The organism is Halobacillus campisalis (assembly GCF_030345335.1).
In the GTDB taxonomy this organism is placed as follows: Bacteria; Bacillota; Bacilli; order Bacillales; family Halobacillaceae; genus Halobacillus_A; species Halobacillus_A campisalis.
The window spans coordinates 115,344-230,686 of sequence record NZ_JAPVRC010000002.1 but is presented as its reverse complement, the minus strand read 5'-3'; the positions used below and the strand labels follow the sequence as shown (position 1 = coordinate 230,686).

General features: G+C 40.7%; 92 protein-coding genes and 2 pseudogenes (2 of these 94 cut by a window edge). 26 read left to right on the top strand and 68 right to left on the bottom strand.

Features of this window, described 5'->3' with window-relative positions:
* The 7 genes from O2Q26_RS05375 to O2Q26_RS05345 all read right to left on the bottom strand — a co-directional run.
* On the bottom strand, positions 1–702 hold the 5' portion of the coding sequence (locus O2Q26_RS05375; protein ID WP_289214909.1) for an ABC transporter substrate-binding protein. The gene continues 597 nt to the left of window position 1, outside the view; 702 of the gene's 1,299 nt are visible here — the first part of the coding sequence; the start codon lies at positions 700–702; the stop codon falls past the left edge of the window.
* A gap of 109 nt (positions 703–811) precedes the next feature.
* On the bottom strand, positions 812–2,632 hold the full coding sequence (locus O2Q26_RS05370; protein ID WP_289214908.1) for a sensor histidine kinase: 1,821 nt from the start codon (positions 2,630–2,632) through the stop codon (positions 812–814).
* Between the two features lie 10 nt (positions 2,633–2,642).
* Positions 2,643–4,178 (bottom strand): response regulator transcription factor, encoded by a 1,536-nt coding sequence (locus tag O2Q26_RS05365; RefSeq protein WP_289214907.1) that lies wholly within the window; start codon positions 4,176–4,178, stop codon positions 2,643–2,645.
* A 295-nt stretch (positions 4,179–4,473) separates the two neighbouring features.
* On the bottom strand, positions 4,474–5,460 hold the full coding sequence (locus O2Q26_RS05360; RefSeq protein WP_289214906.1) for an aldo/keto reductase: 987 nt from the start codon (positions 5,458–5,460) through the stop codon (positions 4,474–4,476).
* 187 nt (positions 5,461–5,647) lie between these two features.
* On the bottom strand, positions 5,648–6,601 hold the full coding sequence (locus tag O2Q26_RS05355) for a PH domain-containing protein (RefSeq protein WP_289215316.1): 954 nt from the start codon (positions 6,599–6,601) through the stop codon (positions 5,648–5,650).
* Complete coding sequence (locus tag O2Q26_RS05350) at positions 6,601–7,095, bottom strand: PH domain-containing protein (protein ID WP_289214905.1); 495 nt, start codon at positions 7,093–7,095, stop codon at positions 6,601–6,603. Before O2Q26_RS05350 ends, O2Q26_RS05355 begins: the two co-directional genes overlap by 1 nt.
* A 1-nt stretch (position 7,096) precedes the next feature.
* Positions 7,097–7,585, bottom strand: coding sequence for a PH domain-containing protein (locus O2Q26_RS05345; RefSeq protein WP_289214904.1), 489 nt, complete (start codon positions 7,583–7,585; stop codon positions 7,097–7,099).
* Positions 7,586–7,766: 181 nt separating this feature from the next.
* Here O2Q26_RS05345 and O2Q26_RS05340 point away from each other — a divergent pair, with 181 nt between their 5' ends.
* From O2Q26_RS05340 to O2Q26_RS05325, 4 genes are read left to right on the top strand one after another with little or no spacing between them, the layout of a single operon-like run.
* The gene (locus tag O2Q26_RS05340) at positions 7,767–8,339 is read left to right on the top strand and encodes a hypothetical protein (protein WP_289214903.1); all 573 of its coding nucleotides are present in this window, start codon (positions 7,767–7,769) and stop codon (positions 8,337–8,339) included.
* 11 nt (positions 8,340–8,350) lie between these two features.
* Entirely contained in the window at positions 8,351–8,563 is a 213-nt protein-coding gene (locus O2Q26_RS05335) for a helix-turn-helix domain-containing protein (protein ID WP_253933837.1), read from the top strand.
* Positions 8,564–8,575: 12 nt separating this feature from the next.
* Complete coding sequence (locus O2Q26_RS05330; protein WP_289214902.1) at positions 8,576–9,259, top strand: ABC transporter permease; 684 nt, start codon at positions 8,576–8,578, stop codon at positions 9,257–9,259.
* Positions 9,259–10,161, top strand: a complete 903-nt coding sequence (locus O2Q26_RS05325; protein WP_289214901.1) for an ABC transporter ATP-binding protein — start codon at positions 9,259–9,261, stop codon at positions 10,159–10,161. The genes O2Q26_RS05330 and O2Q26_RS05325 overlap by 1 nt, the downstream gene beginning before the upstream one ends.
* Before the next feature lie 424 nt (positions 10,162–10,585).
* Here O2Q26_RS05325 and O2Q26_RS05315 read toward each other — a convergent pair whose 3' ends face one another.
* The 3 genes from O2Q26_RS05315 to O2Q26_RS05305 all read right to left on the bottom strand — a co-directional run bounded on the left by O2Q26_RS05315 (position 10,586) and on the right by O2Q26_RS05305 (position 11,647).
* On the bottom strand, positions 10,586–10,771 hold the full coding sequence (locus O2Q26_RS05315) for a hypothetical protein (protein WP_289214900.1): 186 nt from the start codon (positions 10,769–10,771) through the stop codon (positions 10,586–10,588).
* A gap of 86 nt (positions 10,772–10,857) precedes the next feature.
* Entirely contained in the window at positions 10,858–11,079 is a 222-nt protein-coding gene (locus tag O2Q26_RS05310; protein WP_289214899.1) for a hypothetical protein, read from the bottom strand.
* Between the two features lie 31 nt (positions 11,080–11,110).
* Positions 11,111–11,647, bottom strand: a complete 537-nt coding sequence (locus O2Q26_RS05305; RefSeq protein ID WP_289214898.1) for a DUF5412 family protein — start codon at positions 11,645–11,647, stop codon at positions 11,111–11,113.
* Between the two features lie 343 nt (positions 11,648–11,990).
* On the opposite strand from O2Q26_RS05305, the gene O2Q26_RS05300 reads away from it, so the two are divergent.
* The gene (locus O2Q26_RS05300; RefSeq protein ID WP_289214897.1) at positions 11,991–13,265 is read left to right on the top strand and encodes an L-lactate MFS transporter; all 1,275 of its coding nucleotides are present in this window, start codon (positions 11,991–11,993) and stop codon (positions 13,263–13,265) included.
* Between the two features lie 148 nt (positions 13,266–13,413).
* On the opposite strand, the gene O2Q26_RS05295 is transcribed toward O2Q26_RS05300, so the two are convergent.
* The 3 genes from O2Q26_RS05295 to O2Q26_RS05285 form a co-directional block, all read right to left on the bottom strand.
* Entirely contained in the window at positions 13,414–13,794 is a 381-nt protein-coding gene (locus tag O2Q26_RS05295; RefSeq protein WP_289214896.1) for a VOC family protein, read from the bottom strand.
* Between the two features lie 121 nt (positions 13,795–13,915).
* Positions 13,916–15,220: a DUF1643 domain-containing protein gene (locus O2Q26_RS05290; protein WP_289214895.1), complete on the bottom strand. Its 1,305-nt coding sequence runs from the start codon at positions 15,218–15,220 to the stop codon at positions 13,916–13,918.
* Positions 15,221–15,460: 240 nt separating this feature from the next.
* On the bottom strand, positions 15,461–17,113 hold the full coding sequence (locus O2Q26_RS05285; RefSeq protein ID WP_289214894.1) for a CoA-disulfide reductase: 1,653 nt from the start codon (positions 17,111–17,113) through the stop codon (positions 15,461–15,463).
* A gap of 652 nt (positions 17,114–17,765) precedes the next feature.
* Between O2Q26_RS05285 and O2Q26_RS05280 the strand changes: the two genes are divergently transcribed.
* Entirely contained in the window at positions 17,766–18,551 is a 786-nt protein-coding gene (locus O2Q26_RS05280; RefSeq protein WP_289214893.1) for an SDR family oxidoreductase, read from the top strand.
* A 233-nt stretch (positions 18,552–18,784) separates the two neighbouring features.
* Here O2Q26_RS05280 and O2Q26_RS05275 read toward each other — a convergent pair whose 3' ends face one another.
* From O2Q26_RS05275 to O2Q26_RS05215, 13 genes are all read right to left on the bottom strand, one after another.
* Positions 18,785–21,760, bottom strand: coding sequence for a carbohydrate binding domain-containing protein (locus O2Q26_RS05275; protein WP_289214892.1), 2,976 nt, complete (start codon positions 21,758–21,760; stop codon positions 18,785–18,787).
* A gap of 70 nt (positions 21,761–21,830) precedes the next feature.
* Positions 21,831–23,177: a GH1 family beta-glucosidase gene (locus O2Q26_RS05270; protein ID WP_289214891.1), complete on the bottom strand. Its 1,347-nt coding sequence runs from the start codon at positions 23,175–23,177 to the stop codon at positions 21,831–21,833.
* A 31-nt stretch (positions 23,178–23,208) separates the two neighbouring features.
* Positions 23,209–24,222 (bottom strand): LacI family DNA-binding transcriptional regulator, encoded by a 1,014-nt coding sequence (locus tag O2Q26_RS05265; RefSeq protein WP_289214890.1) that lies wholly within the window; start codon positions 24,220–24,222, stop codon positions 23,209–23,211.
* 67 nt (positions 24,223–24,289) lie between these two features.
* Positions 24,290–25,129: a carbohydrate ABC transporter permease gene (locus tag O2Q26_RS05260; protein WP_289214889.1), complete on the bottom strand. Its 840-nt coding sequence runs from the start codon at positions 25,127–25,129 to the stop codon at positions 24,290–24,292.
* Positions 25,130–25,132: 3 nt separating this feature from the next.
* A complete protein-coding gene (locus tag O2Q26_RS05255; RefSeq protein WP_289214888.1) occupies positions 25,133–26,080 on the bottom strand; it encodes a carbohydrate ABC transporter permease in 948 nt (315 codons plus the stop codon).
* A 59-nt stretch (positions 26,081–26,139) separates the two neighbouring features.
* Positions 26,140–27,414 (bottom strand): ABC transporter substrate-binding protein, encoded by a 1,275-nt coding sequence (locus O2Q26_RS05250; protein WP_289214887.1) that lies wholly within the window; start codon positions 27,412–27,414, stop codon positions 26,140–26,142.
* Positions 27,415–27,851: 437 nt separating this feature from the next.
* Positions 27,852–28,580 (bottom strand): TspO/MBR family protein, encoded by a 729-nt coding sequence (locus O2Q26_RS05245; protein WP_289214886.1) that lies wholly within the window; start codon positions 28,578–28,580, stop codon positions 27,852–27,854.
* A 202-nt stretch (positions 28,581–28,782) separates the two neighbouring features.
* Positions 28,783–30,207, bottom strand: a complete 1,425-nt coding sequence (locus O2Q26_RS05240) for an aldehyde dehydrogenase family protein (protein ID WP_289214885.1) — start codon at positions 30,205–30,207, stop codon at positions 28,783–28,785.
* 796 nt (positions 30,208–31,003) lie between these two features.
* Complete coding sequence (purT, locus tag O2Q26_RS05235) at positions 31,004–32,182, bottom strand: formate-dependent phosphoribosylglycinamide formyltransferase (RefSeq protein ID WP_289214884.1); 1,179 nt, start codon at positions 32,180–32,182, stop codon at positions 31,004–31,006.
* Positions 32,183–32,622: 440 nt separating this feature from the next.
* Positions 32,623–34,194, bottom strand: coding sequence for an L-lactate permease (locus tag O2Q26_RS05230; RefSeq protein ID WP_289214883.1), 1,572 nt, complete (start codon positions 34,192–34,194; stop codon positions 32,623–32,625).
* A 282-nt stretch (positions 34,195–34,476) separates the two neighbouring features.
* Positions 34,477–35,478, bottom strand: a complete 1,002-nt coding sequence (locus O2Q26_RS05225) for an NAD-dependent epimerase (protein ID WP_289214882.1) — start codon at positions 35,476–35,478, stop codon at positions 34,477–34,479.
* 121 nt (positions 35,479–35,599) lie between these two features.
* A complete protein-coding gene (locus tag O2Q26_RS05220) occupies positions 35,600–36,649 on the bottom strand; it encodes a sugar phosphate nucleotidyltransferase (protein WP_289214881.1) in 1,050 nt (349 codons plus the stop codon).
* Positions 36,650–36,673: 24 nt separating this feature from the next.
* Positions 36,674–37,966, bottom strand: a complete 1,293-nt coding sequence (locus O2Q26_RS05215; protein WP_289214880.1) for a UDP-glucose dehydrogenase family protein — start codon at positions 37,964–37,966, stop codon at positions 36,674–36,676.
* A 198-nt stretch (positions 37,967–38,164) separates the two neighbouring features.
* Here O2Q26_RS05215 and O2Q26_RS05210 point away from each other — a divergent pair, with 198 nt between their 5' ends.
* On the top strand, positions 38,165–39,265 hold the full coding sequence (locus O2Q26_RS05210; protein ID WP_289214879.1) for a CotS family spore coat protein: 1,101 nt from the start codon (positions 38,165–38,167) through the stop codon (positions 39,263–39,265).
* Positions 39,262–40,761, top strand: coding sequence for a glycosyltransferase family 4 protein (locus O2Q26_RS05205; protein ID WP_289214878.1), 1,500 nt, complete (start codon positions 39,262–39,264; stop codon positions 40,759–40,761). Before O2Q26_RS05210 ends, O2Q26_RS05205 begins: the two co-directional genes overlap by 4 nt.
* A 275-nt stretch (positions 40,762–41,036) precedes the next feature.
* Here O2Q26_RS05205 and O2Q26_RS05200 read toward each other — a convergent pair whose 3' ends face one another.
* A complete protein-coding gene (locus O2Q26_RS05200) occupies positions 41,037–41,960 on the bottom strand; it encodes a VanW family protein (protein ID WP_289214877.1) in 924 nt (307 codons plus the stop codon).
* A gap of 878 nt (positions 41,961–42,838) precedes the next feature.
* The gene (locus O2Q26_RS05195; protein ID WP_289214876.1) at positions 42,839–43,489 is read right to left on the bottom strand and encodes an SDR family oxidoreductase; all 651 of its coding nucleotides are present in this window, start codon (positions 43,487–43,489) and stop codon (positions 42,839–42,841) included.
* A gap of 162 nt (positions 43,490–43,651) precedes the next feature.
* Here O2Q26_RS05195 and O2Q26_RS05190 point away from each other — a divergent pair, with 162 nt between their 5' ends.
* A complete protein-coding gene (locus O2Q26_RS05190; protein ID WP_289214875.1) occupies positions 43,652–44,542 on the top strand; it encodes a fructose bisphosphate aldolase in 891 nt (296 codons plus the stop codon).
* Positions 44,543–45,482: 940 nt separating this feature from the next.
* On the opposite strand, the gene O2Q26_RS05185 is transcribed toward O2Q26_RS05190, so the two are convergent.
* The 7 genes from O2Q26_RS05185 to O2Q26_RS05155 form a co-directional block, all read right to left on the bottom strand.
* Complete coding sequence (locus O2Q26_RS05185) at positions 45,483–47,132, bottom strand: metal ABC transporter solute-binding protein, Zn/Mn family (RefSeq protein WP_289214874.1); 1,650 nt, start codon at positions 47,130–47,132, stop codon at positions 45,483–45,485.
* 223 nt (positions 47,133–47,355) lie between these two features.
* Positions 47,356–47,769 (bottom strand): hypothetical protein, encoded by a 414-nt coding sequence (locus O2Q26_RS05180; protein ID WP_289214873.1) that lies wholly within the window; start codon positions 47,767–47,769, stop codon positions 47,356–47,358.
* Positions 47,770–47,945: 176 nt separating this feature from the next.
* Positions 47,946–48,470, bottom strand: a complete 525-nt coding sequence (locus O2Q26_RS05175) for a YehS family protein (protein WP_289214872.1) — start codon at positions 48,468–48,470, stop codon at positions 47,946–47,948.
* A gap of 156 nt (positions 48,471–48,626) precedes the next feature.
* Positions 48,627–49,697 carry a beta-N-acetylhexosaminidase gene (gene nagZ, locus O2Q26_RS05170; protein WP_390216807.1) on the bottom strand — a complete coding sequence of 357 codons (1,071 nt, stop codon included), beginning with the start codon at positions 49,695–49,697 and terminating at the stop codon, positions 48,627–48,629.
* A gap of 390 nt (positions 49,698–50,087) precedes the next feature.
* The gene (locus O2Q26_RS05165; RefSeq protein WP_289214870.1) at positions 50,088–52,223 is read right to left on the bottom strand and encodes a type IA DNA topoisomerase; all 2,136 of its coding nucleotides are present in this window, start codon (positions 52,221–52,223) and stop codon (positions 50,088–50,090) included.
* A gap of 218 nt (positions 52,224–52,441) precedes the next feature.
* Complete coding sequence (locus O2Q26_RS05160) at positions 52,442–53,626, bottom strand: alanyl-tRNA editing protein (protein ID WP_289214869.1); 1,185 nt, start codon at positions 53,624–53,626, stop codon at positions 52,442–52,444.
* A 447-nt stretch (positions 53,627–54,073) separates the two neighbouring features.
* A complete protein-coding gene (locus O2Q26_RS05155; protein WP_289215314.1) occupies positions 54,074–54,706 on the bottom strand; it encodes a 2OG-Fe(II) oxygenase in 633 nt (210 codons plus the stop codon).
* A 727-nt stretch (positions 54,707–55,433) separates the two neighbouring features.
* On the opposite strand from O2Q26_RS05155, the gene O2Q26_RS05150 reads away from it, so the two are divergent.
* From O2Q26_RS05150 to O2Q26_RS05140, 3 genes are all read left to right on the top strand, one after another.
* The gene (locus O2Q26_RS05150) at positions 55,434–55,607 is read left to right on the top strand and encodes a helix-turn-helix domain-containing protein (protein WP_289214868.1); all 174 of its coding nucleotides are present in this window, start codon (positions 55,434–55,436) and stop codon (positions 55,605–55,607) included.
* A 61-nt stretch (positions 55,608–55,668) separates the two neighbouring features.
* Entirely contained in the window at positions 55,669–57,129 is a 1,461-nt protein-coding gene (locus tag O2Q26_RS05145; RefSeq protein WP_289214867.1) for a SulP family inorganic anion transporter, read from the top strand.
* 23 nt (positions 57,130–57,152) lie between these two features.
* On the top strand, positions 57,153–57,575 hold the full coding sequence (locus O2Q26_RS05140; protein ID WP_289214866.1) for a universal stress protein: 423 nt from the start codon (positions 57,153–57,155) through the stop codon (positions 57,573–57,575).
* 168 nt (positions 57,576–57,743) lie between these two features.
* On the opposite strand, the gene O2Q26_RS05135 is transcribed toward O2Q26_RS05140, so the two are convergent.
* Together O2Q26_RS05135 and O2Q26_RS05130 are read right to left on the bottom strand one after the other, a co-directional pair.
* Positions 57,744–59,078 carry an MFS transporter gene (locus O2Q26_RS05135; RefSeq protein WP_352232212.1) on the bottom strand — a complete coding sequence of 445 codons (1,335 nt, stop codon included), beginning with the start codon at positions 59,076–59,078 and terminating at the stop codon, positions 57,744–57,746.
* A 260-nt stretch (positions 59,079–59,338) separates the two neighbouring features.
* A complete protein-coding gene (locus O2Q26_RS05130) occupies positions 59,339–61,219 on the bottom strand; it encodes an LTA synthase family protein (protein WP_289214865.1) in 1,881 nt (626 codons plus the stop codon).
* A gap of 1,028 nt (positions 61,220–62,247) precedes the next feature.
* On the opposite strand from O2Q26_RS05130, the pseudogene lgt reads away from it, so the two are divergent.
* The 3 genes and pseudogenes from lgt to O2Q26_RS05115 all read left to right on the top strand — a co-directional run bounded on the left by lgt (position 62,248) and on the right by O2Q26_RS05115 (position 64,287).
* Positions 62,248–62,976 (top strand): annotated as a pseudogene (gene lgt / locus O2Q26_RS05125) (prolipoprotein diacylglyceryl transferase).
* Between the two features lie 135 nt (positions 62,977–63,111).
* The gene (locus O2Q26_RS05120; protein ID WP_289214864.1) at positions 63,112–63,768 is read left to right on the top strand and encodes a TVP38/TMEM64 family protein; all 657 of its coding nucleotides are present in this window, start codon (positions 63,112–63,114) and stop codon (positions 63,766–63,768) included.
* A gap of 84 nt (positions 63,769–63,852) precedes the next feature.
* Entirely contained in the window at positions 63,853–64,287 is a 435-nt protein-coding gene (locus O2Q26_RS05115; RefSeq protein WP_289214863.1) for a hypothetical protein, read from the top strand.
* Positions 64,288–64,450: 163 nt separating this feature from the next.
* Here O2Q26_RS05115 and O2Q26_RS05110 read toward each other — a convergent pair whose 3' ends face one another.
* The 3 genes from O2Q26_RS05110 to O2Q26_RS05100 are packed head-to-tail and all read right to left on the bottom strand — an operon-like array spanning position 64,451 to position 65,934.
* Positions 64,451–65,032 (bottom strand): CDP-alcohol phosphatidyltransferase family protein, encoded by a 582-nt coding sequence (locus tag O2Q26_RS05110; protein WP_289214862.1) that lies wholly within the window; start codon positions 65,030–65,032, stop codon positions 64,451–64,453.
* 6 nt (positions 65,033–65,038) lie between these two features.
* Positions 65,039–65,704, bottom strand: a complete 666-nt coding sequence (locus tag O2Q26_RS05105) for a TVP38/TMEM64 family protein (RefSeq protein WP_289214861.1) — start codon at positions 65,702–65,704, stop codon at positions 65,039–65,041.
* 14 nt (positions 65,705–65,718) lie between these two features.
* Complete coding sequence (locus O2Q26_RS05100; RefSeq protein ID WP_289214860.1) at positions 65,719–65,934, bottom strand: hypothetical protein; 216 nt, start codon at positions 65,932–65,934, stop codon at positions 65,719–65,721.
* A 120-nt stretch (positions 65,935–66,054) separates the two neighbouring features.
* Here O2Q26_RS05100 and O2Q26_RS05095 point away from each other — a divergent pair, with 120 nt between their 5' ends.
* Positions 66,055–66,735, top strand: a complete 681-nt coding sequence (locus tag O2Q26_RS05095; RefSeq protein WP_289214859.1) for a Crp/Fnr family transcriptional regulator — start codon at positions 66,055–66,057, stop codon at positions 66,733–66,735.
* Positions 66,736–66,919: 184 nt separating this feature from the next.
* Here the strand turns inward: O2Q26_RS05095 and O2Q26_RS05090 are convergent, their stop codons facing one another.
* The 3 genes from O2Q26_RS05090 to O2Q26_RS05080 form a co-directional block, all read right to left on the bottom strand.
* Positions 66,920–67,150, bottom strand: coding sequence for a glutaredoxin family protein (locus O2Q26_RS05090; RefSeq protein ID WP_289214858.1), 231 nt, complete (start codon positions 67,148–67,150; stop codon positions 66,920–66,922).
* A gap of 48 nt (positions 67,151–67,198) precedes the next feature.
* On the bottom strand, positions 67,199–68,620 hold the full coding sequence (locus tag O2Q26_RS05085; protein ID WP_289214857.1) for a dihydrolipoyl dehydrogenase family protein: 1,422 nt from the start codon (positions 68,618–68,620) through the stop codon (positions 67,199–67,201).
* A 156-nt stretch (positions 68,621–68,776) separates the two neighbouring features.
* Entirely contained in the window at positions 68,777–69,214 is a 438-nt protein-coding gene (locus O2Q26_RS05080; RefSeq protein ID WP_289214856.1) for an OsmC family protein, read from the bottom strand.
* Positions 69,215–69,715: 501 nt separating this feature from the next.
* On the opposite strand from O2Q26_RS05080, the gene O2Q26_RS05075 reads away from it, so the two are divergent.
* Positions 69,716–70,375 carry an ArsR/SmtB family transcription factor gene (locus tag O2Q26_RS05075; protein ID WP_289214855.1) on the top strand — a complete coding sequence of 220 codons (660 nt, stop codon included), beginning with the start codon at positions 69,716–69,718 and terminating at the stop codon, positions 70,373–70,375.
* Positions 70,376–70,534: 159 nt separating this feature from the next.
* Entirely contained in the window at positions 70,535–71,773 is a 1,239-nt protein-coding gene (locus tag O2Q26_RS05070) for an MFS transporter (protein ID WP_289214854.1), read from the top strand.
* A gap of 128 nt (positions 71,774–71,901) precedes the next feature.
* On the opposite strand, the gene O2Q26_RS05065 is transcribed toward O2Q26_RS05070, so the two are convergent.
* From O2Q26_RS05065 to O2Q26_RS05035, 7 genes and pseudogenes are all read right to left on the bottom strand, one after another.
* Positions 71,902–72,291 carry a YbaN family protein gene (locus O2Q26_RS05065; RefSeq protein ID WP_289214853.1) on the bottom strand — a complete coding sequence of 130 codons (390 nt, stop codon included), beginning with the start codon at positions 72,289–72,291 and terminating at the stop codon, positions 71,902–71,904.
* A gap of 207 nt (positions 72,292–72,498) precedes the next feature.
* Complete coding sequence (locus O2Q26_RS05060) at positions 72,499–73,467, bottom strand: ATP-dependent 6-phosphofructokinase (protein ID WP_352232211.1); 969 nt, start codon at positions 73,465–73,467, stop codon at positions 72,499–72,501.
* 602 nt (positions 73,468–74,069) lie between these two features.
* Positions 74,070–76,058, bottom strand: a complete 1,989-nt coding sequence (locus tag O2Q26_RS19125) for a glycoside hydrolase family 32 protein (RefSeq protein ID WP_390216838.1) — start codon at positions 76,056–76,058, stop codon at positions 74,070–74,072.
* Between the two features lie 39 nt (positions 76,059–76,097).
* Positions 76,098–77,075, bottom strand: a pseudogene (locus O2Q26_RS19035) (glycoside hydrolase family 32 protein); the annotation flags it as partial.
* A 104-nt stretch (positions 77,076–77,179) separates the two neighbouring features.
* Positions 77,180–78,163 (bottom strand): ABC transporter permease, encoded by a 984-nt coding sequence (locus O2Q26_RS05045; protein ID WP_390216806.1) that lies wholly within the window; start codon positions 78,161–78,163, stop codon positions 77,180–77,182.
* Between the two features lie 2 nt (positions 78,164–78,165).
* Positions 78,166–79,719, bottom strand: coding sequence for a sugar ABC transporter ATP-binding protein (locus tag O2Q26_RS05040; protein WP_289214852.1), 1,554 nt, complete (start codon positions 79,717–79,719; stop codon positions 78,166–78,168).
* 64 nt (positions 79,720–79,783) lie between these two features.
* Positions 79,784–80,755, bottom strand: a complete 972-nt coding sequence (locus O2Q26_RS05035) for a substrate-binding domain-containing protein (RefSeq protein ID WP_289214851.1) — start codon at positions 80,753–80,755, stop codon at positions 79,784–79,786.
* A gap of 464 nt (positions 80,756–81,219) precedes the next feature.
* Here O2Q26_RS05035 and O2Q26_RS05030 point away from each other — a divergent pair, with 464 nt between their 5' ends.
* The 6 genes from O2Q26_RS05030 (at position 81,220) to O2Q26_RS05005 (ending at position 90,006) form a co-directional block, all read left to right on the top strand.
* Positions 81,220–81,990 (top strand): DeoR/GlpR family DNA-binding transcription regulator, encoded by a 771-nt coding sequence (locus tag O2Q26_RS05030; protein WP_289214850.1) that lies wholly within the window; start codon positions 81,220–81,222, stop codon positions 81,988–81,990.
* A 438-nt stretch (positions 81,991–82,428) separates the two neighbouring features.
* Positions 82,429–84,186, top strand: coding sequence for a cache domain-containing sensor histidine kinase (locus O2Q26_RS05025; protein WP_289214849.1), 1,758 nt, complete (start codon positions 82,429–82,431; stop codon positions 84,184–84,186).
* A 46-nt stretch (positions 84,187–84,232) separates the two neighbouring features.
* On the top strand, positions 84,233–85,405 hold the full coding sequence (locus O2Q26_RS05020) for a response regulator transcription factor (protein ID WP_289214848.1): 1,173 nt from the start codon (positions 84,233–84,235) through the stop codon (positions 85,403–85,405).
* Between the two features lie 24 nt (positions 85,406–85,429).
* Entirely contained in the window at positions 85,430–86,704 is a 1,275-nt protein-coding gene (locus tag O2Q26_RS05015; protein ID WP_289214847.1) for an ABC transporter substrate-binding protein, read from the top strand.
* A gap of 188 nt (positions 86,705–86,892) precedes the next feature.
* The gene (locus O2Q26_RS05010) at positions 86,893–88,365 is read left to right on the top strand and encodes a glycoside hydrolase family 68 protein (RefSeq protein ID WP_289214846.1); all 1,473 of its coding nucleotides are present in this window, start codon (positions 86,893–86,895) and stop codon (positions 88,363–88,365) included.
* Between the two features lie 69 nt (positions 88,366–88,434).
* A complete protein-coding gene (locus tag O2Q26_RS05005) occupies positions 88,435–90,006 on the top strand; it encodes a glycoside hydrolase family 32 protein (RefSeq protein WP_289214845.1) in 1,572 nt (523 codons plus the stop codon).
* 351 nt (positions 90,007–90,357) lie between these two features.
* On the opposite strand, the gene O2Q26_RS05000 is transcribed toward O2Q26_RS05005, so the two are convergent.
* The 6 genes from O2Q26_RS05000 to betB form a co-directional block, all read right to left on the bottom strand.
* Positions 90,358–91,080: an ABC transporter ATP-binding protein gene (locus tag O2Q26_RS05000; protein ID WP_289214844.1), complete on the bottom strand. Its 723-nt coding sequence runs from the start codon at positions 91,078–91,080 to the stop codon at positions 90,358–90,360.
* A gap of 1 nt (position 91,081) precedes the next feature.
* Positions 91,082–92,692: an ABC transporter permease gene (locus tag O2Q26_RS04995; protein WP_289215309.1), complete on the bottom strand. Its 1,611-nt coding sequence runs from the start codon at positions 92,690–92,692 to the stop codon at positions 91,082–91,084.
* Positions 92,693–92,846: 154 nt separating this feature from the next.
* The gene (locus O2Q26_RS04990; RefSeq protein WP_289214843.1) at positions 92,847–93,953 is read right to left on the bottom strand and encodes a Fe(3+) ABC transporter substrate-binding protein; all 1,107 of its coding nucleotides are present in this window, start codon (positions 93,951–93,953) and stop codon (positions 92,847–92,849) included.
* 549 nt (positions 93,954–94,502) lie between these two features.
* Positions 94,503–95,606, bottom strand: coding sequence for a glutamate 5-kinase (gene proB, locus O2Q26_RS04985; protein WP_289214842.1), 1,104 nt, complete (start codon positions 95,604–95,606; stop codon positions 94,503–94,505).
* Between the two features lie 217 nt (positions 95,607–95,823).
* Entirely contained in the window at positions 95,824–97,506 is a 1,683-nt protein-coding gene (betA, locus tag O2Q26_RS04980) for a choline dehydrogenase (RefSeq protein ID WP_289214841.1), read from the bottom strand.
* 210 nt (positions 97,507–97,716) lie between these two features.
* A complete protein-coding gene (gene betB, locus O2Q26_RS04975) occupies positions 97,717–99,189 on the bottom strand; it encodes a betaine-aldehyde dehydrogenase (protein ID WP_289215308.1) in 1,473 nt (490 codons plus the stop codon).
* A gap of 268 nt (positions 99,190–99,457) precedes the next feature.
* Between betB and cudC the strand changes: the two genes are divergently transcribed.
* Positions 99,458–100,009: a choline uptake/conversion transcriptional regulator CudC gene (gene cudC, locus O2Q26_RS04970; protein WP_289214840.1), complete on the top strand. Its 552-nt coding sequence runs from the start codon at positions 99,458–99,460 to the stop codon at positions 100,007–100,009.
* A 189-nt stretch (positions 100,010–100,198) separates the two neighbouring features.
* Here cudC and O2Q26_RS04965 read toward each other — a convergent pair whose 3' ends face one another.
* The 5 genes from O2Q26_RS04965 to O2Q26_RS04945 all read right to left on the bottom strand — a co-directional run bounded on the left by O2Q26_RS04965 (position 100,199) and on the right by O2Q26_RS04945 (position 105,928).
* The gene (locus tag O2Q26_RS04965; protein ID WP_289214839.1) at positions 100,199–100,990 is read right to left on the bottom strand and encodes an SDR family oxidoreductase; all 792 of its coding nucleotides are present in this window, start codon (positions 100,988–100,990) and stop codon (positions 100,199–100,201) included.
* Between the two features lie 197 nt (positions 100,991–101,187).
* The gene (locus tag O2Q26_RS04960) at positions 101,188–102,225 is read right to left on the bottom strand and encodes a LacI family DNA-binding transcriptional regulator (protein ID WP_289214838.1); all 1,038 of its coding nucleotides are present in this window, start codon (positions 102,223–102,225) and stop codon (positions 101,188–101,190) included.
* A gap of 121 nt (positions 102,226–102,346) precedes the next feature.
* On the bottom strand, positions 102,347–103,186 hold the full coding sequence (locus O2Q26_RS04955) for a sugar ABC transporter permease (protein ID WP_289214837.1): 840 nt from the start codon (positions 103,184–103,186) through the stop codon (positions 102,347–102,349).
* A gap of 1 nt (position 103,187) precedes the next feature.
* Positions 103,188–104,477 (bottom strand): carbohydrate ABC transporter permease, encoded by a 1,290-nt coding sequence (locus tag O2Q26_RS04950; RefSeq protein WP_289214836.1) that lies wholly within the window; start codon positions 104,475–104,477, stop codon positions 103,188–103,190.
* A gap of 155 nt (positions 104,478–104,632) precedes the next feature.
* A complete protein-coding gene (locus tag O2Q26_RS04945) occupies positions 104,633–105,928 on the bottom strand; it encodes an extracellular solute-binding protein (RefSeq protein ID WP_289214835.1) in 1,296 nt (431 codons plus the stop codon).
* Positions 105,929–106,190: 262 nt separating this feature from the next.
* Here O2Q26_RS04945 and O2Q26_RS04940 point away from each other — a divergent pair, with 262 nt between their 5' ends.
* Positions 106,191–107,930, top strand: coding sequence for a glycoside hydrolase family 13 protein (locus O2Q26_RS04940; RefSeq protein WP_390216804.1), 1,740 nt, complete (start codon positions 106,191–106,193; stop codon positions 107,928–107,930).
* 294 nt (positions 107,931–108,224) lie between these two features.
* Here the strand turns inward: O2Q26_RS04940 and O2Q26_RS04935 are convergent, their stop codons facing one another.
* From O2Q26_RS04935 to O2Q26_RS04905, 7 genes are all read right to left on the bottom strand, one after another.
* Entirely contained in the window at positions 108,225–109,073 is an 849-nt protein-coding gene (locus O2Q26_RS04935; RefSeq protein WP_289215307.1) for a MurR/RpiR family transcriptional regulator, read from the bottom strand.
* A gap of 19 nt (positions 109,074–109,092) precedes the next feature.
* A complete protein-coding gene (locus O2Q26_RS04930) occupies positions 109,093–110,478 on the bottom strand; it encodes an aspartate aminotransferase family protein (RefSeq protein WP_289214834.1) in 1,386 nt (461 codons plus the stop codon).
* Between the two features lie 248 nt (positions 110,479–110,726).
* Positions 110,727–111,338 carry a YesL family protein gene (locus tag O2Q26_RS04925; protein ID WP_289214833.1) on the bottom strand — a complete coding sequence of 204 codons (612 nt, stop codon included), beginning with the start codon at positions 111,336–111,338 and terminating at the stop codon, positions 110,727–110,729.
* Positions 111,339–111,351: 13 nt separating this feature from the next.
* Positions 111,352–112,800: a glycoside hydrolase family 32 protein gene (locus tag O2Q26_RS04920; RefSeq protein WP_289214832.1), complete on the bottom strand. Its 1,449-nt coding sequence runs from the start codon at positions 112,798–112,800 to the stop codon at positions 111,352–111,354.
* A 24-nt stretch (positions 112,801–112,824) separates the two neighbouring features.
* Positions 112,825–113,676 (bottom strand): carbohydrate ABC transporter permease, encoded by an 852-nt coding sequence (locus tag O2Q26_RS04915; RefSeq protein ID WP_289214831.1) that lies wholly within the window; start codon positions 113,674–113,676, stop codon positions 112,825–112,827.
* A 5-nt stretch (positions 113,677–113,681) separates the two neighbouring features.
* Positions 113,682–114,674, bottom strand: a complete 993-nt coding sequence (locus O2Q26_RS04910) for a carbohydrate ABC transporter permease (RefSeq protein WP_390216803.1) — start codon at positions 114,672–114,674, stop codon at positions 113,682–113,684.
* Between the two features lie 68 nt (positions 114,675–114,742).
* Positions 114,743–115,343 carry the 3' portion of an ABC transporter substrate-binding protein gene (locus O2Q26_RS04905; protein ID WP_289214830.1) on the bottom strand. It continues 746 nt past the right edge of the window, so the window shows 601 of its 1,347 coding nt (coding positions 747–1,347); the start codon falls outside the window, past its right edge — the gene reads right to left on this strand; its stop codon occupies positions 114,743–114,745.

The window sequence follows — 115,343 nt, the reverse complement described above, 5'->3', positions numbered from 1 at the left end:
CGGTTCGTTGTCAGTAATGTTTACGTTTGTTCCTTCTTCATCTACATACCAGACACCGGCACTTTGAATCATTATACGAATAATTCCTAAGTCATTGGGATCCAGTGAAATCATATCCTTGCCTGTTTTCTCTTTGACATCTTGACCAATTTCGATATATTTTTCCCACGTAATATCAGTCAAATCTTCCATAGAATATCCGGCTTCTTCTAAGTAATCTGTACGAAAAAATAACCCCGTTACACCTGTGTCGAATGGTAATCCGTATTGCTGATCATCAAAGCTGGTTGGAGCCAGCTTATAGGACGCGAAATCATCAGGGTTAATATAATCATCGATAGGATAGAACGCATCCGGGTATGATTGGAGGAAACTCTGTGCTCGTTGATCTTCTATTAATACAATATTAGGCATACCTTTCATGCTTCCTGAGCTCAGACCTGTATTCAATTTCGACACGATATCATCCTGTGCATTTTCGATGATCTCCAGGTCAATATCGTCATCATAAGATTCTTTAGCAATATCCAGTGCTGCAATGTTGAAATTAGGATCCCATGCCCAAGCCGTAATTTTATCAGGCTCTTCTCCTCCGTCCCCTGAAGCCCCACTCTCTTCATCTGAGGAACATGCTGCTAAAACAAGAAACACCGCCAAAGCTAATGCTATCAACCAGCTCTTCTTGTAATGAAAATCCTTCATATTTTTTTCCCCCTCATAATTGTAAGCGTTATCATTACGCTTGTTAAAAGCATATCATCAAAAAAAAAAAGACCGTTAGAACGATCTTTAGACATTTATTTAACTATCTTTAGAAGTTTCCCCCATCGATAAAACGATCTTTAGTATTATTTTTAGATTTGTTACTATATTTAGACTTTTCATCCAACAATGGTAAAGTGATCTTCACTTTCGTTCCCTTCTTCAACTCACTTGAAATTTCTACACCATACTCTTCCCCGAATAATAACTGAATACGCTCATGTACGTTGCGGACACCAATTCCACTGAACAACTGCCTCTTTCCTTGATGACTTTTCATATTTTCAATTTGCATACCATCACCTGTATCAATGACTTCACAAACCAGCTGTTCGTTTCGCCGGGCAATGAGAATTTGAATAAATCCTTGTTTTTTTTCAGTGAATGCATGAAAAAAAGCATTCTCTATGAACGGCTGAATTACAAGTTTCGGCAAATGATAATGTAAGCAATCTGGCGAAATCAACGAATTCACTTTTATGCGATCCCCATATCTCATTTGATTGATCAACACATAATGATTGATATTCGTAATCTCTTGTTCGACAGTGATCGTCTCATCCACATTCCCGAGTGCATTCTGTAATAAAGGTATCAGCGCATCCATTGTTTCAAAAGCTTCTTCTTTTTTACCTTCCTTCACCAGAAATTTAATCGATGTCAACGTATTATAAAGAAAGTGCGGGTTGATTTGATGCTGAAGCGCTTCTAACTCGGACTTCCTCTGCTTCCGCTGGGACCTGAGCAAAACATCCACATGCTCTTGCAGTTCATTCAGCATATAGTTAAATGCATGAGCGATTTTCCTCGCTTCATATCCACCTCGCTCATCGATCGGCTTACTGAAATCATACTTGGAAATATTGGAGATTTGCCTAACGATCCGGGTAATCGAGTTAGTCATTCTTCTCGAAATAATGAAGACGACGACAACTGCAATCAGGACTATCCCTGTACTGATCAGAGCGACTTCTTTTGTATTGACCAAATTATGAATTACCGCTTCCTGATCTACGAGATTGACAATATACAGGTCGAGAGCAGGCAAAGCTGACGATAACAGCAATTGATTTTTATTAAAAATGTTAACCTCTTGATATTCTAAGCTGTTTTCTTCAGTTTCTTTCGCATACGCAAGCAATTCAGGCGAATCCTGCCCTATCAATTCCTGATTATTGCTGGAAATGATCTTTCCGCTGCCATTAACAATGTGCACACTATTTCCCTCACTCGTGTAATCTTCAAAGAACCCCCTCAAGTCCAATTCACGGATAGGAATATATAAATACCCATAAATATGGCTGCTAGATCGTTCCTTCAGTGCCTTAGTCGCCACAACCATTGGCGTATCATTCGTTATATCACCATCTGAAACAAACTGGTAAAGAATCTCATCCGGATTTGCTCTCGCTCGTTCCGTAATACGATGGGTGCTCAAGGTTTCAGCAGAGACAGGCCAGTTCAAGTATTTCATATTAAATAGCCGCTCATTCTCCCCTAAAATGATCATGTTCGCCTCATTGGGACTATCATTGTAAAGAGTATCCATTTGCTGTTGGATCGTATAAAAGGAGCTCGACGCTTCGAGTGAGCTAACATACTCTTCGGTCAACATCCGCTTAATTGTCGCGTTGTTCTGAACATTGATCGAAGTATATACAACCGAATAGCTGAACGATTCGAACTGCTGTTTGATTTGGTTAAGTACTTTCGTATTCGTGATACTGAAGGTTTCCATAAATAAATTATTTGACATTCGAATCGTACTGAAGGTAATCAGCACAGAAACAGAAATAATGCTGAGGACCATCACAAGGAACATTTTGACGAATAAGTTGTTGTTTTGGATAATTCTTAAAATTTTCCACATAAGTATGCCCTCAATTCATGGCTGGAGCTTTTTTACGATAAATGCCCGGAGATGCCCCTTCCATTCGCTTAAATACTTTGCAAAAGTAGCTGGGATCAGAGTAACCGACCATTTCGCTGACCATACTTACGGAAGCAGAACTAGATTCCAACAAATGTTTCGCTTTGACGATCCTTACTTGATTCAAATAATCACTGAATCCCACGTTAAGGTGGGTGCTGAAGTAACTGGATAAATAAGAAGGATTGAAATGAAAATAATCGGCTAAGGTCGTTAAAGTAATAGGCTCGGCATAATGCTCTTCAATGTATTGCATGAGACGCTTCAGATCTGGAGGGCAGTTTTGTTTTTTTTCTGCAAGCACGATTCGTTTCACATTACTGAGGAAATCTTGAAAGCTCTCGATTGCCTCATTGGCTTTCCCCGCTTCATTGATAGCAGCGAAGTATTCATATTTGTCATCTTCAAGTTTGTCCACATCATATTTTAAATCACCTAAAAGAACGATGATGTTGAACATGATATTTTGCAGCCAGGACTTGAATTCGAATATATCTTTAGTATAATTACCGGTTAAACCGCTCACATGCTCCTGTAAAGAAGAAAGAGCGACATCGAATTTCTTCTGTTTAAAAAGATCAAGAAACCTGCTTAAATCAAAAGACTTTTCGTTTTTCTCAAGGGCAGGTAAAGAATCATAGAGCAATAAGGGCTCGTCATTCAGATAGAAAAGATAGTCCTTCATCTTCAACAAGTGATTTTCGTAAACTTTTTTCATTTCATGAATCGAGGTAAAGGGATCACTCATCAACCAGGATGTACTCAAATCGCTATCTGGCACTGCCATATCCTTTAAACTCTGCCTAATAAAAGGAAGCCGCTCCGAATCGAAATTCAATAACAACAACATGATATCACTCTCATTAGATGGAATGAAAATTGCTTCAATAGAATCGCCCGGATCAAGCATGCGCTCACTTAACTCTTCAAAGGTGCGATTATGGTCTGATTTCTTAAGCCCGCACGCGGCAATAAGGCTATAATAGTTGTAAGGGAACCCATCAATTGAAGAGGACTCACTACTCGATAAGGAATATCCAGCTAGACTTTTTTGCAAAAGCTTTTCCATCGAAATAGAGCTTTGGCTGGTTTCAACAGCTTTTTGAGCATCGGGAACAATTTCCCTCAACGTTTTCGTCAATTCTTTGCCATTCAATTTCGGCTTTAGAATGTAGTCAGCCACACCGTATTGAAACGTCGATCGAACATAATCGAAATTCTCAAAACTGCTTAATACTATGATTTCAATCTTTGGATCTTGCTCTTTAACCGTGCGTACCAATTCAATACCATCCATACCCGGCATGACTACATCTGTTATGACAAGGTGCGGCTGCAATCTTTCAATTAAATTCAAGGCTTCATTTCCATTCGAAGCTTCCCCAACAATCTGAAAGCCCTCCTGCTCCCAATCTATATAATTGATTACTCCCTGCCTGATAAGCATTTCATCATCCACTACTAAAACCCTATACAGACCACCCATAACTATCTCTCCTTTAAGAAGTCGTCTAGTCTCGAAGAATGGGAGCTTATCCTCCCTCAAAAAACTTGGTATAGATTTTTCTCATGCCTTAGTGATTGTTCAGCAATGTAACAAGTATCAACAATTTTTTTAAATTTCTGATACTTGTATTTTAAAGTTTTTTAGGTCGGTCGTAAACTTATTTTCAATTATGCTCCCCGTAAACAAAGCACTTTCACATCGAATCAAAAAATAAAAACAGGTAACAGCATCAACCGCCGTTACCTGTTTTTATACTAGAAAATGTTGTCGCTCATCAATTTCCGCCTGGCAGCGGAGCATTTGGAGCTACTATCCCTTGTTCCCGCATTTCCTGCCAGAATGAAGCAGGAATATGAGTATCAAGAGCAGCCTGATCCTCTTCGATCCGTTCAGGGCGGCTGGCTCCAGGAATGACCGCAGCGATAGCAGGGTGTGAAAGTGTAAACTGCAGTGCTGCCGCCTTCACACTAATTCCGTGATGCTCAGCGATGCTCTTGATTCTCTTCACTTGTGAAATGATTTCCGGAGATGCTTCCTGGTATTCGAAGTGTTTCCCTCCAACGAGAGCACCAGAGTTGTATGGGCCGCCAGCAACAATTTCAACGTTTTGTTCTAAAGCTGCCGGCATGACTCGCTGTAACGCTTTTTCGTGGTCGAGCAGCGTATAGCGATTAGCCATCAAACATAAATCCGGCTTCGCTTCTTCCAGTTCAAGAGTCAGTTCTATCGGTTCCACACGATTTACTCCAAGGCCCCAGGATTTAATAACCCCCTCATCACGTAAACGCGTCAGCTCACGGAAGGCTCCGGTTCGTGCTGTTTCGAATTGAGCAAGCCATTCATCGCCATGGAAGTCTTGAGCAATATCATGAACGTAGACGAAATCCAGATGATCCGTATTTAATCGTTTCAGACTTTGCTCGATCGAGCGCAAAGTTCCGTCCGCGCTGTAATCATTGAGCACCTTGTTCTTACGCCCGTGTTCAAATAGTCCCTCCGCAGGTTCTTCTAATTCATCTTCAATCACACGGCCTACTTTACTGCTCAGCACATAATCGTCTCGGTTATACTTCGCCAGCGCTTTTCCAAGACGAATTTCAGCCAGACCAGCACCATAAAATGGAGCCGTATCAAAGTATCGGATGCCATGCTCCCACGCGGCATCCACAGTGGCCAATGCTTCTTCTTCTGGTATATCGCGGTACATATTACCTAAAGGAGCTGTACCAAACCCTAGTTTCCCTTGCATCATACTTTTCATTGATACTTCCTCCTAATCGAATATCTATTTTTAAACAGTAAGCGAAGGCTTACCTTACAATCCATTTTAAAAATAACTACTATTTCTTCATTACCCGACAATTTTAATTATGAATCTTATATAAAATAATGAAAAGCACGCACTTTTAAGTAACATATGTACTAAAAAGTGCGTGCTCTAAAATTACTCAACTGTTTTTGTATGCATGATGGCGCTCATACCAATGATAAATTCTTCTACTTTCTTCTATTGTCAAACCCTTGAGTACTTTTGGCTTCATTGAACGATTTTTAGATTGAATGGTACCTAGTCCAAGATATTTTTGGAGTAAATTCCGTGTCATTTGCATTTCTGTAATCTTTCCACTTTTCACCATAACAAAATAATTGTGCAAGATGCCTGTTCTAAGTTGTAGAAATTCAGTATCCAAATTATATCGCGTTCTTGAAAAACTTATCCATTTGGCTGATACAACTACAAAAAAGAACAGTATAGAATACACCCACCACGGCTGCACGATTCCATAAGGGACAGGCTCCCATAAAAATAAACCAACTGTAAGTACTCCCCCTAAACAAAACGGGTGTACTATACGGGATAACCCTCCCCTCTTAGGTAAACGTATTTGAGGCCAAGCTATTCTGTATTGGGGTATCAGCTCGGGTATCAGCGTACGGATTCTATTGAGAGGTAAGAAAGGAAATAATTGATATGATTCAACTTCAGAAGGCGACGTTCCAGTAACCATCAAATAGACTTTAGCTGTACGTGTTATTCTTTTTGATATGGTTTGGGTAACTTCAATTCCTTGTACTTTACCTTTGGGGATAGATAAAGAAGATTTATGACTTCCCCCCTTAGATATATAGATATAGAACTGATCAGATGTAATTTCGTAATTTCCATATTTACTATAAGTTTTAACAACACCAAAAACAGTGCCGCCTATCAGAACAACTAAAGCAAAGAGGATCAACTGTCCCCATGAGAATTCGTGGTTTAATAAGTAATCGAGTACTTGTCTATCCCAGTCATTCAATTTGGATATAATTGATAAAGCAAAAGGGATGAACAGTAAAAAACTAAAAGAAACAAAAGAAGCTTTGAGTATATCTTTAAAACCTGCTCTAAAATTTACCATCAACTCTGATTCTTCACCTGTTTTATAAATGCTCTCCTTTTTTTATTGGAATCAATAAACTCATTACCTTTTACTAAAGATTCAATACGATCAGCTTCCTCTAAGGTGAGAACACGGAAGATAATATCTTCTTCACTATCCAATTCTGTTGCCAGTTCAATAGATGTCACACCAAAACATTTATGTAATAAAGATGTATGACGATTGACGTGCTTAATGCTTCTGGAATAAAGGATTTCATGTTTCTTTGCAAATATTCCCTTCTGCCACTCCAAAGTACCTTCCTCCAAGCTATATTTATGCGTGAACCACTGCATTAACGTCGTCAACATACTAAAAGAAAAAGCGGTCACAAACACATATCTTCCATATTCAAAGAAAACGGAATCATCTCCTCCCCTAAGGATGAATAACAGGAAGACAAAAAACACTCCACTTTTCATTAGCTTTAGAAAATCAAAAAGAAGTACCAGCAGGTTCTGTCTTTTCACCACATCATTCACCCTCTTCCACGATTCTTGCATGAAAAGCTATTCGTTCTTTTAATTCAAGCGCGATATCTTTTGGTAACATGGGAATTTCGTGAGATGAGCTGATGGTTTGAACCTTGATGGTACAAAGTCCATATTTTTTCAATAATGGGCCCTGCTCCATTCGCACATGCTGAATCTTACTCATGGGTATCAAATCATGTACTTCTTTCATGGCTCCACGTTTCAAGCGTAAAAACTCCACTGACACATCGTAACGCCAATTCCTATACAAAAGAAACGGCCTGTACATTGACCATGGAAGCAGCACAATTGGAAAAACCGCAAACAAGAAAAAACTCCATCTTATCCAAAGCGGCCAATTTAAATATATAGAAGCCCCCAGCAGAACGCCAACAACTAATAAACCAAAGATTGTTGCAGCAATCTCGGTAACTACCCATACTATTACAGCTTGATTCGAAAGTCGTTTTCTGAGATTTGGACCGTTCATTTAATCTCCCTCTTTCTATTTTTTACATTTATTTACACTAAATAACTTAACGGATAAAACTATTAAATTCAATAATAATTTATCGTTTATCAATAAATTATTATTGAATAGTAGTGATATACACTGTATACTTAGTACCATCAATAAGATACATATTATTACATAAGGAGATCAACTGGATATGAAATTAAATGCCTTCTACAAAATTGCTTCAATTTTTTGCATCATACTTTTTTACGTTGTAGCACTAGCCGGGCTTCTTTCAATAGCCTTTCACATCGGTTACTTATGGTTTCCAGATAGTGCATTCACCAAATCAGTTGGGCCTTTTGAGCCCATCTATTCGTATTTAACTCTCCACTTTAACGAACAGCCCAGACTTTATGATGATCCGTCTTTTATAAGGTTATCTTTCTTAAATGTAGTAGCTGCCTTTCTTTTTGTGAATCTTTTCTTATGGCTGCTTTATAGGTTCCTGAAAAACATTTATAAACATGGACTGTTCGTTGAGCAAAACGTCTCTGTCATCTTAAGACTAGGTCTTACCTTTATCATTCTGGGTACTGCGTACGCATACACTGATGAACTAATGACTGCGGAAGCAGTGGCGAGATTAGAAGTGACCAACGCGACCATCAGTTTTTCCAGCCTATATTACATAGACACTCTCCTTGGTGGAATTATTATGATCATCATCGCTTTAGCTTTAAGAACAGCAGTTGGAGCAGTAGAAGAAAACAAGAAAACAATATAAGGCGGTTAACTATGATACGAATCAAACTAGACGTAATGATGGCGCAACGGAAAATGTCATTAAACAAACTATCCGAGATCGTGGGAATTACACCTGCCAACTTATCCATTTTGAAAAATGAAAAAGGAAAAGCCGTGCGTTTTTCTACACTAGATGCTTTGTGTAGAGCTTTGGAATGTCAACCTGGTGATTTACTTGAATATGTGGAGGAAGAAGAAAAATAGGGAGGTAAAAGTATGTGGGCCATCTGTTTTAGAGAGTGCAAAGATTTGTTCAAAGGATTCAAACCTGTGTTAATTATTAGTATCCTACTGGGAATGGCAATGGTTTCAACAAGACTTGGAGCAGCCTTTCCGGATGAGATTGAAGGGGTGACACAGAAAGAGATGTACACATCAGGGCTTACTCTGACCATTACACTATTCGGCATCCTGTTTGTGTTTGCTCTGTCTCATAGTGTGGTGAATAAAGAAATTGAGTCGAAAACCATTCGGTTCTTAGTTACTAAAACATCCAGGAATAGAATTTTGCTGGGTAAGTTTATGGGAACCGTCCTCTTCTGGCTGATTATCATAGGAACCTGTTTCACATTTATAACGCTTACCTCCAGAATGTTTCATTTAACGAATTACATAGAGATTATGATTTTTCTCCTTTATTCCATTAGTGCGGCTTTCCTATTATCTAACACCGTTCCAAAATCCAGCCAGTCCATGTTCATCGGCTTGATTCTCGCCTTGGCGATTCCGGGACTGTCGCTGTGGGCCTACTTTTCTGAACGCTGGTATATCATGTGGCTCAAATACGTCACCCCTTATTACTATACGGAATTAGCATTTCCACTCCAAGGAGTGCCTTTACTATTTGCTGCTTTATTTATCGTCCTATCCCTCTACTTATTTAAAAGGAGAGATTTCTGATGCCTGTCATAGAAACCGAGAAATTATCCAAGTCATTTTCCAGAAACGAAGTAGTAAGTTCCATTTCCTTAAAGGTGGAGAAAGGAGAAATCTTCGGCTTTTTAGGCAGAAATGGTGCTGGAAAAACAACCTTTGTCAATATGCTCACCGGCATCACCCTCCCTACCTCAGGAAGGATGCTCCTGTTGAACAATAATAACGATATTGATCAAATTAAGCATCGGGTGGGCGTACTGCCTGATTACTCAACTTTTTATGACCACTTAAGCGCAAAAGATCATTTAAAGTATTTCTGCAAGGTTTCCGGTAAACCAGCTGCCACCTCCAAAATCGAGGAAGTATTAAGAGCTGTGGGGTTAATAGGACACGAAAAGAAAAAAGTGGGCAAGTTTTCATTTGGAATGAAGAAGAAACTTGGTATTGCTCAAGCTCTTATCCACGACCCTGAACTTCTTTTTCTCGATGAACCCACATCCGGCGTTGATGCCGAATCCGCCATTCATATTCAACGACTCATTCTTGAATTACAAAAGAATGGAAAGACGATTTTTATGACCTCCCACAACCTTGATGAAGTGGAGAGAATCTGTACGAGAATAGCAATTATGAAAGAAGGACATATTCACTCAACTGGCACGATGAAGGAATTGAAGAAAAAGTATCAAACGAGATCAAGGGTGCAAATAAAACTATCCTCACACATAAAGAAAGAACAAAAAGAAAACATCAAAAACTTGTTATTTTCTTATTCTATAGAATGGAAGGACAGTATGCTATTGGTGGATGTCATGGCTGAAGAAGAAATACCGACGATAGTGCATGCTTTAAGCAAGGAAGGCATCGATATATTTGCAGTACATGTCCATGAACCATCATTACAAGAAATCTTCCTAAGGCAGTAACTATTAAATAAGGTTGATAAGCAACTGATTATCGAACAATAATAGCTATTTAAGAAGGCCTGCGCCCATGTATTAAAAACAAAGGAAACAGGCCTTTATTGCGTTACTCTACCTCCATTTCCCTAACTATTTCGTCCATCCCTTCTCGCACCCACTCATGCTGAAGTTCTAAAGTAAAATAAGAATTGTCCGATCTTCAACTCTTGCTAACGTACTATTCAACTCTTATCCAAAATCATAAGAAGCGAACTTCCTGCCCAAAGTAAATATGCTGCCTGTGCCATGATGAGCATTCCAAACTCGAAAGTTGAAAGCTTCCTTTCCCGTTTGATTTTTTTGAGATGTATGTAAAAGATGAAAGAACAGAAGAGTAGCAGTAATACCGAAACTTCGTACATGTTTTCTAATAAATCTGGCAAGGTTATCAATCCTCACTTTCCGCTTCATAATGAGACCCGCTCTTATGATGATCTCTTTCTTCTTCCAAATACTTTTCAAGTTTGTATGCTATAAAAACAAGCGCTGATGCACCGACTCCAATCATCACACCATCTGTCAAAGCTCCAACCAAGCCGCCTACCAAAATAAATGTAGTGATTTGATACTTCATAAAAAACCGTCACCTCTTTATCAATAAGTCTTATCACTCTTTCCCTTCTTCCGTTCTTAGTTCCAATTATTTCAAAACATTACTATTTACTCAACCAATATAAAAAGACGTAATTCTTTAATAAAATTACGTCTTTTTATATTGGTTTTCCAAGATGGGTTTCTCGGGTCTTCAGGACCTGGCACAGCAGGAGGGGGAAAATGATAGTTCTCATGAAGCGATTTTTGTAAGTAAGCAATGAGACTATTGCTTACTCGACTCCCTCCCTGTGGGCCGGCACAATGAATGAACAGTACATGATGTTTCAATGAAAAACCTCCTTAATGAGGTCACTCTCTTTTAGTAACCGAAAGTCTCCCCTTTATTCACGTTTATTATGTGATTATTTATCGAAACCTTATTATTACTTTGCCAATTAACCTTAGCGTGTTCTATGCGTTTTTGATAATATATTCTTTTTTTGAACCAAAGTGGTCCACTTAACTCCCCTCTTATTCCAAAGGTGCCAGCTGCGCCTGCATCCCACCGGTAGAAATCAATGGTGTGCTTTTCATTAGGAGAGCTCACTGTTTTAATATGTTCATCCACTCCCATTGAAGAAAAGAACGATGCAAATAACAAGGCTAAAGACAGGGCAGCAGCCAACAACAATGATAAAACCACAGTCAACCAGCTTCTTAATCTCGCAAGCCAGTTTCTTTTGTCTTTAAAACCTTTTACTCCTAGGACAAAAGCTGTGATACTAACTGCAAGGAGAATATAATTCGGAGGTGCAATCAACCATGCGTTATTAAAATTAGAATACAAAGAGTAAATAGCTACTCCTATGCAGAATATTATTAAACATAATCCTCCCACGTTATACTTTATTGCCAATAACAACACCCCGGTATTTTTTTTAGTTTTGTCTTCAAGGAACAGTGACCACTTTACTATATAATCCTGTAAAAAATCCGCCATACCTTTGTTTGGAATTACAGCTTAATCACCGGATAATCTTTTGGACAAGATATACCGCGAAAGGATTCATTTCATTATATAGCCAACTTTCTTTAGGCTTCGCTTCTTTTCCAGAACTTTCATTCCGCCTAAACACCTTCGTTACATGGTATATCTATTTTTACAGAAAGTTTAAATTATTATAAATAATTTGATTTTAATCCTCAATAGTTATATCCTTTTTGTATCCGCTTACATAATAGAACAGAGGAGGAATTTCATGACAGCCAATAAAAACAGGTGGCTGATTGCTTTATCAGCCATTGCTATTCATCTATCTATAGGGGGAGCTTACGCATACAGCGTGTACACTACGCCCGTAAGTGAAGAAATGGGATGGTCCCCAACCGAAGTAACGATTGCATTTACCATTATGATGGCGCTCGCCGGGTCATCTGCCGCCTTATTCGGGAAATTTGTTGAAAAAAGCGGACCGAGAAAATCGGCAATGGTTTCTGCTATTTTGTTCGGACTTGGACAAGCAGGTTCTGGTGTCGCGATTGCGGTTGATTCCCTTACGCTATTCCTGCTTACATACGGACTGGCAAGCGGACTCGGACTTGGGATCGGTTATATTTCCCCGGTCTCGACACTAGTCAAATGGTTTCCAGACCGACGAGGTTTAGCCACTGGATTAGCTGTATTAGGCTTTGGCACAGGGGCTCTAATCACCGCTCCTGTAGCTGCCAATTTAATGACAACCGTCGGCATAGCCAATACGTTCTATATATTAGGCTCTGCTTATTTCGTATTTATCACCTTAGGGGCTTCTTACATTGCTCCCCCTCCAGAAGGCTGGATGCCAGCAGCGATGAAAAAGAATATGGCCTCTGGTAAAAAAGTTTTCAAGAAGGACTTGCAGCAACTAACTTCAAGAGAAGCGATAAAAACGAAACGGTTTTGGCTGCTTTGGATTATGATGCTCATTAACACAACGGCAGGGATTATGATGATTTCCGTGGCTTCGCCTATGGCTCAGGAAGTGGTCGGTTTATCAGCCGCGGCGGCAGCTACGATGGTCGGTATTATGGGGATTTTTAATGGAGGAGGCAGACTCGGCTGGGCGGCTGCATCTGACTATATCGGCCGGCCGAATGTTTTTCTAATCTTTTTCCTCATCCAAATCGTAGCTTTCTTTACACTTCCTTTAACGACGAACGTCATTCTATTCCAGGTACTTATCCTGCTTGTGGTCAGTTGTTACGGTGGAGGCTTCTCCAACCTGCCTGCATTTATCGGAGATTTGTTTGGAACGAAACAGCTCGGTTCCATTCATGGATACCTTTTAACAACCTGGTCTTTAGGCGGCGTATTCGGTCCGATGCTAGTTTCACAAATCAGAGCAAGCACAAATAGTTATACAGCCGTCTTTTACGTTTTTCTCGGATTAATAACTCTGGCCTTTATCGTCTCTATTTTAATGAAATTAGACATTAAGAAGATTGAGAGAGAAACAAGGAAGAAACAACAGGAAGATGAAGCTGTCAATTATTAATAAACTAAGGAGCTGGCTATTACAGCTGTAAAAATGAAACTTTTTAATATCGTTTAATATTTACCAATCAAAAAACGATCCGAACTTTATGTGGTCGGATCGTTTTTTGATTGAATTTATACATGAAGTCACTGTGGAATCTAGTCTTCTACAATTGGGTGGAAATCCACCAGGTGTTGCCTGCCGGATCTACGACTCCCCCGCGGCGATCGGGATCACCTTCCTTATTTACAGGTTCTTGTAGTGATTCTCCCCCGGCTTTTATCGCCCGATTATAGGTATTTAAAGAATCTTTTACGTAAAGGTGAATGTGAGATGGATAGGAAGACCATTCTTCAACGGACTCTCCAACCATAATTACGGAATCATCCAGTCTTACTTCTGCGTGCATAATTGAACCATCGCGCCTCTCATAGACACGCAGTTCTTCACCATCGAAAGCTTCCTTTAAGAAATCTATCAAGGCTCTAGCATCGTCTACTACTAAATAGGGAGACACTGAAGAGTATCCTTTTGGTTTCCAGCTCATCCTTCATCATTCTCCTTTATGCAGTTTTTGTAAATCACTTAACTCCCTGTAAAAATTATAAAGAAAGCACCCTTAGATTAAGCTCAACAAAACTTCTGAGCATCATGATTTAGAATTCTTCCTAACCCTCAGGATAGACAGTTATTAAATGACTCAGCATCCCAGAAGATGAAGGCTTTATATCCAATTCAGTGAACACCTTCTTATAGTGATTAAACCATTCATCAATCGTAGTTGGTTTATGGCTTACATCATTAACAAAGTTAACAAGAACGAGCCAGGTCGGTATGTTGAATTTCTCATTCATCAAATACAAATAAGCGAAACGATTAGCCAACTGGTAATAGTGCTTCACCCATGTATCAATGGGCACCTCTGACCCAAAAAAACTCTTCGTCTCCTGAATTGTTCTTAGAATTAATTCTATACTTTTATCGTCCGAGGCTCTCAATTGGGAGTTCATCTCCCTGACATGGGCTTTTGCTTCTACTAGTAGCAACGCCTTCCTGCCGTCTTTTCCTTCGACCGTTGCTATTCCATCCCAGCTGGGTCCTCTTTTCGGCCAATATTTATCCATTTTGTCCTTATAGGGTGTCCAATTGTCATCACAATTGAGAAACTCATTTCGATATTCTTTATAACCACAATCTTTTAGAGGTGAATACCATTTTATTTCTTTATCATTCTCTATAAAAGATAGCAGTGACGGTGAACTCTTAAGGATCTCACGATTGATTTCAGCTTGTTTGTCATTGACATACTTTTCGATTAAATCCTGACTTCCTTTTTTAGTGCGGACTGTCTGTCGATGCTGTGACACTAACTCTTCGAACATCCTTTCTCTTTTTGAGTAAAGCTGCGGAGACGGGTGATAATATTCACCGCTTGAATCATCCTTTTTACCAATAATCGGTACATCTGCCTCCTCGATAACTTTCAGCCATTCCTGTTTAACACCTTTAAGGTACGTCCAATTACTCTTTTGCTTAAGTCCCCAGCCAAGAATCAGCCAGGGATGTTTCTGTAATTCCTTTTTTGTCACTAAAGAATCATGGATTGAATACTCCCCCTCTTCCACGTGGCTTTCAAATAACTTGATGGCTTGTTCAGCATTTGTGTGGCGAAGCGTAAAGAGATTGTAGATGTGGAAGCGACCACAGATTTCGGAGTTTTTTTCATAAATGGCTTCAACTATTCTAATCAGCTGTCTCATAGTCGGGTCTTCTGTTTTAATCCGTCCATTCGCATAACCTTGCTCTTGTAGAGAATGTGATAAATCATCAGTAATTGTAGCAGAACCGGGATTAAGCATGAGGCATGCCCCTAACGATTGTTCAGAGTCTCCCCATTGTAAATAGGCTGATTTACGATAAGTGTGCTCACCTTTTTTCACAAAATCTCCATAAGCTTTTGCTTTTAATAACAAGATGTTCACCTCTCTTGGGATTGATTTATTTCCTTATTTTAGGTATTCTCTCCATTACTTAAATACCCTCTATTTCATGTAAAAAAGGAGGGTGATATTTACTTTTTACATGAAACAGACTAAAGGTAATGAAATATAAAAAGATGATCCCTGTGAACTACAGAGATCATCTTCAAAAAGAAGCAGTTTAGGAGACTTTTTTATGGGATATATTTCACTAATAACCATACTCTTTTTATTTTATGACTTTTGAGTAGCAGCCTGGTAGGTTTTATACCCACCACTTAAGTTGCTTGTTTGATAGCCGTTATTTTTCAGGATAGTTGAAGCTAAATAACCGCGAAGACCTACTTGACAATGGACATAGATATGTCGATCATCTGGCAGTTCATTTAGTCGAGCGCGCAATTCTCCTAAGGGAATGTTGATCGATCCGTCGATCATTCCTCCGTCTCTTTCTCTAGGTTCTCGTACGTCGATGAGAAGTTCCCCTTTATCTACGATGTCGCTTACATGATGGTAGTGAATAATATTCATTTCACTATCCAAGACGTTAGCAGCTACATACCCGGCCATGTTTACAGGGTCTTTAGCTGAAGAATACGGCGGGGCATAAGCCAATTCTAAATCGGCTAAATCCCGTACATTTAACTTTCCTTTAATAGCTGTAGCGATAACGTCTATACGTTTTTCAACACCCTTATATCCGACACCCTGAGCTCCTAAAATCGCCCCTGTATCTGAATCGAATAAAAGCTTTAAAGAAACAGGACTGCCACCGGGATAATAAGAGGCATTAGAGGCAGGGTGTACATGGATAGCTTCATAGTTTTTATTGAGTGATTTTAATAACTTTTCATTATTTCCCGTTGCCGCTACCGTCAAATCGAATACTTGAGCTACTGACGTTCCCAGTGTTCCTTCGTAGGAAATGGAACGCCCATTAATGTGATCGGCAACTAGCCGACCTTGACGATTTGCAGGCCAGGCGAGAGGAATCATAGCTGGTGTCTGTTGGATATAATCTTTTACTTCAATAGCATCTCCAATAGCGTAGATACTTTCATCTTCTGTTTGTAACTGTTCATTCACAAGAATACCTCCTCGAGAGCCGAGAGAAAGGTTTGCATTTTGAGCAAGTTCGCTATCGGGCTGGACCCCTATGGACATGATCGTCAAATCGCTGTTCAACTTCCTCCCACTTTGGAGTTGAATAGTTTTTCCTTTATCTTGAAATGCCTTGACACCGTCTTCAAAAATCAAATCCACATCATTTGCCTTCAATTCTTGATTAATAAGTGCTGCCATTTCGTAGTCGACTGGTGACATCACTTGGTTTCCTAGTTCAACAATTGTTACTTTTATGCCTCTATGGTTGAGATTCTCTGCCATTTCTAAGCCAATAAATCCACCGCCAATAACAACGGCTTCTTTCGGGTGCTGCTCATCGACCCATCTCTTGATTTGATCTGTATCCGGTACTGTGCGCAGCGTAAACAAATGCTCTGCTTCAGCAATCCCTTCAAATGGAGGGACAATCGGCTTCGCACCAGGAGATAAAATGAGTTTGTCATAGGACTCCTCATAGACTTCACCTGTATTTAAATTTTTTATTTTAATTGTCTTTTTCTCGCGATTAACCTCTATTGCTTCACTTAAATTACGGATGTCTAAGTTGAATTTATTGGACATCCCTTCAACCGTTTGAACTAGTAAGGCCTCTCTGTCCGTAATGACTTCTCCAATATAATAAGGAAGCCCGCAATTCGCAAAAGATATATATTCTCCTCTTTCAATCATAATAATCTGGTCTTCCTCACTTAACCTTCGCAACCTTGCAGCAGCTGTTGCTCCTCCAGCAACACCACCGACAATGATAATTTTCCTACCCAAGACGACCCTCTCCTTTTAAATAGCTTTTATGCTAATGTGATTAATTTCACATTTAACTTATAATTTAAGTTTACTCTTAACATATCGAGAAATCAATATACCCCCTGGTGTATATTTTGTGACAAAATTATCTTCTTTGAGAGCTATATTGTTGTTAGACCTCCAAAGTTGTTTGAAGGCAGGCGTCTAACGATCCTTGAGAACCCCCATTGTAAAAGTTTGGTCACCTATTTTCCCAAAATGCCATAAACATTTCTGTTTTATTAGATGAGATGTTTACCTCTCTTGGTTTTGATTTATTTCCATATCCTTAAATATTATCGCAATTACCGTTTGACTGTTCTTCTAAATTACTTGTAATTTCCGTAGAGTAATAATCTCTCTATACAACTCTCTCTAACCCAAAATCGATATTGACTAAAGGGACCCTGCACCAAATTAAGCATACTGAAGAAGTGAAGAAGCCACTTAATTTTAAGCGGCTTCTTCAGTATGTGGATAGGCGGCATTTCAAAAATGAGTGAATTTTTTTTAAAAACAAGGTCCTTCCAGAGGAAAATTTTTAAAAGAGCTTAAAATCCCAAGTTACATTTTCTATGACTAGGGTATAAATCAACTAAACCTTTCCAATTGAAAAAGGAGATAGATATTTATGACTCAGTCAGTAAAAGGAAAAGTCGCACTAGTCACAGGAGGAGGCTCAGGAATGGGCAAAGCCTCTGCCATTCACTTAGCTAAAGAAGGAGCAAAGGTCGCCCTCGCCGACATCAAAGAAAAAGACGCACAGGAAACAAAAGAAGAAATAGAATCCTTAGGCGGAGAGGCGATTATTATTGAAACAGATGTATCGAAAGAAGAAGATATCAAGCAATGTTACAAGCAGCTCATTGACCGTTTCGGACAATTAGATATCATCTTCGCCAACGCGGGCATCAATGGAAAAATCACTCCGATTGAAGATATGAGCGGAGAGGAATGGAGTCAGACGATTGATACTAATTTAAAGAGCACTTTCTTAACGGTGAAGTATGCTATTCCTCATATGAAGGAAAAAGGCGGGAGCATCATTATTACAAGCTCCGTCAACGGAAACCGGGTCTTTTCCAACTTTGGGTTTTCTGCCTACAGTTCGTCGAAAGCCGGACAAATGGCTTTTGGAAAGATGGCCGCTCTTGAACTATCAAAGTACCAAATTCGCGTGAACGTCATCTGCCCTGGTGCAATCGAAACGAATATTGAGAAAAACACAAACCCTGAAGAAGATAAGTTAGAAAAAATTAAAATTCCCGTTGAACACCCTAAAGGTGACCAGCCTTTGCAGGATCGACCTGGAAAACCAGAAGAAGTTGCGGATCTAGTAGTCTTTCTCGGATCTGATGCATCACGCCACATTTCTGGCACAGAGTTATATGTGGATGGAGCGGCCTCGCTGCTTTAATTCATAGAATTTACGCAGTTTTAATTTATCTACTAAAAAGCAAACGCAAAAGCAATCAGTTCTACAACCGCGGGCTTTTCATTAAGTCTAGTAAAAACATTCCTCCCTATAGTCTATGAAAAAAGTAGATCTATGGGATAAGTGGATGCATTCCCTGGAATTCTGGTAAATAAAAAGGCTATCCTTTTGGTGTAAGGATAGCCTTTTCAGGATTCTAAATAAGTTTTTTGTGATTACTCAACATCATATTCACTAGCATTCTTTACTTGAAGCACGACATCATCAAGAGAGATATTATGTTCTTCACTTACGTTTCCCATCAGAAATTTAAGCGAAGCTTGATCATCAGCCGTCATGTCAAACTCAAAATCAAAACGCTGCTCTTCTTCATTTAAAGCAACTGTTTCATTGAAATAGCGGTGATAATCGGCATTTTCAAGGGTAACTTCTATATCTCTTGCCACACTGGAACTGGCATTAAAAGACAGAACATAAGTAATTCCGTTCGTTAACGAAAGATCCTGCTGTTCGATAAGCACACCCCAGTCTTCGTTCCCGCCTTCTTGAATACCTACATTCAATACTCCTTCGTCAGCGGAAACATTCGCTTGCGCATCAAAATGAATATATTCTGTCCAATGGTTAAGACCTGATGAAAAATCACCGTTTTGTAATGGATAAAGCTCAATGTCTATGGACGTTTGAATCATTCTTACATTATCTAAATAAACGTCTCCAGGCTGACCTCCGACCATAAACGTCAACTGTCCTTTTGGAGCGGATTCCGGCATGGTGAATTCAACAGTATAATCTTCCATTTCTTCGGTTAATGTCAACGTTTCACTCACATAACTTTCACTGCCATCTTCACTTACTAATTCTACTTCGATGGTTTTGTTTTGCTCTGCTCTTGCTTTAAATGTCAGCTCATAATCTTCCCCTTGATCCAATGGGAGCCCTGTTTGTTTTAACTGAACATCTTCAGGATTTAAACCTTCGTTTTGAATATCAACTTGCATTTCACGCTGCTCTTCAGAAACGATCATTTCAGCGGAAGACTGCTCTGATGTCACAAGCTCCCAGTAGTTGGTCCTTGTCATATCCCCCTGATCAAAAGTTCCATTATAAATGAGGTTCCCATCCGCTAAAGGAGGCTTTGTGTTGTTTTCCTGCTGTTCACCCGTGATATTCTCCACTCGGACATTTCCAATAGAGACAGGGGCCGTTCCGTTGCTTCCCATATTAAACTCTATTCGTGCGCCCAGATCTGTGTCCTGGTTTAGCGTAAATGTATATTCATAGGACTGAACTTGATCACTAAGCTCTATCGTTTTTTCTCCGGAATAGTTAGCAAAGCCTCTTTCTTCTCCACCGGATACCTTCGTCATTATATTACGGTTGGTATCAGATTTTGCATCAAAGGTTACTTTATACGTATTGCCTTCCAGAATCGCGAGCTTTTGAATAAGCTGCAGGGACCATAATGCATTACCGGGGTCTGTCACACTGGTTTTAGCAAAAGAATGACCCTCAACCTCTTCCTTCTCTATCGTTCCGCTTCCCTGGAAGTCTGGAAGCTGTACGAAATTCCAATAATTCTCATCAAACTCATCTTCATGTTGATCGATGATGGTAAAAGGTTCATTATACTCATTATCATAAATGAGGTTGCCATCTTCTAATGGCTGTTTTGCATCTTCAGGCAGCTCATCTTTTTCAACAACAGGTTCTACAGGCTCTTTATAATCACGGCCTGTTAACTCATAGGCTCTTACATAGTCTACTTCCATTGTTCCTGGAAACTCTGTAGATTCATCGGGATTGCCGCCATACCAGCCGCCAACAGCTAGATTCATAATTAAATAGAATTCCTGGTCAAATGGCGCAGGGAAAGCATATTTATCAGACTGATTCTCCCCTTTACCAAACCAATTGTCTAATGTTTGATATAATTCTCCATCCACATACCAGCGGATTTCTCCAGGTTCCCATTCCACTGAATATGTATGGAAATCGGTATAATCTTCTCCTTCAGGAAAATGATACTCGGTTCCTTTGTACGTATTATTCGGGTATTCCTCTCCGTAATGAATCGTACCCCCGATTTCACTCGTATCTTTTCCGGCGGCTTCCATAATATCGATCTCACCGGAAACCGGCCAGTCCCCATAAACTTCATCTTCAGGCATCATCCAGAAGGCCGGCCAGAATCCTTGACCTTCAGGCAGTTTCATTCTTGCTTCGAACTTGCCATACTTTTGGCTGAACAGCCCTTTGGATGTCAGCTTAGCAGAAGTATAGTCGTAACTTCCGAATGGGTCACTCTTCTCTTCTTCTTTAGCCTCGATGACCAGCTTACCGTCATCTATAAAGGAGTTTTCAGATGAGTCAGTATAATACTGCAATTCATTGTTACCCCACCCAGGAGATACTCCTTCGCCATTTTCGTCTACAAGCCAGTTCCCAGTATCGTGAGACCACTTCGATTGATCGATTTTACTGGATACGAACTCATCGGACCATACGAGAGACCAGTCCGATTCCTTTTGGTCCTTATCGACGATCACAACGTTACCTAAGTCCGAGTCAACGGCCTGCACTTTATTTTGAAGCTTTTCATCAATATAGACGCTTCCGCTGACGGTCGTGTTCTCTAGTTGAATATTACCCGGGTCAGCCCCTTCGCTAATATAAAGGTCTCCTTCAACCGTAGAGTCTATAAGAGCGATATCCGAATGATTGATCCAGGCATTTCCTGTAATCTGCTCGTCCTTATAGTTTCCTTCCTTATAAAAGTAACCTTGAACAAGAGAGTCAATCATAAGAATGGCATCGTTACGCTTTAATGGTTGATTCGATCCCTCTTCCAACTCGCTCGTCAATGAATCCGGTAATACATGTTGGAGAATGTTAAGCGCATCTGCTTCTTTTATGGCAGATTTTTCACTATCCTTTACATATCCTGTCTCTTTAAAAACTTCCATCATGGACTCGCTGCTTATGTTAAATAAGTTGCCGACCAGTATGGCATATTCTGAAAAAGAGAGGGAAGCATTTGCATTCTTCTTTTGATTCAGTCCCTTAAGTAATCCTCTTTCTTCCCAATGTTCAATCCGCTCGTCCCCTTTGTCCTTCTTCGCAAGAACAGACGGTGACATGACTTGAAAAACGACAGCTAACGTTAATAGGACAGTTAAGAATTTTCTCAAAATACTCCTCCTTAGAATTAGATCCTATATTCTTATTAAGGAAACCGCTTTCGTAAAAGACCAAAAAAATTCAGGTGATTTCAAACCTGTTATTTTCGACTGTGTTCTTATACCAATAGTAGCTTTCCTTCCTCGTTCTTTCGAAAGTATCAAAGTTGATGTGAATAATACCGAATCTTTTCTCGTAGCCTTCAGCCCACTCGAAATTATCAAGCAGTGACCAAACGAGATACCCTTTAATCGGCACACCCGCTTTGATCGCTCGGTGCAGAGAAGTTAGGTGCTGCTTTAAGTAGTCAATGCGTTCTTGGTCATTTACTTTTCCATCTTCTACTCCATGATTATAGCAAGCTCCATTTTCCGTAATATAAATAGGAACGTCGCCATAGGTTTCGTTCAAATTCTTCAAAGCTTTGTAAAAGCCATCCGCATAAATCGGCCAGCCAATGTCCGTTTGCCGATAATCGAGAGGAACTTCCTCGACCTGAAACATTCCTGCCTCTTCATTATGACGGCCAAGACTGCCTGTATAATAGTTGATGCCATAAAAATCAATCGGCTGAGAAATCAGTTCCAAATCTCCTTCTTCGATACGCAGCGCAGCGTTATGTTCATCAAAGATCTGAATCAATTCCTCTGGATAGGAGCCTTTAAAAACAGGATCCATAAACCACTCTTTCTGCCACAGCATCCCCCGACGGCACGCATCTTGATCCTCAGCTGCTGGACTGAACGGTTCCAGCCAGCCCAAGTTTGGTGCATAACCTATTTCTCCATCAGGTACAAGTTCTCTAAAAGACTGAACAGCTTTACCGTGGGCTATCAGCAGGTGGTGAGATACATCGACAGCCGCTTGTAAATCTTTTTTTCCAGGAGCATGGATTCCTAAGAAATTGGACAAGAACGACGCGCACCATGGTTCATTGATCGTAATCCAGTTCGTCACTTGATCACCGAATTCCTTAAACATCGCTTCAGCATATTCGTTAAAAGCGTCAATTGTGGCACGATTCTCCCAGCCCCCTTGATCCTGCAGGACTTGAGGCAGGTCCCAGTGATACAGCGTAATCATCGGTTCAATACCATGATCGAGCAGCTCCGTAATCAAGTTCCGATAATAAGCTACGCCTGTTGGATTTAAGCTGCCTGTTCCTTCAGGCATGACCCTCGACCAGGAAATCGAAAATCGGTAAAGATCGATTCCAAGGTCTTTTAAATGCTGGACATCTTCTTTATATAAATGATAACTGTTGCAGGCATGATCTCCAGTGTCTCCGTTTTTTACATTTCCAGGAGTATGAGAGAAAGTATCCCATATAGAAGGACTTCTCCCGTCTTCATGAGCTGCTCCTTCAATTTGATAGGAAGCTGTTGCAGCTCCCCACTTTAATTCTTTCGAAAATTCTATTGTTGTCATATGATAACCTCCATTACGAACGTAAGTGGGACTAGCTTTCTATACTGGATGAACGAATCACAAGCTCTGGATCCACTTTAACCGGGCGAATATCATTATGATCCAGGATGAGGTCATTCAGCATTGTAGCAGCCAGTTTCCCTAATTTCTGTTTATCTTGCTTGACTGTTGTGAGTGGCGGGTCACTGTAGCGGCAAGCTTCAATGTCGTCACAGCCGATCAATTGAATGTCTTCAGGAACCGATAATCCTTTTTCCTTGATGGCTTTAAGTGCTCCAAGGGCCATCATATCTGAGGCTGCAAAAACGGCTTGTGGTAATTCTTCTGTTTGCAATATTTCTTTCATAGCTTCATAGCCACTTTCCTCGAAGAAATCCCCAAACTTCACCCATTCGTCTTTTATAGGCAGTCCAAATTGCTGCATGGCATCGACATATCCCTGATTGCGGATACTCGCCACATGAGAATTCTGTTTACCGCCTATATACGCAACTTTTCTTATTTGATTTAAGTAGAAAAACTCAACAACCTTTAAACCGATTTTCGCATTATCCGTCATAATATAGCTTGAATTCGGACCTTCCAGTTTAAGATCGATACCGATACACGGAATATTGCTTGCGGCGATTTCATGGACAGCCTCTTCAATCTCATCCCCAGCTATAATCAAACAGCCATCGACGTGGAAATGTTTGCACCGTTCCAAATACTTACTTTCCCCTTCGTAAAACTTCTCATTAGAAAATAAAAGAAGATCATATCCTTGAGCACCCACCGTTCTCTTGAAAGTATTCACTACTTCATTGAAAAAGGGGTGCTTAAAGTCCACATTGATTTTCCCGGCATAAATCAGGCCGATTAAATTCGATTTTTTAGTTGCCAGCGATTTCGCTGAGAACGTCGGCTGGTACTTTGTATCCTGCATGATCTTATAAACTTTCTCTCTTGTCGGCTCGCTGATCCCGCCATAATTGTTGATAATCTTTGAAACAGTAGCAGGAGATACACCAGCCATTTTTGCAATATCTTTTATTGTTAAATCCATCTTCATACCTCTCTTCAGAAACTGCTATCTCAATATATTGTATCAACAATCGGCAAGAGTAGCTCGCTTATTTAATCGAACCTTCCGTAATACTGGAAATGAACCATTTATTGAAGATGAGGAAAATCAAAATCAATGGAACTGTTGCCCAGAACACACCGGAAAGCAGCATGCCAAAATCTACATTGAATGAGTTGTTTAAAGAAGCCAGCGCCACTTGTAAAGTGTAAGAAGAAGGATCACGCAGAACTGTGAACTGCCACAAAAACTCTCCCCACACGAGTGTAAATACGATAATACCAAGCGTAGCAAAGGCTGGTTTAATTATAGGAAGTACAATGCTCCGATAGATTCTAAAGTTTGAGCAGCCATCTAATTTAGCTGCTTCAATCAGTTCATCTGGTACAGATTCGCTGATATATTGACGCATGAGAAAGATACCTAACGGGTTTAATAAGAACAAAACCCCTGCTCCAAATAATGTATCCAGCCACCCTAATTGAGATATCAAGTAGTATTGCGGGATCAATCCTAATTGAGGAGGGATGACCATCGTCAAGAGAATACATATGAACAAAAAGTTTTTGCCGGGAAATGAAAATTTAGCAAAAGCGAATCCCGACAGTGAACTAATCAATAGAACAATAATCGTAACGATTGAACACAACAGAATCGTGTTCCACATCGCTTGAAAAAATGGAATCGTATCTAATACCTTCTGAAAGTTTTCGATCAGCATTCCACCAGGAAGCAATGTCGGAGGAATGGAATTATACGCAGCACTTGGCTGGGTCGCCATTACAAACATCCAGTAAAACGGAAAAATGGATAAAATCGAAGCGAACCCTAACGCGATATATACTGGAATGTTTCCAGGCTTGAACCTTTTCTTTACATGCTCACTCATTCTCTAAGCCCCCTTCTTTCTGCGGCCGGCCCCGGATGTCAGCCATGTATTCAGAGCTGCTGCACCTACGATGATGATCAGCAATAAAATAGCTGTTGCTGAAGCTGTACCGAAGGAACCTAAGTTAAACGCATCTCTGTACAAGTACATAACTACCGTCATCGCTTCATCACGTGTAAAAGCAGAACTACCTAAAAATACAGTAGGCTCAGCAAATAATTGAAGCGCCCCTACAGTTGCCATAAAAACGGTTAGCAGAATGAATGGTTTCAGCAAAGGAATCGTGATGTGCATGAATTGCTGAACTTTATTAGCCCCATCGATTGTTGCTGCTTCATACAAATGTTTCGGAATACTCTGCAGTCCTGCTAAGTAAATGATCGTATTATATCCGACCCAGCGCCAGAAGACCATAAGGGAAATGGCGAATTTCGCTCCCCACTCTGACGTTTTCCAGCTGACCGGATCAATACCGAACCAGCCAATGACATAGTTGGCGAGAGCTGTTTCATTGCTGCTAAAAAACACACCGAACACCAATGCGACAGCTACCATTGAAGTAATATAAGGCATAAATATCGTCACTCTGAAAAAATTAGTAAATCGCACCGCAGCCATATTTAGGAAATACGCCAGAATAAGACCGACAATCAGCTGCGGAGCGGTTCCCATCAGCCCGATAATGACCGTGTTATATAAAGATTTCCAAAATAAGGGATCCTGCAGGACGACCGTAAAGTTTCTCAACCCTACAAAGTCCATTTCCCCAAGGCCATTCCAATCTTGAAAAGCAAGCACAATACTGAATACGGCAGGATAAAGACCGATAATTCCAAAGATGATAAAGAATGGAGCAACATACAAATAACCAGAGAGCATATCTTTTTTCTTTTCAGACAATCGACTCTCTTTCGCAGAGGAGACGCGCTGTTGTTTTTCTACACTTTCCACTTTTCTACCTCCTTACATAGAAAGGGCCAGATTGACATTCATCCGACCCTTCTTGTAAATTATCGATCAATTAACCCTTCGATACGTTCCACTGCTTCCTCCCATTCCTGCTCAGGGTCTCCACCTTCCTGAACGTTTCTAAGCGCAGTCAATACTTCATTATTAACCGTTACATACTTAGGTCCTTTGTAAACCTCAGTGATTTCTTCAGCTGCTTTAGCAAAGTATTCCGCTGTGTTCTGACCACCGAAATACTCATCAGAGTTTGAGGTGAATTCTTCCATTTCATACGTTTCTGGTGTTGAAGGGAAAAGACCGCTCTCTGTGAAAGATTTCAATTGATTCTCTGGTGACAACAGCCACTTGGAGAATTCATAAGCTTCTTCACTGTGTTCCGTTTCTTCAGGGATTGCTACATAAGAGCCTCCCCAGTTTCCAGCAAAGTCACTCGGAAGCGTCGTCACGCGCCAATCTCCAGAAGCTTCAGGTGCATTCTCTGTCATATAGCCCTTAAGCCAGGCTGGGGCCATTTCAACGCCGAAACTTCCTTTATTCAAGGCGTCTCCCCATTCAGGAGTCCACATTTCAAAGTCGCTGACATACCCTTGCTCATGCAATTCAACTGCATAATCGTAAGCGTCTTTAACACCGTTATTTTCACTAATCAGTAATTCGCCATCACGATTAAAATAACTTTGTTCTAACGCATCCATATTTGCTCGGAAAGCCATTTCCATACTATCGACCATAGGTTTATCTGTAGCTTCCAGCACTTTATCCGCCGCATCCGTGAACGCTTCAGGTGTTGAAATCAATTCGCTCACTTCATCTGGATCTGTTGGAAGACCTGCATTTTCAAAAACTCCGGTGTGATAATACATCGCTTTTGGCCCGATATCAGTCGGAAGGCCGAAAAGGAAATCACCTTCTCCATTTGCTGCCATGTTCCATTTCCAATCTAAGTATTGATCTTCAATTTCATCTGCTCCTAAATCATACATATTAGTAAAACGATCTTGAGCTTCTCTATATCGATCCAATTGATCCACTTCGATCATAGTTAGATCAGGAGCCCCAGTACCTGCAGATATTGCAGTAAAAAGGCTGTTGTGATGATCTTCTAATTCAGAAGTTTTAATATTAATTTTCACATCAGGATTTTCTTCCTCATACTCTTTTGCTAAATCTTCATAATTGGTTGCTCCAAACACCCAGAAATCCAACGTAACATTATCGCCTTCACCTGAAGCTGAATCTTCATCTCCACCACAAGCGATAAGAAACGCACACATACTCAACAGTAAGCCAGAAAGTAAACTTTTTTTCAATTTCATTATGTCTTTCCCCCTCCATTTTAAATAACCAAGGAAACGATCATCCTATTAACGAAACCGGTTTCGTTAATAGTTAAAAAAAATCAAATGATTTGATAACTTAAGTTGATTATAAAGGTATATGTATCCGTTTTCAATAGTTTTTTATAAAAATTCAAATAATTCACCCGTATTTTAGTAAACCGGTTTCTTAAAGTGGAAAGTGACGGAATTTATACTATATTCTATTGTCAAAACAATAATGTAAACGTTAACATCGAAAATGGTTTACCCAGTTTCTAGAATGTTATCGGTTATGAAATGAGTTACGATTATGGATTTCACACAGACTGCATAAAGAAAAACGTGGCAAGACTGATGAGACTCACCACGCTCCCTAAGGAAAACAAGTTGTTAACCTGAAATGATTTTCACAGTGTCGCAATGGAACACGGCAATTATTTTCTTAGCTTCAATGCGTATATAATGGTGATAAGGAAAAGACCGGCTGCCAGGATATAGGATGAGTAAACTACTAAAGGCACGTCAGCGACGTCATTTTTTACACCTATGCCGTTGAATGCCCAGACGAAAACGAGTGGGTATACCCAATCCTTTTCACTTCTCATGAAATAGAGAGCCAGCGTTACAGCAACAATTAATAACACGAAAGTCCAGAGCGCATCCGAAATCCCACCCCCGTTCCAGCCAAGGTAATTTAAATAATAACTGATATTGGTGATCGTTGCGACGCTGATCCAGCCAAGATAAACGGAGAAAGGAAGTAATTCAAAGAAAGATGCATCTGCCGCTTTTGCTTTAACATATAAACGGATCAAGGTCGTCAGTAAAAGAAGCATCACAATGACCGAGAGACCAAAGAATTCATAGTGCCACATAAAAATCCAAAGGCTGTTCAGAATACTGCTTAATACAAAAAGAAAGCTCGTGGTCTGGTAAACAGGTAGATTTCGACGGCTTGAAGGAAATTGAGAAATAACCCAAATACCAAGGAGGATGTAAATGAATCCCCATATACTGAACACATATCCAGCCGGAGTAAACAGCACGTTCAGCCTATTTGAAATGTCACCTGTCGTTTGTCCATTAAGAGGTAACGCATTAGCAAGCCCATTAACGGTGATCACGAGAAGGTAAGCGATTAGATTAAGTATAAATTTGCCCATTCCACCACTCCTTTTCAAAAATAACTACGATACATAGTATTCCTTCATAATCAAACGTAAAACATTCTTGTGCGTTCATTCCCCTGCCAACCGTTATTTTCCATAGTATGGAATCCTTTCATAAAAAACGCCTGCCCCTCATTTCATACCGAGGGGCAGGCAGGTAAAATTATTATTTGAAATACGTTGGTCTCTCATTTCTTTAGGACGGATAACCTAAAATGGTTTTCACTTCAAGATATTCTTCAATTCCGAAGTCGCCCCACTCTCTTCCGATACCAGACTGTTTAAAGCCGCCGAACGGTGAAGAAAAGTCAGCTTCGGCATCATTGACCTTCACTCGTCCTGCGCGGATGCTTGAGGCCACTTTTCTAAGCGTTTCTGAATCTTTTCCGTATACATATCCAGCCAGACCATAAATCGTATCGTTAGAAATCTGAATGGCTTCTTCGATCGTGTCATAGGTGATCACCGTCATGACAGGTCCGAAGATTTCTTCCTGAGCGATGACCATTTGATTGTCGACATCCGTAAAGATTGTCGGTTTAGTATAGTACCCTTTTTCGAGCCCTTCTGGTTTACCGGTACCTCCGACTAACAGTGTAGCTCCTTCTTCAATCCCTTTTTCAATATAGGATTGCACCGTATCCCACTGCTTCTTCGAAACGAGCGGACCTACGTAATTACCTTCACGCGGATCTCCGACAGGAAAGTCAGCCAGTGCTTTCTTCATCGCCCGTTCGAACTCGTCCTTCATGGAGGATGGAATCAATGTCCGGGTGGCTGCAGAACAGACTTGTCCGGAATTTGTTGCAATGTGACTGACGGCTGCTTTTGCGGCTTCCTCTACATTCGCATCATCTAGTATGACGAGCGGTGATTTTCCGCCGAGTTCAAGGGCGACTTTCTTAATCGTTTCTGAAGCATTTTTCATGATTTTCTCACCTGTTGCTCCAGAGCCGGTAAACGAAACAAAATCAATACCAGGGTGGGAACTGATTCCATCACCAATGACTTTCCCTGATCCGTTCACAAGATTGAAAGCGCCTTTAGGAACTCCGACTTTATCGAAAATTTCAGCTAAAATAATCGCAGCAAAAGGTGTTTGTTCTGCGGGCTTCAAGATGACAGGACTCCCTGCCGCAAATGCACTCGCAATTTTTGTGGATGTCTGATTAGTCGGGAAATTCCACGGGGTAATCAGACCGCTGACTCCAATCGATTCCTTCACACGCGTATGACCGCCATGGTCTTCCGTGAATGAAAATTTCTTCAGCGATTCTGCTGCTTGAGAAAAGTGGTTATACCCCATCATGAAGTGTACTTTCTCAGAGATCTCTAGTGGAGATCCTAGTTCGTCCGTGATGGTTTCAATGATTTCATCTTTTCTATTTTCATATTCTTTCGCAATATTTTCGAGCATTTCTACTCGTTCTTCTTTCGTGGTTTGTGAAAATGCCGGAAACGCGTCACGCGCTGCCTGTACTGCTTTATCTAAATCTTCTTTTGTTCCTAAGCTGATGTTTCCAATGACTTCTTCAGTCGCCGGGTTGACGACTACTTCTGTTTCTGAACCGGTAGAGTCTACCCATTCACCGTTAATATAATGTTGCAAATAGTTTCTCATCATTTATTCTCCTTATATTTAGAATCTCAGTACAAATTTCATTTATTTCTCTTAATCTGAAGATAGGTTTCGTTATTCTTGCTTGAAGAATGGGTTCTTGGAAATGGATCGCTTTCCGCGGGGAAGACGGCAAGCCTCCTCGAGCTAAAAGCTCTGTGGGGTCTTGCCAGTCTATCCTTTCACGCAGGAGTCTCTCCATTTCCAAGAACCCATTACCATAATGCGAGATACGAAACCACCCTTATTGTAAGGGAGAGAGCATAGTCGATGCCTGGAATTCACATAACGCAAGGGATGGAGGGGAACGGTGAGACTCCTGTGGGATACGCGGGTTGGATGAGATCCCGGAAGGCGTAGCCTGAGGAGGCTCAGCGCACGCCTACGGAAAGCGAATCGTTTCCCGGAATCCCTGACTCTCACTACTATCTAGGAATTGAGTCTTCAGGAATTCTGCATGCTATTTAATAAACGATCTTAAAAGGAACTATATGTTCTGCATATATTTATATGGCTTTATTTAACCATCATGGTAGGAATGTATCCTTTATTTAGGAAATTGAAACATCTTTAAGCTTATCGAAGAATTTTCACCAGCATTTGAAGGCTGCTTTTTCAGGCTGTGACCATCTACTAATTAAAATACTCTGTGTTTACTATATTTTGTGGATCTTCTATATAACACTCTGTTTATTGAACAAAAAAAGGGACCCTTTTTGTTTAGGATCCCTTTCATGTGTTTAACGGCAAACATAAAACTGAGCAACATTCTTCTCTTATTCCATAACAGCCGTTGTATTTAATTACTTCCTATATTCATTTGAGAAGCTGCCTCTTTGGCCCTCGCGCTTGCTTCTTCTACACTTTCCGCCTGGCTGAGCACTACAGCCATGCGGCGGCCGAAATTGGTAGAAGGCTTCCCAAAGATCCGTACTTGAGTGCGAGGCACAGTTAGTGCATTAGCTATTCCAGATATTTGATAGTTATTGCTTTCAATTGTGGATTTTACAGCGTGACTCGCCCCTTCGGTCACAAGCTGAATATCTTCTACTGGATATCCTAAAATCGCCCGTACATGAAGAGCAAACTCCGATAGATCCTGCGTGACCAAGGTCACCATTCCAGTATCGTGAGGCCGCGGAGATACTTCACTAAAGTACACACCATTTGAAGTGATAAATAACTCAACTCCAAAGACGCCATACCCTCCGATCTCATCAGTTACTTTTTTCGCAATGTCCTTTGCCTGTCTGATGTTTTCTTCGCTCATCCCATGGGGCTGCCACGATTGAATGTAATCCCCGTCCTGTTGGAGATGGCCAATGGGCGGACAGTAAAATGTACCTGTGGAAGAGCGGACGGTTAACAGAGTAATTTCCGATTCAAAATGAATGAACTCTTCTACGATCACCCGTGTACTGTTTCCTCGTCCGCTTCCGATGGCTTCCTGCCAGGAAGCTTCAATATCCGCTTCTGTCCGGCACAAACTTTGCCCTTTTCCAGAAGAACTCATAATGGGTTTGATGACGCACGGCGTACCGATAACGGTTACTGCTTCTTTTAATTCTTCCAAGGAATTAGCAAACTCGTATTTGGCCGTTGGAAGATCGAGTTTTTCACTGGCCAGCCGACGTATGCCTTCCCGATCCATCGTTAATTGGGTGGCGTAAGCTGTAGGGATCACGTTATACCCTTCCTGCTCCATTTCTAACAGGGTGGCTGTTGCAATAGCTTCTATTTCAGGTACGATAAAATCAGGTTTTTCTTGTTCGATCACTTCGCGCAGTTGTCTGCCATCCAGCATATCAATAACATGAAAACGATGAGCTGTCTGCATCGCTGGCGCCCCTTCATATCGATCAACAGCAATGGTTTCTACTCCTAGCCGCTGCGCCTCAATAACAACTTCTTTTCCTAACTCCCCTGCTCCTAGCAGCATGATCTTTTGGGCATTTTGTTGGTTTGGTGCTCCATACATGGCGAAATCCTCCTGAATGTTTTTGATTTACCGTTATTTTATCCCCTATCACCACTATATAGCAAGGTAATACAGGCAATTAACGAACATTTTTTAAAAAATAACAATAAACGTTCATATTTTATCACCCGGTTCAGTAATTCCACACAGTCTCACTTATAGACGCCAAGCAGTACTAACTTGTTGAAGCTTGAGGATCTGCTAAAAGATTTTTGATGGCTTCCCTTGCCGAAAGCGGTTTTTCCGATATTGAAGACGGATTGACTGAAGCGGGCTGCTGAGTGGATTTATTATTATGCCTATGGTTCATACCAGCGATTACGGTTTCTTTTAGAAAAGATAGCCGGCAGTCTTTTAACCAAGGTCAATAAAACGTAAAAAGTCAACGACTGACAGACTCTCGGCTGTGTCGTTGACTTTGTTATGATGACGGATGTTAGTTAAAAAAAGAAAGATAAGATAAATGTCCAAATACAAACAAAGATCAATAAAGCAATGCTGTATTTTAAAGCCATTTTAGTAAGCATAGCTTCACTCCCGATTTTACCAACGGCCGCAGTCGCTATAACGATGGATTGCGGAGATACTAGTTTTGCCATAACTCCACCCGCTGTGTTGGCAGAAATTAAGAGGGCAGAATTTGTGCCAAGAATATCCCCTGCCGTTGCTTGAATTGGGGCAAATAACGTATTGTTATTAACCACAGATCCCGTCATAAACACGCCAATCCATCCTAATATTGGAGAAAGCAGTGGGAAAATCGCTCCTGTTGTGGCTACGGCCTCTCCTAAAGCCACAGTGAGTCCGCCATATGTCATTAGTTTAGCAATTCCAATAATTGCGCTGATCATCACAATAGGAATCCAGAACTCAACCACCGTTTTTTTAATGAGACCGAGCCCCTCAGGAAGGTTGATCGCTTTAGTTGTTGCTATCGTAGTTAACCCAGCTAATAATATAGCTGTGCCTGTTGCTCCAATTAAATTCAGACTGATATCAATGGAAGATCCAGGTATTCCGAATTTTATAAGAGATCCTGTAAGTAAGCCCCCCTCTGCGAATAATCCTTTAAAAGCAGGTAAGCTCCATACGAATATGAAAATTGTCAGCAGATAAAATGGGGACCAAGCCTTAACGATAGAGCCAATACTGTATTTTTCTTGTTCAATTTTTTGTTCATTAAGTAAAAAGATATGTTGCGGCTGCCACTTTTGAAGAAATAGTGCCAATACTCCCATTGCTAATAAAGAAGGAATAATATCCGCCAGTTCAGGACCAACCCAAACTGTAATCATAGCTTGTGTAACTGTATAAGTAGCAGAAGTCACTATTATTGCAGGAAAGACCTCTTTAATTCCTTTAAATCCATCAATGATCCATATTAATAAAAACGGAATAGTAAAGTTGATAATCGGTAAAGTCAGTGCAGTCATAACCGAAACATCCATTGAAGATACTCCTTCAATGCTGAACGTATCGATGATTCCTACAGGTATACCAATAGCGCCAAAGGCTCCTGAAGCACCATTCGCCACTAAACAAAGCATAGCAGCCTTCAAAGGTTTAAAGCCTAAGGATACTAACATTACAGCACATATAGCAATAGGTACGCCAAAGCCGGCTGCCCCTTCAAGAAAAGCGTTGAAGCAAAATCCGATAAGTAATAGTTGAATACGCTGATCTTGAGAAATTCCAGCGATACTGCCGCGTAGTACATCAAATTTCCCTGATTTCATAGAAATTTTGTATAACCAGACGGCCATCACAATGATAAATCCAATAGGCATGATTCCTTGAATCAGTCCCTCAATCACACTGCCCACAGCTTCACCTAATGGCAATTCAAATACTATAATAGCAATACTGAACGTAACGGCTATGTTTAATAACGCAGCTTGTATACCTTTCATTCTTAAAACAGTTAAACATAATAAAAATAATAAAATAGGAATGGCCGCTACTGCTGCTGAAATTGCTAAGTTATTGAACGGATTAAATGTTTCTACAATCATGATGAACTGCCCCTTTAGTTTCAAAAATTTTCATTAATTATTTGTGAATATGTTCACAAATACTCACAAAAAAATAACAACTTAGAGTGTTTATATATTGTGAAGTTATTCACAATTAAAATTTTACTACATGTGTATCGTTTTCGCAACATGTTAATTATACGTTTAAACAATTAATTATCCGCTGCTCCTCCCCCTCTAAAAAGCCACGGACATATGTAATCTCTTGGAATAGTAACTTTTGATACTCATCGAAAAAGGAGCGGGTGTTATACCTGCTCCTTAAACTCCATAATAGTCTTTATACCAATCAACAAACTTTCCGACGCCTTCCTTTATGGAGGTGTTCGGTTTATAACCTACATCTCTTACTAAATCGTCGACATCTGCATAAGTGGCAACGACATCGCCATCCTGCAAGGGTAAATAATCTTTCTTCGCTTGAACTCCCAGTTTTTCTTCAATGGCTGTAATAAAATCCATTAGTTTTACGGGACGACTATTGCCAATGTTATAGATTTTGTAAGGGGCGTAACTTGTTCCTGGGTCAGGCGAGTCACCACTCCATTTAAGATTAGGGACAGGTTCTTTTCCAATTAACCTGACAATACCTTCAACAATGTCATCAATATATGTGAAATCTCTTTCCATATGGCCATGATTATATACTTTTATCGGTTTTCCTTCGAGTATTGCTTTTGTAAAAGTGAAAAGAGCCATATCTGGACGTCCCCATGGTCCATAAACGGTGAAAAATCGCAGGCCGGTAGTGGGTAGTTTATATAAATGACTGTAAGTATGAGCCATCAGTTCATTAGTCTTTTTAGTCGCGGCGTACAGGCTGACAGGGTGATCAACATTATCGTGAACAGAGAAGGGCATTTTTGTGTTAGCTCCATAGACAGAGCTGGATGATGCGTAAATAAGTTGCTTGACAGGATAGTGACGGCAGGCTTCCAGTATATTCATAAATCCTGCCACATTGGATTTTATATAGGCCTGGGGATTTTCCAAACTGTAACGAACCCCTGCCTGGGCAGCTAAATCAATGACGACAGCCGGCCTATATTTATTAAAGATATGATTCAGTTGATCACGGTTTCCACGATCGACTTTTTCAAAAATAAAGAGTTTGTGTTTCAGCCACTGCAACCGATCTTTCTTTAAAGTTACATCGTAATAATCATTTAAATTATCAATTCCTATTACAGCGTGCCCATCTTCAACAAGCCGTTTGGCCAGATGAGCCCCTATAAATCCGGCCGCTCCGGTTACTAATATCATAGATTAAACCTCAATTCCCAGAAAATATTCCTCTTTTGTACTGTATGTAACGAGGGGTATTCCTGTTCATTAAGATAGTCCCGCACCTCTTTTTTAGCCGCAGGACTACTAGTGTAAATATCTATTCATTAGATTCCTTTTTCGTTTCGTCGGCATCTGAAAAAATGAGAGAAGAATCATCACTAAACAGCCCGTGGAGTGAAAGGTTTTTCGAGTCTTTTCCAATCAGCTTTGTATTTTCTCCAAAAATGCTTTCGGTAATATCGTAAGGGATATTTTTCAAGTGAGAGTTCTTTAGGATAATGCTGTTCTTAATGGTACATTCTTCTATAGTTGTATTTGGCTCAATAGAAACGTAAGGTCCTATGACTGAATTTGTGATTATGCAATTACCTCCTATTTTTACAGGAGGTATAATAACTGAATTTTCCACTTGGTCATTGTCCACTGGAAGAGCATATTTTTTCAATATCCATTGGTTGGCTTCTAACCATCTTTCCATAGTTCCAACATCGAATGTAGGTTTACTCGCTTTCACGTAGTTAATAGAAAAATTATGATCTATGAGCCATTGAATGGCATCGGAAATTTCGTACTCTCCACGTGCAGAAGGAGTGATGGAATGAATAGCTTTAAATATATGAACATCGAATATATAAGCACCGCAGACGGCTAAATTGGATTTAGGCTTTGCTGGCTTCTCTTCTATATTTATAATTTTCTTCTCTTTTATTTCAGCTATCCCGTAATCTTTTGGTTTTTTAACTTTGGTAACCATAACCGTAGCATGGATATCGTTTGTATTGAATGCCTCTTTCAAAGGAAACAAAGGCTCATCAAATAAATTATCTCCTAATAGCAATACAAAGGAGTCTTGACCGATAAATTCCTCTGCTTGACCTACTGCATGTGCAATTCCTTTCTGCTCATGTTGATATATATAATGAAGAACCAAGTCTTCTTTATTCTCTAATTGTAAATATTCATTAAACATATCAGTTTGACCGGGCTGAATGACTAACCCTACTTCACGAATACCTAGATTATATAAGTGGTTAATCCCGTATTGTATAACTGGTTGATTGGCTACAGGTAAAAGCGGTTTCGGCTTTGTGTAAGATAAAGGACGCAGCCTGGTACCTCTCCCAGCCGCCAAAATTAATCCTTTCATTTTTTTCTCCTTCCCAGGCAGACTTTAGTCATAACCTATTCCCTCATAAGTGAACCCTAATTTCTTTATGCAATCAGCCTCTAAAATATTTCTTCCATCAAAAATATAATGTCCCTTCACTAATTCACTTATTTTAGCCCAGTCTATTTCTTGATAAAGTGGCCAATCCGTGCAAATGATAATAAGATCAGCCCCTTCTGTTGCTTCATAAGGATCGTTAATTTGTTTAACTCCTTTATTCACCCATTCGTTCGGAAGCTTTACAATTGGGTCATGAACAATAACATTTGCTTTTTCTTGTAATAATTTTTTAATAATGGAAAAAGAAACAGACTCTCGTATATCATCTGTATGTGGTTTAAATGATAATCCTAGTAATACAATCCTCTTATCTGCTAAAGAAGGAAATTCCTTCATTACCTTTTCTATAAAGTATTGAGGTTGATCGTGATTGACCCTTTCCACTTCTTTCAGAATGCGGAGAGGGCAGCCCCGGTGATCAGCGGTCCACAGGAGTTCTTTTACATCCTTTGGGAAGCATGACCCTCCGTACCCTAAACCAGCCTGTAAAAAGGCGCCCCCAATCCTGTCATCCAACCCCATTCCTTTGGCGACATCTTGAACATGGATGCCGAACTGATCACAGAGTCTTGCTATTTCATTAATGAAAGATATTTTCGTAGCTAAAAAAGCATTGGAAGCATATTTAGTCATTTCTGCCGCTACAGGCGTTGTTCTTATAAACGGACAATTTAAGTTTGAATAAATTTGTTCTAAAGTGTTAAAAGCTTCGTCACTGTGACTTCCAAGGACAACGCGGTCAGGGTTAAGCGCATCCTGTAATGCTCTTCCTTCTCTTAAGAATTCAGGATTCATAACGACATCGAAAGGAGAAGAATCTTTAGTTGCCTCTTCAATCCACTGTTTTACATTTTCCGTTGTCCCTAGAGGTACGGTGCTTTTCACAACTACTATTTTTTTGCTGTTTTTATATTTACCGATCATTTCGGCTGCTTGTCTAATGTAGGTTAAATCTGCATTTCCGTTGTTAAGGGAGGGTGTCCCGACAGTAATGAAGATAACTTCATTGTCTTTAATAGCTTCTTTTGGATCAGAAGTAAAGGATAGCCTTTTGGTTTGCAGATGCTTGGATAGCATCTCTTGTAAAGCAGGCTCGTGAAAATATAGAATTCCTTTTGTTAATGACTCTATCTTTGCCTTATCCACATCTAATCCACTAACCTCGTGACCTGTATTTGCCAGGGCAACTCCCATCGTCGTGCCTACATACCCCATTCCAATAATTAAAATCTTCATTTTCTTAAACCCCCCTTAATTAACGAGCTATATTACTATATTTAGATTTATTAAATAGGTAACGGCGAATAACTGTAACAGAGAAAAAGGTGGAGGAAACACTTTTATGAAATCCTTTTATTCTTATTTTCTAGCCATCCCCCCATACCTTCTCTAATTCATTTGAATAGGATGATACTACTATGGAGGTGAGAAAAAATGATCGATCAAATCATAGAACCATGGGAAGAAGATGGAACGTTAGAAGAATTATATGTTCCTGAATATATTAAGAACATTGGACTTGAAGTTGCTAAGTATTACGACTTTACTGTTGAAAAAATGACAGTAATGGCCATAAAACCTGAAAAAGGGGGAGCCATTTGGAAGATTGATACAGATAAAGGTCCTTTTAGCTTGAAGCTATTGCACCGAAGACCCTCTCACAGTAAATTCAGTTTAGGAGCCCAGGAATATCTAGTTCACGACCAAAAATCCAGAGTACCGGCTATTATACCTACTAGAGATGGAGAAAAGTATGTTGAAAAAGGGGGGAAGTTGTGGTTTGTAGCCGATTGGATAGAGACGTTATATCAACTTCCACAGGACTTAGAAGGCACAAAAAAGCTTTGCAACGCATTAGGAGAGTTTCACAATCTTACTAAAGGATACGTGCCACCAGCCGATGCTGATATAGTTTCTCGTTTACATCGCTGGCCAAGAACGTATGAGCGAATGGAAAAAAAGATGAACTGGTTCAGGGATATTGCGACAGCATATAGTGAAATGCCAGCTAGCGCAGTCATTCTTTCAGTTATTGATATGTTTCAACGACAAGCTCAGGAAGCTATAAACAGTTTAGAAAATTCTCCTTATTATGAGATCGTCTCGCGTGGAACAAAGGATGCCGGACTTGTTCACCAGGACTATGGATGGTCCAACGCTCAAATGGCAGAGGATGGGGTGTGGATCATTGATTTAGATGGAGTTGCTTATGATATCACCATTCGCGACTTAAGAAAATTGATTGTTCAATGTATGCATACAAATGGCCAATGGGATATTCATTGGATACGGGAAATGGTTCAGGCTTATCATGAAGCTAATCCTATTTCAGACGAAGAGTTTGAAATGTTGCTAATCGATTTGTCTTTGCCTAACTTATTTTATAAAAATGTGAAATATATGGTTTATTCTCCTGCCACTTTTTTAAATGAAGAACTTGAAAAAGAAGTTCAATTCATTATTAAGCTGGAGGAACAAAAGTGGTCAGTTTTAGAAGAACTTGCGCAAGATAGGAAAGGAGGGACCACTGAGTGAAAGTTTTAATTATTTGCACAGAAAAATTACCTGTACCTGCCATTCGTGGAGGAGCTATACAAACTTATATTGATGGAGCTCTTCCAGTATTAAAACAACAGCATGACATTACTGTCTTAAGTCGAAGTGATGCCGATTTACCTGACAGTGAGATAAGGGACGGAATACGTTACGCTCGAGTAGAAGGCGGGTTACTGGAGCCATATCGAGAAAATATAGTTGAATTTCTCAAATCATCTCCTGTTCAATATGATCTCATTCACATTTTTAACAGACCCAGGCTGGTCAGTGCCGTACGTGAATTAGCTCCAGACGCTAAGATTGTTTTAAGTATGCATAATGACATGTTTAAAGCAGAGAAGATTGCTCGAGAAGAAGGAGCAGCGGCAGTAAGAAATGTAGACAAAATTATAACTATAAGCAATTATATCGGGAAAACGATAAGGGACTTGTTTCCAGAATCTGCTCCAAAACTGCAAACCATTTATTCTGGGGTTGATTTAGAACGGTTTGCTCCTTCATATTCTAGCCAAGCTAAAGAAATGCGGGACCGATTAAGGAATGAGCATAACTTATCCAGTAAGAAAGTCATTCTTTTTGCGGGTAGACTTTCTCCCAACAAAGGAATTGATGTACTCGTTCGCGCAATTCCAGAATTAGCAAAGAAGCATGATGATATCGCATTAGTCATTATGGGAAGTAAATGGTTCAGTGACAATGCCGTTACTGATTATATAGCTTATGTTCGTGCATTAGCTGAACGCCTCCCCATCTCAGTGGTATTAACCGGATTTGTATCTCCAGATAAAATTCAAGAGTGGTTTGCGGCTTCGGATATTTTCGTTTGCACTTCCCAGTGGCAAGAGCCCCTCGCTCGCGTTCATTATGAAGCTATGGCGGCGGCATTACCAATAGTTACGACCGATCGCGGTGGAAACAAAGAAGTTATTGAACCTTACAAGAATGGGGTTATAGTAGAAAAACCGGAAGATACAGGTGAATTTGTAAAACATATATCTTATCTGCTCTCAAACCCAGAACTTGGAGCACAAATGGGAAGGTACGGGCGGAGTCTAGCTGAAAAGTATTATTCCTGGGATAGGGTGGTGCAAGATATCTCTTCCGTATGGGATCAAGTGGAACACGCAGAAGAATACACAGCAGAACCAGTATTAGAAGCAAATAAAGAAAGCTACCTTACCCCTGAAGAAACCTTTGCAGAAGTGGCCAATACGATAGAAGATGTTATTAAGTTGCAGCCTGCTGATGAATTACAACTACCAGCTAATGAAGAAAGCAGTCTTAATACCAAACACATCGTTGCAGATGTCTATAATATGCCGGAAAACGAAGAATTGGAGTCTGCCGATGAATTACAAGTATCAGCAAATGATGAGGTACAGTCCGAAAGTAAAAGAGAGAAAGATTTAAACCGACTAAAAGATATTTGCTTATTACTACTTTTGTACTATCTTCAGGAAAAGAGAAGAATTTAATGCTAGTTTTTCACCCCAGGCTAATGGCCTGGGGTTACCTGATGATATAGGTAAGAAAAGGATTAACCCTTTACTGGATAAGCTGCAAGAAACAACCATGTAGCGATGAGCTTTCTTTTTAATTGTATAACTGAAAAGTCAACCCGAGGTGCTGTAGTTACACGTACTCTGCCATTATTTAAAACGCGGGTATCAATATTAAATCATCACTTAAAAATACGGATTTGGTTTACACCTGATGATTCATATGCTTTTATAAACGGTTATTTATCGTATTATCGGTTACTAATGGTGCTTGTATTCTTTTCCTCAGGCAGCTTCTTACTGGCATCCGGAATATCCTTCGGGTCAAAATTAATAACGTCAGAAGAATATACCGTAATACTCATCTGTCCTCCGTAAACATTTGAGCGAATTAATATCGGCTGATTATACTGATTTTTAAAAGTAAAATCAGGCCCATACCAGCTCACCGTAGCATCCCTTCCTGAAGGTACATAAGGTACACGTTTACTGTGAGAATAACGTTCCATCACTTTTACACCAGCGTTAGCCACGGAGTTAAACAATGTAGAAGAAACCTGACATATGCCGCCGCCAATGCCTTCTGTCACTTCGCCCTTCACAATCACGGGGGCATCCTTATACCCTTTTTCCTTTGTTCTTTTACCGACTACCTGATTAAATGAAAAAACTTCTCCTGGAAATACTACATGACTGTCAATTGCTTTTGAAGCTAGACGAATATTATGGGATCTTTCTTTATTGTTCGAATTAAAATAGGTCACATAATGGCCAATCTGCCTTGTCCGTATATTGGCGAGCAGTTCAACGTCTACTTTAGGAGATATGGCGATCTTAGGCACATGCATGGCTTCTGCCTCTGTCCCATATAAATACTGGTGAAATATTTCTAAGAATTTTTCACGATATATTTTATATCCGATTTCTCCAGGGATGATTTCTCCTGAATCACGTATTTTTGCATTTACAGGTTCTTGGCTTACTTCAGGCTCCAGCTGATCGATCAGCTGCTGTATTTTATCTTGATCTACAAATGGCTTTCCGAGAAAATCTGCTTCAAAGTTCTCTCGATTAACACGTTGAACCTCTTCCCCGTCATCGATGATGGATAAATCATCTTGTTGAATAAAAGGCTGAGATGCAAGCAAACATAAAGACATCATCACAAATTTCATACGAAATCCTCCTACCGTTAGTTAGTATAAGTAGAAGGTTGAAAATCATGTGAAGAACTTTGAAGATGCAAAAAGACAACTCACCCGCAGGAAAGTTGTCTTTTCTTAATTAAGGTACGTTAAACGCCCTCGGTACATAAAAAGTTATTCAACAATATGGCAGGATAGTGGAAGACTTGACTTCGAGATAGCTTGGGTTCGTTGCCAGGTTGCCAGTCAGGGGCGGCTGGGAAGCTGCTCGCTTTCCTGTGGGGGAACTGGCAAGCTTCCTCGGGCTAAAGCCCTGTGGGATCTCGCCTACCTCCTTCTCCCACGGGAGTCTCCCAGCTTCCCAACCACCCCATTCGATAGAGATGAGAAACGAACCCTTTCATCAAGAAAAGCCATCTTCCTCATTCCTACCTAATGAAAAAATTACGGTCACTCACTAGGCTTTCACCCTGAAACGTATGTTACAACTACCAGCATCCAAATGTTAATGTTTGCTTTTTTGATGCTTCCGTTGGAAGGGTATGGCAAGTTTCATGGTTGGAAATAATGTCTGTCTTAAACTAACCATTTTCTTAGTAAAAATATTCAAGATTAAGCTTTTTTTTCGGTTTCTTAGACTAACGTTTTAGCATAGCAGTTTCCGTTCTACTAATCATCGCAAAGAGCTCCGGGAAATTGCGAGACTCCTGTGGGAAAAGAGTGCTTGGTGAGACCCCACAGAGCGTCAGCTCGAGGAGGCTCACCGCGCTCCCACGGAAAGCGAGTAATTTCCCGGAGCTCTAAACACTTTCAAACATATCGGAAACAGTCCGAACATCTGGAATTTGACTCTTCCACTAAAGGGAGCTTCTATGAATATCAACACTGGAATTTAACTGAACATATAGTTAAATGGATTTAACAGCGTCCTGAATAGGAGTTGTCCCGCCTACAACTTGATATTCCTTGCTGATCGTTGAATCATTTTCCAAAGTGGCGACGATTACAGAGGCTACATCCTCACGCGGAATTTCTCCTCTTTCCACTTCTATTGCCGCTTCAACCTGACCAGTCCCTCCGTCATTAGTTAACTTACCGGGATGGATAATCGTATAATCCAAGTCCGTTGACCGCAAACGTTCATCAGCATAATGCTTAGCTGCAACATAAGGTGCAAAGGATGAATTAGCAGCCAAAATCGCTTCACGACGCGTATCAAATGAGGAAATCATGACAAAGCGCTTCACGCCTGCTGCTTTAGCCGCTTCCATTGTTTTTACCGCTCCATCCAAGTCAATTAGAATCGTTTTATCCGGTCCTGTGTTCGGTCCGGAACCTGCAGTAAATACAACGGCATCGACTCCTTTGGCAGCTTCTGCAATAGTTTCGATATCATCTTCTAAATCAACCACTGCCGTTTCTGCGCCGAGGTTTTCAAAAAAGGAGGCTTGCTCCTGCTTACGGATCATGGCTTTAGCTTTCATGTTGTCACGATCCTGAATAAACGAAACGAGATGCTTTCCAATTTGCCCATTTGCTCCAACTACAAGAACTTTCATTTCCTTCATCCTTTCTAAGTAAAATATTATCTTTATAGTAAATCGTAAGTAGGATTGATGTCCACAATAGCGGCTTTCGGAATCGTCTCACTTTTTTGTTAGAAATTCCCGAATAACGGGAAGGGTATAAATAGATTCTAAATTAGAAAAGGGAGTGGAAGTATGAACAATCGTCAATTCGAAAAAATTCAAAACGGTCAGGGATTTATCGCCGCGCTCGACCAAAGCGGTGGAAGTACGCCTAAAGCATTGGCTGGATACGGAGTGCCTGAAGATTCTTATTCCGGCGAAGATGAAATGTTTGATCTTGTCCACCAGATGCGGACTCGAATCATCACGTCCCCTGCATTTGATGGCGATCGCATTATCGGCGCGATTCTTTTTGAGCAAACGATGGATCGAGAAATTGAAGGCAAATATACGGCCGATTACCTTGCTGATAAAGGCATTGTTCCTTTCCTTAAGGTTGATAAAGGACTGGCCGATCAGAAAAATGGTGTCCAGCTTATGAAACCGATTGATGATTTAGATGACAAGCTCCGTCGTGCCAACGAACGAAACATTTTTGGTACGAAAATGCGTTCAGTGATTCATGAACCAAACCAGAGCGGAATTCAGGAAGTTGTCGAACAGCAATTCGAAATTGGTAAACAGATTCTCGATGCTGATATCATTCCGATCATCGAGCCGGAAGTCGATATTCATAGTGATAACAAGGAAAAATGCGAAGAAATTCTGCGTGATGAAATTTTAAAACAACTCAATAACTTATCAGAAGATGAGCACGTGATGTTGAAGCTTACCATTCCAACGAATGCTAATGCTTACAAACAGTTGATCGACCACCCGCGCGTTCTGCGTGTTGTCGCTCTTTCCGGTGGATATTCCCGTGATGAGGCAAACGCGAAGTTGAAAGAAAACGACGGTCTGATCGCAAGTTTCTCCCGTGCGCTGGCAGCGAATTTACAAGCCAACCAGTCTGAAGGAGATTTTGATAAAGCACTGAAGGAAGCCGTTGATACAATCTATGATGCTTCTGTGAATAAAAGATAATGTTGTTAAAAGATGCGCTTCCCTATAGCGCATCTTTTTTTACTTCTCTTAGTAGCAAATGCAAGAAAATAGTTCTCATGTTGATGTTCATAAAATGGTTATTCAACAATATGGCAGAGTTTTTGAAGAGTTGATTTCGAGACATTCGGTGAGTGGATCGGCGCGGCGGGGAATGAATCGCTTTCCGCGGGAGCGCGGTGAGCTTCCTCGGACGTCCCGTCCTGTGGGATCTCACCAAGCACTATCTTCCCACAGGAGTCTCACCATTCCCCGCCGCCCCTAACTTTAGATGTGCTTTTCGAAATCGCTTGAATAATAGTCTTATTAATAATAGCGGAATGATTTATTTTACAGAAGTGAAGGAAGTCTTATTAAATGCTAAGAGCTATAGCTGTAATACACCGGCTAGATGATATCCCAGAATTTTTATTTCCAGTGATTCGTTCACTTCATTAGGACTTGAAATAGTCTTAATAAGATACTTCTTAAGGATAACTATACTCCAGTGCCTTGGTTTTAGTTTTTTTAAATTTCTACACTTGAAATAGTTTCGATCATCTTTCCATCGTGTGGTGGCTTATGAAAACGGTGAGACTCCTGTGGGATTTACATGGTAGGTGAGATCCCGGAAGGCGAAGACTGAGGAAGCTCACCACATGCCCACGGAAAGCGATCCGTTTTCTTAAGCCAGCATCTGCTCATAAAAACGTCTCGAAACGGTACTCGTTCAAATGTATTATTTATAAGAGCAGCTTATACAAGACTATGGAAGGCTAGTGATTTCCTGGACCTTCTACCTCTATTCTTAGTAATGGAAACTCCCAAAATACCTCGAAACTAAGTCTTCAAAATAGGTAGCTTATATGAATATCAACATGGACATTTAACAGAGCCACTATTTTAAAAAAGAAGACGAGCACAAAGCCCGTCTTCTTCCTTATTAATGCGCCATCATTTCATGAGCAATATCGTGTCCATCCATATCTGATGGATAGTAAGTCGGCCAGTTCGTGACTTCATCCAATAAAGCTTCACGATCGTCTCCCCAGTACAGGTGATAGTGGTCCGCTTTAGTCGGATAGATACCATGATCACTGAACTGAATGTATTCTGGAAGTCCTTCTACATCTTCGTTCAGTTTAAAAATATACCTTACCCCTCTGTTGCCCGCATCATAAGTGAGTATTTCATATCCATCGTTGATATACTCACCTGAACGTTCTTCCCCATTCTCGAAAAACGTTACTTCACCATCCTCAATCACAATACGATCAACATCTGTCTGATATCCTTCTTCATAATACTCTTCATATTCCTCTGCTGTCATTTCTTCATCATCTTCTGCTTTTTGAGAAAACACTTCATCAAGAGTCCCATCCTGAAGGTAAGGATAGACTGACTGCCAGTCTCCCTCCCAATCGGTAAGCTGACGATCCTCTACCTGTTCATCATCAAAATAGCCATCATAAATTTGTTGAGATTCTTCATCATCTCCGTGACTATGATCGTGCTCATGGTCATGTTCATCATTCTCTTCTGATTCAGACGAGTCTCCTGACTCTGAGGATGATTCTTCAGATAAGGCTTTTGTTAATTGCTCTAAGTTTGACTGCATAAGTGTAAAGTAGTCTTCGTTGTTTTTAATATCTTCTTCTGTTAAAACTGATAAGTTGTGTATGCGCAGCGTCTCTGCGTCAATTTCCTTTCTGACGACTTCTGCCACTTTAGGTGTTACATTCTGTTCAAAAAAAACATGCTTCAACCCGTGCTTTTCAGAAGTTTCGATGATATACTGCACTTCTTTTTGCGAAGGCTCATTTGTCGGGCTCAAACCGGATAATGCGATCTGCTCGATCCCGTAAGCTTTCTCCCAATACCCATAAGCAGCATGAGAAACGATGATTTTATTCTCAGGTAAGCTTTCTAGCTGGGTGTGGAATTTTTGATCTAAGCTCTCAAGTTCCCCTTTCAGCTCTTCAAAGTTTTTATTAAAAGCTTCTTCTTCCTCAGGATTCAATTCTACTAACGTATCTTTAATATGCTCCGCCATCTCAACAGATCGGACAGGGTCCAGCCATACATGAGGATCTTTGTCTCCATGATTATGGCCGGCATGGTCATCCCCTTCACTTTCTTCGTCACCTTCATGATCGTGCTCATCTTCATGACTGCCTTCCTCTCCCTCATGATCGTGAGCATGTTCTTCTAAATCGATGCCTTTTGATGCTTCTAAAATCATGATGTCTTCCGACTCGATAGATGCAGAGATTTTATCTGCATAAGGCTCCAATCCTGCTCCATTATAGATGAAAGCGTCGGCTTCAGCGATTTCCACCATCTCTTTTGTCGTTGGTTCATACGTATGCGGATCTGATCCAGGAGGCAGAATTGATTCTACCGATGCTTGGTCTCCTGCGATTTGTTCGGCAAAAAACTGAAGCGGGTAAACCGTCGTAAAGAGCTTCAGTTCGTCTTTAGACTCCTGGGTTTCTTCACTTTCACTACTGTTCGCCTCTTCCTCGCCTCCACACGCAGCCAGGGCAAAAATGACAATAAATAAACTAAGTATACTTGCATATTTTTTAAACATTGGCTCTCCTCCTTTATGTCGTAATCATTTTATAGTAACGATTACGATTTGTAAATAGTAATCGTTACTATTATAAAAATACCAAGCTAGATTTCTATATACAAGGCCTATACACATAACATCTAGGTGGACATTTTAATAAGTGAGAAACGCTCGCTTCAAAAGAAAAAAACTTCTCAAAAGTTTGGTCAACTAATGAGAAGCCTACACTATTCTTTTTATCTTATTTTACGCTTTCAACGATTGTCCCTTCAATAAGAGGCGTGCCTTCCTCATCTGTTCCCACATATGTGCCATACACTTCGACGATATCATCGGTTAAAAAATCGGTATCTTCATCCATATTTTCTACCGTATAAGTACCAAATCCACTTTCTTCTTTCGTCGTTACTGTAAATGCTGCTGCTTCCTTCGAAAGTTCCGAAGCAGAAACGGATCCTTGAATGATTACCTCCGCGCCTTGCTCCACTTCCCCACTCGTTACAGATGAAAATTCAACGGGCACCGCTTCTGCTCTTAGTAGTTCCTCCAACTCCTCCTGAGAAGGTTTTTCCTCTGCATTACTATCACTTGCACTCGTATCTTCGGAGCACCCGATCAAAGCAGCAAAACCAATTATAGCTAAATATTTTTTCATACGTAGACCTCCATCTCGTTAACTTACTCTTCTAATTCTATATATTTACCTGAATCCCTTCGATGAAGATTGTAAGATTGTGGCTGTTTTTAGCATTGTTCTCTTTCTTGTTAAGGAAGCACAAAAAAAGCCTCCCGCAAGTTCAAAAAACTTGAAGGAGGCAGTATTTTTACTTCTTATCCTCTATACTTGATAGCTAATCCTTTCAGGAAATTCCTGGCGTATTGATCACCGAACACTTTATAATTTTTGTGTCCTTCTTTTCTCAGGAGGGCGCTCAATTCACCTTTTGTTATCGTGACTCCTGCTTCTTCTAAAATATCTATGATATCCTCACTCGTTAAGGTTAAGGCGATTTTCACTTTTTTCAACATGACGTTATTGACACTGGACTGATTCTTTATCGACCGGTCTGGTTTAGCCGGCTGGCCTTGTTTTGGTTCTTGTGGTCCTCTTTTGAAAGTAATGAAGCCATTTAGAAAAGAATCCAGCATACTATTCGTGCACTTTATATGATCTTCATTTTCAACTGCCTCATCTTCGTCATAATCCTCATCGTAAGTGTCCTCTGATTTGGTTAAGATTTTTGACACATCTTCTTTTGTTACTTCGACGCCGCCTAGTTTAAATATTTCTACCATGTCTATATCTTTTATATCCAGGGCATATCTTAATCTGATCAATATATCATTGTTATCCATTTATAAACCTCCCATTTGATTGCCTGCTTTCATAAATCTTCAACCTATGAAATGACTTCCTTTTACTTATTACCATCCTCTATTATTTTATTAAGAGGATGATTTATGATTTTCTTTTCTGATCTAGCTATTCGATCGAGAGTTAGTATAGTTTTTTCATCGAAGGGCATCTACTATCTCTTCAGATGATTGATTAATTTCATTTATATCGACTGTATCCAGTGTACGATCCGAGAGGTTATATTTTTCTTTTAAGTGTAAAATTCTTTCCACGCTTTCATCTATTCTTTCTTCACTTATCGTTCCATTTTTAACTGCTTTTGTTAAACTGCTTACAGCGCTCTTCTTGTTTTCATTGCCGTGGCAGACTAAAACAATGTCATTTCCTGCAAGAACCGCTCTTACGGAAGCTTCACCTATATCATAGTTTTCAGTAATAGCTCCCATCGTCATATCATCGGTTACTACAACGCCATTAAACTTCAATTCTTCTCTTAATATGTTGGTAATCACATTTTTTGATAAAGAAGATGGATATTCACTGTCTATTTCAGGCAACATGATATGCGCAACCATCGTCATATCTGCCTTTTGATTAACCGCATTTTGAAATGGCACCAATTCCATTTGGCGAAGTCTTTCCAAACCATGGTGCACAACCGGTAAACCAAGATGAGAATCAACATCTGTATCACCATGGCCTGGGAAATGCTTTACTACAGGTATGATGCTTTTGGATTGTATACCTTTCATTTCTTCGATTCCCATCTTCGAAACCATTTCCTTGTTATTCCCAAAAGCCCTCTTTCCAATTACCGGGTTGGATGGATTGCTATTGATATCCAAAACAGGGGCCATCGTCATATTGAATCCAAAAGAGCTTACTCTTTCTCCGATCGCTTCTCCAACTTGATAGGCAAGCTGCACATCTTGAGAATCACCAATCTCTTTACTGTCCGGTAAGTTTATAATTTCAGGAGGCATTCTAGATACTAAACCACCTTCTTCATCAACTGAAGTAAAGATGGGAATATCATGATGTTCCTCGTTAATATCTTTTATTTGATTGTTCAATTCAACTAATTGCTTCGAGCTGGTAATGTTATTCTTAAATAAAATAAGCCCGCCGATATGATTGTCTTCTATTAATTTTCTAGTTTCGTCATTAACTTGGGTACCTTCAAATCCAAACATAAGCATTTGCCCAATCTTTTCTTCTATGGACATGGAAGTCATCGTTTCTTTAATCGAATCTGTGACAGCATCAGGTGGAGATTCTTCCATTTCTCCATCTTCCTCATTGTTCTCATCAACAAGCTCTTCATTCTGATTATTTTTTTCTTCATCTTTGCTTTCATCTGCACTATTTTCTGTGTCGCTGTTATTGTTGAAAGCTTGGTTACAGCCGGCCAAAGTCATTAATATAATCAAAGAAAACACAAATAATAACCTGGGCCAATTTTTATTATTTTTCATAATCGTCTCCCTTGATTTAATGACAATACTCACCCACCCTGTAGTAACTAGAGGCTGGTGATTTAAAGATTCCATAAATTATTGCTCTTATTTATACTCCCTTCTCATCAGCACTTTAATACTGACAGAACTCAGAATTATTCAAGCTTTTTCTTTAAAATCAAACTTAATTTTATAATCTTCATCCAGTGTTAAAGCTGTACTGAACGGTTTCTTTCCTTTAAATCCCTTCAAAACCTTCGTACGCTTCTTCTCGCACAGCGTTTTGATCATATTCGGCGTTAATGTTTTGCCTGCCAGCCTTTTCGGAAAGGTCACTTTGCACCCTTCTTTATAAGCAGAGCATGCGTAAAATTTGTAGCGATCCATAATCGAACCCGTAGAACAGGCAGGGCATTTGGCGATCGGTTCATTCCATTTCTTTTTCTCTCCGGTGCTGCGGATGTTCACCTGCTGAATCGTTTCAGGAGTTTCTTGAATCAGCTTTTCAATAAACTGGCTGGTCTGCTTGATGAACATCTGCTTGGACGCTTCACCATTTCCTATTTTCTTCAAATAAGACTCCCATTTGGCGGTCATGGAAGGGCTGGATAAAAGGGTTCCTTCGATCGCTTCGCAAAGCATTACCCCTTTTTCGGTGACGTACACGTTGTTTTTCTTCACTTCAATATATTTCTGAGTTTTAATCGTTTCAATGATACTGGAGCGGGTGGCTTCTGTTCCAAGCCCTTCGACTTCCTTTAAAATCTCCACATCTTCTTCATTTTCCATTAGCTTTCCGCACGTTTTCATCATGTTGATCAGTTGTCCTTCAGTATAAGGCTTCGGCGGCTGCGTCATGCTTTCTTTAATTTGAAGACGCGCGCCTACCTCTTCCCCTTTATGGACATCCGGAAGGTCGGGCTCTTTTTCTTGATTGGATTTAGAGGGCTTTGGAAACAGCTCTTTCCAGCCTCTTTTCACTTCTCTTCTGCCCGTAGATTTAAATGGTAAATCGCGAACATTTGTAAAGATCACCGTTTCTTCGTACACGTAGTCCGTATGGAACATGGCAAGTGTCGTAGCCATAACTTCATTGTAAATATTACGTTCCTCGCGGCTTAGTCCGCTCAGCTTCTTCTGGGTGGGGACTGTTTTGGTCGGAATGATGGCATAGTGTTCTTGAACTTTACTACTGTCCACATACCGCTTATTCGGCCTTAAGGACGCAGCTTTGAAAGAGACGTTTAATGTTTCCTGGTAAGAATTCAGGTTTTTCACTAAATAAGCAAATTCGTTTTCGGTTATAAAATTACAGTCTGTTCTCGGATACGAGACCAGACGTTTTTCATAGAGTTTCTGCATGGTCTTCAGTACTTGCGACGGTGTATATTTCCAACGCCTGTTCGCCACACTTTGCAAGGTGGACAGCGAATGCAGTTTCGGTGATTTCTTATGCTTTGTCTTTTTGTCTAAGCTTTTAACAATCCCTTGTGCCGCTTCATTTTCCTTCAGACCATGCTCATCCATAAGCCTCTGCACCTTCGCCTTATCCTTTTCCTTAATCTTTGCCAGACCTTTGTAGGAGCCTTTTTCAGATTGAAACAAGCCCTCAATTTGATAAAAAGGCTCTGATACAAAGTTTTCAATTTCTTTGTGCCGTTGATAGATCAAGTAAACCGTAGGAGACTGGACACGCCCAATCGATAAATGATTGGAGTACCCTTTTTTCTGCAGGAGCAGTGTGAACAGGCGGCTCGCATTGATCCCCACCATCCAATCACTGATTTGACGGGCTTTCGCTTCATCAAATAAGCGTAAGTCCTTGTCGTTGCTTTGTAAATTATTAAACCCTTTACGAACTTCATCCTTCTCGAGTGAGTTGATCCACAACCGTTGGATCGGTTTTCCCTTCACGCCTGTTAAACGGAGGATACTGTAAAAAATATTCGAGCCTTCACGATCGACATCGGCCGCATTTACGAGAACATCCGCTTGCTGGAACAGCTTCTTGACCGCTTGAAACTGCTCCCATTTTCCTTTGGAGACTTTTTCAAGGAAACGGTCAGGAACAATCGGGAGCTGATCAAGCTTCCACCTCTTCCACTCTGGTTTATAGTCATGAGGTTCTTTTAACTCCACCAGATGGCCAACGCCCCAGGTGATCGTTGCTCCATTTGGAAAGGTGTCATCTGGCTTTAATTGTATATAAGTTTTCGTTTTTTCCTGTATCTTAAAAGCCTCTGCATAAGCTTTGGCCTGAGATGGTTTTTCGGCTAAGATGACCACTTTCGTCATGGTCAATCCACTCCTTTCAACGAACCACAACATTACTATGAGATGAAATGCAAAGCAAGGGATTAAATGGGGGTGGAAATCAGGAGAAGGAAGCTTACTATAGAAGCTTCCAGTATATATTTAATCGTTCTTAACAGGAATTAGTAAATTCGCTTAGCTATCCTTTCAGCACCTGTCCCTTTCCGAATATCGAAAAGGGGAAACATATCACTCTATCATTATAATAGATCTTTCACTCGATTAGCGAAAGCAGCACCGTCTATTATCTTTTTTCCGCCTCCTTGGACAAAATCCGGTTTCCCCCCTCCCTTTCCTTCAATAAGAGGCAATGTTTGTTTCGCGATTTCATTCATGTTTCGATCGATCTCGTCACCACGAGCCAGCACGAATTGCAATTGCTCCTCCTGCTCACTGACAAGGATAAGATAAATATCAGACACTTGTTCGGTGATCGCTTTTCCTAGAGACTGGAGAGCTTTGATCGGCCGGTCATGAAAAACTCGTTGAATCACTTGATCTCCCTGTGCCTCAGAAATAATAGTACGCGCTTCATGCTGGAGTAATTGTTCTTCAAGCTCGGCAATCTTCTTATCTTTCTCCTTGCTTGATTGGACCATCTCGCTGACTTCCTGAACAAGCTGCTGTTCCGGCCTTGGAACAATCTGCTTCATTTCAGTTAATACCCGATGCTTCTGACCAAGCTTAGACAGAACACGATAACCGCAGACAAACTCCAGACGTACCTGCTTCTTATTTTTTGTCCATCCTAAAAACTTGGCTGCCATGACTTCGCCAGTAGACCTGGGGTGGGTCCCTCCGCATCCGTTGTAATCAATATCCGGAATGATGACAAGACGGACGTCACCTTCGACGGCAAGTGGTTTACGAAGGGAATACGCTTTCGCCTCTTCCGCAGGCAACCACTTTGTTTCTACAGGAAAATTGTCATATATAACTTGATTCACCTGCTCCTCAGCTTCATGCAAAAGTTCGTCGGAGATTTGTTCCGTATCCAAATCTATCGTCACCGTATCTTTTCCTAAATGAAAGCTTGTCGTTGGAATTTGGAACTGATCGTCGAAAACGGCCGAAATGATATGTTGTCCACAATGCTGCTGCATATGGTCAATCCGTCGCTCTCTATCAATAATTCCGTGCACTTCTTCAGTACCTTCAGGAAATTCTTTTTTTATGTAATGACGCACCTCATCCTCTACTTCTTCTACATCTGCCACTTCGACGCCATTTAATGTTCCTTTATCATGAGGCTGGCCGCCCCCGGCAGGATAAAAAGCCGTTTCTTCTAAAACTGTATAAAGACCGCGCTCATCCTGGTCTGTTTTTATAATCCTGGAGTCGAACTCCATCGTATAAGGTTCTGCGTAGTAAAGCTTTCTCATCATTGTACGTTCCTCCTATGATTTCCTAATGGTAGTTTACCATTTTTATATGGGAAGAGGACATTATATGAAACAGTGGCTTCAGATGATTTAGACATAAATGATTGATAAAACCCCAGGATAACTATTTTCAGGTTGTCTGGGGTTGTTTCATAGGAGATCTAATTAATTTTTTGATCACTTTCGTTCAGAAGCATTCCAGACTTTATCATCTAACTAGAAGGTTCATTCTAAGGAAGAGAATCATCTCTAAGCTGGGTCTTTGTAAATAAGGAAGTTTATATGAATATTAAAATGAAGGTTTTACAGAACCAATAAAAAAAGAGATCAATCCAAACGAATGGATCGACCTCTTTTATTAGAAATTTGGAACGATGTTCATTGAACTGCAAGTCCAATTACATTACCATAACTTTGTTCCTCTATACTGCTAAATCAATTACTAGCTAATCACTTGATATACTGTTTTCTCCGTACCCACATTGTAGCTGCCCACTTCTCTCCCGCTGTGACAGGTGATCCCCCGTGAAGCGTCCGTTCATTGAGTACAGGATCCGAATAGAAATATTCAAAATAGACCGCCATACCTGGTTGAGGGGAAACAGAAAGATTCATTTGTGGAAAATACGTTTCCCCTCCCTCTTCCACATCATTCAAGTATAAGACGAGCGTACTAATTCTTGGGTTGTTCGTTGCTCTTGCCTTTGATCTGAAGTAGTCGTAATGCGCTTTATACTCCTGGCCTTGTTTATAATTCAATATGTGAAGTCCTTCTCCATGTTCTACGGGTACGTTCATGATATGCGCAAGCCGTTTCTCAATCCTGGTCGTGACATCGTCCTCTGGAAGAAAAGTACTGCTGCTTGTCCGAATGTCGCTCACTTCATGTGTCGAGTCGATTTTCGAACGGTTCATACGATCTTTGGAAAGACGAATGATCTCCTCACATTCCGCCTCACTCACTACGTTTCCCAGAATAGCGATTTTAGGATCTTCCATTTTGGCGATAATCGCTATTTCACGGTCTTCGGTCATAATCTTGTTTCCCGTGTGGTCGAAAATTGAAGCTTCTTTCACATGCATTGTCACTTTTTCATCAACCTTTTCTAATGTACTAAACTATGAACCTCGACGGTAGACCATTAAGAACCATTAAGAAATAATAGGATACATGAATTATTTTACCACATTTTTACTATTTAACTATAAGGAACGCTATTGTTGATTTTCATAAAAGTTATTAAATAATAAGGCAGGAGTGTGGAAGACTTATTTTCGAGATATCCGGGGTTCGATTCCGTATTGATAGTCAGGGGTGGTTGGGAGTAAGCAGAAACGCCCCCTTTACCAAGAAGTAGCGTCTTCTAGATGCCTGTGCGGTGAGAATATAGTGCTCTAAACCAATCTTTTCACCATGGGAGCTTATTATGAGAAGCAGCATACTAGCACAAATGTTTGCTTTTTCTTGAAGCGGTGTCGAGATACTTATTAGGCAGAGGGCGGAAAGACATGGTGAAACTCCTATGTGATGAAAACATAAGAAATGATCTCCTTTAATTTTATTGCAAGCTTTCTCGATCTATCAGAGGATCATTTAATTATATAAAACGTGCAAATCCCTTTTTCCACCCTTTCATTTGTAAAAGAAAGCGTTTTATTGTAAAGGTAAGCGCTTACTATCAAAAACCCCGTTGCAATAAGATTCATTATCTTATACTCTATTATAGTCAGTTATAAAATAAATATAAAAATTTATAATAAAAAGCTATTCATTTATATGAATAGCAATCATATTTATGGAGGGGTAATCATGGATAAAGAAGTGATGACGATTTCTCAAGTGGCTGAGTATCTGCAGATGAATGAAATGACTGTCTATAAACTAGCACAAGAGAGAAAACTGCCAGCCTTTAAAATCGGTAGTCACTGGAGAGTAAAGACAGCAGACCTCCATGAATGTATTGAAGAATTAAAGAAACAATGAATCTACGAACCTGACTGCTGTGAGAGTCAGCCGTCTTAAATAAAATAGAAAGAGGGTAACTATGTCAATTTCAAAAATTAAAGAACAATGGTTTGGCAATGTGAGAGGAGACGTTCTGGCTGGGATAGTCGTTGCTTTAGCACTTATTCCTGAAGCGATCGCCTTCTCCATTATCGCAGGAGTCGATCCCATGGTCGGACTTTATGCATCTTTTTGTATCGCTGTAGTCATTGCATTTGTCGGTGGAAGACCTGGTATGATTTCTGGAGCTACTGGAGCTATGGCACTGCTTATGATTACGCTTGTAGCTGACCACGGAATAGAGTATCTCTTGGCTACTACTATTCTTACCGGTATACTGCAAATTTTATTTGGAGTTTTTAAATTAGCTCGTTTTATGAAGTTTATCCCAAGATCTGTGATGGTGGGATTCGTTAACTCACTGGCTATCTTAATCTTCACCTCTCAATTTCAGCATTTTGTTGATGAGACCTGGATTATGTATGCTCTTGTTGGTTTAACTTTAGCTATCATTTATTTATTCCCGCTTGTTACAAGGGCGGTGCCATCTACGCTGGTAGCGATTGTTGTAGTATCAGCTATCGCTATTTCAATGAATTTTGGTGTTAGAAATGTAGGAGATATGGGAGCACTCACTCAATCATTACCGTTCTTTGCTCTTCCTAATATCCCATTAAATCTAGAAACGCTAATGATTATCATGCCTTATGCATTAGCATTGACTATTGTTGGTCAATTAGAATCGTTACTAACAGCTTCTATCGTGGATGATATGACAGACACAGATAGTGATAAAAACAAAGAAAGCCGCGGACAAGGGATTTCAAACATCGTAGCCGGCTGCTTTGGCGGAATGGCAGGCTGTGCCATGATTGGTCAATCGGTAATCAACGTGAAATCCGGCGGTAACGGAAGGTTATCTTCACTTGTTTCAGGTATTGTTCTAATGTTCCTTATCATTGTCCTTGGAGGCGTCGTCGTCCAAATTCCTATGGCTGCGCTGGCAGGTGTTATGATTATGGTTTCTATTGGTACATTCGATTGGAGTTCGGTCAGAAATCTACATCGCGTTCCTAAAACCGATGCATCCGTTATGGTTGTGACTGTACTCACAGTTGTCATCACTCACAACTTAGCCTATGGAGTGTTAGCAGGCGTTGTACTAAGCATGATTTTCTTCGCTGTTAAAATTTCAAAAGTACGAGTACTTCCTTTATATGTCCATGAAGGGCGTAAGAAAATTTATTATATTCAAGGACAGCTCTTCTTCGCATCGGTTACAGATTTCCTTGACTCTATCGACTTTAAAGATGATATCGATGAAGTAACCATTGATCTAACTGAATCCCATTTATGGGACGATTCGGCTATCGGAGCTCTTGATAACTTAGAAACTAAATTTGAACAAAATGGAGTTACAGTTCACTTCAAAGGCTTAAATGGAGAAAGTTCCCGTTTATTAAACCGTCTCGGCGGTGTTTCTAAGAGTGCAGGGCACTAATTAAATCCAAAGGAGACAATGTCATGTTTAAAAATATTTTACTTGCTACAGATGGTTCTGAACATTCAAACCGAGCAATCGATCAAACATTAAAAATGATTTCACCTTATAAAGATCAAGGCCATATCGAACTTGTTTATGCTGTAGATGGAGAAAAATCAAAAAAGGATGTCCTAAAGTACGGAGATTCCCATACAGCCACAGCTAAACGGAAAGAAAAGTTCTTGGATACGATTCAGCACATCGAAGGTCAAGGAGTCAAAGCGAATATATCGATCCTTCACGGAGAACCATCAGAAACGCTGATCGAGTACGCGAATAATGGCAACTATGATTGTGTTGTAATTGGCAGCAGAGGAAGAAACAAACTTCAAACACTAGTTCTTGGAAGTGTCAGTCATAAACTTGTGAAATATGTGAAGTCCCCCGTAGTTATTATCAAATAATATAAAGAGTGTGCCGGGTTGTCGGCACACTCTTCATTTATACTGTATTATAACTAGTTATAAAAGAACCTAATTAATTCACACCACCTCGTTACGGGCTTCATTATATTGCGGTCTTCTAAGACAAGTCAAAACGAGCTCATCTATAGAATAGATGAGCTCGTTTTTTTAGTTTTTATATGAAGGTTTTGGAGATAGAAGCGAGAAAACCAAAGCAAGTACAGGCAGGAGAATCATCAGCCATAAAATCTCCTGATAGCCGCCAAACCAATCAAAGAATATTCCGAACGGAAGAGGGCCAAACGCTGAACCAAGAACCATAACGGTTTGTGCTAATCCTTTGATACTTCCTAAATGCTCCCTCCCAAAATAGTTGGGCCATACAATGGTTAACGTGATACGTTCAAACCCATTAGCAACTCCCCATATCACCCCGTAGATGACAGCACCCATCCAGGAATTCACCTGCAGAAGAAATAAGAGAGCGATAATATGGGCGCAAAATGTAAGGGCTAATACGTAATGGACAGAAATCCGGTCGACTAAATAACCGACTAGAAAGGTAACGGGGAATCCAATGACAGCCATCAGCGTTAATACTAATGCAGCGACGGATTCCGTCATACCTTTTCCCTGGATGATAGACACCAGGTGAAAGGTTACTCCTGTATTCACTAAAGCAGGAACACTTACAGTGAACAAAATGAGCCAGAACGCTCTCGTTCTCATCGCTTCTTTTAGTGTCCAGCTTATTTCGTTCACTTCTAAAGTTACTTTTTTCTTCTCTGTTTGATTCTTTTGTTCTTTTTCTTTCCCATCGGGAACTTCCCCAATATCTTTCGGCTGGTTACGAACCAAAAAATAAGCAAGCGGCGCAAAACCAACTAAAAGAAGGATCCCCCACATCGTCCACGTCATTCTCCAGCCTATCGAATCAATGATCCACGTATTCAAAACTGGCATTAAAGCTGAGCTTGCAAAGCCTCCAATGGCCATTACGCTCAAAGCTCTCCCTCTTTTTTGAATAAACCACTGAGGCACCAGGGTGTTTGGAATCAGTGTCATGGAGCCTTGACCGAATAAACGAAGCATAAAGAAACCAACAAACATCATCACGGGACCTGTTAGTAGTGAATTCCAAAGGCAGGCGAGAGCTAATAGGAATCCGGCGAGCGTCATCATAACTCGCTGCCCCCAAATATCTACCAGTTTCCCTACGAGAAATAGAGCTAACCCGGCACACAAAGTAGCCGTAGAGTATAAGCCGGAAACCATTGATCTAGAGTATTCAAAATCTCGGAGGTAATGTTCAATGAAAATCGAGATAAAATAGGTTTGCCCTGGTCCTGAAAAGAACATACTTAACCCTGCTATGGCTACAACCACCCATCCATAATAAAACGGCGGTGATATAGGCGCTTGTGACTTACTGTGTTTAAGCATTTTTACCACTTCCTCTTTTTCTTCTTTCGTACAATATGTATAGGAGTTTTCATTCTTCATTTCTCAAATCACTCAGCACGCTAATTTCAAAAGTTGACTTGGCTAGCAAATGTGAACGACATGCCGACTTGAAATTCTATCGATTAATCGTATTATATTTTATATTACCCTTTTACTAAAATTCACCTTTATACTCATTATGATGAAAGTGATCATTCAATAGATGAAATCATAGACTTTTTCAAGAAAGCATTATTGGACTTCCACTATATAAATAGGCAAGCACTCTTATCGAATGCTTGCCTAATCAAGTTAAAGAGTTATTCTTCTTCAATCATTTCGGTTTCATCAAGATAACGGAGAAGGTCTCCATACACGATTGAATCCGACAAACCTAATTCTTCTTCAGCTTGCTCAAACCCAGATTCACAGGCATTGCCTTCTACCTCTTCACCAGTTTCCCGGTCATAGCAGCTTTCATTTACACCTACATGCTCATCACTTGCAAAATTGCCATCACGTGTAATCATCATTTCCCGACGATCTTCACTGAATAAATCCTGACCGAATTGAACCGGATTATCATCTTCTACCCCCAGCATATTGGTAAGGGTAGGGCGCAGGTCAATCTGACCTCCAACCGTATCATATTTCTCTGGTTCAATACCTTCGCCAATCATGAGAAGAGGGACACGCTGCAGTTGAAACTGTTCATATTCATTAATATCTTTGTCCAAATACTCTCCCATAGCCTTTTGGTGATTTTCGGAAATACCGAAGTGGTCCCCATAGATGACAAGAACGGTATCGTCATAAAGATCTGATCCTTTAAATTCTTCTACAAACTCTTTCAACGCCTCATCCTGGTAGCGTATCGTCTGGAAGAAACGGTTCAAAGTACCGCTTGACGTATCACCTTCTTCAATATACTTCTTGTCCTCAGGAAGCGTAAATGGGTGGTGATTCGTCAGTGTAATCATCTTATTGTAAAACGGCTGATCCATTTCTTCCATTTTATCTAAAGAGTCACTGAAAAAGTATTCATCTAAATATCCCCATCCATAAGATTTCTCCTCAGTTACATCATAATCTTCTTTAGAGTAATATTCATCGTAACCTAGAGAATCATACATGACATTTCGGTTCCAGAATGTCTTATCATTAGCATGCATGTTAGAAGACGTGTATCCATTCTCTCCTAACAATTCAGGAGTGGCTTCATATTCATTGCCTGAATGAGTAAAAAAGGCTGCCCCGCGGTTCAGACCATACAATGAGTTATCTAACAGAAACTCTGAATCTGCCGTCCTCCCCTGCTTCACCTGATGATAGAAGTTATTAAAGTAAGCTCCTTCTTCTTTCAGGTCGTTGAAATAAGGGGTAAGCTCTTCCCCATTCAGTTCATTATCTACGACAAATGTCTGGGTGCTTTCCAGCGACAAAATAATAACATTTTTGCCTTCAGCTACGCCTGTCATTTGTCCGTTTGGGTCAACTTCCTTTTCATTTAAATAGTTTAAAGCAGGAACTAATTCGTTACTATCCGCAAAGGTTTTCTTCGCTTCAGTTTGGCCCTGCAAAACAGCATCGTAAATATGATAATCGATAACCCCAATATTTTTCACCAGCAAATTTCGATCAAAAGCACGTGTTAACAACTCCGTACGCTCAGTTTGTGCCCAGGCTAAATTTACGAGGAATAACAGAATAGCTACCATTGCTAACATGAGCCCCTCTTTGCGCTTAGGCATAAAACTTTGAAAACGAACTGGTTTTAAATAGAATAATAGAAAAATCGCAACTACAACGTCTACGAACAAGAAAATATCTGTGGCTGATAGAATGTTCGTAATACTTCCTCCGAGACCAGCAAGGTTCGCTACTTGCCCTAACATCGGAATTGTAATGAAGTCATTATATTCTCGATAAAATAATACATTTACGTACAATAGGACCGATCCGAGAATATAAGCAGCTAATAAACCTCTGCGACCAGCCAATAAGATTCCTAATCCGAAAATAAGAAATATACTGCTCAAGGGATTAAAAGCTAAAATCGCTGCTTGGTTCACGTTTTCTAATTCCAGGGTGAAGACTCCACCTTGAATAATTGTCATCTTCAGCCAAAACAGGGCAATTACTGCGGCAAAAATTAATTTTTTCTTAAAGGCAGGATCGTTCTTTTTCATTTTTTTTAACATGTACTAACCTCCATGATGGATACTTATCCTCTTCACTTTATTCTTCAATTCCTGTTCACAGCACATTTACATAACAACAAATGATATCTTGATTCACTGTACATTCGCCTTAAAATAATATCTCCAAAAGTGAATTCAATGTTACTCGACCTATTTGTGTAGATTGTAAATTACATAAAACACTCTATTATAATTGAACGTGTTTCATTGATTATGCAATCATATATTTTATAACTAACTATAATAGAGTATATTATATTTAAATTAATTACAATAGATTTCTGATTAGGAAGCGCTTACCTTTACTATTATTTAGGATTTGTTAAAGTCCCGTGTTGATATTCATATATGCTTTCTTTAGTGGAAGGCTCAGTTTCGAGATGTTTGGACGGTTTCCGTTATGTTTAACAGAGGTAAGAGCTCCGGGAAATCACTCCCTTTCCGTGGGAGCGCAGTGAGCCTCTTCGAGCTTCGCTCTCCGGGGTCTCACCTAGCACTCTCTTCCCACAGGAGTCTCGCGATTTCCCGGAGCTCTTTACGATGATAAGTAGCACGGAAACGTCTTTGATAAGACATTAGAATCTACGAAACGAGTAAGAAAGTTTAATCATGAATATTTTTACACAGAATATGGCTAGTGGTAGATATAAACGACCTCTAACCATGTAGTGTGTCATACCTAAATGAAACCAAGTCTTCCACTATCCTGCCGTATTGTTGAATAACTCACTTATCAATATCAACAACCACCTTTAACATATCCATTATTTAAAAACGGCTTAATGTCGAGTTATTTAGTTAGATTCTGGCTTAAAATCTCACCTTTCTTAAGTTGATTACTCTAAGGAAGGTTTTTTTGGGTTGAATTTTTATTCTTAAAGGAGATTCAGCGTTTTAAAATTCCATTGTCTTGTTTAATCGCTCAGCGAAGTGAACGTTTTGTGAACATTGCTCTTTCTGTAAGGCAGCTCACATAATCTTAAGAGAAAATTCTTTAGAGTATAAGGTGTCCTAGTAAAACACCTAATATGCCGGTTTACTGGTATGGTGTCATTATTGCAGCAGGAGCATTTTTAGGACTCTTTCTTGCTATGAAAGAATCAGAAAGGCTTGGAATTTAAAAAGACTATATTGTCGATATCGTCGTTTATGCGATTCCCATCTCCATAATAAGTGCTCGATTTTAATATGTCTTTTTTGATTGGGAACGATATATAAATGGTCCTTTCTGGGAAGTGTTTGCGATATGGGAAGGAGGTATAGCCATTCATGGAGCTTTGATCGGCGCCTTCTTGACAGCTTATTTCTATTGCAGGCACAAGAGATTATCCTTCTGGATGATTGCAGACATTGCCGCCCCGAGTATCATCTTAGGACAAGCAATTGGTCGTTAGGGGAATTTCATGAACCAGGAGGCTCACGGCGGACCGGTATCTCAAAACTATATGCGTTTTTTGCCAGACTTCATTAACCAGCAGATGTTCATAGATGGCACGCTCTACCATCCTACTTTCTTATACGAATCTCTATGGAACATCCTCGGTTTTCTATTCCTGTTACTTATAAGATACAAAGGCAAGCCAAAGCGTGGATAGGTGTTCATGAGCTATGTGATCTGGTATTCCGTTGGTCGCCATTTTATAGAAGGCTTGCGAACTGACAGCCTTTATCTTTTCGCGGAAATCAGGACAGCTCAATTCATATCCATCCTACTGATTTTAGTTGCTCTTGCCGGAATTATTTATAGAAGGAAATAGGGCTTAGCTAACAAACACTATAATGGTAAAAAAGTTAAATAGGAGAGAAGTTATAGGCTAGACTATTTTCTCAAGTAACACCTTCTTCTTTTATTGAAATAACATCTAATGACTTGTAGAAAGGAATGAGCACTTATGTCATCACCCTCTCGCTGGCTGAAAATCACTTTTATTCTTTTAGCATTCGGTACTGTATCTTATATCACTCATTTTCATTTAGAGATCCGCCCTTCAGATATCCGTGATTTCATATTGTCGTTCGGTTGGTGGGGGCCTGCCATCTTTTTCTTCATTTACACGATAGGTCCGATTGTATTCTTCCCGACATCGGTTCTATCTCTCGGAGCAGGGCTTGCTTTTGGAGTCTGGCCAGGCGTCCTTTACATCATTCTAGGAGCTACGGGAGCAGCTATGACAGGATATATCATGGCTCGTTTGTTCGGGCGATCGGTTTTAAAAACGGAAAACTTCTCCTGGTCAGAAAAACTGTTTAAGCAGATGGAGAAAAGAGGATTCTTATACATTTTTGTACTACGGCTCATCCCTCTCGTCAGTTTCGACTTGCTCAGCTATGCGGGCGGGATTGCGAAGGTTCGTTTCAAGTCTTTCATCCTCGCCACCGTTTTGGGTATGATTCCCGGTACATTCGCTTATAGCTTCCTGGGTTCCAGTATTGCTTCAGGAGATATCATCATGATTGTTATAGCTGCATCTGTGTTTTTATGTTTGATAGGAATCACCTATTACTTCCGAACACCGGTAAAAAGATGGCTCGGTTTGTCTTCTGAATAATGAACGTAAAAGTAATGCGTATTACAGAATTTAGTTCGTTCATTTTATACAATGAAAGTATCAAATGAAAAGGGAGTGTGTGCTATGACAAACTCTGCAAGTAAAGCCGTCATGTATGGAATTACAGGTGGAGTTATTGGAGGAATCTTGTTTGGGATTATAATGCAAATGCAAGGAATGATTGTCATGCTCGCCGGAACCATGGGTAGTGAAAGTGCCGTTATGGGTTGGATGATGCATATGATCATCAGTGTGATTTTTGGTATATCCTTCGCTATCTTGACGTTTGTCATTAAGAACATTTGGGCCTTAGCTATTGTTTTCGGTATTGGTATCTGGATTGTCGGTCCACTTGTAATTATGCCTATGATGATGGGAATGGGAACGAATTTAGCCAATGCCTTCACACCGGATCAACTGATGAGCCTTGTTACTCACCTTTTCTTTTCGTTCATTGTTGCCGTTGTTTTCAATTTATTAGCAAAGAAAAGTACAGTAAAAACTGAAGCCGTTGCATAAAAAGAAAATGTATTAGAGACGACTGTAAAACAAGATAGATATAGATATGCCCGGTTACTCTGAGCACAGAGTAACCGGGCATTCAAATGACTATCTTATGAAAAAATCGACAATAATCGTATGAAAATGAAATACCCGCCGGTCATCTGCCTGGCGGGTATTATTAAGATAAGATTCGCTTTGCTTCCATGAAACGTTGCATACCTGTAAAAGATTCAACTAGAAAGAAAATCAATGTAGTCCACAATAGGTATTGAGGAAAGAGAATCATTAGACTGAATAACAAAAACCCCTCCGTGCGTTCTGCTACCCCCGCCTGGTAATAAAAAGACTTGATCCCTGCTTTTTCCGAGACGGCCCCTACGACTAAAAAGATAGTTATAGAAACGATAATGGATGTACTTAATAAAAGCAAAGGCCACAACAATTCCGGGTGGACGTAGGCGATAGCCAAAATGATTCCGGTTTCAACCATTCGATCGAAGGTAATATCCATCACCGTTCCAAATGGTGAGGTTTTCGTATGCCTGGCCATCGTTCCATCCACTGCATCCAAAAATCCTGAAAACCATAAGAAAAAAACTGCTATTAAAGGATATCCGCTTATATATAGGACACTTGTAGCTAAACCTATGAAAAGCGCAAGTATAGTCACTTGATTAGCCGTACGACCTTTTTTCAGAAACCACTGGGCAGTGTGATCTATGGAAGGCTGTACATATTTTCTTTCGTGTGTATCTAACATTTATTTTCACTCCTCTCTATCCGAATCTAAACCCAGCCACTTTTTCACTCTATTTCTATTAAGATAAGAAATCATCATTAAAAGGACGACCATGATAATAGCAATTCCTACAATAATCGGGTCTCCTGCAATTATGCTTGCCCCTACAGTTCCATAAGTGAAAACGCCAGGAAGAATCCCTATCATCGTTGCCATAAGATAGGAGGAAAAACGCAACTTCATCATTCCTGACAAATAGCTCAGCAAACTGAAACCTATAATGGGAACCAGTCGTAAAAATAAAACAAACAAAAATCCTCTTTCGTTGATTTTTTCTTCTGCCTTTTGAGACCATTGATAATGGTATAAACGAAGGATGGACTTTCCAAAAAAGCGCCCAATGATGTATCCCGTAGTAGCAGCTCCTCCAGCCCCTATCCATATATACAATATTCCCGGCCACATCCCATAAGCTAAACCAGCACTCATAGACAATACAGAAGATGGAAACATAATGAATGGGCCAATCATGTAGGCAAGAATAAAAATGAATGGCGACATCCAACCAAAAGAAGTGATAAATAGTTGGATATCATTTGGTGTAATGTCCCACCTGAAGTGAATAAAATAAATAACGGCAGAGATTAAAATACCGATTGTCAGCAGTCTTAACGTATAACCCGCACGGTTCAACGGCCTGCACCTTCTTAATACTTGTGACGTGTTCCTTCATTATATATCTTTTCTTTGTTATTGGGTGTAAGCGAAAATACACCTTCAGGTATACCACGATAACTTTCGGTAAGTGATGGAAGTGTTCCACTACTGCCACCTATTCTCGCAAGAATTGTTCCACGGCTTTTTTTGTTGTGCTTCGTTTTATTAGCTTGTAAATTGGTATGATTGCGATTATATTTATCCATAAGGACCTCTTTTAAAAATTAAACACGCGTGAGCTTAGTGATGGATTGATTTCCTGACTATCTACATACATTTCTTGCAAAGGAAATATACTATGATGTACTTTAAACGAGGTGAATAACATGGATAAGTTAGCATTATTATCTCAGATCAGCTTATTCGAAGAACTGTCTCAAGATGAGTTGATGAGTATTGATCAAATGAGCGAAATGAGCCCGGTAAAAAAGGGGACAGTCATTGTTTCACCCGACAACCCTATTGATGCCTTATTTTTATTAAAAAAAGGACAAGTACGCCTATACCGTATGAATGATGAGGGCAAACAGTTCACCCTGGACATCCTGGTGGATGGAAACATATTCGGTGAAACGTCAACCATCAGTTTGACCGATGACCAAACCTATGCGGAAGCTATGACAGATACGTACATTTGTACGCTGAGCCACAATGACTATGAGCAATTCATTAAACAAAATCCCCATGTCGCTCTAAAACTGATCGATATCCTTTCTTCACGACTGAAAGATTTCTACAGCCTGAGTGAAAAAATCGCTTTAAGTGGTGTAAAGCAAAGGTTATTATACCTTTTGTTGATGCTCAGTCAAAAAACCGGCCGCAGGAAACAAAATTGGCAGACGATTGAAATGAAACTTACTCATCAAGACCTGGCCAATATGATTGGGGCAACTCGAGAAACGACAAGTGCTGTTATGAGTCAACTAAAGAAAGAAGGATACATTAGAAAGGTTCGCTTTTTAGCTATTGATGCCGATAAGACACAAGAATTCTTAAATCTTTCCTAGTATAGGAAACCGCCAATATCTCGACTTTGTACTCTATTGAATGTTAATCTTACTTCTTGGAACATGAGAAATGAGGGCCAGTAAGCCCCCATTTCTCATGTTTTTTCTATACACCCGCTGCTTCCACACAAATCACTATATACCCTATACCACTTGTCCTATATCAATATATGGCAAGAGTTTTTCACTTTGAGGAATTTGTATCTTTAAATTCCAATATGTCACGACCAATCGATAATCCCTCGTCATGAACAAGCACAGGGGTGTAAACTTCACCAATCAATTCCTTTAATTCTTTTTTTGCGCTATTTTCCTCGAAGATATTGATCACTCTGTATGGGATATCTCTTTTATTCAAATGATGAATGGCCCGGGCACATACCGAGCATCCATCCATTGTATAGAGGACATTCATAATGAAGCTCCTTTTGAAATCATATAGTGAACAAGATGGCTTTGATGCCTAAGGAAGCCACTTGATTACTTTCTTAGTAAGGCGAGGAATGAAACCAGAAAATAGCTTAGCTCTCCAATATTCATTACTCACACGTTCAATTGCAGCAGCATGGTTCGGATACGGATAGATGATTTGGGATAAATCGCCAATCTTTGCTCCTTGCTTAACGGCTAAAATCACGACTTGCATCCAATCACCAGCACCTTTACCAATTGCATGGGCACCTAGAATTTTTCCTTTATTATCTGTGATAATCTTAATGAACCCTTCTGACTTATGCTCCGCTATAAAACGATCTACCTCATCGAGAGAGGTTTTATAAACTTTAATTTCCCTCCCCTGTGACACCGCTTCTTCTTGAGTCAAGCCAAAATGAAAGATCTCAGGAGTTGTATACGTATTCCATGGCGTATAATCATAGGAAATCTTCCGCTTCAAATTAAATAACGCATTTTGTACGACCAGTTTTCCTTCTTGTCCAGCCACGTGAGTGAAAGGAAATGCTCCATTCACATCACCAATCGCAAAAATGTGAGACTGGGAGGTTCTTAACGTGCCGTCTACCTGAATAAATCCACGGTTATTCATTATTACTCCAGCAGAGTCCAGCCCTAGCCCCTCCGTATTTGGCTTTCTGCCTGTGGCGACGAAAATTTCGTCTACATCTAAAGTTTCTTTTAGACCGTTCACTTCATAATGAACTTTTTTCGTTTCAGAGCTCTTACTTACACGATCTACTTTAGCATTCGTGACGATGTTCAATTCTTGCTTAAGAATCTCAGCTGCCGCTTGTTGTATGTCGCCATCTTCTTTGCTCAAAATGGCAGGTCCCCCTTCAAGCACGGTCACTTGTGTTCCTAACCTCGAAAATGCTTGTGCTAATTCCAATCCTATAGGGCCTCCGCCAATGAAAGCCAGACGTGAGGGCAGCCATTCTAAATCAAAAACGGTCTCATTTGTAATATAACCTGCCTCTTCCAATCCAGAAATAGGAGCGACATTACTACGCGAACCGGTTGATATCACAATCTTATCTCCTCTTATACGATGGTTCCCGACAACAATCGTATGAGGGTTTTCAAATTGAGCTTTACCAATGAGAACACGGACACCTAAGTCCTCAAACCTTTCTATACTATCATGTTCTTGTATATGATCGATGGACTTTCTTACGCGGCGGTTTACCTGCTTCATGTCGGCTTTTCCCGACACTTCCAGTCCAAATCTATCCCCTTGACGAGAGGTATGAACCTCATTCGCCGCTTCAATAAACGCCTTTGAAGGTACACACCCTACATGCAAACAGTCTCCACCTAAATGTGGTTCTTTTTCGATCAAAGCTGTTTTAGCACCTAATGAAGCAGCTCCTGATGCAACGGTCAAACCACCGGAACCTCCACCAATGACGATCACGCCATACTTTTCCATAACCATCTTCCTCTCACATTCTCTTGCCTTATTTTCTTCTATTGTAGAGGTTTTATGAGAATATATCTGTAAGAATCCTTACATACCGTAAAGGACCATCTATCAAAAAAGAACCCCCCTTGAATTTACTCAAGGGGGAATCGATCAATCAATCAGTTATGCTTTAACCCAGTTAGGGATCATCTCAACATCGGCAGCTACCATTGTCGTATACACGGGGCAACGCTGGTCTACTTTTTCTTGCAGCTCATTCAAACGTTCTTCGGTTTCACTTGTGTGCACTGTCGCATTGACTATGATCTTTTGAAAATATGGACGCACACCCTCCTCGCCCATCATGCCGCGAGGATCTAGCTCCCCATCTACTTCAAAATCGATCCCTTGAAGGTCGAATTCCATTTCTTTCGCAACAAAGTTGGCGATTGCATTTTCACAACCAACTAAGGATACAAGCAATGTGGCTAATGGATTAGCTCCTTCGTCTGTTCCGCCCATATTGGCTGGTTCGTCAATGACGACCTTGTGACCATGAGATTCACCTTCTGTATTCATTCCTTTAGATACAGCTGTTATTTTTTCATTCATTTTAGCCATATTCAATTCTCCTCTCAAAAATAATGTAGTAGTTTCTCGAACTAGAAACCAACCGGTTGGTACAAAATTACTGTATCAGGTGCAAACTCGTCCTGCAATCTCTTGGATTGAAGCAGTAATATAGATTACACTTTACAAATTTTACCGTCTAACATACATAACATTACCTGTATGACCTGAAACTATTTTCAGAGAGGAGAAATGGAAGACCGATGTTTTTGTACAATTGAACACCAAAACTTACAACCGCTGTCTCATGGAAAAGCAGCAAATTATATCCATTATTCAGGAGATTAATAAGATGGCTAACTCTAGTGATAAAGCACACCGCACAAGAGTACAGTATTAAAATAATTTTATCGAACGTTAGACTGATACAACCTCCCTATCCAAAACCAGTTTTTCAAAAACAAACCAGAGTATAATTCTTTATTAAACATAATTTTTTGTGATACTATTCAACTATTCAGTTAAATAGTTGAAATAAAGGCGGCGGTTTACATGGATCCAAGATCGTTCAAAGATAAAATTTATAATGAATTCACACGTATAGGGAAAGTATTGTCTAGTCCGAAGCGATTAGAATTGCTTGATTTACTTTCCCAATCCCCTAAGTCTGTTGAAACTCTATCTAAGGAAACGAGAATGTCGACGGCAAACACTTCTAAACATTTACAGACACTGCTGGAAGCTCGTTTAGTTGAGTATAAGAGGGAAAAAAATCATGTTATTTATCAGCTTGCCAATCCAAAAGTAATGGACCTTCTATTCTCCATAAAATCCGTTGCAGAAGAGCAAATAGCTGATATTAACCTTCTCCGCGAAGACTTTATTGTAAGAGGGAATGAATTAGAAACGATTGAACTAGAAGAATGGGTGAATAGCAAAGAAGATGAGAGCCACGTTTTAATTGATGTCCGGCCAAAAGCGGAGTATATGAGTGTACACATAGTTGGAGCCATTTCCATACCCATGAATGAATTAAATGATTATATCCGTAACCTTCCGAAAGATAAGAAAGTGATTGCTTATTGCCGTGGTCCATACTGTGTCTATGCCACCGAAGCCGTTGAGCTTTTAAAATCGGAAGGCTTTGAGGCTGCACGATTGGAAGCAGGTGTTCATGAATGGAATCAGTATAAAGAAAATCTGACCCACTAAAAAATCAAGGAGGAGATCCTATGCTATTTCGTCAGTATTTACACAAAACGTCCCTCCTCAACCAGAAAACTTTAAAGAAATGCGCAAAACAAATCAAGGGAAATAGCAGAAGAAATAACCTGATTTCTGAATCAGGTTATTTTTACGAGGTGATTAATTATGAATAATCAAACGACTCAGACCCAAGTAGGTGTAAAGGAAAATATTGCTCAATTTGTTTTATTAGTGGTTATTAATTTATTTGTCGGGTCAATGGTAGGTTTGGAAAGAACCATCCTGCCTATTTTAGGAGAAGAACGTTTCGGCTTAGCATCCATGAGTGCCGCCCTATCTTTTATCGTAAGCTTTGGGTTTTCAAAAGCGATTGTGAATTTTTTTGCAGGAGATTTAGCCGATCGAATGGGGAGAAAACAAGTTCTTCTTATTGGCTGGGGGATCGGGTTATTGGTCCCGATCATGGTCATTTTCGCTCATGCCTGGTGGGTAGTCATTGTCGCCAACATCTTTTTAGGTGTTAACCAGGCTCTCACTTGGTCGATGACGGTTAACATGAAAGTAGACCTTGCTAAATCAACTCAAAGAGGATTAGCTGTTGGATTCAATGAATTTGCGGGGTATATAGGCGTCGCTATCATGGCAGCAGTATCTGGTTATGTAGCCTCCACTTATTCCTTAAGTCCTGAACCTTTTTATATTGGAATTGTACTCGTTCTTATCGGCTTTATCTTATCGCTTATTGTACAGAATACCGATCAGCATCTTAAAACCCAGGCAAAGCAACAAAAGAAAGAGAGGGATCCGGTTTCAACGTGGGAAGTCTTCAAGCGTACCACATGGAAAAATCCTAACTTATCAAGCAACAGCTTAGCCGGACTAACGACGAACTTAAAAGATGGAATGGCATGGGGTCTCTTCCCTATATTTCTCGCTGCTGGCGGGCTAAGTGTAGGACAGATTGGTACTGTGGTTGCTATTTACCCGGCAGCCTGGGGATTGTTTCAGCTATTGACCGGGATATGGAGCGATAAAGTAGGCAGAAAAAAATTGATCGTATCCGGGATGTTTGTTCAGGCTTTCTCCTTATGGTTCATACTAATCGTTGACACCTACCCGTTATGGATCATAGGAGCAGCATTACTAGGAATAGGAACAGCCATGGTTTATCCAACTATTCTCGCTTCCATAAGTGATGTGGCCCATCCAGAATGGCGCGCTACATCTATGGGTGTTTATCGGTTTTGGCGAGATAGTGGATACGCATTTGGTGCATTAATTGCAGGATTTATTGCTGACATGATCAATATCAATTGGGCGATAGGTCTTGTCGCTGTACTCCCTTTTATATCCGGCATTATAGCCTGGACAAAAATGAAAGAAACGCTTCAAACGAATGCTTAAAACTAACCTTTAACATTTCTAGGTTTATGAATATATCGGAAGTAAAGCAGATCGGTGTCTGATGTCTGCTGGACCAGACGCCGTTCAAGCTGAAGAAGTAAAAACACCTAAACGGTGAACTGAAAGATTCAGTCCTCATCATCTTCAGGTTTAAGGGTTTTTGTCATAAAGATAACTACTGTGAAAAAGCACCCGCCAAAGATGAAGCCTGCCTTCAGCCAGGGGCTTGATGCAATATAAAAAGCAGAAAACAAGAAAGAAAACCAAATCATGATAAGTACTGAAATCTTTGCTTTAATAGGAATGCCTCGTCCTGCTTTATAATTTCGGATATACGATCCAAACCACTTATTCGTCATCAGCCAGTTATACAGACGATCGGAGCTTCGCACGTAACATGCGGCTGTCAAAAGCAGAAAAGGTGTGGTCGGGAGTAGGGGAAGTACAATTCCTAGCACGCCGAGAGCAAGGGATACACTACCAATCACGATAAGCAGAATTCTTACAACTTGTTTCATGGATGAACTCCTAACGCATAGTTATTTTAATTGGGGCTTACCTTCTCAAGATAAATAAAGTGTTCTGTTACTATGGTACCCCTATCCATGGTGGTTTTTCCACAATGCAAACCAAAATGTATTACATGATCAATCATTGCCAAGACATAGAGGATCAGCTTAGACTACGCTGATCCATATGTTACATATAAACTTTATTTACCAATTTCATATAGATAATCTTCCAGACAACTCATACATACTTTCATCTATTTCCGTCTTTTGTGAAAAGATCTCACCTAAATCATAACTCACCAGTTTTTTATCTTTTATTACAGCCAACTTCCCAGATTCTTGATTTACAAGCAGGTCAATCGCGTAAGCTCCTAGACGACTGGCCAAAACCCGGTCTCTTGCAGTAGGAGCTCCACCACGCTGCGTATGTCCCAAAACGGTAACACGGGATTCTATTCCTGCTTCTTCTTTAAGTCTGGCGTTGAGATCGATTCCACTTACCGTTCCTTCGGCTACGATAATAATGCTGAACCTTCTGTCAGGTGACGATCCGTTTTTGATCTGTTCGACCACCTTCTCTACATCTTCTTGCTTTTCAGGAATTAATATATTTTCTGCTCCGCCGGCAAGACCAGACCATAATGCCAGATTACCAGTATCCTTCCCCATCACTTCAATAATTGATGATTTCTCATGAGAGAAAGCTGTATCAAGAATCTGATCTATGTAATCAATAATCGTATTTAAGGCTGTATCGAATCCGATGGCCTCATCCACGCCTGGAATATCATTTTCAATCGCTGAAGGAATGCCGATACACGGAAACCCCTTCTCAGCTAATGCTGCTGTGACTTTCAATGCTTCTCTTCCTCCAATAACCACGAGGCCCTCTATTCCCTGTTTCTTCAAGTTTTCTATGGCTTTCTCCTGTCCTGCATCGGTAGAAATCTCTTCACAAATGTAGGATTGGAGGATAGTCCCTCCTCGTTGAATAATAGGCCCTACAGAGGCTGAATCCATTTTCTCCATGGTTTCATTCAATATCCCTTGAAACCCATACTTGATTCCAACCATTTCTATCCCGTAATGAAGCCCGGACCTTACAACCGAGCGTATGGCTGCATTCATTCCCGGAGCATCTTCGCCGCTTGTTAACACACCAATCTTATCCAACGTTATCACTCACTTTCCTACTAGTTATCACTATGCACATTCTATACTTTAGTTATGGCAGTAACAAGAGCATTCACTAGATGCCGTGTATATAGAAGAAAAAACGTCTGATTACTACTATCCGAAAAATTCAGTGAGACAGGGTCAGGCACTTTAGTTTATTCTCGATATGTCAGCTTTTATCCCTGCCAAATATAAAAAACTAGTTTTACTCTTATCTCAAATATGAAGATACTTTGAGATAAGAGAGTATAAGTTCTAAAATACTCGATCAGCAAAAATTTAAAATTTATTTTACATATTATCACTAGTTTTCCTTCAATTTTTAATACAATTTAAAAATTTTTTATAAACCAAGTTATTATCAAGGCACCCGAGCACCGGGGAGAAAAGAGATAGTTTCAAAAAAAAAAGCCTGATCCCCTGACTGAGATAATATTATATCAGCTGGAATCCGACTTACTATATTAGTCTCTTACCACAGAACTACTTAATTAATGAACATAACCTAAAAGTGAGGAACCCTCTACGGCGGCCGAATACCCTACTCTTTGTAAAATTCACACACTTCTTTCTGATAAAGGCATCCAGCAGGTTAAGTTTGCTTTAGGTCAATTCTTACCTTTCCAAATACTCTTTAAAGGGTAAATTTCCAGTGAGGATAACTTGACTTCTCCACCCTCACTATAAACCTCCAGCCCTTTACTTGATGCTTCTGGGAAAATTTGATCGGTGATGACCGTCTCTCCATTCCCACCAAACACTTCAACGGCTGAACGGTCAACAAATACGTGCATTTTCACTTTACCGTCTGAAACGGATAACGAACCGTTGTGCAAATCTATAACGTTACTACCATAATCAAAATCATCGGAGTTTGTACGATCGATAAATAATTGTTCAGCTGTTAAATTATATCCGACCGTAGTGTATTGTTCCCCTTCTCCCTTACGGACTTTAAAGCCAAATTCTGAAACAGTTGTTTGAGAAACATCAAATTCAGCGACCATTTCATACGTATCTCCCGAGAACTCAGAAAGCAAGCTGCTTTCACCGGAAATGACTTCATTATTATAGGAACTTTTTGGACTATTGTCTCGAATACTATTTAAAGAAACTGGCGTTTGTTTTAAACGAGTTCCTTCTTCCATTTGTGTAAGTTCCATTGTACGCGGCAAGGTCATCGAGCTTCTCCAGCTAGAAGTTGGCGTATCATTTGCGTACTGCCAGTTGCTCATCCAGCCAAGCCAATATTTTTCGCCATTATCGCCTTCTATTCCGCTCCAATCGACTCCCGCATAATAGTCAGCTCCGTAATCGCTCCATAGGACTTCTTCGGACGGATTCTCATTGGTAAACGTCTTTCCATCAAAATCACCAACAAAGTATTGCATACCAGACCCACCAGCAGGCCCTCCGTCATTGATACTTACTTGCAGCACCCACTTCGTATTGTTCGGGTCACCGTCGATAGGTAATTCAACTAATGTAGGGCACTCCCAAATTCCGCCATTGCTACCGTGTGTCGAATTGATCCAATCTCCCGACACCGGCGTCCAATCTTCAATTACTCCGCTTTGTTTAATGACATCTTTTTCAGGTTCTTCAGCCACCTGATCAACCTCTTCTGGCATAGGGCCTTCATGGTAAACATTAAAATCATCGATGTTGATATGCCCCCAGCCGCCGGTAGCCTGATCTACTGCTTTAATATAAAGAACTTCTCCTACATAATCAGAAGCATCCCACACATATCGTTTATAGGTTTCATCATCCTCAAACTTCGCGTTAGCCTGGCGGATTAATTCCTCATCATCCGAAGCTCTAACTAATGAAACGTAGCGGTTGCTGCTATCATTTCCACCGCCCAGGAGGAAGTTAATTTCTCCCGATCCACCTAGTTTAAAGTAAGAAGAACGTAATTCACCCGTGGAGTTATCTCCATCATGAAGGTCGGAAAAACCCCATAAATGGTACGTCCCTTGCGGATTAAAAGGTCCACCCCAATAACTTGTCGCATCACTGACATGCTCATCTGTAAAAGCATTTCCTTTCACAGACTGCCACCCCGCCAGATCTCCTGTTTCAAAATCATGATTCACAATTTCCTTCTCAGACGTTCTAATATTTTCTCCCTTGTTCACATTCTGGAATAGGGTACTGGAATTCCAAACATTTAACCCGAAATGTCCATTTGTAAAGGTACCGTCATTGATGTCGTGCATAAGCTCATCATCGACATACACTTTAATGTTTTCGTCAAACGCATCGACTTTTAATTGGTACGTTTGATCAGTGTCCAGACTTATTGTTTTTTCAGCTAACACGATAATATTTCCATCCTCTATCTTCATTAATTTCACAACATCGTGTAACGCATCAATATTGGCAAAGTAACCGTTTTTGGCTTGATGATCAGCTCTGAAAACAAGAGAGCCGGCTCCACCTTCTCCTTCGTCTCCTGAAACTTTAATATCCGCTTCATATAAAAAGTTTTCGGCGGTTTGACCACTTATCGTGAAGGCATCCTCTGTGGAAGCCCCTGTTTTCCCCTCTAAAGAATCTTCCCACGTGCCGCTGACCGCTTTCCAGCTGGACAAATTGGTCAAAAAGTTTGATGTATTTTCAAATTCGACATTTCGAAAAGCAGCGGTTGAGTCTGATGATGATAAACCATAAAATCCATACTCAAATGATGTGTCTCTCTCCTCGATTACAAGCTGGTCATCGATGAAAATTTTAATTGTGTTTCCATCGACAACTGCTTTTACGTGATAGGTAGAAGTGGTTTCCAGCGCCATCGATTCACGAGCCAGTTCTTCCGGTTCACCGTCTAAGATTTTACTTAACGTTACTCTGTCATTTTTTGCATCAACGCTAGCAGTATACCCATTGTCTCTCTCCTTGTCTGAGCGAAAGACTAAACCGCCGGATCCTTCTCTTCCATTTTTTTCGTTAAGTGTTATGTCCCCTTCATACGTAAATGAACCGCCTGTGTGTTCAGACATAGCATACGAGACTTGATCAAGGCTGTTGGATTGAACTCCGCCATCGTGGCCGAATTCACTAGCAAACTCCCACTCTTTTAAATCAGGAGAAGTATAAAACATAATTTTATCTTTTGCCGCAAGTGACATTACCCACTGGCTGGAATCTTTATGCCAGAAGACTTTGGGATCACGCCAATCCGCGACTGGAGGATTCGGCATGACTGGATTCCCTTCATGCTTTTTCCATGTCCTTCCTTTATCAAGACTGTAAGCTAGACTTTGAACTTGACCTTCTGGACCCGCATGGGTGAAAATAGCGACCATCGCCTCTTTCCCGAACCCTGCCGTATTGTCCCAGTCAATTACCGCGCTTCCCGAGAAAATATCGCCAAGTTCATCAGGTGACAAGGCGACCGGCAAATGATCCCAATTCACGAGATCTTCACTTACAGCATGTCCCCAATGCATCGGCCCCCAAGTCGTACCATAAGGGTGGTACTGGTAAAACAAATGATATTCCCCTTCGTAGTAAACCATCCCATTCGGATCATTCATCCAATTTGCTTCTGGAGAAAAATGAAACTGATTACGATACGTCTCTTCATAATACCCTGATTCATCAGCCATCACTGTGGAAGGCACCCCCCCAACGAGCAAACAGATCAACAGTAGAAACCCCCGTTTCCATCCAGCCTCCATCCAAATAGTAATCCCTCTCCTTCTATCATTTTTTAGGAACGAATCCGGTCAATTAAAACAGCTGAGAGAATGACTCCGCCTTTCACAACAAGCTGCCAGTAATAGCTGACATCCATTAAGGTTAAGCCGTTAGTGATTACACCCATGATCAGTACTCCAATAATTGTCCCTTGAATTTTACCGACACCGCCTGTTAGTTTAGATCCACCTAAGATAACCGCTGCAATCGCATCAAGTTCATACATATTGCCTGCCGTCGGCTGACCTGAGTAAAGACGTCCCGCGAGGACAACTCCTCCTAAACCAGCGAGTAAACCACTGATGGAATATACATTTACCAACGTTTTTTTCACTTTTATTCCTGTTAGTCGAGCCGCTTCTTCATTACCGCCAATGGCATAAATATGGCGACCAAACATCGTGTACTTTAAAATAAGAAACATGACGAAGTATACAAGAATCATCAAGTAAATAGGAGTAGGAATCGATAGAATAGAGCCTGATCCTATAAAACGAAACGTATTCGATTCTAAGACAACCGGGTACCCTCCACTCGTGACATAAGCAAGGCCTCTCACGTAAGTCATGCTCGCTAAGGTGACAATAAAAGCGGGAAGCCCTATCTTGGCTGTAAATATTCCATTGATGAATCCGACTAGATAGCCTGCTCCAATACCGAGAAGCATTGCGAAAATCGGGTTCATTCCTGTTTGTGAAGCCATAACCGAAACAACGCCCGACAGAGCTACGATCGATCCTACGGATAAATCGATACCCCCTGTTAAAATAACCATCGTCATACCTGCGGCTAATATCGCGGTTACAGAAACTTGTTTTAAAATATTGGTAAGGTTAGCAGAATCTAAAAAGTTTGGTGCCATAACGCTCATGACAATGCAGAGCAGGAGCAGAATGATAATCATTCCAAGCTGGTTCCAGAGTGTCGAAGCATGGTATCCAAACTTAAATCCAGGTTGAACAGTTGGCTGCTGATTGGACGACAGAGTTGGTTTCATCTTTAGTTCCCTCCCGTTGCGTAATACATAATTCGTTCTTGAGTGGCTTCCTGTTTGTGAAGCTGTCCTGTGATCCGTCCTTCATGCATGACAAAAATTCGGTCACTTACTCCGATCACTTCAGGTAGTTCAGAGGAGATCATTAAAACCGCAAGCCCTTCATCTGCAAGTTCAGAGATAATTTTATGAATTTCTGTCTTAGCTCCAATATCAACGCCTCGTGTGGGTTCATCGAGCAGCAGGACTTTCGGGTTCGTGGAGAGCCACCTGGCAATGACCGCTTTTTGCTGATTGCCGCCACTTAATCCTGAGATCGGCTGATCGGGTGATGCGGTTTTAATATTCAAACTTTTAATATATTCATCAGCTGTACGATTTAAGGAGCTCCAATTAATCTTCATGTTCTTTTTATGCTTCTTTAATTCCGCCAGTAAAATATTCTCTTTTACGGACATATCAAGGAATAACCCTTGTTCTTTACGGCTTTCCGGCACGAGGGCAATTCCATGCTTAATCGCATCGATCGGAGATTTGATTTGAACCTTCTTTCCTTCCACCCACACTTCACCTTGCTGTATGTCTGATACACCGAAAATCGAACGGACAAGCTCCGTACGCCCTGCGCCGACCAGGCCCGCAAACCCCACAATCTCACCAGGATAGATTTGAAATGACAGATCCTTTACGAAAGTCGCATCACTTAATTTCTTCACCTCTAAGGCAGGCTGGTCTCTCCCCTCTTCTTTTATATAGTTACTTTTCGACCGTTGAAACAGATCTTTTAAATCACGGCCAACCATTAAACTGACTAAATGATCAGGGTTTGTTTCATCGATAGGTCCACTTTGAATCCATTCTCCATCGCGCAGTACCGTATAGCGGTCCGAAATCTTAAAGATTTCCTCCATTCGATGGGAAATATAGACGATCGCCACTCCTTGTTTTCTTAAGTCCTTGATAATTTCAAATAGGCTGTCAATTTCTTTATCCGTTAAAGAGGCTGTCGGTTCATCCATAATAAGGACTTCTGCTTGGTACGAGAGGGCTCTAGCTATTTCAACCATCTGCTGCTGGGCTACACTTAACGTGGAGACAAGGGTTTCTGGCTGCAGGTCTGAGCCCATGGAAGTTAAAACTTTCTTAGCCCGTTTATGTACTTCCTCCCAGCGCACCATCCCGAATTTGTTTCGAGGGTATTTCGTCCCCATTAAAATATTTTCACTAATCGTGAGATTGGGTGAGAGGTTTAGTTCCTGGTGAATTACTCCAACCCCCATCTTTCTAGCAGTTAACGGGTCTTTCCATGTAACTTGCTGTTGTTTATATGTGATGGCACCACTTTCTTGATCAGGAACATAGACACCAGACAAAATCTTCATTAAGGTCGATTTCCCGGCCCCATTTTCCCCCATTAAAGCGTGAACTTCACCAGGATAAAGATCGATATTGACATTTTTTAATACCGTTGTGCCTGAGAAAGTTTTATTGATCCCTTCCATTCTTAAGATAGGTGGAATGATATCCGTTTTCGGCTTTACTTTTTCCTGCGTAACCATAGATTTTTCACTCCTTACTCAGATTGAAATGACGGCCCTTGCTATCACAAGGACCGAACGTTTTTTACCAGCCTTCATAAGAATCTAAGTTGTCTTGAGTCACTAAATCTACTGGGATTTTGATTACTTCTTCTACAGATTCACCGTCTAACACTTGAATACCAACTTCCATGGCTTTTTTGACCATTTCGTCTGGATGCTGGGCAGATGTTCCCGCAATCGAGCTGCCTTCTTTACTCATCGCTTCGATAACATCTGGAGATCCATCGACACCGACAATATAAAATTCTTCCTGACGATCCGCTTGCTGCTGGGCAATCTCTGCACCAATGGCCACAGGGTCGTTATTAGCAAAAACAGCATCAATCGTTCCCGGCTCATTCGCTTGTAAAATACTTTCCATCACCTGCAGCCCTTTTTCACGATTTCCCTCCCCATTTTGCTTAGCAATAACTTCAATACCGGTACCTTCAATTGTATCTTCAAACCCGGCAATCCGGTCTTTCACAGCTGTAACAGGAGGCCCGTCGATGACGACAACTTTCCCTTCTCCTCCTAGATCCTCAATCATATATTCAGCTGCCAGCACTCCCGCCTGATAGTTATCCGATGTGACGGTTCCCTCAATCCCTCCGTCAGCACCAACGTCAACTGAAACAACAGGAATTCCCGCGGCATCTGCTTGTGCTACGGCACCTGCGATCCCTTCAGAATCAACAGCATTTAGAAGAATAAGATCTACACCCTGTGTTATAAAATCCTCTATTTGAGCGGTTTGCTTTGCCAAATCAGCATCTGCCGCCTGAACGACGATTTCAGCTCCCAACTCATCCGCATATTCTTCCGCAGCTTCACTCATTGACACAAAAAATGGATTCGCCAAATTATTTAACGTTAAGCCGATTTTAAGGTCCTTTTGTTCAGGGCTCCCATTGTTAGCGCTTTCATTTTGTTCACCAGAAGTTTCATTATTACTACATGCAGTCATAAAAAGCAGAAAGATCCCCATCACAATTACGTTCATCTTATTTTTCATTTTTTAATTTCCCCTCCAGTATTTAATTTCCAACAACAATTGAATACGCTTACAAAAATGAACTGCTTTTCCTCCTTTCTCTCACCATTACGCACGTTAATGTAACTTTCTTTTCAGTGTAAAATTTTCTATTATGCGTAAAAAGTTCTAATATTGGATATGACTGTTTTTGCTTATTATTGATCATATATGCGCATACAAAAATTGTCAATGAGTTTTCAAAAAATTACAAATACTGTTGAAAGTTCTTAAAAATAAACAAATTTAGGTTGTATTCAAAATCGTCCCCTCTCATCAAACCTAGCAATTATGATTACTTATGATTACTTTTATTCACTGACAAACAACCCTGCATGAATGAAAACGCTCAGAGCCTTACTTGTTTAATCATTTATTTTCTTTTGATTTCGAGATTGGTCTATAATGAGAGAAAGAAAACGTTTACGAAAGGGGAACTGCTATTCATGTTTATGGAAGAACGAAAAGCGCAAATTCTTGAGTATTTGCGTCACATGTCACGGGCCTCCGTCCATGACTTAAGCCAGCAATTTAATGTTTCAGACTCTACGATCCGAAGGGATCTTAAAGAGCTCGAGGAAACTGATAGTATAAAAAGAACACACGGCGGTGCGATTCTCTTACAGCCTGTAAGTTTTGAAGCATCGATAGGAGATAGAAAAAAAGATTATATTGCAGAAAAGCAAGCCATTGCTAAAAAAGCCGTCGAGTTCATTAATCCAGGAGACGCCATTCTTTTAGATTCAGGCACCACCACGTATGAACTTGTTAAAGAACTAAAATCTTTCTCCAACCTCTCGATCGTGACAAACTCTATTATTATCATGCAGGAGTTAGCAGATATTCCAGGTTTAGATGTGATGCTGTTAGGAGGAAATTTACGCAGGGAGACTTCAGCCTTGGTCGGACCTTTTGCTGAACAATCTCTTAATATGATTCGCATTGATAAGGCATTTATCGGTACCAATGGCTTGGACCTCAAAGAAGGGATCATCACTACCCCTAATCTTACCGAAGCACGCATTAAACGAATGATGATTACGAACTCCAGGCACACCATCCTCATGACTGACCACAGTAAAATTGGGAAAGTAAACTTCGCTAAAGTGGCTGACCTATCAGAAATCGACTTTTGTATTGTAGACAATCAAGTGTCTGCTCATTTTGGTGAAGACATGAATCGTTATGATGTAAACGTACATATAGTGAACATTTAATACTACTGACCGAATGTCTTCCTCCTCAGCTCACACATACTAAAAAAGGGAATCCCAAAAATGGGATCCTTTTTTTATTCTTCCCACGCAGGGATCGAAATCGAAAAATATCTTCCCTCTAGCTGATCATAGCTAGATGAAGGGCTATCTTCTTCATGTTCTGACAAACAGCTGTCATCAATGTCTGTTCACGAACTTTTTCTTCCCAGACATCTCTTTTATTTTCATAGTCAATTCGCTTCATTTTCTAAATTATGTAAAGCGTTTACTTTTTTTTGTGAGCGTTTGCTGATCGTGCCATTATAGGAATCTCTTCTTTTACTACAACTATAGGCCGCCTGCTTACGTATGATTGACGGTGCAGATCTATTTGTTATAGTTTAGAGAATTATAATGTAGACTGACCAATTGGTCCTCTAGTGAAAGGGACGCCTTGAAATGAAAAGTACCCAAAGCCGTTTATTGTTATTGCTGCTTATATTCATCATCCTGCCCTATTTTTTATCGGTTTTTTTAATTTACATCTATACAAAAAATAGTGTAGAGCAGCATGAACTTGAAAATAGCCGGGAGCAAATACAAGAGAGCTCAGTAGAACTTGAACAATACTTCGATGAAATGATTAACCTCCCCTATATCTTGTACCGCGACCCCGATTTATTTCGCATTTTTAACAATGAAGCAGATGATACAGCTTACTTAGAAAACAGCTTAGAGAATTACTACCTGATGCGAAATGAAATTCGACAAGTGCGGCTTTATATGGATCAGGGTAAAGAATCATTCGCTGTATATAATGGGATGGTGAGTGCCCGGAAATCAAAACCAGATTTTCTACAACAGGGTTCGATAAAGAAACTTTATCACTCAAACGCAAAGTACATGATAGAGCCGCCACATCCCATTGAAAATTACAATAAAGCAGCGATCGTTCCCCAATCAGACAACACGATGGTCATGACATTCCATCACAAAATAGTGGATGTGCTGACCAACGATTTCCTTGGAATTCTTACCACGGATATTGAATTAGATGCCTATGGCCAAATAACGAACAACCTGATTCAAGAAAACGAAGAAACCGTGTTACTCGTCGACGAAAATGAAGATGTAATTTATGCAAACGATCAAGCATTGATTGGTACGTCCTTACCGTCTGATATACAACAACAGATGAAAGCAGAAGACAGCACAGGTGATGATATTATCTTAACGAGAACGTTATCCGGCCCTCTCCACCAATGGAAATTGATGAAGATCACACCAAGTGAAATCTTATTTCAGGAAGTACGGGAAACCGCCTATACTAACATATTGGTGGGGATAGGCGTAGGGATGTTAGGGGTGGTAATGATTAGTATGATTGCTTACAAAATTACACACCCGATCAAACGGCTCTCCCAAAAAGTAAGCACTATAGAAGGCGGAGACGTGGATATTCCCTTTGATGACAGCCGACAAGACGAAATCGGTTATTTAGAAAAACATATGAAAGATATGATGGATCGGATCAATCTGCACATTGATCGAGAATATAAACTGGAAATTGAGAATAAGGAAAACCAATTCCGAGCCTTAAAATCTCAAGTAAATCCCCACTTCTTATTCAATGCCTTGCAATCGATTGGTGCTGTTGCCCTTAGATCTAAGGCTCCTAACGTCTATCAGCTCGTAACGTCCTTATCGAAAATGATGCGTTACTCTATGCAGGCGAACGAGTGGGTGCTCGTACGGGATGAAGTGAACTATATAGAATCCTATCTCATGCTTCAAAAAGAGCGTTTCCGCAATAACGTGAACTATTCCATAAACCTAAACGAGACCATTCTTAACATAACCATTCCCAGTATGATCCTTCAGCCGCTCGTTGAGAACTTCTTTAAACACAGTTATGAAGAAGGATTTTATGAGGCTCAATTAGCTATTCGCGGTGAAGTAAAAGGCGGGGCCTTACACTTGTACGTAGAAAATGACGGGGCTAGTTTAACGGATGAGGAGCTTCAATCATTAAGAAACAACATGTATACCGCCCCTTATGAAGGTGCTTATTCCGCTCAGCATATTGGTTTAAAAAACATACACGACCGGCTCGTTCTTAACTATGGTAAGAGTGCCGGATTAAAAGTGTATACGAACCATGGACAAGGCTTTCTCGTTAAGTTATCCATTCCTTTAAAATCCGGTCGTGCTCCTTAGCCGCCCAAAAAATAGACATTTGCTCACTCGTAAGGAGGAATAATTTTTGAAGGCTTTAATTGTTGATGACGAAATGAATGTACGCGACGTCGTACGCTACGTGGGACAATGGGATAAACACGGCATTACAGAACTCTTTGAAGCAAGTAACGGGCAGGAGGCCCAAACAATTATAGAAAAAGAAAAGCCGGAACTCATTTTTACGGATATTAAAATGCCGAGAATGAGCGGAATAGAAATCATTGAGTGGTTAGATTCCATTTCCTATCACGGCAAGGTTATATTCATCACAGGGTATAATGACTATTCATTTATGCGCCAAGCGATTAAGTACAGCAGTTTTGATTATCTATTGAAGCCTATTGAACCGGCGCCCTTTAATAAGACATTAGCCGAAGCTGTGGAAAGCTGGAAAAATGATCAACAATCCTTCCCTTCTGATCATTCGATTGACGAAGATGTTAAAAAGCTGCGGGTGAATCAATTAATGACAGCCGCTTGTATGGGAGAACCTTACGAAACCAATGACATTCTCACCTATCTCCCGGCAGCTGATCAATACGAAATGACCTTACTCTCTTTTTACCACATGCATCATACCGAGCCTTATATAGAATTACTGGCGGACAAGCTTGTGACTCAGAAACTAGGCAATGCGTTTTCCCTTCAAAATGACCGAAACCTTTGTCTCGTCATTACCATACAGGACGAATGGTTAACGGTGGAAGAATGGATGGGTCAGCAATTTGATCTTCCTGTTCGTCTCGTAAGCGGGGAGCCGCTAACATATTTAACTAATATTGCTAGTTCGTTTCAGTCACTGCAGTCAGACCTCGACAACCACAACTACCGTTCGATTCATCGGCTGGATGAACTGGATGCGGCCCGTCGCATGAAGGACATTGTAGCATACGTGGACGAGTATTACATGGAAGAACTGAGTTTAGAAAAGCTATCGAACTTGTTCTTTTTTAGTCGCGAACATATTTCAAGGAAGTTCAAACAAGAAACAGGTTTACCCCTGTCTAAATATATGACGAAGCTAAGAATTGACCAGGCGAAAATTTGGTTAAAAGAAACAGAAGAAACCATCTATTCCATCTCTTTAATGCTTGGCTATCAGGATGAGAAGTACCTTTCCAAACTGTTTAAAAAGGTAGTAGGCGTAACCCCTTTTGAATATCGAAACGGGAAACAGCGGCGGATCGTCAGCAGATAACTTGCGCAAAGGACAGGTGACGGAATGAAAAAAGAGATCGTAATTATATGTTTAATCGGAGCACTGAGCCTGCCCCTTTCCGCATGCCAGAAAAAGACAGAAACAGAGACAAAAGAAACCACAATGGACGATGAGGAAATTACATTAAACGTACGAAATCCGAAAGTAGAAATTGCCTCGCCGTTTGAGCAAATGGTCCAGGCTTATGAAAAGGAACATCCAAATATAAATATAGAGGTCCATACGGTCGGTGGAGCAATGGATGATTTCTCCGACCTTAAAGCCCAATTGGCCGCTGGCAATGGACCTGATATCTTCACCAATTCCGGGTATGAAAGCGCCAGAGTATGGAGTGAGTATTTAGAAGACCTTTCTGATCAACCATGGGTGGACGATGCTTATGAAGAGACATTAACTCCTATGACATTCAATGGCAGCATCTATGGCATGCCGATGAACTTGGAAGGATACGGATTCATCTATAACAAAGAATTGTTTAAGGAAGCCGGCATTGATTCCTTGCCTTCTACGCTGAATGAATTAAAAGCCGTTTCAGAAAAATTGCAGCAAGCAGGGATTACCCCGTTTGCCACAGGATATTATGAAAAATGGAAATTGGGTGACCACTTGATGAATATCGCTTTCGCCCAGCAAGAAGATCCTGCGGCTTTTATAAAAGGCTTAAACAAAGGAACAGACACGATTTCTAACAACCCAAAGTTTAAGGAACTCCTCCAATTGATCGATGTCACGTTAGAGTATGGAAGTGATGATCCGCTTTCCACGGATTACAGTATGGAAGTAAATACATTTGCGGCGGGAGAAGCTGCGATGATTCTACAAGGGAACTGGATACAGCCGATGATTGATCAGCGCTCCCCGAATATGAGCATAGGTATTCTCCCGATCCCTATAAATGACGAGCCTGATAAAGAAGCCTTAGTCGTTAACACACCGAGCTATTGGGTCGTCAACAAACAAACGACCGACGAAAAGAAAAAAGAAGCCAAAAAATTTCTAAACTGGATGGTTTCATCTGAAGAAGGAAAGAGGTACATGACGGAACGCTTGAAGTTTATTCCAGCCTTTAAGCATATTGAGTCGGATGATTCAGGCCCCCTTGCCGAGCAAACCATGGAGTATTATGAAGAAGGGCAGACGATGTCTTCGAACTGGTTTAATCTTCCAGTCGGCGCAAGAGAAGAATTCGGTTCCGCTACACAGCTTTATATTAAAAATCAGATGACCCGTGATCAATTGCTTCAGGAATATCAAAAGTCCTGGAAGGAGGCTCAGTGAGTCGTTTACCGGGACTTTTCTCTCTCCCTCTTCCCTCAAACATAACGAATCTCCTATATATCAATTCAAGACGAAATTCCAATCAATATCCTCCATATCCAGATCAACCTCCCCTCCCCTATACTTTTAATTGTACAACGGTGAAGCTGACGAAAAAGACTTCACCAAAAAACAAGAGGAGGAAGCATATGAATTTTAAAAGGCTGGCCAAACAAGCAACAATAGTTACGCTTAGCACAGCAATTTTAGCAGGAGGTGACGGATTATTAGCACAAGCGGCACCAAAGGATGCCAAGGATCACAATGAAGACTACGGAATCTCTCATATCACACGCTCCGATGTATCCGATATGATTAACCAGCACGGTAATTCAGACTTTACTGTACCTGAATTCGATGCATCAACGATTGAAAATATCCCTTCAGCTACAAAAACAGATGAGAACGGTAACGAAATCGTGATGGACGTTTGGGACACATGGCCGCTTCAGAACGCAGACGGAACTGTAGCAGAATACAACGGTTATCACATCTTATTCGGATTAGCCGGTGACCCTGATAACCCTAACGACACCTTCATTTACATGTTCTATAAGGATGCAGACGACAAATCCATTGATGATTGGAAGAACGCAGGCCGTGTATTTGACGACGAAGATAAATACTTAGCAGACGATGAATACTTAAAAGATCAATCAGAAGAATGGTCTGGTTCAGCTACCTTTACTTCTGACGGCGAAGTTCGCTTATTCTATACGAACCGCACAGAATTTAACTTAGATAAAGAGCTTTACGGTAAGCAGACACTCACAACTGCTCAAGTAAACGTATCTGAGCCAGAAGCCGGTACACTAAATGTAGACGGCGTAGAAGACCATAAGTCCATTTTTGAAGGCGGAGACGGATCCGTTTATCAAAACGTACAGCAAGCCTTCGGTAATGGCGAAATTGATTGGAATGAGAATCACACATTTAGAGACCCTCATTACATTGAGGAAGATGGTAGTAAGTACCTCGTGTTTGAAGCGAATACTGGGACAGAATTCGGCTACTCTGGAGAAGAGTCTCTGTACAACCGTGCGTACTACAGTAACAGCAATAAATACTTCCAGGACGAAAAAGACAAGCTTTTGGAAAGCCCGCAAAGAGACTTTGCTGAGCTTGCGAACGGCGCCATCGGGATCATCGAGATTAACGATGATTACACATTAAAAGAAGTAAAAGATCCTCTAATTGCTTCTAACACTGTAACGGATGAAATTGAACGTCCGAACATTTTCAAAAAAGACGGCAAGTGGTACTTGTTTACAAGTGCCCGTGGATCTAAGATGACAATTGACGGCATTGATGATGAAGACATCTACATGCTTGGTTATGTAGCGAATTCATTAGATGGCGAATTTAAGCCAATGAACAAAACAGGAATTGTCCTTCATCAGGACCTGGATCCATATGATGTAACGTGGAACTACGCACACTATGCGATCCCTCAAGAGAATACTGACGAAGTAGTTATAACTAGCTACATGACCAACAGAGGATATTTTGAAGATGAAAAATCAACGTTCTCTCCAAGCTTTAAGTTAGACCTTAATAGCAAGAAATCTTCAGTTGTAGAAGATAGCATTCTTGAACAAGGTCAAATTACAGTAGACGAATAAAAACGGAAAATGCCAATGATTCATTGGCATTTTCTTTTTAGTACAGCAAAGAAAGGGGTGAACAACATAATGAAAGAAGCTTTTACTCATGCACCCAGAATTTGGACAGTATGCTCATTCCTAGGTCTTTTTCTAATAACAGGAGCTGTTGTACTGCTTCTCACTCTCGCCACTGAAGAGGAAGAGCCGGCACAAACAGAAGTTGTTGATGATTCTTATCGCGCCAACTATCATTTCACTTCACCCGATCATTGGAAAAACGATCCTCAGCGTCCGATTTATTTTAACGGAGAGTATCATTACTATTACCTTTATAACGGAGACTACCCGGATGGCAATGGCACGGAATGGAGACACGCAACGTCAGAGGATTTAGTTCAATGGGAAGATGAAGGCGTGGCCATCCCTAAATACACTAATGAAAATGGCGATCCATGGTCCGGATCTGTCGTCGTTGATACGGACAACACAGCCGGCTTCGGAAAAGATGCCGTAGTGGCTGTCCTCACCCAGCCTTCCGCTGATGGCGATCAGGAGCAATACCTATGGCACAGTACCGATGACGGACAAAACTTCACATCTTACAGTGACGAACCAGTTTTAGAGAACCCTGGAACCGAAGCCTTCAGAGACCCTAAAATTACTTGGGATGACCAAAGTGAAAAATGGGTTATGCTTATGGCAGAAGAAACGAAGGTCGGCTTCTATGAATCGGACAACTTAAAAGACTGGAGTTATACCGGAGGGTTTCAAACCGATGATATCGGCTTAATTGAATGTCCGGATCTCTATATGATGCGGGCGGATGATGGATCTGTAAAGTGGGTACTCGGCGTTAGTGCAAATGGCAAGGCCATCGATAAACCGAATACGTACGCTTACTGGGTCGGCGATTTCAATGGAAACGAATTCTTCCCCGACCATGAGGAACCCGAATGGCTCGATTACGGGTTTGACTGGTATGGCGGTGTAACTTTTGAAGATGGGGAAAGCGAGGATAAGCTTAATCACCGCTATGCATTAGCATGGATGAACAACTGGAAGTACGCAGACGAGACGCCAACGATGGCAGAAGGATTTAACGGATTAGATTCCATTGTACGTCAAATTGAACTTAAGAAAAGTGAAAACGAAAAGTATTACCTCACGTCTCAACCTAAAGAAGAACTAGATCAATTAACAAGCTCTGTCGATTCATTTGAAAGGATAGAGGTCGATGGATCAGAAACGCTTGAAGCAACAGGAACAGCTTATCAGCTGGAGGCAGATATCTCTTGGGATGACCTGGAGAACACAGGTTTAAGACTTCGTGAGTCAGAAGACCAATCCCGCCACATTGACGTTGGTATTTCACCAGAAAAGCAATACTCCTACGTCAATCGCAGTTCAACAGAACAGCCCGATAAGGATCATGAACTGATAGAAAGCCAGGCTCCTTTTGATGAAAATCAAAAAGAAGTTCATTTGAAGGTATTAGTCGATAAGACTAGTGTAGAAGTGTTTATTGATGATGGAAAAGTAGCCCACTCCAATCAAGCCTTTCCTCCACTCGAAGATGAAGGAATCACTCTTTTTTCTGAAGGCGGCGAAGCCATTTTTAAAAATATAGAAATCAAACACTATGATTCTATTAATGAATAAGATCATGAAAGCCAGTTACTATTTCTCTAAACATCTGACGTGCCCCCATTGAACAATTTAGTTGAACAAACTTTTGAAAGGAGAAAGCTGCTTCTTTATGCGGTCTCTATTAAGGAGACTCGCTAAATAAATGCACACAAAACTCCGATGAAGCGGAACCTCCATTCAGCTTCATCGGAGTTTTTCTTGTTGCTCGTAAATGCTTGCTAACTATTCGTCTGTTGTATGATTCCTTGACAAGTTTTATGCGGTTAAATTAACCCATACGAACCCAAATGCTGAAAACACGTAGCCACAGTCAAACTGCAAAGTTAAATTTCAAACCTGTCTATATCTCAGAATTCAAAAGAACTATCCTTTCACTTTAACTAGCTTCGGCTGTTGCTGCTGTTCTTCTTCACGCAGCGTACAAATGGACTCCCAATCATATGCCGCCCCGTCACGCATCGTAATGATACGATCGGCGATGGCACGAGCATCTTCCCGGTCATGTGTGACAAAGATAGAAGTTGTTCCCGTCTTCTTAATGATGTCTTTTAACTCTCCGCGAATCTTGATTTGTAAATCCGCATCAAGGTTACTGAACGGTTCATCAAGCAGGAGCAGGGCAGGTTTTGGAGCGAGCGCCCGTGCGAGGGCGACACGCTGCTGCTGGCCGCCGCTTAGCTCATGTGGGTAACGTTTCATAAGACTGGTCATGTTCACAAGCTCTAAGACTTCTTCTGTGCGCTCTCTTTTAGCTTTACGTCCATGCCCTTTTAACCCGAACTGAATGTTTTCGGCTACGGTCATATGCGGGAAAAGGGCGTAATCCTGGAAGACCATGCCGATGCCGCGTCGCTCTGGGAGAACGAAATGGCGGTCGTCAGTCATCGTGTGTTCGTTTATCTTAATGGTTCCGCAAGTAGGGGTTTCGAGACCGCAAAGCAGGCGAAGTACGGTACTTTTTCCACTTCCGCTTTCTCCGAGGATGGAAATGATTTCGCCCTGGTCAATTGCTAGATTAAAGCAATCGATCGTATTTTCGCTGGAGTTCTGATACTTAAAGCACAGGTTTTCAATTTGAATGAACATGTTAACGTGGCTCCTTTTCTAGAACTTTGTGAAAGATGTAGATGGCAATCGCGCTGACAACAACAATAATAATAGAAGCGAGCGAGGCTTCGTGAATTTGTTCATCACTCGCGTATTGGTAGGCTTTCGTTGATAGTGTGTCAAAGTTGAATGGCCTTAGAATCAATGTAAGAGGCAATTCTTTTATTATTTCAATAAACGCTAGAATAAATCCGCTGATGAGTGGTCCTTTAATCATGAGCAGATCCACTTTAAAAAATGTCTTCGTCACGTTCAACCCCAGCATGCGTGAGGCTTCTGTGAATTTATTTCCGACTTTATCGAATCCTGCTTCGATCGAATTAAATCCAACGGCAAGAAAACGAATCACATAAGCTGATATTAACATGAATAGGCTTGTACTGATAAATAAGGATGCATCGAGTCCAGCCATTTCATAAAAATTAAATAGCAGATTATCAATTTCAATAAAGACGGTACTTATACCAACGGCAATCACAGCACCGGGGATAGAATACCCTAAAATAGTTACTCGTGCGGGGGCTTTGGAGATAAAGCTCTGGTGCATACGGGCAAAGTTTGCGATGATGACAGCGAACACGGTAATCATCGCCGCCCCAACGAGCGACACAAACAGGGAATTCCAAACGAGTTCAATAAATGTAGAAGACATCATTTTCTCAAAGGTTAAGAACATCCAGGCGATGAGCTGTATAAATGGAATAAGAAAACCAAGTGCGAAAATGATTGCGCAATAGCTAAAGGCTGTCCAAGCTTTTCTTTTTGTAAGCTTAATAGGTTTAAGAGGGCGAACTTTTGTCGTCGTGTAACTGTATTTCTTTCGCCCTCTCAGGAATTTCTCAAGGACTAGAATGAAGAAGACAATAAACATTAAAGTTGCTGAGAGCTTAATAGCTGCATTAAGGTCTCCCATCCCAAACCATGTTTGAAAAATAGCAGTACTAAAGGTGGGAACTCCAAAGTATTGAACGACTCCGTAATCATTTAAAACCTCAAGTAATACTAGGCTGCCTCCTCCTACGATAGCTCCCCGTGAAATAGGTAAGACAACGCGGAAAAATATAGAGAGTGGCCCTCGTCCGAGCAATCGTGCATTTTCAACCAAAGAAGCTGATTGATTTTGCAGGAATCCGCGAGTGATCATAAACACGTAAGGAAAAAGAAATAACGTGAAGATGAACACGGCACCAGGGAGGTTAAGGATATCAAAGTATTTTTGATTAACTTCAATTCCCCAAGTGTTTCGCAGTGTCTTCTGAATCACACCTGTATAGTTTAAGATGCCATTATACGTATATCCAGCAATATAAGGTGGAATCGCTAATGGCAGGATCAGCCCCCATTTAAAGAAATTTTTAAAGGGAAAGTCATAAGCAGAGACGAGCCAAGCTAAACTGGTTCCTATCATGATGGCTAAGAACCCGGTGAATATAATTAATAAGCTTGTATTTTTTATTAAGTTAGGAAGGATAAACTCCTGGATATGTGCCCAATTTTCTGCTTCTTCAGTGAAAAAGCTAATTAAAATAGTGATGTTTGGCAGTAAAATGAGAACAACGATGATCATGGTCAGTAAGGTCCATGCGTTCATATATCCCGGTAGTTTTCGAAACAGCTTCAAAACGGACACGTCCTTTTAAAAACCTGAATAAAAAGCGTACCGTCTAATCATAACAGGTTAAATACTTTATTGTATATACACCAAATGCCGCCCTCGTTTTGAGGGGCGGCACAGGGGAAGAGGATTATTTCCAACCCACTTCGTTCATAATTTGAATGGCTTCTCCGTTGTTTTCACCAAGTTCACTTAGATTGATGTCTTGTTCTTCAAACTCGCCCCACTCCTGTAAAACTTCAGTAGGTTCTACGTTCTCATTAACTGGGTATTCATAGTTAGCATCTGCAAATTGTTCTTGTGCTGATTCTTCTGTTAAGAACTCCATAAACTGCTGTGCTTCTTCTGTGTTTTGACTGCTAGCCGCCAGGCCTATACCGCTGATATTAACGTGTGTACCGTTACCTTCTTGATCAGGGAAGATAACACCTAGCTGTTCAGCAACTTCCACTTCTTCTTCGTCTTCAGAATTAAGCATTTGGCCGAGGTAATACGTGTTCATGACAGCTACATCACCTTCGCCAGCAGCAATCCCTTTAGCCTGGTCACGATCTCCACCTTGTGGGTCGCGGGCCATGTTATCAACGATACCTTGAGCCCATTCTTTCGCAGCTTCCTCGCCATCTTGTGCGATCATAGATGCTACAAGAGACTGGTTATATATGTTTTCAGAAGAGCGGATGAGTACTTTATCTTCCCACTCATCTTTCGTTAAGTCGCTATAACTTTGAATATCGTCAGGGTTCACCGTTTCTTCGTTATAAACAATAACACGTGCACGTTTTGTGAGTCCGAACCATTCGTTCTCTTCATCGCGAAGGTTCTCCGGGATATTCTCATTTAGAACTTCACTATCAACTTCTTGTAAAAGGTCATCGGATTTAGCACGGTGAAGACGTCCTGCATCAGCCGTAATTAATAGATCGGCTTCAGAAGCTTTACCTTCACGTTCCATTCTTGCGATCAGTTCATCGTCTTTTCCTTCAATGACATTTACTTCAATGCCAGTTTCTTCAGTAAACTGATCATATAGCTCCTGGTCTGTATCATAGTGACGACCAGTGTATAGATTGATTTCTCCGCCTTCAGCCTCTTCGTTTGCTTCTGACTCCTCGTTAGTAGACTCTTCGTTACCCTCAGAATCAGAAGAACCAGAATTTTCTTCCTCATTATTTCCGCATGCTGCTAAAGCAATTGCTGCAAACAAGAGAAAACTGAATAAAAATAACTTCTTCATTATTAGCTCACCTCATATGTAGATTTTTTAAATGAAAATGATTTTCAATGTCAATGACTATTCTACCTACTTTGCATAAAATGTCAATGCATTTTCCGAAATAAATTAAAAAATTAAAAACTTTCATCCCCTACTCTTAATAACACCCACACTTCTCTATTAATTGAAGCTGGAGGAAGAAATTAAGGATGTTCATTAGAGGTTAGGTTACAGCTAAATAAAAACTGAATATTCACTTGCCTTTCATTGAAAGCATAAAAGATAATAATTAAACGCTTTTCCAGAAAAAAGAAGACACTCGATCATACATGTACGCTTCAAGAGCAATTACACTTTGAAAGAGGTCCTCTCATGGATAACGTTATTTAGTTACTATGCCTTTTCAGCTGGATGTCCCCCATGAAGATAGAGTGTGGACAGACGTTTTTCCATGCTCCTGATGGGGATGGCAGGAAGGCACTGCTGTTAGTCCACCGGTGATCTCACGCCGGTCTTCTGATAGGTCAGATTATAGGAAATTCATTTTTTTGTTTTACATTTGGTAAAGAATCAATGATTTACCCAATAATCCCGGTGAATAACAACCTTTTGATCACTATTAGCTTTGAACATGGCCTCTGTGCTTGATAACCCCTTAATTTCTAACAACTGATGAGAAGAAAAATTAACACTGCCTTTCCCAATGAGCTGTCCTTCTAAGTTAACCACCTCAACGACATCATTTATTTTAAAGTTACCCATAATGTTAGTGACACCAGCAGGTAAGAGACTTTTTCCATTTCTTACGATAGCAATTTCAGCACCCTGGTCAATTTCAATCTTCCCACTTGGAATGGAATGCAAGGCCAGCCACTGTTTGGAATTATTCATACTTGCCAGCGAGCGACCGCCGATATAAGTTCCGTCCCCTTCCCCAACTAGAATATCGACAAGTTTTTCTTCCCCTGTCCCTGATCCAATAAATACTTTCACTCCTAAACGTAATGCTGTACGTGCTGCCTCTACTTTTGATTTCATGCCTCCGGTGCCTACTTTCGAACCAGCTTCAGAAGTACCATTTACTAAGTGATCATCAATCTTATGAAGAAAGTTATACCGTTGTGCATTTGGATGAGTCCGTGGATTTTGATCATAAATCCCGTTGATATCTGTGAGTATGATTAATAAATCTGCATGTACAAGACCACTAACAAGTGCTGATAACATGTCATTATCGCCAAAGGTTAATTCATCAACTGCTACGGAATCATTTTCATTAATAATCGGCGTTACTTTACGCTTTAATAGTTCAGATAAGGTGGCATGTGCATTTTGATATTGCTCTTTGTACAGGAAATTCTGTCTCGTTAACAGTAATTGTGCTGCCACAACTCCATGTCTTTTAAAACCTTCTGTATAACCTCTTAATAACTGACCTTGCCCAACGGCCGCGGCTGCTTGCTTACCGGCAATTGTTACAGGACGCACGGAATAGCCAATGTCTGTAAATCCAGCTGCAACGGCTCCGGATGATATCAATATCACCTCATGGCCAAGCTTCTTTAAACGTGCAAGCGCATCGACGTGCTCGCGCAGCTTCACATTGCTTAATCCACCATTTATATTTGTTAAAGAGCTGCTGCCTATTTTGACGACGATCCGTTTCTTGGCCATTATTATTCACCTTCCACTTTTACATTAGAATTGAAATCGCCTAAATGATGCTTGATCTTTCAACATATTAGTGACATTATACACTAGAAAAAAGCATATAGTCAGTGTTAATCATCAACCCTTTCTCGATAAAATCACCGACAAAAAAAGAAGGCCTCAAATTAAATGTACGCTTCAAGAGCAAATACACTTTGACAGAGGCCTTCCATAGAAAATGTTATTTATTTACTGTGCCAGCATCGGCTGGATGTACTCCATGACGATAGAAGTCAGCATCAATTGGGTCCAGCGGTTTACGACCAAGGATGAGGTCTGCTGCCTTTTCTGCCAACATCAACACAGGTGCATGGATATTGCCGTTCGTAACATAAGGCATGGCAGAAGCATCGACCACTCGTACGTTGTCGAGTCCGTGCACTTTCATAGATTTAGGATCTACGACAGACATGCGGTCTGAAGCAGGTCCCATTTTTGCCGTACAAGATGGATGAAGTGCCGTCTCAGCATCTTCTTTCACCCAATCCAAAATCTCTTCATCTGTTTGAACAGTAGGACCAGGAGAAATTTCCCCTGCATTGTAAGGTTTCATAGCTGGCTGCTCCATAATCTTACGGGTTACTCTGACCGCTTCTACCCACTCGCGTTTATCCTGTTCAGTAGAAAGGTAGTTATAGACCATGCTTGGGTGCTCTTTAGGATCTTTTGAGCGTATCTTCAATGATCCACGGGCATCGGAATACATAGGGCCGACATGGACTTGGAATCCATGATCCGTCGGAGCTTTTTGGCCATCGTACCGTACTGCTACCGGAAGGAAATGATACATCAAGTTCGGGTAGTCGACGTCCTCGTTTGAACGAACGAAACCTCCGCCTTCAAAATGATTGGTCGCGGCCGGGCCAGTGCGTCCAAACATCCACTGTAAACCAATCCAAGGCATGCGCACTTTATTTAAGTTAGGCTGTTCGGAAACAGGAAGCGGACATGCGTGCTGGATATAAACTTCGAGGTGGTCCTGGAGGTTCTCTCCTACACCTGGAAGGTCAACGACTGGTTCAATACCAAGTGAGCGAAGGTGTTTGGCATCTCCCACTCCTGACAGTTGAAGCAGCTGCGGCGTGTTGATGGCACCGCCTGAAAGTATAACTTCACCCGCTTTAACTTGATGAGTTTTTCCGTTGCGTTGATATGTCAATCCTTTAGCTCGAGTACCCTCGAAGTCGATACTCTGAACGAAAGCACGAGTTCTCACCGTCAGGTTCTTACGCTTCATTGCCGGATGCAGATAGGCACGTGAAGCTGACAAGCGCTGTCCTTTATATACATGCTTGTCAAACGGTCCGAAGCCCTCCTGACGAAAACCATTCACATCAGGGGTTCTTGAGTAACCAGCTTCTACACCTGAGTTAAAGAAGGCTTGGAATAATGGATTAGTTGCTGGCCCGCGTTCCAACTTGATAGGTCCGTCGTGGCCGCGAAGATCATCATCTGGTGATTCAATAGCATTCTCTAAGCGTTTGAAATAAGGAAGGCAGTGCTTAAAGTCCCACGTTTCCATTCCTTCATCGGCTCCCCAGCGTTCATAGTCCAGCGGATTTCCGCGTTGGTAAATCATACCGTTAATTGAACTGGATCCTCCAAGCAGCTTTCCTCGGGCATGCTTAATTCGGCGTCCATTCATATATGGCTCAGGGTCTGATTCGTACTTCCAATCATAAAGGCTTTTGCCTGCGGGAAACGGCAAAGCTGCCGGCATTTGAATTAATAGATCCCATGCATAATCACGGCGTCCTGCCTCTAAAACAAGAACACTCTTTTTCCCGTCCTCACTTAGACGGTCGCCAAGTACAGAACCTGCACTACCGCCTCCAACGATGACAATATCATATGTTTCACTCATATTCAGTTCCTCCTCGTGTTGTAATGGAATGAAAGGACTTCAGACAATAGGAACACTATTGCTTAGAAACCCTTCTTTATTTATAAAATTTAGTAATAGTTGGTATTTATTTGATTTATTTAAGAACACTTCATTAGATTGAGCTTTAAGAGGGAGTATGAATTTCCTCCACCTAATGGTTATATAGAGAATGAATAATAGACTGTCAGCTTAGAACCAGTTCATAGATTCAGGTTTAAGGTTCTGGAATATATGCTTTGTTTCTGTATATTCTTCCATGCCAAGTCTGCCTAGCTCGCGTCCAATACCAGATTGTTTAAATCCACCCCATGGGGCGTGTGGGAAATAAAGGTTGAATTCGTTGATCCAAACCGTACCCATGCGCATCTTCGCTGCACAGCGTTCAGCTTTTGCAATATCGTTTGTAAAAACACCGCCAGCAAGTCCGTAGATCGAGTCATTAGCAAGCTTTACTGCTTCTTTTTCTGTACTGAATTTCTCAATGGTAATAACTGGACCAAAGCCTTCCTCTTGAACAACGGTCATGTCAGTAGTGCAGTCCGTGAAAACAGTAGGCAAGAAGAAAAAGCCATTTTGCAATTTCGGATCTTCAGGACGTTTGCCGCCAACTGCTAAAGTAGCTCCTTCTTTAATCCCCGCTTCTACATACTTTTCTACCTTCGCAAGATGTTCAGCTGAAATAAGCGGTCCCATTTGCGTATCTTCATCAAATCCGCTTCCCAACTTGAATTTCTTCACTCGTTCAACAAGCGCGTTAACGAACTCATCGTGAATGCTTTCTTCAACAATCAGTCTTGTACCAGCGGAACAAATTTGTCCTGCGTGGAAGAATACACCGTTTAACGCTTGGTCGACAGCTATATCAAAGTCAGCATCAGCAAAAATAACATTTGGGTTTTTTCCGCCAAGCTCAAGAGCGAGCTTCTTCACATTCACGCTTGCCGCTTGCATAATTTTCTTCCCTGTAACAATGCCGCCAGTGAAAGAAATGAGGTCTACGTCTGTGTTATCAGACAGCTCCTGGCCGACTGTACCGCCTGCACCAAGTACTAAGTTAGCAACCCCACTAGGCACTCCCGCCTCTTCCATCAGTTCAAACACTTTAATAGTAGTAAGTGGTGTGATTTCACTCGGCTTCATGATTAAAGTATTTCCAGTCGCCAGCGCTGGAGCCAGTTTCCAGGACGCTTGAAGCAAAGGATAATTCCAAGGGGTAATTTGCCCGCAAACACCAACTGGTTCATGAACCACTTTACTGATCGAGTTTGGTACTGGAGAATCAATCAGCTCGCCGCCATCTTTATCTGCAAGTTCTGCATAATAACGGAACACTCCAGCGATATCATTCATATCTCCACGGCTTTCTTCCATCGTTTTACCTGTATCCAATGATTCTAAATAAGCCAGTTCTTCTGTGTCTCTTTCTATTAATTCAGCAATTTTTCTTACAACGGCTCCGCGTTCAGTTGCCGGGGTAGCAGCCCATTCTCCGTTGTCAAAGGCTTCTCTTGCTGCAGCAATTGCTTCTTTTGTATCTGATTCATCACCTTCTGGAACAACGGCGATAATCTCCTGGTTAAATGGATTAATAATATTACGCGTATTCTCCGAATTTGCGCCTACCCATTTACCATTAATGTATTGTTGTAGTTTTAAGTTCAGGTTCAATTTGATCAACTCCATTTTTGAAGTAAGTTAAGTTTGTTAAGAATTTATTTAACTTTTTTAACACTAACATGTCTCTTTATGGCTGTCAAAAAAATATCCAAATTAAAATATGGAAAGACTTCACACTAGCTGTAATGGTTATGTATAGTCAGGTAGTGGACATTTTTTATTTGACTTTTTGTCCGAACGCGTTAACAATTGTCTGTAAAGAAGTTATTTTAAATATTTAACGTGATTTACTGTATATTGAAGGAGCGACCTTATGAGTGAATCTAATGAAAGAACCGAAGCCAAAATTGAAGAAGCCAAATATAAAGTTATCGGCGCCATTGCAGAGACTATGGATTTATATGGGGTAACACCAGCTGCCGCAAATTTATATGCGACGATGTACTTCAAAGATCAGATGACGCTTGATGAAATGCGCACGGAGCTCGAAATGAGTAAACCGAGTATGAGTACCAGCGTCCGCAGGCTCCAGGAAATAGAGATGGTAAAAAAAACATTCACACGAGGTTCCAGAAAACATACGTATGTAGCCGAGAAAAATTTCTTCCGTTCTTTTATGGCGTTTTACTGCCAGATGTGGGAACGAGAAGTTAAAATGAATTTAGAAGCCATTGAGGAAGCGCAAGAAGATTTCATAAATGTCATAAAAGATTCCACCAGTACACCAGATATTGTTGCAGAAGCAAAGAAGTACTATGATCAATTAGAAGAATCTAAAACATACTATCACTGGTTGGATGATTTAGTTGAAAGTATAAGAAGCGGTAAAATATTCGAATTTCTGCCGAAAGATAAACAAGATTAAATTGGCAGGAAGTTATTAGACAGTCTATATTAAAGAAATAACAATAATAAAGAAGCTTCTCATTAGTTACGTAAACTTTTGAGAAGCTTCTTTTTGTATGTCTATATTAGTGAAACGTTTATTCTAACGAGTATCTACCATTGTAAAAAATTATCTAACTCCTTAGTAACGAGAGACTTTCCCTTCGTATTACAATGCTTTCACGAGACCTCCATCTACTACGAGCGACTGACCCGTTACGTACGTATTTCCTCCAGAGGCTAAAAACACGACGACTTTGGCAAACTCTTCAGGCTCTCCGTAGCGCTTTAATGGTATAGCTTGAGCAGCCTCCTCTTTCACCTCTTCAGCAGAAACACCAAGCGACTTGGCTTTTACTTGATCTAAACTTTCCACTCGATCCGTTGCAATTCTCCCCGGACCTAGGGTGTTAATCAGGATATGATCGGCTGCTAATTCTTGAGATAAGCTTTTAGATAAGCCCACTATTCCTGCCCTGAAAGTATTCGAAAGGATTAGATTGTCCAGGGTCTGCTTGATAGAAGAAGAAGCTATGTTAATAATACGTCCGCTTTGCTGCTTTTTCATATGGGGAAGCACTTCCCGGATGGTCCGCGTAAAGCTAAGTAGATTAAGTTCAAAAGCTCGCTGCCAATCTTCATCAGAAAAATCATCAAACGTCCCAGCTGGAGGCCCTCCGGCATTATTGATGAGAACATCGACAGTCCCGTTCCAGTTCACCGCTTTTTGCACCAGTTTCTTAATATGATCAGGTTTCGTCACATCACAAACCTCATAGTCCACATTTTCGTTCCCTGACTGCTCAATAATTTCTTTTACAGTGCGTTGTAATTCCTCTGCATTGCGACTTGAAATGAGCACGCTGGCCCCTTCGTTAGCAAATTCCAGAGCTGTTGCTTTACCTAACCCTTTGCTTGCTGCTGTTACGACTACAGACTTGCCTTGCAACTGTAAATCCATCTCATCCATCCTCTCCTTTTTATGTAAGGTCAGTATATCAAATAAGGAGTACAAGGTATCTTGTACTCCCTACTCTTATACGTCTGATATATATTAATTGTAAACTTTTAAGCCTATGGTGATTCCAATACAAAGTGCCACGGGTTTTAAATATGATGAAGGGGTCCCTTAGAAGTAAAAAAAAACACCTCTGAGTTTTACACTTCAGTTGGTGCTTCTTTTTCTTGTGTAGAAGAACGGTATTTGATATCAAATGGAACAATAATCCGCTTCGCCGGTTCTTCTTTGTTTTTCACTTTCTCAATCAAACATTTCGCCGCCTGACTGCCGAGCCCATGAATATGAATATCGACGGTGGTTAAAGGCGGGCGAGTGATTTCTGATAAATATACGTTATTAAAACTCACGATCGAAATATCCTCAGGCACATGCATCCCCAATTCTTCGAGCATGTTTACCACCCCGATACTCATCAAATCATCCGCTATGACAAGTCCCGTTGGCGGCTGAGGCAGAGAAAATAGTTCATGGACAGCTTGACGACCGCCTGATTTAAGAAATTCCGTATGAATCCGGTACTCGTCTAAATAAGGAAGTCCAGCTTCTTCTAACGCTGATTCATATCCTTTCATCCGATCGATGGTTACAATACGGTCGGTTGAACCACCGATAAAAGCAATACATTCGTGCCCTATCTCAATCAGGTGATTCGTAATTTCTTTCCCAGCACGGACATTGTCATTATCCACGTGGGTTATTTCATCTACACGTTCTGAAGGTTTCCCCACAACTACAAACGGAAAATTCTGCTCGATCAGAAAGGCCATGATTGGATCATTCACTTGAGAATATAGCAAGATAATGCCATCTGTTCGGTTGCTGTAGACCATTCGCTCGACCGCTTCTAACATTTGTTCATCTGTCTCTCCCGTACATAGCAAAATGGAATAGTCCATTTCATGAGCAACGGCACTGATTCCGCGCAGCACTTCTGGAAAGAAAGGATTTTGTAAAGCTTTATCAGCACTGGATGGCATGACAACCCCAAGCGACTGTGTTGAACGATTCGCTAAATTCCTCGCATTAGCGTTTGGATGGTATCCCATCTCCTTCATCGCTTTTTTCACCCGTTTCTTCGTTGCCGGACTGATCCTCGGGTGGTCCGCGATGACACGGGATACCGTCGATGGTGCCACTCCTGCTGCCTTTGCCACTTCCTTAATGGTCACTCCCATACGATCACCTTCTATAAGTTACTTCCTGTATTATATCATGTCGATGCTTTCATCAAATCATAAAAAAGGAGAACCGAAGTATGCTTCTCCGCTTCTCCCTTTCATTCATATGTCTTTCAGATTATCCCTTCGTACCCCCTGCTGTCAAACCAGAAACGAAATATTTCTGAAGAGATAAGAAAAGAAGTGAAATCGGTAACGCAATTAATACAGAGCCTGCGGCAAAGAGTGTGAATTCATTTCCGAACTGGTCGGCAATGAGTTCATATAAACCAACCGCAAGTGTGAATTTCTCTTCTGTTCGAAGTAGAATCCGGGCCAGGATGAAGTCCGTAAAAGGTGTGATGAATGTGAACAGCGATATGACCGCAATCATCGGTTTAGCAAGAGGCATGACAATCTGCCAGAAAATACGTAAGTTGCCTGCACCATCCATACGTGCCGATTCATCTAACTCTTTCGGTATAGTATCCAAATATCCCTTCATCAAGTAGGTATTCATCGGGATTGCTCCACCTGTATAAACAAGAATCAAAGCCAGGTGTGTATCCAGTAGTCCTGTCAGATTGGCTAACGCATAAATCGCGATCAAAGCAGCAAAGTTTGGAATCATCTGCAAGATCAAGAACGTCATCAACCCATTTTTACGTCCGACAAAACGAAACCTGGAAAAAGAGTAAGCGGTCATACATACGAGAGCCACGGAAAAAACCATCGTCAAAATACAAATTTTGATCGTATTCCAGTACCAAATCAAATAATCACTCTGTTCTGGATCGAACAACTCTTTATAATGCTCCAAGGTTGCGTCTTTTGGAATAATCGAAGAACCAGATAAGCTGTTTCCCGGGTTGAACGATGACCCTACGATCCACAAGATCGGATATAAAATGATTACGATCATAGCCAAAATCACTGCGTACGAAAATGTCAGTTGTATAATACGGTTTTTATTTCTCATATTACATCATATCCTCTTCTTGGAATGATTTCGTTCTTCTGAATTGCCACAAGGCTACAGAAATGACGATCAAGGATAAGATCATCGTTATGGCTGCTGCTTTTCCATACTGGGCAGAAGTCATGGTCAAGCTGTAGATCCAGGAAATCAAAATGTCCGTTCCTCCGGCATTTTGATCCGGTACAGCTGGACCACCTCCATTGAAAAGGAAGATAACGTTAAAGTTGTTGAAGTTAAACGTGTATTGAGTGATCAGTATCGGAGCTGTTGCATAAAGGACGAGCGGCAATGTGATGCCTCTGAATTTTTGGAAAATTGAAGCTCCATCCACATCTGCTGCCTCGTACAATTCGTTCGGTATCGACTGGAGCACACCAGTGACCATCGCAAATATGAACGGGAAACCGAGCCATGTCTGGATCAGAATCAACGCAATTTTCGTGTAAGTCGGGTTCGTCAGCCACGGAATATCCCCAAGCCCAAAGACAGCAAGGATATCACGATTGATGGTTCCGAACGTTTCATTGAACATCCCTGCAAAGACAAGAATCGATACGAAAGCAGGCACTGCCCAAGGAAGAATGAAAATCGTGCGGATCGTCTTTTGAAGAATGATCCCTTTTTGATTCATCAGTACAGCAAGGAAAATACCGAGCGCAATTTGTAAAGTAGTCGCACCGAACGTCCAAATAATCGTCCAAGCCAACACACTGAAGAATGTTTCACGCCAGATCGGAATCTGGAAAATATCGATGAAGTTTTGAATACCAATCCAATCCACAAGGCTAGCTGGAGGTGAGTGGTACAAGTCATAGTTTGTAAAAGAAAGTAGGATAACGAACAATATCGGAAAAATAACAACGAACACGAGCAGTAAAAAACCAGGTGTCATCATTAAATAAGGAAAACCGCCGCCGACCAGGTTCTGGTATTGTGCTCGAATGGAGTTAGGCGTTTCATTGAAATCCCTTTGTTTTCCCACTTTAAAAGCATCTCTTAAATTAAATCCATAGGAAGCTGCACCGAGGATGGTAATGATCAAAGTCAAGATCCCCTCCACAAGCAAAACGATGGAATGATCGTAAGCGGGATCGGTTCCAAGCGTAATCAGACCCCAAAACCCAAACTGCAGCAAATCGGAAAAAGCAATGAAAAAAGAGGCTATTAAAATGAAAAAACCGGCACCTTTCAGCCACTGCTTATTGTAAAACTGACCTAAACCCGGAATGACTGAGAGCGCTAATGCAATCTTTCGGTGGTTAGTAGTTGGTTGTCGTTCTTGCTCCCCCATGTTCAATCTCCTTTCTATATGTACCGAGACAAAAGTGTCAGAATGTCACTCGATGAACGCAAATGCTTCTCACTTTAGTCATTATGCAATTATAAATATGTATTTTAATAAGGAGAGCAGCACCCGAAATGCCGGGAACTGCTCTGCCCAATCAATTAATTCCCAGAGTGGTTGGATTCAATTTGTTGTTTTATTGTATCTTGTGCATCATTCAGAGCATCTTCCGGTTCTGATTTGCCTGTTGCTATGACTTGCAATGCTTGTGCCATAGGCTCCCAAACTTCTCCCATTTCTGGAATGTTCGGCATTGGAACCGCGCGCTCAGATTGAACAGCCACTGCACGTGCTCTTTCGTTATCAGCGATGATTGGATCTTCAATCAATGCAGTCACTGGTGGAATTTCATTTGTTTCTTCATAACGAATCTTCGCATTTTCTTCGTTTGTGATCCACGTCAGCAATTCAGTCGCCCACTCTTTGTTTTCAGAAGCAGAAGACAAGTGCCAGCCTTTTACTCCAACAAATGTCTGTGGATACTCTCCATTTGGTAATTTCGGAAGTGGGGCAACCCCATAGTCGATTCCTGCTTCATTCAGAGCCTGGTAAGCCCAAGGACCATCCATCATAGAAGCAACATTACCTTCTTGAAAAAGTCCGTCTTTAGCAGATCCACCGCTTTCCCCGACGATTCCTGATGGGAAAACTTCCTCATACCATTGTTGAATGTATTCAGCACCTTCAATGGAGCCTTCATTGTTCAAACCTAGATCCTGGGGATTTAGTGTACCTTCTTCTTCACCGAAAACATAACCGCCGTATCCAGCCATAATCGAATTTCCAAAGTAGAAGTTATCCCAAAGAGCAAGGAATCCATATTGGTCACCCTCATTAAATTCTTTTGTGAACTCGAACAGTTCATCGAAATCTTCCGGCACCTCATCCATATGTTCTTTGTTGTAAATGAAAACAGGCGTCTCTGTTGATTTCGGCAAACCATAAAGCTCTCCTTCATACGTTTGCGCTTGAATAGATGCTTCTGTGTAAATATCTGTAACAGAACTATCTACATCAATTGGAGATAACAGACCTTCAATAGCAAATTGACCGATTTGGTCATGTGGCAAAGTCAGAATGTCCGGGCCTGTCCCAGCAGGTCCATCCAAACGAAGCTGCTCTCCCATTTTTGTTGCCATATCCAATTCTTTGAATTCGACTTCAATACCATGCTCTTCTTCAAAGCTGGCAATTGCAGGCTCAAGCCCCACAGCTTTATCTTTGTCTTCCCAGATGACTAGTTTCTCAGGCTTCTCAGGCATACCGTCTTCAGATGACTCAGAAGAATTCCCTTCACTGTCTCCTCCTGTGCTTTCTTCTTCACGATCCGGCGCACAAGCCGCCAGCATCGCAACGGTAAGAAAAGCGATAAACAATAGACTCAACCACTTTTTCATACTCCATCTCCCCCTAATAGTTTCCTAGGACGTGCCATGCAATCTAGTGAAACCGATTGCACACATCTTGACTCTAATTATACAAATTACCTTATATAATGCAAGCGTTTTCTTAAACTTTATTTGAATTTATGGTAAATTATAGTTAACGTTTTCACGTATTCATTGACTTAAAGAGTTCTAATCTATATTTTTATGTAGTGTAAACTAAACTTCTATATAACTATTTGCGCAACCGATTGTACAGAAAGGATGAAAATACATGTTAAAGGAAGCCGTCTACCACCGCCCCAAAAACAATTATGCTTACGCGTACGACAAAGAAACCATCCATATCCGCCTGCACACAAAAAAAGATGATGTCAAGAAGGTCTCTCTCATCCACGGAGATCCTTATGATTGGAACAAAGGAGAATGGCAAACCCAGCGAGCTGAGATGAAAAAAACGGGAAGCGATGATCTTTTCGATTATTGGTTTGCTTCGATCCAGCCTCTCTATCGCAGACTGCGGTATTCCTTTTTACTAGAGGATGAAACGGAACAGACCGTCTATACAGAAAAAGGATTCTATGAAAAAGTCCCAGTCGAAGGAATCGATTATCATTTCTGCTTTCCTTTTTTAAATCCAATTGATGCGTTCGAAGCTCCCAATTGGGTGAAGGAAACGATTTGGTATCAAATCTTCCCAGAGAGATTCGCCAATGGAGACCCGTCTTTGGATCCTGAAGGTACAGTTGTCTGGGGAAGCAAAGACCCGACACCGACTAATTTCTTTGGAGGAGACTTTCAGGGCGTGATCGACCATCTCGATTACTTGGAGGAGCTTGGGGTTAATGGAATCTATTTCACCCCGATTTTCAAAGCTCACTCCAACCATAAATACGACACGATTGATTACATGGAGATCGATCCACAATTTGGTGACAAAAAGACATTTCGCAAGCTGATTTCCAAATGCCACGACCGTGGAATACGAGTCATGCTGGATGCTGTTTTCAATCACAGCGGGTATTACTTTGAACCGTTCCAGGATGTGATTGAAAAAGGGACAGAATCCAAATACGCACAATGGTTCCATCTAAAAGAGAACAAAGTGGTCACAGAACCGCTCCCAAACTATGATGCATTCGGGTTTGTCCCAAGCATGCCGAAATTAAACACCGAAGACCCTGAAGTAAAAGCATACCTCCTGAAGGTTGCCCGCTATTGGATTGAAGAGTTCGATATTGATGGCTGGCGCTTGGATGTGGCCAATGAAGTCGATCATGCATTTTGGAGGGAGTTCCGGCATACCGTCAAAGAGGCAAAACCAGACGCATATATTTTAGGGGAAATATGGCATGATTCCATGCCATGGCTGCAAGGGGATCAATTTGATGCAGTCATGAACTATCCCTTTACTAATGCAGTCGTCGACTTTTTTGCGAAAAAGAATATCACACTCTCTCACTTTAAGAATCAACTGACACATGTACAGCATATGTATCCTGAATCTGTGAATGAAGTTTCGTTCAACTTGTTGGACAGTCATGATACCCCGCGAGTTCTAACTTATGCAAAGGGAGACAAAAAAGCAGCAAAGCTCATGTACCTATTCCAACTCTCTTATTCGGGCACCCCTTGCATCTATTATGGAGACGAAATCGGAATGACAGGAGGAGAAGATCCAGGCTGTCGCAAATGCATGGTCTGGGAGGAACAAGACCAGGATTTAGAACTGTTTGCCTTCATCAAAAAAATGATTAAACTAAGAAAAACCGCACCAGCATTCGGTAACGATGGAGAGTTTTCATTTGTGGACTACGGAGACGAACTGCTTGCTTACGAAAAAATCTCTGAAACTCAGTCCATGATTTTCCTGATCAATCCGACGACAGAAGCCTACGATTTAAGGTTCGAAGAAAACATTAAGCAAGTGGTGGATGTGGATGAAGACTCTAACATGAAGGACCATAATATTCATCTGGCTCCTTCTGGTTTCATCATTTTGGAGAGAAGATAATGTACGTCTATTAAACACGTAAGAAATAAGTGAATTTTGGGTTCAAATGGTATAAACCTTGAAGTTGAGTCTTCCACTATCCTGGTTCTATCCAATAACATTTCTGGAGATAGCAAAAGGTAAGCTACCTACGTAAGTTTGCCTTAAAATGAAAAGCCTCTTAAAAGTTCACACTGAACTTTTAAGAGGCTGTTTAAAAATTATAATAATTTTCTGTACAAACCCTCTTTATCAACCTCAGTTAATCTTAGTACACACTTGATTACTGACTCCCTATCAAATATCAGCAAATTATTACTCCGAGAATACATCAAAATGTCTCCAAATATCTTCCAACCCTTCTAATCTCTCATGAACATCTTCTTGCTTTTCTCTACTAACAAAAGTTATTAAGGCGTTTATTAAACTCAAAGGGGCTACAAAGGAGTCAATGAATGTTGGCATTTGACTCGTCGCCTTGAGCGGAACATCTGCGTGCGGAATAAGAGGTGATACTAAATTGTCCGTAATTGCAATCGTCTTAGCTCCTTTTTCTTTCATGTAGGAAAAAAGGTCAGTCGTACTTTTCGTATAACGGGCAAAGCTGATACCTATAGTAACATCATGTTGATTTACCTTATAAAGTGAATCAGATGCGCTCTCAACTGAATGAAGCAGTTCCACATTATCTAATATCATAGATAAGTAATATTGAAGAAATACACCTAACGACATCGCGCTGCGATTTGCAATAATATAGATCTTGTTGGCATTCAATATATAATTGACCGCTTTATGAAAGTCATCTAAATCCAGTTCTTCCATTGTTGCTTTGATATTTTCCATATCATCACGAAAAACTTCATCTACGCCCTTTTCTTTTTCGTCATAGACCTGTTTGGATATTTTTAGCCTTTCGGAAGTGGTTAATTGGTGTTTTAGAGAGGCTTGAACTTCTTGTTGTAATTCCGTATAGCCGGTATATCCAAGAAAGGTTGCAAACCGCACAATGGTTGCTTCGCTTACCTCCGTAACTTTTGCCAGTTTACCTACCGTTAGAAATGACACTGCATTTTGGTTTTCCAACATATATTTCGCTATCTTTAACTGTGACTTACTCATCTTTGCAGTTTTACCAGCAATATTGTGGTAGACGTTTTCCATCACTCAAACCCTTCCTCTGTTAAAATACCTGCGTTAATACCCGATCATAAGCGTCAAGGGTGCGGTTAATCTCCTTCTTACCATGAACGGTAGAAAGACTATAACGATTTAATGGTTTTGTATAAATCCCCTCACACAACAAACGAAAATCGATTTCCTTCCTTATCCTAAAGTTCGATTGCTGCAGCTGTCGATAATTCAGTATTTTGTCTTGCTCAGTTATGACTACATTGAAAATGGAGCCCAAACCGATTGATTGCATGGCAACTCCACGCTTCGCAAACAACTTGTTAATTCCTTCTTTTAATTGATTAGTAATTGCAAACACATGATTGATTTCCTTTTCTAAGTGGTGGATTGTTGCTAGCCCAGCAGCAAGAATCGAGGGATGACCATTATACGTTCCACTATGAAATAATACTTCTTTCGCACTCGATTTTAAACTTTGACTCGAGTCGAACACATCGGAAGAAGCTTTAGGTGAACTTACCATCATGACTTCTTTTTTGCCACCGATCATTCCTACCGGGAATCCCCCGCCAACCACTTTACCAAGGGCAGTAATATCCGGCTTTATCTTATAGAGCGACTGAGCCCCGCCAAGACCTAGCCGAAATCCTGTTTTCACTTCATCAAAAATAAGCAGGATATCTAATTCTTCCGTCACTTTCCGTAACCCAGCCATAAACGATTGTTCAGCAGGGATAAACCCACCTTGAATTGGCTCAAGTACAACAGCAGCAATTTCATCTCTTCTTTTTGACAAAATTTCAGCTGTTGCATCCAAGTCGTTAAATGGCAAAATTATTGTATGTTCCTGGTGGTAAGAGTCTACTCCACTAGATTCAATGACAGCATTCGGTTTATGAGGAAGTCCGGCTTCGTCAATAGGTGGGTTTACGCTAAGTAGAACTTGATCATATCCACCATGATAGTGCCCTTCAAACTTAGCTATTTTGTTTTTCCCCGTGTAAGCATAGGCCATACGATTGGCCAGGAGAGTTGCTTCTGTACCTGAGTTCGTGTAACGAAGCAATTCCATACTTGGATACAATTCTTGAATTTTCTTTCCCATCTCTACTTCAAGTAAGTGTGGGGTTCCAAATAAACTAGTACCCTCTTCTTCAATTTGGTTATGGATGGCCTTATTAATTTCGGGATGTCCGTGCCCATGCATTAACGCACCATAAGAAAGAAGGTAATCAATATATTCGTTACCATCAAGATCATATAAATAAGCACCATTACCTTTCTTCATAATAACGGGATAGGGATCAAATGATTTAATATTAGCCGTTACTCCACCAGGCATTACTTCTTTAGCCTGACTAAAAAAATCCTTAGAACCAGGGGTTTTATCTAAGTAATTTTCTATAGCACGATTTAAACCGTCTTCTTTGTTCATAGATATTCGCTCCTCATGAAATGAATAATTCAAATTATAATGATATATGAAATTTATATTTCATTATAAGCCTGGAGTTAGCTTATGTAAATATAAGAATGGAATAATATTAATGAACAAACCTGCATCGGACACCTCATTTTATTCCTATGTTCCATTCCCCTAGAAGTGAAGTAGTGGCTCAGGGTTGTTAGTATTCATTTCTAATCCATGAAATAAAAAAAAGAGCTGTTTAATTTATCCAGCTCTTAAATCGTGGTAGTAGCACGTTTAAAGTAAGGACCGTGGAATATGAAAACGGTCACTAGTAATAATAAATTAACGGAGAAGAGAGGAATTAATCCCGGAATCAATCGTATCGTAATCGCTGCTATAAATGCACCTGTGATAAGGCCCAGTACTCTCCCTGGATGGACCAGCATAAAGTGTACAGCTTGTTTCACTGACTCTATGCCTTTTTGTCCTGCACTCAAAGGCAGAAGGGCGAGGCTGAGGGTTAATATGATCCCTAAAGCAAGCATAAATGTACTACTTAGAAATAAGTAAAACCAAACACCTTCAAACTGTAAGCTAATTAAAGTATTTACGGCTAAGATTGTAAGGAGGACCATCGAAATCAAGAAAATACGATTAGCTCTCCAAAAGCAGCGTTTAAACTCTTTAAAGCTATAAGAAAAAGGAGAAGCAGGCCGCTCTCCGGACATCCATTGAATAAGCAGTCCGGCGCAAACTACAGAAGCCGGATAAATACCTAACACTACTCCCCCAGCAAGACAGAGCATGATCCATATTAAATTGACAATTGCTAAGCGCATGACCCAATCACAAACGTTATAAATCCAGCCTCCTGTACCTGTCATTCTCTCACTCCCTTTACTTATTTAAATTGAATTGATCAATTTGGATTGAATGAACGAGTGTTTTTCCATCGGTTGAGCGCATGTTAATTTGTTGTTCTGTTTTCTGAACCGGCAAATACAAATTCGTTAAAGTTGTCTCACCTTCGTTTAAGAAAACTTCCACGGATGATTCATCACATAAAATGCTTAGCTTAGCTTTATTCGTTGAGGAAAGCAGATGCTGATGGAATCTGCCAGTGAAATCACTTGAAAATGGAGTCTCTTCACCAAAATCACGCTCAAAATAGACCTCTTCCTCGTTTAGACCAATACTGAATTTTTTCTCATCTTCCCCTGCGAACAGCTGAATTTCAAATCCAGCGTCATATTCAACTTCCACCATTACCCTAAAAGGTGCCCTGGGCTGTTTGAACTCTACTTCTTCTCCCTGTCCTAATTCAAATGAGGAAAGTGAGTGGAAAGGTTCTTTATTTTCCTCGAGTGTGTTTACCGGAGTTTGGATAACCCGATTCTTTCCATTAATAGTTTGAAGCGACAGCTCTCTTGGAATTGACATAGCACTTCTCCAGGGGTGTGTCGGAACTTCATTGGCGTACTGCCAGTTACTCATCCAGGCAAGAACAATTCTTTGCTCATCTGGTACATCCGAGAAAGACTGAGCAGCGTAAAAGTCTTTGCCTGAATCTAGCCAATAAATCTCATTCTTACGTTGTTCAGGCGAGAATGTTTTCCCATCAAAATCACCGATAAAATATTGCGTTCCTGAGCCGCCTGCAGGTCCCCCCGCATCAATTCCAATTTGGAGCACCCACTTTTGCTCCCCAGTCGTTTGATGGTGGAGCGGGAAAATATCGGGACATTCCCATGTACCTACTTGAGCGCCCCACCCTTCTCCAAATTCGCTTGCCCATGACCATGATTTTAGATCAGGAGACGTATAAAAGATTACTTTTTTCCCTGCTGCTAGAACCATAGTCCATTGACTGCTAGCTTCGTGCCACATCACTTTCGGATCACGAAAATCCTTTATATCTGGGTTCTCGATTACAGGATTCCCTTCATACTTTTTCCACGTACGCCCTTGATCATTACTATAGGCAATACTTTGACGCTGAAGTTCTTCTTTGGCATGAGTAAACACCGCAATCAGACCATGGCCTCCATCGAAAAATCCACTCGTATCTTCCCAGTCGACAACTACACTTCCTGAAAAAATATATCCTAACTCATCAGGATAAAGAGCAATCGGCAAGTGCTCCCACTTTAATAAGTCCTTACTTACTGCATGGCCCCAGTGCATGGGTCCCCACTTTTTGCTATGGGGATGATACTGATAGAATAAATGGTACTCCCCTTCAAAATAGACGAGTCCATTCGGATCATTCATCCACATTTCTTGAGGTGTGAAATGTATATGAGGTCTATATTTCTCTGTTTTTACTAACTCTTTGTTTTTTTCCATATAATCAGGTCTCCTTCTTCACAATTAATTCTTAGAACCCGTGTGTGTAAGTCCCTGCACATAATACCTTTGTAAGAAGGTAAATATAATGAGCATTGGAATAGTTGCCACAGTCAAAGCAGCCATCACTTGCCCCCACCTGATGGGTGGATCATTCATGAAGTACTGAAGGCCAATTTGAATGGTCCGCATACTTTCATCAGAAGCCACAACAAGCGGCCACAAGAAATCGTTCCAATGATTGATAAATAGAACAATGGCTACTGTAGCAAAAACAGGCTTAGATAATGGAACAACAATTCTAAAAAAGATGCCAATTTGCGAACACCCATCGATCTTAGCTGCTTCCTCAAGTTCCCTAGGAAAATCTAAAAAGAACTGTCTGAACAAAAAGATAGCAAATGCGTTTGCGATAAATGGAACGATTAAACCTGTATACGTATTTACCCAGCCTAAGTCATAAACAAGTACGTACAGCGGGAGGAAAATACTTTCAGGGGGAATGATCAGTGTGGCGATGATTACCCCAAGCCAAAAACCAGCAAGTGGGAATTTAAATCGCGCCAGTGCATATCCAGCCATGGAATTAACAATTAACCCAAGGATAATAATTCCAATAGTGTAGATCAGGCTATTTACGATGTACCGCATTAGATCCACACGCTGAAAGGCTTCCACGTAATTGTGAAAGTACCCTCCCTCCACTTCACTAGGCAAAGGAGGTAAGAATGCTTTAAGCGATGTCATATCTCTAAAAATTTGAAATTCATTTTTCATAGAGGAAACGAGCATCCAAATCAGAGGAAATAAAAATATGACGGTTATAATAGATAGCGTGACATAGAGAATAATCTTTTGTGTGAGAGTTTGTTTCATAATCCCTACACTCCCCCTTCTTCACGTGTGAGCATGCGTTGGATAATGGTGACAGCCAACACAATCACTGTAAAAACAACGGCCATCGCTGAGGCATAACCTACGTCTCTATAATTAAATCCGGTCTCATAAATATGATAGACGAGCGATTTTGTTGTCCCTAACGGACCTCCCTGGGTCATAATCATCGGTTGGACTAACAATTTAAACGCAGCTATTGTGATCGTAATAAAAATAAATAAAGCGATATTCCGTAGACCGGGCAGCGTAACATTTAAAAACTTTTGCCATTTACTCGCTCCATCAATATCGGCAGCTTCGTACAAATGGGTTGGGATGTTTTGTAACCCAGCCAAGAAAATCATCATTTGAAAACCGGCGCCCTGCCAAACGGACATAACAATAATTGAATTCATTGCTTGATCAGGACTGTTCAAGAAAGGCTGAGCAGGTATGCCGAACAAGCCAAGTAATTCGTTAATCAAACCCTCGTTAGGGTTATACATAAATGTCCATAAGATCGATACGACAACCAATGACATGACTACTGGAGAAAAGAATGCGGTACGAAAAAATACACGAAACCGAATTTTCTTATTAATAAGTAAAGCCAGTCCTAAAGCTACCGCTAACTGAACAGGGACTACGATGACCGCAAAATAAACAGTATTCCAAAAGGCCTGACGAAACTCCGCATCACTCAAAATATAGGAAAAGTTTTCAAACCCAATGAAAGAAACATCATTAGGAGTTAAAATGTAAAAATCAGTAAAGCTGTAATAAAAAGCTGCTCCCATAGGATAAAGCAAGAAAATTCCTAATAAAATCAAAGCTGGAGCCAAGAAAAAATAGCCTGTGGCAGCTTCCCTGAACTTTTGAGACTTCATTCTTTTCTTTTTGTATCGAGGCTTTTTATCAGCTACTTGAAGGTGGCCCCGTGAATCTTCATTGGCGTTAGTGTTCAACTGTTCTGCTGAAGAACTGTTAGATTTCTTCATGATTAACCTCCTTACCTGAACATTAAAAGGGGCAGCTGATCGCTTACTGCCCCCTCAATTAGTTGAAATTACTCCTTAAAGCGTTTCATTTCTCTCTCGACTCGATTGATCTGCTGATCAATAACCGCTTCTACATCTTCACCTAAAGCTGCGGCATGAAATGCTTGCGCATAAGCATCAGTCACAACAGGATATGCTGGCGTAGAAGGTCTAGCGTGAGCCGTTTCCAGTACTTGCTCCTTCATAATGCTGTAAGGTAATTCGTCGTATTTTTCCATAGAGTCAAACGCTGATTTTTGTGCAGGAGGCATTCCAGTTGCTTCAGATACCGTGATCGCAGACTCCTCATTTGTCATCCATTTCATTAATTCTGTAGCTTCTTCAGGATGCTCAGTGTTTTCAGTAATGGCATAAGCCATACTTCCAGAAGGCGAAACCTTCTCATCTTTGTAAGGGTAAGGCATCATGCCCCAGTTTAATTCGGCTTCTTCTGCAGAAACAGAAATCCATGGACCGCCGAGTGCCATCGCTGCATCTCCCTCTTCAAACTGAGTTTGACTAGGGCTTTCACTTACGACGCCTTCTTCAAATAAAGATTTAACATAGTTTAACGATTCAATGGTTTCTGGACTATTTAAGTGACCATCCACTTCCATGCCATTTTCAGAA

Coding starts and splice junctions, on each gene's coding strand:
- O2Q26_RS05370 (WP_289214908.1), bottom strand. CDS start 2,632: ATGTGGAAAATTTTAAGAATTATCCAAAACAACAACTTATTCGTCAAA.
- O2Q26_RS05365 (WP_289214907.1), bottom strand. CDS start 4,178: ATGGGTGGTCTGTATAGGGTTTTAGTAGTGGATGATGAAATGCTTATC.
- O2Q26_RS05360 (WP_289214906.1), bottom strand. CDS start 5,460: ATGAAAAGTATGATGCAAGGGAAACTAGGGTTTGGTACAGCTCCTTTA.
- O2Q26_RS05355 (WP_289215316.1), bottom strand. CDS start 6,601: ATGGTAAATTTTAGAGCAGGTTTTAAAGATATACTCAAAGCTTCTTTT.
- O2Q26_RS05345 (WP_289214904.1), bottom strand. CDS start 7,585: ATGAACGGTCCAAATCTCAGAAAACGACTTTCGAATCAAGCTGTAATA.
- O2Q26_RS05340 (WP_289214903.1), top strand. CDS start 7,767: ATGAAATTAAATGCCTTCTACAAAATTGCTTCAATTTTTTGCATCATA.
- O2Q26_RS05335 (WP_253933837.1), top strand. CDS start 8,351: ATGATACGAATCAAACTAGACGTAATGATGGCGCAACGGAAAATGTCA.
- O2Q26_RS05330 (WP_289214902.1), top strand. CDS start 8,576: ATGTGGGCCATCTGTTTTAGAGAGTGCAAAGATTTGTTCAAAGGATTC.
- O2Q26_RS05325 (WP_289214901.1), top strand. CDS start 9,259: ATGCCTGTCATAGAAACCGAGAAATTATCCAAGTCATTTTCCAGAAAC.
- O2Q26_RS05315 (WP_289214900.1), bottom strand. CDS start 10,771: ATGAAGTATCAAATCACTACATTTATTTTGGTAGGCGGCTTGGTTGGA.
- O2Q26_RS05300 (WP_289214897.1), top strand. CDS start 11,991: ATGACAGCCAATAAAAACAGGTGGCTGATTGCTTTATCAGCCATTGCT.
- O2Q26_RS05295 (WP_289214896.1), bottom strand. CDS start 13,794: ATGAGCTGGAAACCAAAAGGATACTCTTCAGTGTCTCCCTATTTAGTA.
- O2Q26_RS05280 (WP_289214893.1), top strand. CDS start 17,766: ATGACTCAGTCAGTAAAAGGAAAAGTCGCACTAGTCACAGGAGGAGGC.
- O2Q26_RS05270 (WP_289214891.1), bottom strand. CDS start 23,177: ATGACAACAATAGAATTTTCGAAAGAATTAAAGTGGGGAGCTGCAACA.
- O2Q26_RS05265 (WP_289214890.1), bottom strand. CDS start 24,222: ATGGATTTAACAATAAAAGATATTGCAAAAATGGCTGGTGTATCTCCT.
- O2Q26_RS05260 (WP_289214889.1), bottom strand. CDS start 25,129: ATGAGTGAGCATGTAAAGAAAAGGTTCAAGCCTGGAAACATTCCAGTA.
- O2Q26_RS05250 (WP_289214887.1), bottom strand. CDS start 27,414: ATGAAATTGAAAAAAAGTTTACTTTCTGGCTTACTGTTGAGTATGTGT.
- O2Q26_RS05245 (WP_289214886.1), bottom strand. CDS start 28,580: ATGGGCAAATTTATACTTAATCTAATCGCTTACCTTCTCGTGATCACC.
- O2Q26_RS05240 (WP_289214885.1), bottom strand. CDS start 30,207: ATGAGAAACTATTTGCAACATTATATTAACGGTGAATGGGTAGACTCT.
- purT (WP_289214884.1), bottom strand. CDS start 32,182: ATGTATGGAGCACCAAACCAACAAAATGCCCAAAAGATCATGCTGCTA.
- O2Q26_RS05230 (WP_289214883.1), bottom strand. CDS start 34,194: ATGATTGTAGAAACATTTAATCCGTTCAATAACTTAGCAATTTCAGCA.
- O2Q26_RS05225 (WP_289214882.1), bottom strand. CDS start 35,478: ATGATATTAGTAACCGGAGCGGCCGGATTTATAGGGGCTCATCTGGCC.
- O2Q26_RS05220 (WP_289214881.1), bottom strand. CDS start 36,649: ATGAAAGGATTAATTTTGGCGGCTGGGAGAGGTACCAGGCTGCGTCCT.
- O2Q26_RS05215 (WP_289214880.1), bottom strand. CDS start 37,966: ATGAAGATTTTAATTATTGGAATGGGGTATGTAGGCACGACGATGGGA.
- O2Q26_RS05210 (WP_289214879.1), top strand. CDS start 38,165: ATGATCGATCAAATCATAGAACCATGGGAAGAAGATGGAACGTTAGAA.
- O2Q26_RS05200 (WP_289214877.1), bottom strand. CDS start 41,960: ATGAAATTTGTGATGATGTCTTTATGTTTGCTTGCATCTCAGCCTTTT.
- O2Q26_RS05195 (WP_289214876.1), bottom strand. CDS start 43,489: ATGAAAGTTCTTGTAGTTGGAGCAAATGGGCAAATTGGAAAGCATCTC.
- O2Q26_RS05190 (WP_289214875.1), top strand. CDS start 43,652: ATGAACAATCGTCAATTCGAAAAAATTCAAAACGGTCAGGGATTTATC.
- O2Q26_RS05185 (WP_289214874.1), bottom strand. CDS start 47,132: ATGTTTAAAAAATATGCAAGTATACTTAGTTTATTTATTGTCATTTTT.
- O2Q26_RS05180 (WP_289214873.1), bottom strand. CDS start 47,769: ATGAAAAAATATTTAGCTATAATTGGTTTTGCTGCTTTGATCGGGTGC.
- O2Q26_RS05175 (WP_289214872.1), bottom strand. CDS start 48,470: ATGGATAACAATGATATATTGATCAGATTAAGATATGCCCTGGATATA.
- nagZ (WP_390216807.1), bottom strand. CDS start 49,697: ATGTCCATAGAAGAAAAGATTGGGCAAATGCTTATGTTTGGATTTGAA.
- O2Q26_RS05165 (WP_289214870.1), bottom strand. CDS start 52,223: ATGACGAAAGTGGTCATCTTAGCCGAAAAACCATCTCAGGCCAAAGCT.
- O2Q26_RS05160 (WP_289214869.1), bottom strand. CDS start 53,626: ATGATGAGAAAGCTTTACTACGCAGAACCTTATACGATGGAGTTCGAC.
- O2Q26_RS05155 (WP_289215314.1), bottom strand. CDS start 54,706: ATGCATGTGAAAGAAGCTTCAATTTTCGACCACACGGGAAACAAGATT.
- O2Q26_RS05150 (WP_289214868.1), top strand. CDS start 55,434: ATGGATAAAGAAGTGATGACGATTTCTCAAGTGGCTGAGTATCTGCAG.
- O2Q26_RS05145 (WP_289214867.1), top strand. CDS start 55,669: ATGTCAATTTCAAAAATTAAAGAACAATGGTTTGGCAATGTGAGAGGA.
- O2Q26_RS05140 (WP_289214866.1), top strand. CDS start 57,153: ATGTTTAAAAATATTTTACTTGCTACAGATGGTTCTGAACATTCAAAC.
- O2Q26_RS05135 (WP_352232212.1), bottom strand. CDS start 59,078: ATGAAGAATGAAAACTCCTATACATATTGTACGAAAGAAGAAAAAGAG.
- O2Q26_RS05130 (WP_289214865.1), bottom strand. CDS start 61,219: ATGTTAAAAAAAATGAAAAAGAACGATCCTGCCTTTAAGAAAAAATTA.
- O2Q26_RS05120 (WP_289214864.1), top strand. CDS start 63,112: ATGTCATCACCCTCTCGCTGGCTGAAAATCACTTTTATTCTTTTAGCA.
- O2Q26_RS05115 (WP_289214863.1), top strand. CDS start 63,853: ATGACAAACTCTGCAAGTAAAGCCGTCATGTATGGAATTACAGGTGGA.
- O2Q26_RS05110 (WP_289214862.1), bottom strand. CDS start 65,032: ATGTTAGATACACACGAAAGAAAATATGTACAGCCTTCCATAGATCAC.
- O2Q26_RS05100 (WP_289214860.1), bottom strand. CDS start 65,934: ATGGATAAATATAATCGCAATCATACCAATTTACAAGCTAATAAAACG.
- O2Q26_RS05095 (WP_289214859.1), top strand. CDS start 66,055: ATGGATAAGTTAGCATTATTATCTCAGATCAGCTTATTCGAAGAACTG.
- O2Q26_RS05090 (WP_289214858.1), bottom strand. CDS start 67,150: ATGAATGTCCTCTATACAATGGATGGATGCTCGGTATGTGCCCGGGCC.
- O2Q26_RS05085 (WP_289214857.1), bottom strand. CDS start 68,620: ATGGAAAAGTATGGCGTGATCGTCATTGGTGGAGGTTCCGGTGGTTTG.
- O2Q26_RS05080 (WP_289214856.1), bottom strand. CDS start 69,214: ATGGCTAAAATGAATGAAAAAATAACAGCTGTATCTAAAGGAATGAAT.
- O2Q26_RS05075 (WP_289214855.1), top strand. CDS start 69,716: ATGGATCCAAGATCGTTCAAAGATAAAATTTATAATGAATTCACACGT.
- O2Q26_RS05070 (WP_289214854.1), top strand. CDS start 70,535: ATGAATAATCAAACGACTCAGACCCAAGTAGGTGTAAAGGAAAATATT.
- O2Q26_RS05065 (WP_289214853.1), bottom strand. CDS start 72,291: ATGAAACAAGTTGTAAGAATTCTGCTTATCGTGATTGGTAGTGTATCC.
- O2Q26_RS05045 (WP_390216806.1), bottom strand. CDS start 78,163: ATGAAACCAACTCTGTCGTCCAATCAGCAGCCAACTGTTCAACCTGGA.
- O2Q26_RS05040 (WP_289214852.1), bottom strand. CDS start 79,719: ATGGTTACGCAGGAAAAAGTAAAGCCGAAAACGGATATCATTCCACCT.
- O2Q26_RS05035 (WP_289214851.1), bottom strand. CDS start 80,755: ATGAAAAATAAGATGAACGTAATTGTGATGGGGATCTTTCTGCTTTTT.
- O2Q26_RS05030 (WP_289214850.1), top strand. CDS start 81,220: ATGTTTATGGAAGAACGAAAAGCGCAAATTCTTGAGTATTTGCGTCAC.
- O2Q26_RS05025 (WP_289214849.1), top strand. CDS start 82,429: ATGAAAAGTACCCAAAGCCGTTTATTGTTATTGCTGCTTATATTCATC.
- O2Q26_RS05015 (WP_289214847.1), top strand. CDS start 85,430: ATGAAAAAAGAGATCGTAATTATATGTTTAATCGGAGCACTGAGCCTG.
- O2Q26_RS05010 (WP_289214846.1), top strand. CDS start 86,893: ATGAATTTTAAAAGGCTGGCCAAACAAGCAACAATAGTTACGCTTAGC.
- O2Q26_RS05005 (WP_289214845.1), top strand. CDS start 88,435: ATGAAAGAAGCTTTTACTCATGCACCCAGAATTTGGACAGTATGCTCA.
- O2Q26_RS05000 (WP_289214844.1), bottom strand. CDS start 91,080: ATGTTCATTCAAATTGAAAACCTGTGCTTTAAGTATCAGAACTCCAGC.
- O2Q26_RS04995 (WP_289215309.1), bottom strand. CDS start 92,692: ATGAACGCATGGACCTTACTGACCATGATCATCGTTGTTCTCATTTTA.
- O2Q26_RS04990 (WP_289214843.1), bottom strand. CDS start 93,953: ATGAAGAAGTTATTTTTATTCAGTTTTCTCTTGTTTGCAGCAATTGCT.
- proB (WP_289214842.1), bottom strand. CDS start 95,606: ATGGCCAAGAAACGGATCGTCGTCAAAATAGGCAGCAGCTCTTTAACA.
- betA (WP_289214841.1), bottom strand. CDS start 97,506: ATGAGTGAAACATATGATATTGTCATCGTTGGAGGCGGTAGTGCAGGT.
- cudC (WP_289214840.1), top strand. CDS start 99,458: ATGAGTGAATCTAATGAAAGAACCGAAGCCAAAATTGAAGAAGCCAAA.
- O2Q26_RS04965 (WP_289214839.1), bottom strand. CDS start 100,990: ATGGATTTACAGTTGCAAGGCAAGTCTGTAGTCGTAACAGCAGCAAGC.
- O2Q26_RS04960 (WP_289214838.1), bottom strand. CDS start 102,225: ATGGGAGTGACCATTAAGGAAGTGGCAAAGGCAGCAGGAGTGGCACCA.
- O2Q26_RS04955 (WP_289214837.1), bottom strand. CDS start 103,186: ATGAGAAATAAAAACCGTATTATACAACTGACATTTTCGTACGCAGTG.
- O2Q26_RS04950 (WP_289214836.1), bottom strand. CDS start 104,477: ATGGGGGAGCAAGAACGACAACCAACTACTAACCACCGAAAGATTGCA.
- O2Q26_RS04945 (WP_289214835.1), bottom strand. CDS start 105,928: ATGAAAAAGTGGTTGAGTCTATTGTTTATCGCTTTTCTTACCGTTGCG.
- O2Q26_RS04940 (WP_390216804.1), top strand. CDS start 106,191: ATGTTAAAGGAAGCCGTCTACCACCGCCCCAAAAACAATTATGCTTAC.
- O2Q26_RS04935 (WP_289215307.1), bottom strand. CDS start 109,073: ATGGAAAACGTCTACCACAATATTGCTGGTAAAACTGCAAAGATGAGT.
- O2Q26_RS04930 (WP_289214834.1), bottom strand. CDS start 110,478: ATGAACAAAGAAGACGGTTTAAATCGTGCTATAGAAAATTACTTAGAT.
- O2Q26_RS04925 (WP_289214833.1), bottom strand. CDS start 111,338: ATGACAGGTACAGGAGGCTGGATTTATAACGTTTGTGATTGGGTCATG.
- O2Q26_RS04920 (WP_289214832.1), bottom strand. CDS start 112,800: ATGGAAAAAAACAAAGAGTTAGTAAAAACAGAGAAATATAGACCTCAT.
- O2Q26_RS04915 (WP_289214831.1), bottom strand. CDS start 113,676: ATGAAACAAACTCTCACACAAAAGATTATTCTCTATGTCACGCTATCT.
- O2Q26_RS04910 (WP_390216803.1), bottom strand. CDS start 114,674: ATGAAGAAATCTAACAGTTCTTCAGCAGAACAGTTGAACACTAACGCC.